The sequence below is a fragment of the Corynebacterium guaraldiae genome (genome assembly GCF_053480195.1).
In genome coordinates, this window is the sequence record NZ_JBRBAU010000009.1 from 1 (window position 1) to 114,440 (window position 114,440).

Sequence of the window (114,440 nt, forward strand, 5' to 3'; positions counted from 1 at the left end):
TCGACACTGCCTACAACCACTCTATGGGAATACGCAAAGGTCACATACGCTAAACCCCAACCCCCACCAACACAATCTGTCGTTTAACTCGACACGCCGGAAAACAACACGTTTTGTCGTTTAGGCCAAGGATGTCGACTAAGTTAAGCGAAAAGCTAAAGGGCGCTCACTGTGTGAGCGCCCTGTGGAGCATAGGGGAATCGAACCCCTGACCTTTGCATTGCGAACGCAACGCTCTACCAACTGAGCTAATGCCCCAATGCCTTTAGAGCGTACTCCTCTCGGTGAAAGCAACGAAATCACCCCCAGGACGGGCCTAATAAAACCTCAGGAGTTAACTTTTTTCACTCTAGTTGCGTGTCACTAGGGATAATGCACCTTCACCGGGCAGACAATGAGGGGTCTGAAAAAGTCTGTGGAAGGTTGTCATGCGCCGAAAAAGTGTTCTTGTCCGCTCCCTCATCGCCCTTGCAGCAGCCACGGCCCTGCCCAGCACGGCTACCGCTGCGGAGCTTCCTCATCCGGTGATTCAGCAGCCGACGTTGCCACAACTCCCCGACGTCCAGAAGGACCTTAAACAGCTGGAACAGGACGCCTACGACGCTCTTCCCAAGGAGCTGCAGAACAATCCCGTGTTTGCCGGCTCCTCGCGGCCCGCTCAGAAGCCCGCGCCGACCGGCAAACGGCAGTCGCAGTCGGTTGCTGATTCCACCTGCTCCAACTGCGTGGCTATCACCTATGACGATGGCCCCGGCGAGTTGACCGCTCAGCTCCTCGACACCCTGAAGGCCAAGGACGCCCACGCCAGCTTCATGGTCTTAGCTCCCAGTGCCACCGCGCACCCGGAGCTGCTGCGCCGCATGAAGGCTGAGGGCCACACCGTGGGAAACCACACCGCATCCCACCGCGAGCTCAACAAGCTCTCCCCCAGCGACGTGGACGGCGAGATCAAGGCCGGGGCCGCCGCAATCAAGGCAGCAACGGGTGAGAACCCTCGGTGGATGCGTCCCCCGTACGGTGCCACCAACGGCACTGTGGAGGCCGCTGCGAAGGCTAATGGCCAGGCGCAAGCCCTGTGGTCCGTCGACACCGTGGATTGGAAGGACCGCAATTCTCAGCACGTCTGCGAGGCCGCAGTCAACGGCGCGCAGCCCGGCTCCATCGTCCTCATGCACGACATTCACGCCACAACCGTAGGCGCCGCAGACTGCGTCATCGACGGACTGCGCGCGAAGGGCCTGGAGCCAGTCAGCCTCGACCGCCTCATCCCCAATCCGCAGGCGGGAAAGCAATACCTCACCCGCTAGCGCACAGCAGCCTGTTCTGGGACCAAACTAAAGGCACCTTATGCAGATTTCCGTATCCATCTACCTGGTGTTTTCGGGTCGGAGGTCTCCATATGGTGCCTTTAGTTTGGTCCTTTAACCCGCCCCTGTGTGACCAGTTTGGCCGAACGCGAAAAGCGCCCAGCGTTTCCGCCGGGCGCCTTCCACTTATGCTGTGGAGCATAGGAGAATCGAACTCCTGACCTTCTGCTTGCAAAGCAGATGCTCTACCAATTGAGCTAATGCCCCATTGTTCCGTGGTGGGCCTAGCTGGAATCGAACCAGCGACCTCATCGTTATCAGCGATGCGCTCTAACCGACTGAGCTATAGGCCCTTGACCGGAACGAGTAGTTACTCTACATAGGACCGGCGATCTATTACAAATCGCCTGGTCATATGTAGTTTTTCTCGGTGATATTCGCTAGTTATGCGGTTCGTCTTGGAGGCGAATCTTGAATCCACCGAAGACGTCCACGATGGCGTTGTAGATCACCGCCAGAAGCGGCGCCAGGATGGTCATCAGCACAGCGATGATGGCACCAAACAGTGCGGCCGCGGAGACGACCAACCCGAAGGAGACCTCAAAGCCGCCGCCAACACCGCCGACGAGGCTATTGAAGGAATCCCAGATGCCCGCCTGGTCAAGGCCGAGATACAACAGGCACACGGCGATGATCCAGGCGACGAGGCCGACGAGGGACATGGCCAAGCCAACGCGGAACGCCGACATGGGCGAAATCCGGGCTAGGTGAAGCTCTCGTCCAATCATGGGTTACTCCTCGTCCTTATCGGCATCCTTGCTTTCAGCTTCGTCCTGCTTGGAGTCTTCCCCAAGCTTGAGGTGCTCAGGCTTGACGTCCTCCACGGACTTCTCACCCTTGGCCACTGCCTGGGCATTCTCCTCGCCGTCGTCCTCCACGTTGCGGTCGATGGCCAGCAGTTCGACGTCGTCAGCCAGGTTAACCAAACGCACGCCCATGGTGGCGCGGGAGCTCGGGCGAATCTGGTTGACCTCAGTGCGCACCACGCCGCCGGCGGAGGTGATGGCGAAGATCTCGTCGTCCTCGTCCACAGCGATAGCCGCAATGAGCTTGCCGCGCTTCGGGGTGTACTTGAAGGTCATCACGCCGAGGCCGCCGCGGCCCTGCGGGGTGTACTCTTCGATGGCCGTGCGCTTGCCGTAGCCGCCGGAGGTGGCAACCAGGAGGAACTGACCGTCGTTGACCACAGACATGGACAACAGCTGGTCGTCGCCGCGGAAGCGCATGCCCTTCACGCCGGCGGTAGCGCGGCCCATTGGGCGGAGCTGGTCGTCGTCGGCAGTAAAGCGGATGGCCTGGCCCTGCTCAGAGGTGAGCAGGATGTCATCGCCCTCGTTGACCAGCTGGGCACCGATCAGCGCATCGCCCTCGTTGAGGTTGATGGCGATGAGCCCAGCGGAGCGTGCGGATTCGTAGTCGGTGAGGCGGGACTTCTTCACGCGGCCCTGCTGGGTAGCAAGGACGAGGTAAGGAGCGTCCTCATAGGACTGAATCTGGATGACCTGGGCGATCTTCTCCTCCGGCTGGAACTCCAGCAGGTTGGCCACGTGCTGGCCGCGGGCGGTGCGGCCTGCCTCCGGAAGCTCGTAGGCCTTGAGGCGGTAGACGCGGCCGAAGTTGGTGAAGAACAGGATCCAGTCGTGCGTGGAGCAGACGAAGAAGTTCTTGACAATATCGTCCTGCTTGAGCTCCGCGCCGCGCACGCCCTTACCACCGCGCTTCTGTGCCTTGTAGGCATCCACCTTGGTGCGCTTGGCGTAACCGGTAGCGGTGATGGTGACAACGACATTCTCGCGGGCAATGAGGTCTTCATCGGACACGTCACCGGAAGCGGCGACGATCTGGGTACGGCGCTCATCGCCGTACTTCTCGACGATCTCCTCCAGCTCATCGTGGACGATCTGGCGCTGGCGCTCCTCGCGGGCCAGGATGTCCTTGAGGTCCGCGATGATCTCCTCGATCTCCGCCAACTCATCAATGATCTTTTGACGTTCCAGGGCGGCCAGGCGACGCAGCTGCATAGCGAGGATGGCATCGGCCTGGACATCGTCGACGTCGAGAAGCGCCTTCAGGCCCTCGCGTGCCTCATCAACCGTGGGGGAACGGCGAATGAGCGCGATGACCTCATCGAGCATGTCGAGCGCCTTGACCAGGCCGCGCAGGATGTGGGCGCGCTTCTCGGCCTCATCGAGGCGGAACTGGGTGCGGCGGACGATGACCTCAATCTGGTGAGCCACGTAGTAGCTCAGCATCTGATCCAGGCGCAGGGTGCGCGGCACGCCATCAACGATGGAGAGCATGTTCGCACCGAAGGAGGTCTGCAGCTGGGAGTGCTTGTACAGGTTATTGAGCACCACGCGAGCCACGGCGTCACGCTTCAGGGTGACCACGATGCGCATACCCACGCGGTCAGAGGACTCGTCCTCGATCTTGGCAATACCGGCAATCTTGCCGTTGACCACGGACTCCGCGATGTTGGAGATCATGTTATCCGGGTTGACCTGGTAGGGCAGCTCAGTGATCACGATGGTCTGGCGGTTGCCCACCTCCTCAATGGAGGTCACGCCACGCATGCGGATGGAGCCGCGGCCGGTGGTGTAGGCATCCTTGATGCCTTGGTCGCCCACAATGAGGCCCGCAGTCGGGAAATCCGGGCCCTTAACACGCTCCATGCAGGCAGCCAAGGCTTCTTCCTCAGAAGCATTCGGGTTATCCAGCAGCCAGTAAATAGCCTCCGCCAACTCGTTGAGGTTGTGCGGCGGGATATTGGTGGCCATACCGACGGCGATACCGCCGGAGCCGTTCATCAGCAGGTTCGGAACGCGGGAGGGCAGGATAGTCGGCTCCTGCGTCTTGCCATCGTAGTTCGGCGCAAAGTCGACGGTGTTTTCGCGGATATCACGCACCATCTCCATCGCCAGCGGCGTCATACGGCACTCGGTATAACGCATAGCTGCCGGGCCGTCATTACCGCGGGAGCCGAAGTTACCCTGGCCATCGACCAGCGGGTAGCGCATGTTCCACGGCTGGGCTAGGCGCACGAGGGTGTCGTAGATAGCGATGTCACCGTGCGGGTGGAACTGGCCCATCGTGTCCGAGACCGGGCGGGCGGACTTTACGTAGCCGCGATCCGGTCGGTAGCCGGAGTCATACATGGCGTAGAGGATGCGGCGGTGGACAGGCTTAAGACCGTCACGCACCTCTGGCAGGGCGCGGCCGACAATGACGGACATGGCGTAGTCGATGTAGCTCGACTCCATCTCCTCATTGATGTCAATTGGTTGGATGCGATCGAAAAGATCACCGTTATTGTCGCTCATAACGCCCTATCCTACCTTCTAGGGCCGTATAAGGCCGTTTGTGGCACAGCTGTGGTATCACGATGATACCATGTCCTCTATGGCTATGACGCTGCGCCTGACCCCGGACCAAGACCATGCGCTGACCTTGTTGGCTTCCGCGCAAGGAACCTCCAAGCACGAGGCGGTGGTCCGCGCCGTTGTTGCGGCGGCCGCACGAACTCTCACCGATGCCGCCGTACAGGACACCGCGCGCCGGCTGCTGCCTGGGCGTTCAGAATTAGAAGCGGAGATCCGCCAGGCCCGAGGCGCACGCCAGTGAACGTGGAACAACTGCTCCTCGTCGCCCATGAATTTTGCCGGGCCCATCGGGTACGGATTAGTAATTTCGCAGCGCTAGCCGCCGCGGCCGCCGCGAGCACGGCCACCATTGAGGGAATTGCCGTTCATGGCAGCCGCGATGCGGCGGCGGAATCACTGGAGACAGTCTTGCGTTCTGTCCCCGCGCTCAGCGGAAAGAATGAAGAATTCGCGCGATTTTGCGCCGAGGTCTATCTTTCTGTTGCAGAAGTTATGTAAGTTAAACATGATAAAGAAGTCTCTATTCCCTTGTAGGAGGAATCCCCCTATGCCCTCGAAGTCTTTGAAGAAGTTCCTCGCCGCCAGTGTCGTGGCCACCACTCTCGCTACTGCCGCAACGCCGGCTGCGAGCGCTAAGACCGCCGACAATGACTGGCAGAAAAACCTCAACCCCGACTTCAAGCAGGGCGAAGCCGGCACCACCCTCACCGGTTCCTCGCCGTTCGACATGACGCTCATCATCGGCGGTAGCATCGCCGCCGCAGCAGCACTGCTCAAGCTGGTAGTGGATAACGTCCCGGCACTGCGCGCCCAGGTAGACGAGTTTGCCGCCCAGATCGGGATGGCCGGGTCCTCCGGTTCTTCTGAGAACAGCCGCCTCTACGAAGGTGGCCTCGACTTCGACCTCGAGCGCCTGGCCCGCACCAATGGCTTCCCGGAGATTGCTGACCAGCTCGCCGCGCTCAAGGCAGGCTCCACCGCACCGGCACAGTAAGCTCGCCTGTATGACAAACCTCACCCAGCTTCTCCAATCCCCTACCCGCAACGCCGTAGTGGCGGACTTGGCCACGGCCGCCGATGACACCGTCTCTTCGCTCTCCGGCATTTCCGGAATGGCCTTCAAAGGCGCTTTAGGCGCTGCCAAGAAGGCAGATTCTAAGGTCTTGTCCAAGGGAATCAACCACATGCTTCCGGAACTACTCAATAGCCTGGATTCCTACTGGAAGGAATTCGAAGGCTCTGAGCAGTCCGACTTCGGCACCTACCTGGAAGGGCGCAGCGCTGAGATTACCGCCGCCATCATGGCAACCGCGGACAAGGCCGCGGAGAATGTGAACGCGCCTGGCATCGCCCGCACCTACAAGTCCCTGCGTGGCAAGGCCTCCTCGATTCTGGAGCCCAACGTCGCGACCATCGGCAGCGTTCTGCAGCGCCATATGACTACTGTTTAAGCGCCTGCTTAACGACGAAATAAGACCAGCACCTCATATGAGGTGCTGGTCTTTGCGGGTTTTGACCTAGCGTTTAGACGTCGAGGAAGCGTACGTCCTTCGCGCGGCGGGTAATGAAGGAGCGGCGAGCAGACACGTCATCACCCATGAGGATGGAGAAGAGCTCGTCGGCGCGCTGGGCGTCCTCCAAATCCACACGGCGAAGCACGCGGGTGGTCGGATCCAGGGTGGTCTCCCACAACTCGGAGGCGTTCATCTCACCCAGACCCTTGTAGCGCTGGATGCCGTCATCCTTGTTGATCTTGCGTCCCTGCTCCAGGCCCTCAGCAAGCAGCTTGTCACGCTCGGCGTCGGAGAAGGCGTAGCCCGGCTGGCCCTTGCCCCACTTCAGCTTGTACAGCGGCGGGTTAGCCAGGAAGACGTGGCCATCCTCAACCAGCTGCGGCATGAAACGGAAGAGCAGGGTCAGCAGCAGCGTAGCGATGTGCTGGCCGTCGACGTCGGCATCGGCCATGAGCACGATCTTGTCATAGCGCAGCTTGGAAATGTCGAATTCTTCGTGGATGCCGGTGCCCAGGGCCGTGATGATGGCCTGAACCTCAGCGTTCTTGAGCACCTTGTCCATGCGGGCCTTTTCCACGTTGAGGATCTTGCCGCGCAGCGGCAGGATGGCCTGGAACATGGAATCGCGGCCGCCCTTGGCGGAACCACCTGCGGAGTCACCCTCCACGATGTAGAGCTCAGAAAGCTTCGAGTCCTTGGAACGGCAATCCGCCAACTTACCCGGAAGGCCACCGAGGTCACCGGCGGACTTACGGCGTACCAATTCGCGCGCCTTTCGCGCCGCCACGCGGGCGTGCGCAGAGGACACGGCCTTGTTGATGATGACCTTGGCCTCAGCCGGGTTGGCATCGAACCAATCGTTGAGGTGCTCGTTAACGGAACGCTGGACAAATCCTCGAATCTCCGAGTTACCCAGCTTCGTCTTGGTCTGGCCTTCGAACTGCGGATCCCCAACCTTGACGGAAATGACGGCGGCAAGGCCTTCGCGGCAATCTTCGCCGGAAAGGTTGCCATCCTTTTCCTTGAGGAGCTTGTGCTCCTTGGCATAGCGGTTCATCAGGGAGGTCAGCGCCGCGCGGAAGCCTTCCTCGTGCGTTCCGCCTTCGTGAGTATTAATGGTGTTGGCGAAGGTGTGGACGGACTGCTTGTAGCCCTGGTTCCACTGCAGCGCGATTTCCACCTCATGGTCCTCACCCTTAACGTCGAAGGCAACGATGGTGGGGTGGATGGCGGTCTTGTTCTTGTTGAGGTGCTCAACATAGTCCTGCAGACCGTTTGGGTAGTGGTAGGTGACTTCCTTCTTCTTTTTCTTGGACGCCTGGTCTTCGTCACCGTCGGCAGCCTCAGTGGACTCCCCCTTCTCATCCAGGCTGCTCAGGCTCACTGGGGCATCGCCAGCCTCGGCGATCTCCTCTAGTTCGGCCTGCTCCTTAGAGATGGCGCGCTCATCGCGCAGCACGATGGTCAGGCCCTTGTTCAGGAAGGCCATCTCCTGCAGGCGGCGAGCGATCGTGTCGTAATTAAACTCGACGGTCTCAAAGATCTCCGGGTCCGGCCAGAAGCGGATGGTGGTTCCGGTACCGCGAGCATTATCGCCTTCCACGAGTTCATCCGGGATGGCATTGTTGAAGTTCTGGTACCAGTGCTTGCCGTCGCGCTTGATATCTGCCTCGACGCGGGTGGACAAAGCATTGACCACGGAGATACCCACGCCGTGGAGGCCGCCGGAAACGGCATAGGATTCGGAGTCGAACTTACCGCCGGCATGCAGCTGGGTCATGACCACCTGGACGGTGGGAACGCCAGAGGCGTGCATCTCCACCGGGATACCACGGCCGTTATCGATAACTTCGATGCCGCCGTCTTCGCGGAGGGTGACGATGACCTTGTCGGCAAAGCCCGCCATCGCCTCATCGACGGAGTTGTCAACGATCTCCCAGATCAGGTGGTGCAGGCCACGGGCACCGGTGGAACCGATGTACATGCCGGGGCGCTTACGGACGGCTTCGAGGCCCTCCAGAATTGTGATTGACCCCGCATCATATGCGTGTTGTTCAGCCACGGATTCGTGTTCTCCTTTTGGCTAGAGCTAAATCTAAGACTCTAGCCATTCTACACTGTGTCCCCCCACGCAAGGGCACTGCACGCCCGTGAGAGCCCCAAATTTGCGTGAATTTCGCGGTCACCCAAAATCAGCCGTACGTATCTTGCGAACCTTGCGGCTTGACCCATTGGCGGCCCTCATAGTTGCGGTGCTGCTTGGGGCCCTGAATGTGCAGCTTAACCACCACGTCCGGGCCGAGGCGATCTGCAATCTTCTGCAAAATGGGGCGCTGCAGGTAGCGCAACTCGGTGGCCCAGCTGGAAGAATCACACGCCACGTAGACAACCTGCTCTTTGATGGTGAGCGGTTGCGTGTGCGCGGCGATGCGCTCGCCGACGAGGTTTTCCCAATTACCCATGACCCAACCATGAGCCAATTCGTGTTCCCAGCCGCGTTTGCCAATCTCTCGTTGAATCTGTGCGCCGAGGCTAGGGATCTCGAGGCTGCGGCGCCGGCGGCGGCCATCGGGTCCGCTCGGCCGGCCACGCCGATACGGCGTTGGCTGTTGCTCCGAAGGAGTCGGCGTCAGGTTCATCTTGGGAGCCGGCTTGTTTAGCTTCGGCGGATTCTTGGAATTACTTCGCGTGCGCTCGAAGAGCGCCTTGACCGGATCGAAGTCCTGCTCAGTCATCCTCGTCACCGCCCGCCGTATACGGAGTGATCTCGGAGATTCGGCCCTCGTCGGTGTCGCGCACTGTGACCGTAAAGCGTTCAATGGGCTGCAAATTTCCAGGCAAATCCTCATCCACCGCCGCAGTAATGAGCACCTGCTCCGCACCCGCGGCGAGGTGAACGAGCTTTTCGCGCCTTTTCGCATCGAGCTCGGCGAAGACATCATCAAGGATGAGAATCGGATCAGTGCCGTCTTGGCGCAGCAGGTTGAACTCCGCCAGCCGCAAGGAGATGGCATAGGACCAGGTCTCGCCGTGGCTGGCAAAGCCCTTGGCGGGGCTCGTGCCAAGGTTGAGCACCAGATCGTCGCGGTGCGGGCCAACGAGCGAGATGCCGCGTTCGATCTCTCGTTGACGCTTCGTGGCAAGCTCGGTGAGCATCATGGCCTCGATAACCTCGCGGTCTGAGATGTCCACGGTGGATTTGTAGTCAATGGCGGCCGGTCGCGACTCCGGGGCGAGCCCGGCATAAGCGGCGGGAATGTGCTCGCGGAGTTCGTCGACAAGCGCTAGGCGTGCCTGAATCACCTGCGCGCCGAGGGAAGACAGCTGCGTATCCCACACGTCGAGAGTGGCCAGCGCCGAGGCACCGTCACTGTCGCTGTAGCCCCGGCGCAAGCTTGGCGACGCCGACTTCAACAAGGCATTGCGCTGCTTCAGGACCTTGTCATAATCAGCTTTCACTCCCGCCAGGCGTGGCGTGCGGGAGGCAATGATGTCATCCAAATACTGGCGGCGTGCTGCAGGTTCGCCGCGCACGAGGGACAAATCCTCCGGGGAAAACAACACGGTTTTCACCACGCCAAGTAACTCGCGCGGGGACTTCAGGCGCGTGCGGTTGATCTGCGCCTGGTTGGCCGCGTGGGGTTTGATGAGCAAGTGCGCGGTGAGCTCTCTGCCCTGGTTCACCGCGGTGGCGGAGATGCGGGCATTGTGCGCGCCGTGGCGCACGAGGGGGGCATCGTGGGCCACACGGTGCGAAGAAAGATGCGCGGTATACCCGATGGCCTCGACGATATTGGTCTTGCCGAAACCGTTGCGGCCGACAAACAGGGTGATCCCCGGTTTCAGCCTGAGGGTGAGCTCGGGCCAGGAGCGGAAGTCCCTGACATCGAGATCGCGAATGTACATACGGCCTAGCCTGGCAAGCGCACTGGCATCAGCAGGTAGGTGAAATGAGTCTCCGGAGTCGGGAACGAGCCGTCCTCGTTGGCCGCTGGTAGCTCCTCCGGCTCCGGAATCATGATCGCAGGCCGCGAAGGCTCGGTAAAGCCAAAGACCACGCGGTCCGTGTGAACCACAGCCAAACCATCCTTGAGGTAGGACGGGTTGAAGGCGATGACGAAGTCCTCACGGCCGTTGAAAGCACAGGGCAGGGACTCGCTAGCGCGGCCAGAATCGGCGCCTGCTGCCAAGGTCACCTCGCCTTCGCGGAATTCCATGCGGATCTGCGCATTGCGATCCGTCAACAACGAGACGCGGCGGATGGCTTCCTGGAGCGGAGCAACCTCGATGCTGGCCATAGCGCTGTGGGTCTTGGGCAGCAAGGGTGCAACGTTGGGGAAATCCGCGTCCAGCATGCGGGTGGTGGTCTCGCGGTTATCCGCATGCAGGCCGAACAGGCCTTCCGCAGCGATGTTCTCACCAGTGCCCACGGCGATTTCAACCGGGATGTTGAGATGCGTGTCCAAGGAACGGCCGGTCTCCTGCAGCGTCTTGGCTGGGACGAGGAGCTTGGCCTGGACGTCAGGAGATACCGGCTCCCACTCGAAGGTGCGCATGGCCAGGCGGAAGCGGTCCGTCGCCGTCATTTCCACGTGGGAACCATTGATGTCGATGTGCACGCCAGTGAGCATCGGCAGGGTGTCATCCTTGCCGGCGGCCGCAACGACCTGGCTGATAGCTTCGACGAAGAGCTGCGGGTTAATGGTGCCGGTGACCTCCGGCAGGACAGGGAGCTGGGGGTAATCATCCAGCGGGATGAGCGGCAGCTCGAAGCGCGAAGAACCACAGGTCAACAGAACCTTGTTATCCTCCTGCGTCATCTCAATTTCCTTGTTGGGCAAGGAAGCAACGATGTCAGAGAGCAACTTACCGGCCACTGCGATGCGTCCCGGCTCATCCACCATGCCGGCGATGCGCACGCGGGTGGAAACCTCGTAGTCGAAGCCGGTGAATTCCAAACCATTGTCATCCGCGGTGATCAGCATGGCGCGCAGTACTGGTTGGGTGACCTTCGAAGGAAGGCTGCGCGCGACCCACGCTACGGCGTTAGCGAGATCATCTTTGGCAACGCGAAATGACACGGACTGCTCCATGATGGTGAGACGCTCCTCTAGTTGCGGATGGAAGATTCTTGCAAGCTCACTCCAACTTACAGGATCGGTGCCGAAGCACAGGATTTTGTCATTCACCTTCCCTGCTTTGCGATTTAAGCGCGCGACCGTGCAGGGCGCCGACGAATCACACACATCCTTTTTCTTCTTGGTTAGGGAGAAAACAAAATAGGAGTAGTAATAAGCGCTGTGGGATCTGTGGACAACCCGCTAAAAGCCAAGCTCTTCACGGTGAAACGATCTGTGAGTCAGGGTGTGGGATCACTGTGATCAAATGACAAGAAATGTGAGTAACTGGGTCGGGGTCAAAGTTATCCACAATTCATCCCCAGATCTGTCTGCGCTGATCACAGAGTTAATCACAAGGGCGATGACCCCTCTGATCTGCTGTGGAAGAAGAAAACGTGATGAGGATCTACAAATTACAACAATGAAATTACACAGCTGTGAATAACGGTGTGGATAACTTTTGGGTGGATAGCAAAGACGCCCCTACCCACGCCCGCGGGGAGGAAATTGCGGGAGGTGGGCAGGGGCGTCGCCAAGCGCTGCGTGGTGCTAGCGCTGGTTGTGGTTCTTCACGCGTTGGGTTAGGGCCTGGATCTCGTCGTACGTGTTGCGGTTCTCAGTCATCTCCTTACGGATCTTGCGGTCCGCATAGATGACGGTGGTGTGGTCCTTGCCGCCGAATTGATCACCAATCTTCGGCAGGGAAAGCTCTGTGAGCTCGCGGCACAGATACATGGCCAGCTGGCGGGCGTGGGCGACGGCGCGCTTCTTACCAGAACCGCGCAGGGTATCCACGTCGATGTCGAAGTAATCCGCTGTGACCTCGATGATGGCCGCCGCGGTGATCTGGCGATCCGCAGAGTCCGGGGCTAGATCGTGCAGGGCAATCTCCGCCATCTCCAAACTGATCGGCTCATTGACCAGAGAGGAATAGGCAGAAACGCGGATGAGCGCACCTTCCAGCTCGCGGATCGAAGATTCAAAGCGAGAGGCGATGAGCTCGAGGACCGAGCGATCGACGTCGGTGCCGTCCGCGGAAGCCTTCTTCATGAGGATGGCGATGCGCGTTTCCAGGTCTGGCGGCTGAATATCCGTAATCAGTCCTCCCTCGAAGCGTGTGCGCAGGCGATCCTCCAGCGTGGTCAGCTGTTTCGGAGGGCGATCGGAGGACAAAATGATCTGTTTATTGGCCTGGTGCAGCGCATTGAAGGTGTGGAAGAACTCCTCCTGCGTGGATTCCTTGCCTTCCAAGAACTGGATGTCATCGACCATGAGGATATCCAGGTTGCGATAGCGGCGCTTGAAGGATTCCTGGCGGTCATCACGCAGGGAGTTGATGTAGTCGTTGGTGAATTCTTCCGAGGAAACGTACTTCACGCGCAGGCCCGGGTGCAGGACCTGGGCGTAATTACCGGCCGCGTGCAGCAGGTGGGTTTTGCCCAAGCCGGAGCCGCCCCAAATGAAGAGAGGGTTATAGGCGCGGGCGGGGTTTTCGGCCACGGCCACGGCGGCGCCGTTGGCAAAACGGTTGGAGGACCCGATGACGAAGTTTTCAAAAGTGTGCTTCGGGTTGAGGGACTTTTCGCGGTTCGGGTTGTGCGCCGGTTCCTCGCGCGGGATGCGCGGCCCGGTTGCCTCGGGGTAGCCGTTCGGAACGCTGCTTTGCTGATCGCTGTAGTGCTGTGCCAACTCATCCAAGCTGGCCGGAGAATGCGCGGTGTCCCAGGAGCGCGGTTGATGGTGGCTTGGCGTCTCTGGCTGAGTAGGTGGAGTGGGCGGCATGGGTTGCTGGAAACCCTGTGCCTGGTGCCCCATGCCGTGCTCGGGCGCCTCGGTTTGGATGGGGCGCTGGGGTGCGGGCGCTTCAGGCGCTTCTTCGTGAGCCGGCTGCGGCGGCGCCGCAATGGTCACGGCCAAAGAACAAGGGCGCCCCATATGCTGCGACAAGGTGCGGGTGATGTACTCCCCCAGCTCGGCCTCGATGACATTCTTGGCGTTCTCGTGCGGGGCGGCGATCAGCGCGTAGCCATCACCGATCATGATGGGTTCTACAAGTTGAAGATTGAGGCGCTGGCTATGGGAGAAATTGGGTACGTCCGAACTTGGTTGTTCGGACTGAGCCAGTAAATCACTGACCACAGCTTTCCAGCTGGCCCGGAGGGCTGCTTGCGGATCAGACAAAACGCCTACCTTCTGTGTAGTTACAGTTCACGCGGTGTCATCGGCCGGGGCCGGCCACACCTACTCGGTTCCCTGAAGAAGAGGCCTAGGGAGCTGAGTATTTACTGCGTGACTGTGGGTTGGGGATCGGGGATGGACGGATGGATGAGGAGAGATACAGGATGAGAAATCACATGAAGTTGTAATTTCCACCGAAGATTCCACACGATGTTTTGGTGCGTAACCTCGGAATCCACAAGGTTATCCACAAGTGTGGATAGGTGGTTTATCCACAGCCTATCTCATAGCTGTGGATAACTGTACATCGGCTCCTCAATGCAGTTAACCTGCATAAACAGTGAAAGTCTCAAGTCTTCATTGAGAGTTATCCACACCCTGTGGGTGACTGTGGAATTCGATTCCTCAGTTGTACCGCGTTATGGGGGCGCTGTCTAACGCACTTTTATGCGCGCTCGGCACGATGGCGCCAAGCGCGGCGCAAGAACGGCGAGAGGGGGTGCTTGCCGCGCAGCATGTGGGCAAAAAGTGGCGTTCTAGCTGCGGATAAAAACATCTTTGTAATTTCGGGGACACCCAGTGTGTCGATTTGTTTCGCGCACTATCTGTCACGTAACCTGTGATGGTCTATCGCAACAGTGCATGGTGCACATGTTGCATGTGGGAATGCCTCGCCACGCCTCACGGCGCTTCACGTGCGAAGCCACATCCCCACGTACACCATTCATCAGTGGATGTTTATGCCCACCGCCCTCACCGGCGTGTGGCTGTGCCATCCACCAACAACTTCAAGGAGTTAATCGTGGCAAAGGGTAAGCGTACCTTCCAGCCGAACAACCGTCGTCGCGCTCGTAAGCACGGCTTCCGTACCCGCATGAGCACCCGCGCCGGCCGCGCCATCGTCGCCGCTCGTCGCAAGAAGGGTCGCGCTAAGCTCACCGCTTAATTCATGCTTCCAGCCCAGCACAAGCTCACGTCCCCGAGGCAATTTCGGAGGACCATCAAGGGCGGGCGCCGGGCGGGCACGCGCACTGTCGTCGTGCATTTGCGCTTTAACGACGGTGAAGACGACATCGCGGCCACTGGGCCGCGGTTCGGCCTCATCGTGTCGAAGGCCGTCGGGAATGCCGTGGTTCGCCACCGCACCTCCCGGCGGCTTCGTCATGTGTGCATGTCCCTCATGCGCGATGGCGTCAACGGGACAGTATTGCCCGCCAATGTTGACATTGTTATCCGCGCCTTGCCCGCTAGCGGTAGTGCCACCAGTGAGCGCCTTGAGCGTGATATCCGCAAAGCACTAAGCACATGGGATATCTGAACTCTCAAGGAGAGGAGATTCCTGAAGCCCGCGGGTTCGGGAGAGTCCTAGTTCACGGGGTGCGCTTCTACCAAAAGCACTTGTCAGGCCTTAAGATGGTCTCCACCTGTCGTTTTGAACCGACGTGCAGTGCCTATGCTCTCGAAGCCATCTCCATCCATGGAGCCTTCAAGGGGACGGGCATGGCGCTTGCCAGGTTATGCAAGTGCGGTCCCTGGCACCCGGGCGGGTTTGATCCGGTACCGACCAAACAACAACTGAGGTAAACAACTCTCGTGCTTAATTTCATTTATTGGCCAATTTCAGCCGTCCTGTGGTTCTGGCATTGGCTCTTGAGCTTCGTCCTTGATTCCGCATGGGGCGGAACCTGGATCATCGCCATCGTTCTTCTGACGTGGACGCTCAAGGCCATCATGGTCAAGCCGACCATCACGCAGCTGCGCTCTTCACGCAAGATGCAGGAGATCCAGCCACAAATTCAGGAACTGCGCACCAAGTACGCCAATGACCAGACCAAGGCTGCCCAAGAGATGCAGCGCATCTACAAGGAAGCTGGCGTGCGCCCCGTGGCGGGCTGCCTGCCGATGTTCGCGCAGATCCCCATGTTCATTGGTCTGTTCCACGTGCTGCGCTCCTTTGACCGCACTGTTGCCGTCGCCGGTGGCATCGGGCACCCGGCGGGTGAAGCAATGTCGGAGGAGATGAACGCCTCCATTGCGAACTACATCTTCGAACCTGAGCTGGTGAAGCAGTTCGTAGACGCCAAGATCTTCGGTGTCCCGCTCGTGGCGAACCTGCGCCTCGACTCCGGTCTGGAGATTGTTAAGGAAACCACCACCGCACAGGCGGCCTTCATCATCGTGCCGCTCATCGCCATCATTGCGACGCTGACCCACTTCAACGCCCGCATGACGCTGAACCGCCAGGAGGCGCGCCGCGCGGCCGGCAAGACCGCTACCCCGCAGGGTCAGAACGCGGAGATGATGCAGCAGCAGATGGCCATGATGAACAAGATGATGCTGTGGTTTATGCCGGCAATGCTGGTGTTCTCCGGCTTCATCTGGCCCATCGGCCTGCTCTTCTACATGCTGGCCAACACCGTGTGGACCTTCTTCCAAACCCGCATTGTTTACGCCAAGATGGACCGGGAGGAAGAAGAAGAGGCAGCCGCCAAGGCTGAGCTCAAGCGCACTTCTGCCCCGAAGCCGGGCGCACGCAAGAAGGATCACCGCTCTAAGAAACAGCGCCGCAAGAACAACTAGAACGTAACCCAGGAGTTTTCACAGTGACTGAATCTGTGTCCGACACTGTGCCACTGGACCCGTCTGACGTCTTCGGATCGCGTCTGCCGCTCGCGCAGAAATACCACGATTCGCTGGCTACGGACGGGTCCACCCGTGGTTTTATAGGCCCCCGCGAGGTCCCGCGCCTGTGGGAGCGCCACCTCATTAACTGCGCCGTGGTCGCGGAGGTAATGCCGCAGGGCGCCACGCTTATCGACGTCGGCAGTGGCGCCGGCTTGCCCGGCATCCCGCTCGCCATCGCGCGCCCTGACCTGAAGATCACTCTCATCGAGCCGCTACTGAAGCGCTCCACTTACCTCAACGAGGTCGTCGACCTGCTGGGCCTCGATAACGTCACCGTCATCCGCGGCCGCGCCGAGGAAGGCCCGGTGAAAAAGGCCGTTAAGGGTGCCGACATCGTGACCTCCCGCGCGGTGGCCCCGTTGGGCAAGCTGGCCAAGTGGTCCCTGCCGCTGGTTCGCAAGGGCGGAGAGATGATCGCTCTCAAGGGTTCCTCGGTGCACGAGGAGCTGGAGCGCGACGCTGCCGACATCAAGCGCGCCGGTGGCGGAAAAGCCGAGGTCATGACCATCCACGGCACCACCATTATCCGTGTCCCGCGCGTGAACTAAAGTAGACGGCATGACTCATCCTCGTCTTATCACCATCGCGAACCAGAAGGGTGGCGTGGGTAAAACCACCTCCGCCGTCAACCTTGCCGCCGCGCTCGCTGAGGCCGGCAAGAAGGTCCTGGTGATCGACTTGGACCCGCAGGGCAATGCCTCCACCGCGGTGGGCGCGGAGCACACCTCCGGCACCAAATCCAGCTATGAGGTTTTGTTGGGTGACTGCAGCGCGGAGGATGCGATGCAGCACTCCCCCGACGATGAAAACCTCTACTGCATCCCCGCCACCATCGACCTCGCCGGCGCGGAGATTGAAATGGTCTCCCTGGTTCGCCGCGAGTTTCGCCTGTATGACGCCCTGCACAACGGCTTCCTCGAAGAGCATGGCTTTGAGTACGTTTTTATTGACTGCCCACCGTCTCTAGGCTTGCTCACCATCAATGCGATGACGTGCGCAGAAGAGGTCATTATTCCCATCCAGTGTGAGTACTACGCCCTGGAGGGCGTGGGCCAGCTGCTGGGAAATATCTCCATGATCCGTGAGCACCTCAACGAGGATCTGCACATCTCCGGCGTGCTGCTCACCATGTTCGACGCCCGCACCAAGCTGGCAGAGCAGGTGGCCAATGAAGTGCGCGAGCAGTTCGGCGCCGTCGTCTTAGGCAACGTCATCCCGCGCTCCGTTCGCGTTTCGGAGGCGCCGGGTTATGGTAAGACGGTTATCGCTTATGACCCGTCGTCGACAGGCGCCCGCGCCTACGCCGCCGCCGCACGCGAGTTGGATAAGCGCGGGGACTACACGCCGCACCCCACCACGGGTGCCATTGGCGTGAGCCCAGAGATTTTCGCGGAATTGGAAGGATAGGACACCGTGGCAGATAAGAAGGCAGACCACAAGCCGGAGCAGCGCCAGGGCGGTTTGGGCAAGGGCTTGGCCGCGCTCATCCCGTCCGGCCCGGGTGCGCCCTCCCGCAAGCCACGCTTGGGAGATTCCGCCGCAGATATCATTCTCGGTGCGTCCACCGGCGCTCCTAAGGATGCCGGCACGAAAAGGGTGCAGGGTGCGCCCACTATCCAGCAATCCTCGGGTTCGAAGAAGCGTCAGGCCAAGCCTTCGGTGATTGGTGCGACTTACCGCGAGATTTCCGTCGGTGACATCATGCCCAACCCGAAGCAGCCGCGTACTGTCTTCGACGAGGATGACCTGGCCGAGCTGGTCCACTCCATCAAGGAATTCGGTCTGTTGCAGCCGGTCGTGGTCCGGCCTTCCGAGGAGGGCGGCTTCGAGCTCATCATGGGTGAGCGCCGCTGGCGCGCCTCTTCCAAGGCGGGCCTGGCCACCATCCCGGCTATCGTCCGCGATACCAAGGATGATGACCTCCTGCGGGACGCTCTGCTGGAGAATATCCACCGCGTGCAGCTCAACCCGTTGGAAGAAGCACACGCCTATCAGCAGCTTCTTGAAGAATTTGGGGTTACCCAAAATGAGTTGGCTGACCGCATTGGTCGCTCGCGCCCGCAGGTGACCAACATGATCCGCCTGCTCAAGCTGCCGGTGGACGTGCAGAAGCGCGTTGCCGCGGGTACGTTATCGGGCGGTCACGCCCGCGCGTTGCTGGGTTTGCCGGATGCAGAGGCCATGGAGCTCATTGCCAATCGCGTCGTGGCCGAGGGCCTTTCTGTGCGAGCCACCGAGGAAGCCGTCACCCTGTACAAGCGCGATGGCAAGCCAGCCGAGCCAACCAAGAAGCCCGCTGCCCCGCAGCCGCAGTTCTTTACGGACTCCGCCGAGCGCTTGGCTGATCGCTTCGACACCAAGGTCACCGTCACCATGGGCAAGCGCAAGGGCAAGATGGTCGTCGAATTCGGTGACCAGGAGGATTTCGAGCGCATCCTAGCGCTCATTGAGGGCAAAGAAGGCAGCTAGCTCGCCATGCTCGTTCAGGCCGTCAAGGAAGGTGTTGCTATCAACCCCTTGGCGGCCCGATCTATTTTTTGGGAGCTGAAAACCACGGTCGCTGACCCTGCATTTGAAAAGGAGGCATGGATCAGCGCCACCCTGCTGCGCTGCGGCGAGTGCGGTTTTACCGTGGGCGATGAGGCCACGCTCCTCTTCTGTCCGCCTGAGCTTGCCCCCGGTGTGGCCAAGCTGCCCACTTCCCCCGTCTCGGAGGATGCGGTCCTGGTGACTTCGCTATTTGTAAAGCCGCACCGCGCGGCGAAGGGCTTGGAAGCAGTGCTTCTCGACGCCACCATCATGCACCTCACCTCACGCGAGGCTAGCGCCGTTGAGGCCTTTGGCTTTCGTGATGCCCGCCAGGCCGAAGAGCTCCTCCGCGAGAAACCCGCTCGCATAGGCCTATTACCTGTGGAGACGCTGGAGTCCGCCGGTTTCATGGTGGTGCGTGATCACCCTATTACCCCGCGCCTGCGCCTCGAGCTTCCCCCGGCCTTTGACCTGCTGACCGCAGCCGCGGTGGAGGACCTCCTCGCCCGCGCTTTGGCCTAATCCCTTTAGGAAGAGCGCTCGGCGCGCAGCAGCTCGTCGAAGCGGTAGGTGCCGGTCACGGCGGTGTCATCGTCCAAGAGGTAGAGGCGCTTGACGGAGACGACAATCGCTTCGGCGATGTCATCGCGGCGATCCGGGTTGGTCAGGATTGCCACGTCCCTGGGGCTGGTCAGGTAACCCAGCACCACCTGCACCACCGGCATCTGCGTCAGGCGTAACAACGCCCACGTGCGGCCGTGGTTGCGGCAGTTACCCAGCTCGGTGCGGGCAACGATCTCACGCTGGATGAAGCCGGAGAGCGTCTCGCCGATGAGGGAAGAGTTGCCGGATTCCGACCCAAAGTAGAAGGTGGCTACGCCGTTGGCTTTCTCCGTGGGGTATTCATCGCAGGCCAGTGAAATAACCAGGTCGGCGTCGAATGCATTGGCCATATCTGCGCGGTCACGAATCGATGGGTCATCGTTGCGCGGGCGGGAGATGATGGTCTCCATGCCGGCGGCGATCATGCGCCCGGCAACGCGCTCGGCCAAGTCCCAGAGGATCTCCTCCTCCGTGATGTCACCAAAGCGTCCCCTGACCGTGCGGCCCTTGTTGAGGCCACCCAGGCTGGGGTCGATCACAACGCGCTTGCCGGCCAGCTTCGGCCCGGCGTTGCGCACGCGCTCGCGTTCCTGGATATTGTGCGCCGAGCCGCCAGTGATACGCCGACCCAGCAGGTTGAGGGCGTTAATGGTGGCAGGGCCACAGATCCCGTCACTGCGCAGGCCAGAGTTGAGTTGGTATTCCGCCAGCGCCGCGTAGGTGCGGGCACCGAAATGGCCATCGATGCGTTCTTGGTAGAAGCCAAGCTCCTGCAATTGTTCTTGGAGCTGTGCTACGTCATCGCCCACCTGCACGTTGCCCGGTTCATAGGCCAGAACGCGGGCGCCCAGCGTGTAGGAAGCCTGGCGCAGCTCGCGCAGAGTGAGGTCATCAATATCGCCGCTAGGCACGATGCCGCGGGATTGCTGGAAGGCCTTGAGGACCTCGGCCAAATTGTTATCAAAGTGCTTATCGGCTTCGGAGTACTTTTGCTTCTTCCAGTCGGACAACGTCCCCTGGTAGTCAGTCATGAGGCCGAGGCGGGCAAGGGTTGCGCGTGCTTCGGCGACCCGAACGCTCTGGTCACCTACACGTAAAACGCGGTTCACACCTACCCCTTTCGTGATCAAGGAGGCGCACCGCAGTGCGCCATCAACGAGTTAAAGAATACCAGTTAGAGCTGTTTCTTTATCTGCGCCACGATGTCGGCCTTGGAACGCAGGCCGACGAACTCATCGACCTTCTCACCGTTCTTGAAAATCAGCACGGATGGGATCGACATGATCTGGAACATGGCACCCAGGGTGCGCTCCTCGTCCACGTTGACCTTGACCACGGAGACGTCATCACCGAGTTCTTCGGCGACCTCTTCGAGAATCGGGGACAACTTCTTGCACGGCCCACACCATTCAGCCCAGAAGTCCACGACGACGGGCTTGCCTGCCTCCACGACGTCCGCGCGGAAGGAATCAGTAGTGACGTTCTTAATGTTGCTCATGTGACTATTAACGGTTATCGGCGAGGAAATGTTCCGCATCAATGGCCGCGCGGCAGCCGGAGCCAGCCGCGGTGATGGCCTGCTGGTAGTGGTCATCCACCAAGTCGCCGCAGGCGAAGACACCGGGCAGCGAGGTCTTAGTCGAAGGCTGCTCCACGACAACGTAGCCAGCCTCATTGGTGGCCACCTGGCCCTCGAGGAAGCCGGAGCGCGGGTCATGGCCAATCGCCACAAACATGGCGGTGACATCGAGTTCGCTGGTTTCGCCGGTTAGGGCGTTCTTGACCTCCAGGCCGCCAACCTTGCCGTCCTTATCCAGGACGCGCTCAACGGTGGTATTGGTCAGCCACTTGATCTGTGGGTTCTCCTTGGCGCGCTCCAGCATGATCTTGGAGGCGCGGAAGTTCTCGGAGCGGTGGATGATCGTTACGGTTTCGGCGAACTTGGTGAGGAAGGTGGCCTCCTCCATGGCGGAATCGCCGCCGCCGACGACGGCAATGTTGTGGCCCTTGAAGAAGAAGCCATCGCAGGTGGCGCAGGCGGACACGCCGCGCCCAGCGAGCTCGGATTCACCCGGAATGCCCAGGTAGCGCGGCGCTGCACCGGTGGCGAGGATGACGGTGCGGGCCTCAAAGACCTCGTCACCGACGTGCAGCTTCTTCACCTCGCCCTCGAGCTCGACGGAATCGACAACCTCCATGCGCAGGTCCGCACCGAAGCGGATGGCCTGGGCGCGCATTTCTTCCATGAGCTCGGGGCCCATGATGCCCTTCTGGAAGCCCGGGTAGTTCTCCACCTCGGTGGTGTTCATGAGTTCGCCGCCGTATTCAAAGCCCTCGAAGACGATGGGATTGAGCTCGGCACGTGCTGCGTAGAGTGCTGCGGTGTAGCCGGCGGGGCCGGAGCCGACGATGGCGACATCGTGGATGGTCACAAAAAACTCCCTTGAGACGACAATTCCGATCAAGAATCAGATTCTACTCGGCCTCAGTCTATCGCCGCACGCAGCACTTGCCGAGCCCGGGCTCGCCGCGATTTCACCGTGCCTGGCGCAACGCCCTGCACTTTGGCCACCGCATCGATGGGATAGCCTGCTACGTCGGTCAGGTACAGCGCTTCTCGCTGGTCCTGGCGCAACGTCTCCATCGCTTGGGCCACCGTGATGCGTTCCGCCAAGTTCTCACTGGGATTGTGCGCGAGTGCGTAGTTGCGGTCATCCTCAATGATCTCTGCATCCAGGGAGGCGTTCTCCCGGTTGGAGCGATGGTTGAGGAAGTCATAGCCGGAGTTCATCACCAGCCTGTGCAGCCATGTGCTCAGCGTGGCATCGTGCCGGTAGGAGGCCATGTTGCAGCTGGCCTTGAGCAGTGCCTCCTGCACGATGTCCTGCGCATCATCATCGTTGCGCGTATAGCGCCGCGCCATGGCCGTCAGGCGCGCACGGTGCTTCTCGACGATTGCCGAAAAGGCCTTAGTATCTCCGCCAATGAAGGCGTCGACGAGTTCACGATCGGTCGGCTGAGCTGACAAGAAGAATCCCCCCGGAAACTTGAGCAATGACACATGGGTCAACACAGTCCCTTGGCCGAAGCCGATGGTGTGTGATTGTCCCCCGTTAATGTGCTTGTGAGTTTACGGGAAGATTCTGCAGTCCGCTACGCGCCGCGTCTACTGCGCCGCACGCACGCGTTGCGCGCGACGCAGCGCATCCTGGCATTCCAGCAGCACGCGGCGCAGCGCCCGAGGGCGTTCGCTGCTCAGGAACTCGCTGGTGGCGGCGTCGGCCATCGCGAGATCCGGGTAAAGCCCGCGCACGAGGCGGTTAGCAATCTCGATGGGGTGCTCCTCCCAGAGCTTCGCCAGAGAGTCGAAATACTCCTGGGCAAAGGCCTCGGTGAGGTGGGCCGAGCACGGGGCGTTAAACGCCGCGAGCAGGGAATCCACCTCCGCGTTGGAGTACTTACCCGGCGTGCGTACGAGATCGAAGACTTCGCGCTTGAGCTCGGCAGATGGGAAAGCGTGGGAGGCGCCCAGGTAGGCGGCGGCACCGGTGAGCGTGTTATCGCGCTCCTTCTCCGCCTCCAGCTCATCGGAGTTCACGGCATCGCGGGCGGCCAAGGCGCGGAGGATGGCCCAGCGGATGTCCGGGTCGAGGGCGAGGCCGTCGAGGGAGCCGTCGTAAAGCGCGCGCAGACGTGGCGTGCCGGATTCTGCTGGGTTGGCCGCGAAGGCCTGGATGGCGGCGCGGGCGACGGTGAGCTGCGCATCGGAGCCTGCCGGCGCCTGCTGCAGAACCTCCCAGAGGCGCTCGGCATAATCGGCGCGAATCTCTTCGCGGTCATCCTCGCTCACGAAGTGGTCGATGGCATAGCGGGCATTGGCAAAGGCTGTGGTCAGAAGCGTGGGGTTGGACTCCGCCGGGGCGTGGTTGAGCACCGTGTCCAGGTAAGAGCGTACCGGCCACTCGCCATCGCGGGTGAGATTCCACAGGGAAGTCCAGATGACCGCGCGGGAAAGCTCATCCGGAACTTCAGACAGGCGCGTGCGGATGGTGTCCAGGGAGGTCTCGTCGAAGCGGACCTTGGCGTAGGTGTGGTCGGCGTCGTTAAGCAGCAGCAATGCAGGGGCCTGGAGGCCGGATACCTCGTCAAGGATGGTGCGCTCGGCCTCCAGATCGACGTCGAGGGTGGCGTATTTGTTCAGGGAGTCATCGAAGAGTGCCACGTTGAGGCGGTGCGGGCGCGTGGTGTCCTCGGCCTCGACAGCGATGGCGAGCTCGTGGATCTTATCGCCGTCCGTGTGCAGCTCCGGGGTGAGCGTATCCGGGCCCCACGTGCGAAGCCAAGATGTGGACCAGGCGTCCAGGTCGCGGTCGGTGTGCTTCTTCAGGGCCTTGAGGAGGTCGTCGAAGGTGGCGGCAGCAAAGGCGTGCTTCTGGAAGTAGTCGCGCGCGCCGGCGTAGAAGTTCTCCCGGCCCACGTAGTGCACCAGCTGCTTGAGCACCGCCGCACCCTTGGCATACGTAATGCCGTCGAAGTTCTGGCGCGCGGCATCCACGTCCGGGATCTCGGCCTTGATCGGGTGCGTGGTGGGCAGCTGATCCTGCAGGTAGGCCCAGTTCTTGCGCTGGCCGGCGAAGTTGACCCACGCCTCGGTGTATTCGGTGGCGTGCACCGAGGAATCCGCGCCCATGAACTCCGCGAAGGACTCCTTGAGCCACAGGTCATCCCACCACTGCGGGGTGACCAGGTCACCGAACCACATGTGAGACATCTCGTGCAGGATGGTATTCGTGCGCCCGGCATGCTGCGCGCGGGTGGCGGCGGAACGGAAGAGGTAGTGCTCCGTAAAGGTCACGAGGCCGGGGTTCTCCATGGCGCCCAGGTTGTATTCCGGAACGAAGATGGAATCATACTTGCCCCACGGGTACGGGTAGCCAAAACTGCTGTGGAAGAAGTCCATGCCTTGTGCTGTGACCTGCAGGATTTCATCATCCAGGTATTCGGCCATGGAGGCGCGGGCAAAGGCGCGCAGCTCCACTTCCAAGGAGCCATCGGGGGCGGTCCAGGTGCTGTGCTTCTCGACGTACGGCCCCGCCGCAAACGCCGTCAAATACGTCGACAGCAGAGGGGTCGGCGCGAAGTGTGCCACTTCCCCGCTATCCGTCTTCTCGCGGCTGATCTCCGGTTGATTGCTGAGCAGCTGCCAGCCTTCCGGGCCGGTGAGGTGCACCTCGTAGCTGGCCTTGAGATCCGGCTGGTCAAAGCAGGGGAAGATGCGGCGGGCATCGGATGGCTCGAGGTGCGAGTAGAGGTAGGTGGTGTCATCGGCCTGGTCGTGCATGCGGTGCAGGCCCTGGCCGGTGCGGGAGTAATAGGAGGAGCCGGTGATCTCCACGGTGAGTTCCTCCCCCACTGGAAGGTTGCTCAGGTAGACCCGTCCACCGTCGAAGGTGTTCTCCACCTCCTTGTCGTTGACGCGCACTGCGTGCACGGCCTTGCCCAAGTAATCCACGAAGGTCTCGGGCTTAGTGGTGGTGAACGTAATACGTGAGGTGACCTCGTAGGAGTCGGCGTCGGTTGGCGCGCTCGTGACGTCGAGGTGCAGATCGTAGGTGCTCAAACGCAGCGCGGTGCTGCGGGCGGTGGCTTCTGCATGGGTGAGGTTTGCGGTAGTCATGCGCTACATCTTAAACGTCGCTGCGGTGCGTATCACAGGTAAGCTGCCCGGAGTTGTTTATTACTCGGTTGTGGCGCCTTAGTCGTCAAAAAGTTGTTGCCCGTAGTGCCGAAATGGGCACTACGGGCAACAACTAAAAACTACTTCTCAAGGCGAGGTATCACGCCTGACGGCCTACTGCTTGATGGCAGAAACCTCGAGCTCGATCTTGATCTCCTCGGAGACGAGCACGCCGCCGGTCTTCAGCGGAGCGTTGAAGTCGATGCCGAAGTCGGTGCGGTTAATGGAGGTCTTAGCCTCGAAGCCAAGGCGGGTGTTGCCGAAGGGATCCTCGGCCACGCCGGTCTCTTCTACCTTGAAATCAACGGACTTGGTGGTGCCCTTGATGGTGAGGTCACCGGTGACGGTGCCCTCACCCTCGTCGTTAACGTCGAACTTGGTCGCGGTGAAGGTCATCTCCGGGAACTTCTCTACGTCGAAGAAGTCCTCATTCTTTACGTGTGCATCGCGATCAGCGTTCTTGGTATCGATGGACGCCGTCTTCACCGTGGCGGTGGCGGCGGAGTCAGTAATGTTCTCCCCTACGGTCAGGGTGCCTTCGAACTCGTTGAAGTTGCCGCGCACCTTGGTGATCATGGCGTGGCGGGCAACAAAGCCGATAGTGGTGTGTGCCGGGTCCAGTGCATACGTTCCTGCGGTGATAGTCATGGGTTCCTCGTTTCTTCTAGGTTTCTCTAGATTGTTGACGTGACAACAAGAATTATACGCTCCTTCACTTATCTGTCAAGGGAAGAAATTGCAAGAACACTAAAGCCCCAGACCTGCTACCCGAAACCTGCAGGTGGGCGTCGTCAAGCGCGTGGCGCGTCTGAGTCAGCGAGCAGGGAGTTTCGGGATCGAGGTCTGGGGAAATGCGTGAGGTGGTGGGTTAGTTGGTTGGGATGCCCACCAGGGTGGCCTCCTTCAGTGTGACGGAGCCGGACTTGGGCATGTCGGTGAAGACGATGAGGGCGCCGTCGAAGGCCACGGGCTTCTCCTTGAGCTCGATGTCTTGGCGCGCGTTGGTTAGCGTGCCGTGTGCGAGCTCGGTGAGCTTGCCGGAGTCAGGATCCGTGGGGTCAAAATCTTTGGTATTAACGCCATAGACTTCGTACTTGGCGCCGGTGGACTTGCTCTGCTGAAGCGGTAGCGCGCGGAGTTGCGTGGGCTTGTCAATGCTGAGCAGGAGTCCAGTGTCTGCCTTCTTCGTGGACCATGAACCAGATACTTCCTTGCCCTCCGGAACGGAGGTGGTCTTGACGTCCTTCAGGAGCACCGGCGGCACGTTGGGGAATGAGGTTTCAGTCGTCGATTCGCTCTTCGTCACCACTGGGGAAGTCTTTTCATTTCCCACATGAGACAGGATCCACACGCTGAGCGCGGCCATTGCCACGACGAAGAGGGTGGCCAGCGCGCCTAGGACGATGATGCCGGAGCCAGAGTAACCGCGGCCGCCGAAGCCCGGTGCGGGGCTCGGGTCCTCCTTGCGCGGGGTCTCCTCGACTGGAATCTGGAGGGTCTCCTCGCCCTCGTCGCCATCGCCGGCGAAGGCCGCCAAGCGGTTGGCGATGTCCTCGAGATCGGAGTCCTGGCCCTCCTCGGCGTCGGCAGCAATCTCCTGTAGCACCTCCGGTGTCGGACTGGTGGACTCCACGAGGAGCGAGATGGCGGAGGCCAGCGCCGAGCGGTCAGTCTCCTCATCGTTGCTGTGCAGCACCGCGGGGAAGGCCAGGGTGGCAATGCCCTCAGTGGAAATGCGGATGCGGTTGCGGTTCTCAATTCCCAGCACGAGGCCCGCCGCGTGGGCAGCAGCCGTGGTGCGCACCAGCGGGACTAAGGCGTGGGCGACGGCGCGCGGATCGAGGTCCTCATCCTCCGAGACCGTCTTCAGGGAGGTGCCCTCCACCCAGTCCGCCACGACGAGGCAGCCCTGGCGGTAGGACAGGATGTCGATGTTCTCCGCCATGGCATCCAGTTCCATCTCAGCCAGGCGGCGCGTGGCGCGGGAGACTTCGGCGGAGCGGCGGGCGGCTACCGCCGGGGTGGCCGGTGCCATCGGAGCCTCGCCCGTGGTGTCCACGAATGTCAGCGATACCAGGCGGCCGGTGGCCTGCTCGCGGGCCTTCCAGAAGCGGGTACCCGCGGCAGAGCCGTAGTCCTTGAGGAGGCGGAAGCGGCCATCGGATACCGGTGCGCCCGGCACCAAGCGTGGCCCGCGGACAATACCGGCGGACATCGGCGGCGGTACCGGCGAGGAGTTGAAGGCATCCACGCTGAAGATCGGCTGGATCTCCAGCTGCTCTGGGGCCTCGACCTCGATGGCCTCGGCATGCTCGATCTTGATGATGCGGGACATGCCGGGGATGCGCTGCAGCTGGCGGCCAAGGTTGATGACTTCCGGCAAACCCGAGCGCGAAAGCACGATGCCGGTAACAGCCACGAAGATGAGGCCCGCCACGGCAAGCTTCAGCAGGTACACGAACGGCGGCACCTGCTCCGGGAGCACGAGGTTGATGACGTAATTGATGACGAAGGCCACCACGAGGCCCACGAGGGAGGCCAGTACTGACCAGATAGTCGTCGCGATAACCGCGCGGCCACCCAGGCTGCCCAGCTTTCGCTTGAGCAGGAAGCCGCCGATCACCGCGCCGGCCACGAAGCCGAAGCCGTTGGCAGTGCCCAGAAGGACGACCACGCGGTCGGGGGAATCCGCCACGTGTGGGGCAAACAGGGAGAGCACCGACTTGGTGAGCGTGATGCCGGCGATGATAAACGTCGGCGTCCACGCTTCCTCACGGGCGTAGAACACGCGCAGGTGCAGTAGCACGAGGGCGTATGGGATGAGGGTAAAGGCAGAGAAGCTCAGCGTGAGGCCGAGTACCTCGGCCGCCTTGGCGTTGAAGGCGCCGTATTGGAAAAGGCCGCGGGCGATCGGGATGCCGAATCCCGTCATGAAGATGACGATGGGAATCAGGGCGATAAACGTCAGCTTCGTGCCCAGCGTGAGATCCCGAACCACGGCCTTGACGTCACCGTCCGCGGCGTTGCGGGACAGGCGCGGCATAATTGCGGTGAGCAGCGTGACGCCAATGACGCCATAGGGCACCTGCAGGAGAAGCCATGCCTGCTGGTAGATAAACGGCGCTTCTTTGTCAGCATGGGCCGCCACGCGGGAAGTGATGACGTAACCCAGCTGGGAAACCGCTACGTAGGCCACGATGGCCATGGCCATCCCGCCGAACTGCTTGAGGCGGTCATCCAGACCCCACAGCGGCTTGAGGTTAATGCCCGCCTTCTTGAGATAAGGGAAAAGGATGAGGCATTGCACCACCACGCCCGCCGTGGTGCCTAGGGCTAGGAGCAGCACGTGCCGGTCCGTGATCGGCGAAGGCGCATCGGGATGCAGACTGCCCGGCAGCAGCTGGTAGGCCACGAGCACCGTAATCGAGATGATGTTATTGACCACCGGTGCCCACGCGCCCGGCCCAAAGATGTTCTTCGTGTTGAGCACCGCTTGGAAGAGCGCGAAGAGCCCGTAGAAGAAGATCTGTGGCAGCAGTAAGTAGGCAAAGGAGGTGGCCTGCACGGCATTGACCTCGCCGTCCTCCGGCAACATCATGCGTGTCAACTGCGGGGCAAAGATGCAGGAAAGCACTGTGATCGTGGCCAGCAGGGAGAAGGCCAGCGTGAAGAGGCGCCGGACAAAGTCCTCGCCACGGTCAGCGTCTTCCTTTTCCGCGCGTACCAGCACGGGCACCACGAGCGAGGTCAGCACCGCGCCCAGCACGATCTCCGTGATGAGGTTGGGCAGCTGGTTCGCCGTGGTGAAGGCGGAGGAAATAGCCGGGCCGAGCGACGAGCCGATGAGCACGTTGCGGATGAATCCCGTGATGCGGGAAATCATCGTCGCAATGGCCATGGAGCCGGTCGCGCGAACGACGGCGCCGTCGGAGTTCTTTTCGCCGGAGGGCTCACTCGAGGCAGCGGCTGCCTTGCCCTTCAGTCCCGAGCGGTCCTCGAGTTCGTCGTCGACAGCAACGACGCCACTCGGCGCGCGCTTTTCCGGTACCGGCGCCGGTGGCGAAGGCGTGACAATGCGTCGGCGGGCACCAGACTTAGGTTCATGTGTCATTGAGAAAACTATCCGTGAGACTTCTTTTTCTTCCACTTACCCAGCCGGAACAATGCGGCAAGGACGAGGGCGAGCGCGGCGATCGCGCCGACTCCATAGACGCTAACGATACCGGCACGCGTCTGCACCGTGATATCGATTGGATCCGAAATGAGGTGCTCAGATGGTGTTGCAAGCCACAGGCGCAGCGACATCTGGTCAACGTTGCTGGGCAGGTCAGCGGTCATGGACACGGTAATAGATCCCTTGGCTGGGATGTGAATCAAGTCCTGCGTGTTCAACGTGGCGCCGTCGGGGGCGTCGTAGGCTAGGTGGGCGTCGACAGGCAGCGGCAGGCCGTTCTCCGCCACGATGAGCAGCGGTGATGACTCTGAAACGCGGGTAAAGACGTTGCCCGGCGGGATGAGCGCCACGGAGGCGCGGAGCTCGCGGAGCATATCCGCGTTTTTCTCCAGCCGGGAGCGGCTCTGCTCCACCGAGGATGGAAAACCGTGGAGGCTGGAGCGGTCGGTAGCGCTGAGCGCCGTGAGGAGATCGCGGCGCAGGGGTGCCGTGAAGTTATAGCGCGTCATGGCGATACCGGGATCGTTGACCATGATGGACATCAGCTCATCGGTATAGCGCGCCTGCTGCGTCACCTGTGTGATCTCGGCGTCGTGGAAAGCTGCGGGATCTGGGTAGGGACTTCCGGGGTTGCCGCTGCCGGGCTCGATGGGCAGCGCGGCAACGGGACGGGGCTCGAGGCGCCCGGAATTGAGCAGGCGCTGCGCTGCTTCCATCACCGCGCGCGCGGCGGCAGGGTCCTGGAAGTTCGGCAGCTTGGCCACGGTCTCCTCTTGCGCGGACGCCACGCTTATCGACGCCCCCGCCGTCAGCGCCCTCGCCTGCTCTGAATCCATCGAAAAGTCGTAGCGCAGCTCCGGGTTGGAGTACCCAGTGGTCTGCGGCTTAGAACCGGTCTGGGCCAAGAGGGCTCCGAGGGAGGCATCAAAGGTGGCGGCCTTACCGGCCCACTCGGAATTATCCGCCACCAGCAGCGGGACGGGCATCGCGTGCTCGCTTGTCCCTGAGGCAGGCGCGGTCAGTGGCGTGCTGAGCGGGGCACCGAGGACGCGCTCGATGGTGTCAGCGCCCTGCTCGACGGCCTCGTGGGTGAGCCACTCGTTTCCTACCTGGGCCACGGCATCGGTGTCTGCGTTAGCCCACGGCATGAGCATGCGGCAGTCCACCTTCTTCAGTTTCTCCAGCCACGCGGCGGCGTCTTGGGCGCCCGCGCCCGGCTTGCCGCGATCGGAATCGGCGCTGCTAAACCAGGAATCGCGCAGGCGCGTGGGGTGTTTAGCGGTGGAGGGGCGGGTCTCGTTGACGGTGTAGCCGGCGGACATGCGGTCGGCGGCGTCGACAAGCGCGGGGTCCAGGGCCACGCAGCCTGAACCGTGCAGATCATGCTGCAGGTAGGCGTCGAGCAGCTGATCGAGGCGCCCGCCCGGTGAGAGCTGTTCAGCGAGCTGCTCGCTTTCTAAGATGAGCTCCTCGCCGCCGGTATCTCCCGGCACGACGTCGACCTGGGCGGTCACGGGATAGATCAGTGAGAACTCGTGTTTGCTGTCGTCTTCTGCGTCGGGCGTCGGATCCTGATTTTCGCCTCTGAAATCCAGGATGGTCCGCTCTTCCGCAAAGCTCGCGGCCTGGCCGTCGCGGGTGCCGGTGAGCGTAAACAGCAGTGGGTAGGCGCCGGGATCGGTGATGGCCAGCGTGGAGTCATCTCCCAACGCGGTGGGGACCTCCACGGTTACGTCGCGGCTCTCCCCCGGCTCCAGTGCTCCTGCGCCGAGCGAAGCCCCATAATAAGGAAAGGATCCCGCAGCGAGCTCTTGGCGGGCCTCCGTCGTGGAGTTCACAGCATTGCTGCGTCGGGAGGTTATTTGCAAGTCATCAACGGCGCTCTCGGTTGGGTTGTGGATGCGCAGCTGGACTTTAAGCGTCTCACCTACTCGCGCCTCCGTCGCGCTGAGCAAGCTGAGTTCGAGCTCATCGGGGCCGCGGGAGCCGAGCCAATAGTGGGAGTCGTTGCTCTCGGCGTCGGGAGTTTGTGCCTGGGCCACGGGGACGGCGCAGCCCACCGCCAGCGCCGTGATGGCAACCGCTGCGCGCCAACTCACCGCGGAGTCGCCTTTCCTGCGGCAGCTTCCTTTCGCGCGAGATCAGGGAGGAGGTCGTGGGCGATGCGGGCCAGCTTGCGCTCGTCCGCATAGGCAAGGTGCTCGATGAGCTCGGAGACCGGGATCCAGGACACCTCGGTGACCTCCGGGTCCTCGTCATTCATGATGCCGTCCACGAAACGCAGCAGGTGGTGGTGCACGGTCTTGTGAATGCGCACGCCATCGGAGACGAACCAATAATCAATCATGCCCAGGTCCGCGAAGACCTTGCCGTGGATTCCGGTTTCCTCCCATACTTCGCGCTCGGCGGTGAGTTCCTTGGCCTCGCCGTTTTCCACATGGCCCTTCGGCATGGACCACAGCAGGCGCCCGCGGCGGTCCAACCTGCCGATGAGTGCCACATAGATTTGGGACAGGTCGACGTTGCTGTCTTCGTCGACGGCCTCCGCCAATCCGGACACGACGAGTCCGCCTGCGGACGTCTCATCCCGCGTGGTCATGCGGTTGGTGGACGTGCGCTGGGGGCGTCCCGTGCGGTGGTTCCGGTGGCCCGCGCCCCGCCGGCGGCGGCGCTTGGACCCTGGCGTGTTCTTAGTCATCCCTGCTAATCGTAGTAGACTTCGATCCGTGAATTTTCAGGACACTCAGCTAATCGGCGTTCTTGCTCGCGCGGACGCCACCGTCGCCCAGCTCAGTGGCCTCCTCAGTGGCCTGGTGGAACGCTTCGCGCTTCACGACGCCCCCCTCTACCTCGTCGGCGGCTCCGTCCGCGATGCCCTGCTCGGCCGCCTGGGCAATGACCTCGACTTCACCACCCCGGCCCGGCCCGACGTGGTGTATTCGATTCTGGAGGAGTGGGCGGAAACCGTGTGGGATACCGGCATCGACTTCGGTACTGTCTCGGCGGCTTATAAGGGCCAGCAGATTGAGATCACCACCTTCCGCTCTGATAGCTACGACGGCGATTCCCGCAACCCCGAGGTGGTCTACGGCGACACGCTCGAGGGCGATCTCGTGCGCCGCGATTTCAAGGTCAACGCCATGGCCATCGAGCTGCGCCCGGACGGTACCCGTGAATTCCACGATCCAATGGGCGGACTCGATGACCTGGCGAATCGCATCCTCGATACCCCGGATGCGCCGGAGATTTCCTTCCACGATGATCCTCTTCGCATGCTCCGCGCTGCGCGATTCGCGGCGCAGTTGGAGTTTGACGTCGCCCAGCGCGTGCGCGATGCCATGAAGGACATGGCCGCTGAAATCCAGCGCATCACCGTGGAGCGCGTGCAGGTGGAGCTCAACAAGCTCATCTGCGGTGTCGCGCCGTGGAAGGGTATTGACCTGCTCGTTGACTCAGGTATTGCGGACTATGTGTTTCCGGAGATCCCGGCATTGCGCATGGCCCCCGACGAGCACGCGCAGCACAAGGACGTGTACGCGCACTCGCTCACCGTGTTGCGCCAGGCCATGGAGCAGGAAGAGGACGGTCCCGACCTGATCCTGCGGTGGGCTGCCCTGCTCCATGACATTGGCAAGCCGGATACCCGCGACACTACTGACGGCAAGGTCAGCTTCCACCACCACGAGGTCGTGGGTGCGAAGCTCACCCGCAAGCGCCTGCGCAAGCTGAAATTCCCCAAGGCCACGACCGAAGATATCGGCCAGCTGGTCTACCTGCACATGCGTTTCCACGGTTTCGGCGATGGCCAGTGGACCGATTCCGCCGTGCGCCGCTATGTCACCGATGCCGGCGATCTTCTCCCGCGCCTGCACAAACTTGTGCGAGCCGATTGCACCACCCGCAATGAGCGCAAGGCCCGCCGTCTCCAGCGCACGTACGATCAGCTGGAGGAACGCATCGCGGATATCGCGGCTAAGGAAGACCTCGCCCGTGTGCGCCCAGACCTCGACGGCAACGAGATCATGGAGATCCTCGGCCTTGAACCCGGCCCGGAGGTCGGCCAGGCCTGGTCTTACCTCAAGGAGCTGCGTCTGGAGGAAGGCCCTCTGGAGCGCGAGGTTGCTATTGCGAAGCTGCGCGAGTGGTGGAATTCTAGATAGGGATGTACGCAGACAGACTTTTCAACGCCCTCGAGCGCAATGATCCCGCCCCTGGCCAGCTCCTCGTGGCGGCTCCCGACGTCCTTGCGCCCCAGTACAATCGCTCCGTCATCCTTATCACCGAGCAACATGCGGGGCGTACGTATGGAGTGGATCTGACCAAGCGCTCCGAGGTCGCGGTCTTCAACGTCATGCCGGAGTGGCTGCCCGTGGTGGCTAAGCCGCAGGCCCTTTACATCGGCGGCCCGCACGACCAGCAGGCGGCCATCGGCGTGGCGCTGACCAAACAGGGCGTCGACATCGAGAAACAGCCTTCGTTGAGCCGCCTCGCCCCACGGGTGGCACTCGTCGATCTGCGCGTGGGTCCCGATGCCGTCACCGAACTGGTGGAAGGTATGCGCTTTTTCGCCGGTCATTTCGAGTGGGGACCGGGCGAACTCGATGAGGAAATCGATCGCGGTGAGTGGTACGTGGCCCCTGCGCTGCCCCAGGACGTGGTCTCCTCCGGATCGACAGATACGTGGTCAGACGTCATGCGCCGCCAAGCCATGCCCCTGCCGTTGTTTGCTACTTTCCCGCGCTATATCGATGAAGATAATTAGAGTTCCTCTCGACCCCCTGCGCTAACATCTCTGCCATGCGTGCGGAGATCATCAAGGCAATACGGACCTGCATGCCCATTGCCGTGGGGGTGGTGCCGCTGGGCCTCGCCTTCGGCGTGCTCATGGTCCAGACCGGTTTCGACTGGTGGTGGACCCCCATCTTTTCCATCGTTATTTACGCTGGTTCGATGGAATTCCTCGCCATTTCCATGGTGACCGGCGGCGTGACGCCCGCCGTTGCCGCGGTGACGGGTTTCATGGTGAACTTCCGCCACATCTTCTACGGGTTAACCTTTCCGCGCGATGAGATTCGGAATCGTTTCGGCCGCGCCTATTCCACGTACGCGCTGACCGACGAATCCTATGCCGTCCTTTCTGCCTTCCCCCGTGTTTCGCGCCCGAGTGGTGCATTTGTCTTCACCGTGCAGCTTTTCTGCCAGGTGCTGTGGGTTGTCTCGGGCATCATTGGTGCGCTGGCAGGCCAGGCTATTCCGCCCTCGGTGAAGGGTCTGGATTTCGCCCTCGTTGCCTTGTTCATTGTCCTAGCGATTGATTCCTTCCAGAACAACATGGATTACTCGCTTCCGCTGTCTGCTGCGGTCCTGGGTGTCCTCGCGGGCTGTCTGTTTCCAGGGCAGCTACTCATGGTGGCGCTGAGCGCCTACTTCCTGCTCCTGGTGGTGCGCTACCTCTCTCCTCGTGTCGACAGCGCGATGATTCTACGCAGGGAGTCCTAATGCCAGCTGGAGTAACCCTGGGCAGCATCCTCGCCGTGCTTATCCCCGTCGGGGTGGTGACGGTTGTTTTGCGCTGGCTTCCTTTCGCCTTTGTGAAGGCCCTAAAGGATAGCCAATTCATTAGCATGCTGGGCTTCACTATGCCCGTGGGCGTGATGACGGTCCTGGTGGTCTACACCTTGTTTAGTCAGACCCAAGACACGGGAAGCTTTGTGGCTCCCCTTGTAGGCGCCGCGGCTACTGCTCTGCTGCACCTGTGGCGCCGCAACTCCGGGTTGTCCATCTTCGGAGGCACCGCCGTGTACATGCTGTTGGTGAACGTGGTGCTTTAAAAGTCCCCGTACAGGGCGATGGCCTCTGTCCACAGGGAGTGGAACTGGAAGGCGTCGATAAGCTCGGCATTGATGTCGGGGAATGCGTCGTAGGTGTCGGGGTGTGGAACCACGCGCTGTGGGACCTCGGCATTGCCCACTGAGGTCTCCGGTGTTGCAGCGCCGACGATAGAGTCATTCGGGGCGAGGGCGATCATGCGCAGCATGGAGCAGGCCTCAGCGTTGATTTCCTCAAGCTCCGCGATGTGTGTGGCGGTTCCGACCTCCGGGATGGTCATGGTGGTGCGAACATAAAGCTTTTTCATGTGCTCTCACTCTACCCGGGCGTAGCGAGCCGCCATAGACGCGCAGATCATTAATTGGACCTGGTGGTAAATCATGAGGGGAAGGATGAGCAACCCCAACGAGGTGCCGCCGGAGGCAAAAATCACCGAGGCCATGGGTAATCCGGTGGCCAGGGATTTCTTTGACCCGCAGAACTGAATAGCAATGGTGTCTTCTCTGTTGAACCCCAGCTTCTGGCTGACCGCCTTGGTGAGCCAGAGCATGAAGAAGACGAATGCTGTTGAGAAGACAATCTGGAATAGGATTTGCCACACGCTAATCGACGCCCAGATCCCGTCCACCATTCCCTTAGAAAAGGCCGCATAGACGACCATCGCGATGGAGCCTCGGTCCACCACTTTCGTGGCTTTGCTTGCTGCGAGTTTGCCCACCCATTTTCTGGTGAGCTGGCCGAGCACGAAAGGTAGGAGCAAAAGAACAGAAATCTCAAAGAAAACAGAGCTATCGATGTGAATCCCATCGCCGGCCCCTATGAGTGCCATGACTAGCAATGGTGTAAGCAAAACTCCAGCGAGGTTTGACGCAGACGCGGAGACGATTGCCCCGGGAACGTTTCCGCGGGCGATTGAGGTAAAGGCTACCGACGATTGCACTGTGGACGGTACAAGCGTGAGGTAGAGAATTCCCAAGTAAAGATCGTTTGGGATGAACGCGGTGAGCGGCCTGAGTGCGAGGCCGATGACTGGGTAGACCACAAAGGTGAACGCCAGAATGGTCAGGTGGAGCTTCCAGTGTTTGATCCCGTTGATGGCTTCGCGCGTTGAGAGTCGGGCGCCGTAGAGAAAGAAGAGAAGAGCGATCGCTATATTCGTGAGGACATCGAAGCTGTCCGCAAAGCTTCCCCGCGCGGGAAAAACAATAGCGATTGCGACGGCGCACAGGATGAGGACGATGAGGGGGTCGAGTCTTTTTAGGCGCTCAATCATAGAAGAGAGTCTAGACGCCCCTCACGGTTTCACGTGAAACACCGCTTTTTCTTAGCGTGGCTCCTCGAGGGTCTTAGGCGGAGACGTTCTTGACTGTTCCCCCGTTGTTTTCCACTCCGTACTCAGTGAGCGGTTTAGGGCTGGGGCCGCCGGTGACTTCGCCGCTGCTGAGGTCAAAGCTTGAGTAGTGGCTCGTGCATGTGGCGGTCAAGCCTTCAATCTTCGTGATGAGGGATCCCTGGTGCGGGCAGGTCTGCGAATATGCCTTGAACTCTCCCTCGGTGGGTTGAGCGAAGATCACCTTGTCCACAATGATGGCGGAGCCAACGGGGATTTCCGTCGCTGCGACTTCCGCGGAAGGTTCCCTACCGCAGGCGGCGAGGTAGGCCCCAGCAAAGGTGGTCGCAGTACCGAGCAGGAAAAGGCGGCGTGAACACGTAGTCATGTGGATTACTCTATCTGATTCATTGGCTGTGTAGGGAGAGGACAATGTCCTGTTAGCTAAGTTTGCCGTCCCACACGGGAAGCTCCTCTTCCCTGCTGCCGCTGAAATCGTAGGCACCGTATGATGTGCCGACATCGCTATAGATCGTCCCAGCTTCGTTGTGTGCTCCGCGACGTTCTCCGGCGAGTGCATATGTGGCCCCCGCGCCGAGGATGCTGAGGCTGAGCGCTGTTGCAGCGACGAGCCGTAGCGCTTTAGTTTTGGTGCTCTTGGTCATGAACACGATCGTGCGCCGCCCGACTCCTGTTGTCACGTCACACTGCCGTGTTCCCACGTAATTGATGTTTAGCTCTCAGCGCTCGCACAGGACAAAGAAAGGTGGCCACACCAATGATCGGGTCTACCCGGTGTTGTGCTGGCCACCTAAAATATAGTTTGTGATGAAATCATTTGGGGACTTCTGTCTGCCCAGATTACGTCACTGTGCTGATAAATGTCGCCCTAGTCTCGGTCCGCCTTGTCTGCGTGTTGTGCTGCGGCACGGATCGCGGAGACGTCGACAGCCGGCGCCTCTCCCCCGCAGCCGCCGTCGCCACAGTTGCAGGAATCGCCGCAACCATCGTCGTCTTTATGGGCTTGGTCCCACAGGTAGGCCGCGCGGGCACCCATGTTGGAGCCGATGGAGAGCGCGAGGACAGCTACGACGGCTGTGAGTGCGGGGATTAGCCACATCCAACCTTCGGCGCGAAGCGCGATAACGCCACCGAAAACGAGAGCGATGCCTCCCAGGAACCAGAACGGGCCCGCAATAGCGTGGGCGTTGTCCCATGCCTCCCGGGTTTTGCGGATCTCCGCGAGACGCAATCCAACAACACTGTTGCCGGGGAGTTTACGGAGTGTGGCAAGGCCGCCGACGATGATGAGGACCGCGGCAAGGATGAGGAAGATGATTCCGACTACGAGCATGCGTCTAAGTCTATCCCGCCTCCTAGCTAGCGAGAAAGCTGGTTCAATTTATTCGTTTCGTGCTGTAATATACATTTCGTGTCGCTTGGTAGATAAATAAGCGTTTATCGCCGGGCGAGAAACTCGTAGTGGTATCAACCATAGAAAAGACTCAATCATGACATTCAAGAGTGTTCTCAACTCTCTGCTGTTCAAGATTATCGTAGCGATAGTCTTGGGCATCATAGTTAGCCAATTCGCGCCGGAATGGTTCGGCAGGGCCTTCGCAACATACAACGGACTGTTCTCGAACTTCCTTGGCTTCTTCATCCCCATTCTCATTCTTGCTCTCGTGGCACCGGCAATCGCGGGCCTCGGTCGCGGTGCCGGCAAGTGGCTGGGTATTACTGCCGGAATTGCGTATGGTTCCACTATCGTGGCAGGCCTCGTTGCCTACGGTTTGACCCAGGTCCTGTACCCCACGTTGCTGGGTGGGCAGACGCTCAACACTGATGTGGCTGACATCGATGCCGGAGCGCTCGATCCCTACTTCACCGTTGAGATGCCGGCTCCATTCGAAGTTATGACGGCGCTGCTGTTGTCCTTCTGCGTTGGCGTGGCGATGACCACTGTGAAATCCGACAACCTTTACGCGATTACTAAAGAATTTGAGAACGTCGTCATCAAGGTGATCTGGGGCTTCGTGATTCCCCTCCTGCCGTTCTATATCTTTGGCATGTTCCTCTCCTTGGGTATGAATGGCAATATCGGGACGGTCCTCGTTGCCTTCGCCAAGGTTCTTTTGCTTGCGGTCCTCATGACGCTGGTTTACCTCGTGCTTCAATACATCATCGCCGGCGCAATTGCGGGTAAGAATCCATTCCGCGCATTGAAGAACATGGCACCGGCCTACTTCACCGCGTTGGGTACTTCCTCTTCGGCGGCGACGATTCCGGTGACATTGGACGCCACGTTGAAGAACGGTATTACCAAGCCCGTTGCTGGCTTTGTCATCCCCCTCTGTGCGACCATTCACCTGTCAGGTTCGATGATCAAGCTGACGTTGTACGCCTTCGCGATTGTGTATATGGCTGATGGTATGGAAGCAGATTTGGGTAAGGCCTTGGGCTTCATCCTGCTTCTTGGAATCATGATGATCGCGGCCCCCGGTGTTCCGGGCGGTGCCGTGATGGTTGCCGTTGGTCTGTTGCAATCCAATATGGGCTTTGATGATTCGATGGTGGCACTGATGATTGCCGCTTACATCGCTATCGATTCCGTGGGTACGGCCGCGAACGTTACTGGCGACGGCGCCATCGCCATGATTGTCGACCGTTTCGCTCGCAATAAGATTGTTGGGTTGGAGGCCGAGGCCGACGCCTCTGCTGCCGACGAGGAGCTGAGCAAAGCTTAGGTTTCAAGCTTAGGTTTCACGTGAAACCCTGAGAGCTTCCCCCTCCCCTAGCTTGCGTTCCATTTCTGGTCTATACGTCTAGACCAATCAATTGGAAGGTTGGCTGCGGGAGGGGGATTTTTGTATGCCTTGTTGCCGACGTCGCGGGCCGCTCGGTTGCGCTAGGGGTTACCGAAAACTTCGACGAAAGCCGAAATAGCTCTTGTGGAACGAGCTTAGAACATGTATTCTAAAGGTGGGAGTGGGGGAAGCAATTATCCGGCTAATTTAGGGATGCAGCTCCCCATGGGAATCACAATAAATTCTTCAACCTCGCTACCTACTGCGTATTTTTCTCACTCAAACCCGCATGATCCAGAATGTATGGCGGGTCAACTCATGCGAAGAATAGAGTATGAGTTTTGGTCACGTGTCCAGCCACCGCTCAACGCAGATTCAGACACTGCATTTATGACCCTGGGCCAAAAGACGGGAAAGTCTCCGGCACATGTGGCGCGGAATGTCATGGGGCTTATTCGTCTCAGTGAATTGCCGAAGGTGAAGGCGATGCAAGACTCTGAATACCTACTCGATATGCAAGCCTTGGTTGCTATTGATCAAGTACTGGCAAAGCTGGGCAACCCTATTCCTTCAGTTATCTCAGAGATCGATAGTCAATTGGCGGCGTGGCTAACACCGACTAAACCCAACCAGGTCTTTCCCAGCGCAGAAAAGATTCGGCGCAAGGTGCGCGACATCGCTAAGGTCTTGGATGATTCGATCGCGTTCCGGGATAAGCGGAAGAAGAACCGGTATTCACTCCTCACCCGGGGAGAACGTGCCTCGATCGAGTTAGAGGTCGATAGTAACGTCGGCGTCGTAATCCACGAGACAATCAAGCTGGCCGCAAAAGAACATGACGTCTCAATGGCGGATGCCTTAGTTCTCCTCATTACGGGCAAGATTCAGCCGGAGGCTGGAAAAGTTGTTGTGCATGAATTCAAAGCCACTGACGTGGAGGGAGCGCCGGTCTATGTTCAGGGACACGGCTGGACCGGTGAAGGAGTGCCGGCGTCGAGAACTGTGACGAGAGACTTTAGTGCAGCACCAGAACCGTGCGAAGGCTACCAGCCCTCAGATGTCACGCGAAAGTATGTCGAGGGGCGCGACGGGACCTGCCGGGCGCCTGGCTGTAATCGACCGGCGTGGACATGTCAATTGGACCACAGGATTAACTACGCCGACGGTGGCCCTACGCACCCATCTAACCTGGTTGCCCTTTGTCAGCACCACCACAACATGAAAACTGACGGACGGGCTTTCTATATCCTGGACCCAGTTACTGGTGATGTTGTCTGGTTGTTCGAGGACGGCACCTGGGCGGTGACTGAAGCAACCGGTCCTCTGGCCCCGGCATCTAAGGTGTGGGCACGAACCGTCGCGGAAGATGTCATTGCTCACCGGCGGAAGATGCACGAAGAGGCCAAAGCCTTGAAGGTTGAGCTTGATGGCGGAGAGTTGGTCGAAGTCTTCGACAGGACGGACCCGGCGGATCGCTACTCGAACGCATCCGATGATATCCCCTTCTGAGGGACAAGAGACTATCGCTGTTGGGGATTAGGGAATTAAGGAGGCTTTGGAAGGCACAGAAGGCGGCATTATTAGTGACTGCTGGCTACAACGACGGTAGCCGATGGGCTTGTGCATATGGAACACGCGCTGTTTCACGTGAAACGACCCCTTCCATCGTGACGCGTGGTGGCGCACGACGTGATGGAAGAGGCCGAGGTGGCTCAGGATAGTTCGGGGAAGCGCTTAGCCAACGGCACGCTTGGTAGCAGCCTTCATCTTGGATACGAAGTCGGTGACTGCAGAGGCGAGTCCTTCGGTGGGCTTGTTGTTCTCGTCGAGGTGAGCGTCGACAATCTTCGTTAAAGCAGATCCGGTGATGGCCCCAGCTGCGCCAGCGGAGATGGCATCGGCGACATGCTGAGGGGTTGAGATTCCGAAGCCAAGGAGAATCGGTGCCCCGCCAAAGCGTTTCACGTTGTTCACTACATCAACGAGCCCGCGGGTTTCCGATTCCTTCTCGGTGCCGGTCACGCCGTCGCGCGAGATTGCGTAAATGTAGCCCCTCGAGTATTGAGCCACGCCCTGGAGGGTCTGCTCCGAGGCTTGTGCCGGGGCGATGAAGATCGGGTCAATGCCGGCCTTGTCGGCGGCGGCGACGAAAGGTGCGCCTTCGCGGACGGGGACATCGGGAAGCAAGATGCTATCAGCACCCGCTTCTTGAAACTCGGAGTAGAAGGTCTCCAACCCACGAGTGAAGGGAACATTGCCATAGATGAGCATGCCAATCGGAAGGTCTGGGAATTCGGCTCGAATCTGGCGGATTTGGGCGATGGCGGAATCAACCGTTGCCCCTCCTTCAAGCGCGCGGATGTGTGAGGCCTGAATGGTGGGACCATCGGCAACAGGGTCCGAAAAGGGGACGCCGAGCTCGAGTGCGTCGGCCCCGCCGGCGACGGCCGCGCGAACGATGTCGAGGGCAGTGTCCGGGTCGGGGTCGCTCAACATGATGAAGGGAACGAAGGCCCCTTCATTGCGGGAGGCAAGGTTGGAGAAGAGTTTCTCGTATCGGCTCATTACTTGTCCTCCGTGATCTTGAATTCGGGGTGCGCGTCGAGGGTGCGGCGGACGTGGTCGATGTCTTTGTCGCCGCGCCCGGAAAGGGAAACGATAATGGTGATGTCCTCATCTTTGCGCTTAAGCGCATAGGCCAGGGCGTGTGAGGATTCAAGGGCGGGAATGATGCCCTCGCGGCGGCTAAGGATTTGGAACGCTTCAAGTGCCTCCGCGTCGGTGATGCCGACATAGGTGGCGCGGCCCGTCTGCGCCAGGTGAGCATGCTGTGGACCGACGCCGGGGTAATCGAGGCCAGCGGAGATGGAATAGGACTCCTCAACTTGACCGTCGGCATTGCGCATGAGGTAGGAGCGGGCGCCGTGGAGAATTCCGATGGTGCCATTGTTGATCGTGGCACCGTGGTGTCCGGAATCGAGGCCCTCTCCCCCAGGCTCGGCGCCGACGAGCTCGACCGACTCCTCGTCGATGAAATCCGCGAACATGCCGATGGCATTGGAGCCGCCGCCGACGCAGGCGACGACCACGTCGGGAAGCCCGCCCGTGCGCTGAAGCATTTGGGCCTTGGCTTCCTCGGAAATCACCCTGTGGAACTCGCGGACAATCGTGGGGAAAGGATGGGGGCCGGCAGCGGTGCCGAGCAGGTAGTGGGATTCGTGGAACGTTGCGGTCCAATCGCGCAGCGCCTCATTAACGGCATCTTTGAGGGTGCCAGATCCGGAGTCCACGGGAATGACCTTCGCGCCCATGAGCTCCATGCGGTAGACATTGGGCTGTTGCCTCTCGACGTCTTTAGCGCCCATGTAGATGACGCACTCAAGATCGAGCAGCGCGCAGGCAAGCGCAGTCGCGGTCCCGTGCTGGCCCGCGCCGGTCTCAGCGATAATGCGGGTCTTTCCCATGCGCTTGGCCAAGAGCGCTTGGCCAATCACCTGGTTGGTCTTGTGGGCGCCGCCGTGGACGAGGTCCTCCCTCTTGAGGAAAATACGTGCCTTTCCACCGAGCTTGGTTGCTTCGGTGAGAGGGGTGGGACGTCCAAGGTAGTCACGAAGATAGCTGGACAGTTCTTTGCGGAAGGCGGGATCGTTTTGCGCATCGACGAAGGCCTTCTCGAGTTGGTCGAGTGCGGGAATGAGAGACTCGGGAACAAATTGTCCGCCGAACTCGCCGAAATACGCGGGAAGGAGGGTTTCCCTGGCGTCCTGTGGGTTAGTCATGGTGTTCCTTTGGGTAGGGTTTGGGCTATGGGCTAATACGTAAAGTGACGAATGGTGTTGAAGGCCGTAGCGATGAGCGCGGTGTCCTTCCTGCCGTTAATTTCGACGCCGGAGTTGATGTCCAGTCCGGCTGTGCCGACGCGAAGCGCATCGCGAAGGTTCTCGGGTTTAAGGCCACCCGCGAGAAGTGCCTTATCTTTGACGTTGTCGGGAATTGTTGACCAATCGAAGGAGCTACCCGTGCCGCCGGCGCCAGCATCGAGGATGAGCATGTCGGAGGCGTCGGCAAGCGCAGAGGCGAGCACCGGGCCGTGTGGCGCCGTCATATCGATGGCGCGCCATATCTGCCGGTCCCCCGCTACAGCGCGGACGGACTCAATGAGTTGGAGCTCGGCCTCCGTGCTCCCCTGGTAAGGGGCATGGATCTGTAGGGCGGCAATGCCGTCGAAAGCGAGCTCTTCCCAGCCAGTGGTGCGGCGAGAGACCGCGACGTAGCTGAGATCGGGTTCGTGGGCGATGATGTCGAGCGCGGTTTCACGTGAAACACTGCGCGGCGATGCCTCTTCGAAGATGAGTCCTCCGTAGACTGCGCCGGCGGCGCGGGCGGCCTGAGCTGCAGACCACGCCGTAAGTCCGCAGACCTTATTGTGACCATAAACAAGCTCGCGTGCCGCACGATCGATATCAGGCGTACCCGTGAGTTGGGAGCCAACAAGGAATGCGTTGGCATGAGACCCAAGGCGGCGCACAGTCTGGTTGCTGCGGATACCGGATTCCGAAACCACAACTTTCCCGGACGGCACAGAGTGCGAGAGACGCTCGGACCGGGTGAGATCGATGCTGAGGTCGTGGAGGTTGCGGTTGTTAATGCCAATGACGTCCACGCCAAAGGCGGTGGCGCGGTCGACCTCGTCCTCAGTGATCGCCTCAGTGAGAACGTCGAGCCCAAGGGAATCTGCTAGATGTTTGAGCTCTGCATAAGTCTCATCATCGACGATGGACATCATGAGCAAAATGGCGTCGGCGCCAAAGTAACGCGCGGCATACACCTGGATCGGATCGATAATGAAGTCCTTGCACAAGATCGGCAGGTGCGTGGACAGCGCCACGGTCTGCAAATGGTCGTAGTCACCGCCGAAACGGTCCGGTTCGCAGAGGACAGAGATGGCCGAGGCATAGCGCGAATACACGCGGGCGATGGCTCCCGGTTCATAATGCTCACGGATGAGGCCGAGCGACGGGGACGCGGACTTGCATTCCATGATGAAACGGTTGGTCCCGTTGAGCGCGTCGTAGAAGGAACGCTCAGAGCGCGGGAGAGTCGTGAGGTCCACGTGGGCGAGGCGTTCACGGATGGCTGGTAGATGCGTGCGGCGCTTGGCGACGATCCCCTCAAGCACGGTCGGCAGAGCCATAGTTCGCCTCCTCGTGCTTCTTCAGCCATGCGGCCACGGTGCCGTCCTGGATGAGTTGGTTGGCGTGCGCGACGCCGTCTTGGATGGTGTCAGTTGTGCCGTTGAGATAGAACATGGCGCCGGCGGTGGCGACGATCGCGTCGTGATGGGCCGGCTTGCCCGCACCGGCGAAGACCGCCCGGAGGGCCTTCGCGTTTTCTTCCCCGTTGCCGCCGGCAAGGTCGGACAAGTCATGGCGGGAAATGCCGAGGTCTTCGGGGGTGAGCTCGTAGTGGCTAATGGTGCCGTCGCGAAGCTCCCAGACCTGGGTGGTACCGTGAACGGCAATCTCATCGGTGCCAGCACCGTGGACCACGAGCGCGCGGGTGCGGCCGAGCTCCTTGAAGACCTCAGCGATGAGCTGGCCTTGCTCGGGGTTGGCTATGCCCATGATTTGGAACTCCGGGCGGCCGGGGCTCAGGAGCGGGCCCATGGTGTTGAAGAGAGTGGAGACGCCGAGGCCCTTGCGCACCGGTTGCACGTGGGCGACGGCCGGGTTGTAGGCCGGCGCAAAGAGGAAGGTGAAATTGGATGCCTCGAGCTGGCGGACTGCGCGGTCTGGGTCGAGATCAAGCGGGATGCCGAGGGCTTCCAGGACGTCGGCTGAGCCAGACTTGGAGGAGACAGAGCGGTTGCCGTGCTTGACCATCTTGACTCCGCCCGCGGAGGCGACGAGGGAAGCGCCGGTCGTGACGTTGATGGTGTTAGCGCCATCGCCGCCGGTTCCCGCGGTGTCCATGAGCCCCTTGCCGGTGACAGGGAATGGCCGGCCGGCCTTGATGAAAGCGCGTGCCGCGCCGGCGACATCAGCGAAGGTCTCTCCGCGGGTGCGGATGTGGGTCAGGAGAGCGGCGATATGGATATCGTCATACTCCCCTACCGTCAGTGGGGTGAAGACCTCGATGGCTTGCTCCAGGGTCGGCTCTTGGATGTCGAGGAAGGCTTGCAATGTCGTCAATGCCTTATTATCAGTCATTACTTGGATCCTTCAATGGTGGGGTGAACAGAAAGTTGATTAATACACCGCTCGATCATGATCGGTCCCGTCGGCGTGAGGAGTGATTCTGGGTGGAACTGGAGGCCGAGAGCCATGCCGTCGAGTGTTTCCGCCGCCATGGTGACGGGGCCAATGGCGGTCTCGGTCTCGGCGAGGCTGCGAATCTGGGCGGGAACGTTCGCGCAGCCTAAGGAGTGGTAACGCGCAACGGGGATGAGGCGGCCAACATAGTTCGGGTTATCGGGCTCGGAGTCGGTGGTGAGACCCTGAAAGAGAGGGTGGCTGGCGCCGGCGTCGGTCAGCGTTATGGGTACGGATGAGCCGTGGACTGGGCCGCAGGGCTCGACGGTGCCGCCGAAGTGATCAAGGAGCGCCTGGAAGCCCAAGCAGATACCGAGGATGGGGATGCGGCCGAGGGTGGCGTCGATAAGCTGCATCATCGATCCGGCGTCGCGGGGATGACCCGGGCCGGGCGAGAGGAGGATGATATCGGGCTGGGCGGCGAGGACCTCCTCCACGGGCACGATGTTGCGGAAGACGGTGGTGTTATAGCCGGCGAGGGCGTCGACGAGGTTGTAGACGAAGGAATCGTGGTTATCGATGAGGACGACGTGCGGATTCATCGGATGACCTCCAGAGATGCGTTGTGTGCCTGGGCGATGGCGCTGAGCACCGCGTAGGCTTTATGCACCGTTTCATCGGCCTCGGATTGGGGGACGGAATCGCGCACGACGCCCGCGCCGGCCTGGACGACGGCCGTGCCATCCTTGACGTAGGCGGAACGGATGACGATGCAGTTATCCATCGAGCCATCACCGCGCAGGTAGCCGATTGCTCCGCCGAAGGAGCCGCGGCGAGTACCTTCGGTTTCGCGGATGAGCTCCATGGCGCGCAGCTTCGGAGCGCCGGTGAGCGTGCCCATATTCATGCAGGCTCGGTAGGCGTCGAGGGCGTCGAAATCCTCGTGCAGCGTGGCGACGACCCTGGAAACCAGGTGCATGACGCGAGAGTAGCGGTCCACCTGGAGCAGGTCGGCGACCTTTCGGGTGCCGGGGACGGCGACGCGGGCGAGGTCGTTGCGGGCCAGGTCCACGAGCATGATGTGCTCCGAGACCTCTTTGGAGTCGGTGCGCATCTCCAGTTCATTGCGGATATCCAGCTCGTGGGTCGCACCGCGCGGGCGGGTGCCGGCCACGGGATAGAGCTGCACCTGCCGGTCGGAGGCCGTGTACTTCAGATTCGACTCAGGGGACGCACCGAAGAGCTCGTGTTCCTCCCCGCGCAGGTAGAACATGTACGGCGAGGGGTTGGTCTTCCGCAGCGTGCGGTAGGCGGCGAAGGCATCGGGGCAGTCGAGGCTGAAGGCGCGGGAAGGGACCACCTGATAAATATCGCCTGCATGCACGTTGCCTTGGAGGCGCTCGACGTGGCGGCGGAAGGCAGCGTCATCGATGCTGGCGCGTGCGCTGATGGTTTCGCACGGTGCGGGGGCTTCTGGGGTGATGGGCTCGGTGGCAGCGGTACGGTCGAGCTCCGCTTCGAGCGCGCGCTTGTCGACGCCCCACCCCTCAATCTTTGCTCTCTTGGTGAGGTGGTCCACCGTGAGGACATGCTCGGCGACGAGAAACTCATAATCCGGATACGCGTTTGGGCCGTCCGGTACCGGTGGCAGTTCCTCGAACGTCGCGACGTAGTCGAAGGCGAATCCGCCTCCAAGGAATGGGAGTGACTCGCCGGAGTAGAGCTGGCTAAACTGCAGCGTGCGCAGAATATCAGCGGTGGAGGTGGCGCGGAGGCGGGCGCGCTCATCGTGCTCGGTGGGGAGATCGAAGCGGAAGGTGACGCTGCCTTCTGAGCTGTGGATGATCCGTGATTGGAAGTCCGCGCGGAGTTCGTCGATAAGAAGGCCGCCCGACGTTGTCAACGCGGTGGCGGTGACCTCTTGGCCCCGGCACACCACCTTGAGTGCAGCCTTTGTGATGGCGATGCACGTGAGGTTTTTCTTGGACTCGATGTCCGCGGACTCTAAGAGCAGGGAGTTCTGTGGGGTGGCGAGGGCATAAAAGAGTGCGCTGGCGTCGGGTGTGTACCTGACCTCGCGTGTGGCTGTGTACGGCATATTCTGTCTTTCTTCAACGGTTTTGTGTGCTGCCGCGAGCTTCGCAAGAGAGCAAAACGCCGAAAAGCCCGCAGCTGCGGGCCTTAAATATGGGAGAACAACGAGGCCCGCGGGTTACGCGCGCCACCACCAAAGGTTAACTGTGTTCTTCATATCACTGACTCTAACACCGATACCTTCCGCCGTACAGATAATGCACCGGCGGGTACCCCCGTGGTAAGCGGATGGACGAGCTGAAGGGACCGATGCGTGAGTGTTTCACGTGAAACCTAGGTGCTGTACTTGGCGGTCCCGACCCCCTGTGTCCATGAGGGTGGTTTCGGCAAGGCGGCAAAAAGGGCCCGGCACGATGCCGGGCCCTAAGGAGTGCAGCGAGAGTTGAACGTGAATGAGGGGCTACTTGAGCTTGATGAGCGCGGAGGAGAAGTAGTCCTCGACCGCTGATGGAACATCGAGTGGGAGGACGGCACCGACGTACTGGTCCGGGCGAACGATGACGACGGCTCCGTAACGGGAAATGCCGCGGCCTTCAAAGATGTCCTTGTCCCCGGGGAGTGCGTTGAAGACGTTCTCCCAATTCGGAACATTGAACTTGCCGTTGCGGGGGCGGAAGAGAAGAGGGGCGTCGAGAATCTCGTAGTCGTGGTGGTTCGTCTGCTGGTAGATGGCCTTCACATCGAAGTAGGTATTCTCGTCAGCCCCTTCGGGGGTGAACTTGGCCAGGATGGGCCCGACCTTCTCGGCCCACTGGCTCAGCGTGGAGTCCTCGCCGGCCTTGGGGGCATCGGCGAAGGCGTAGATGCGGTAGCGGCCATCTGCGGTGTGCTGGTGGCCCAGGTGCTGAGGGTAGGCGTCGCAGCGGCGCAGGACCTCAAAGGACTTGAAGCGCTTGCCCACCGGGAAGCCGGAAGCCAGATCTTGGTGCTGGGTAGTGCCGACGATCAGGTTTTCCTCGTACTGCGTCATCATGCCGGCGGCGAACTCCTCCGCGGCAACGTAGTACTTCTCCACTGCCTCCGGATCATCGAGCTCCTCTGTCGGGGTGGCCATGAGGGTCGACCACTCGCGGTCGAAGTTGATGAGGTTCTGGGCGGCCGGCTGGCGCTCACCGTGGTACGTGCTGAGAAGCTCCTTCGGCGCGCGGCCGTCGAGGACGTGGCCGAGCTTCCATCCAATGTTGAAGCCATCCTGCATGGAGACGTTCATGCCCTGTCCCGCCTTTGCCGAGTGGGTATGGCAGGCGTCGCCGGTGAGGAAGACGCGTGGGTCGTCGTCGTTATCGTCGAAGGCGTCGACAAGGCGGTGGCCCACCTCGTAGACGGAATGCCACGCCACCATCTTGACGTCGACGAAATAGGGGGCGTAAATCTCGTTCGCCTTCTCGATGATCTTCTCAATCGGCGTGTTGCGGACCTTGTGGTTGTCATCCTCTGGCACCACGCCGAGATCGACGTACACGCGGCAGAGGTAGCCGCCCTCGCGCGGGATGTGGAGGATAGAACCGGCCTGGGAGTGGATGGCGCACTTGGTGCGCCAGTCCGGGAAATCGGTGTCAACGACAACGTCCATGACACCCCACGCGTGGTTAGCCTGGTCGCCCTTGAGCGAGCGGCCGATGGACTTGCGGACGCGTGACTTAGCGCCATCGCAACCGACGACGTACTTAGCGCAAACGTCGCGCGGGTTGCCGTCGACATCCTCGAGGTGCACCGTCACCGGGTATTCGCCCTCCCCTACCTCTAGGGAGACAAAATTCCAGCCATAGTCCGGGGTGATGCGGCCGGGCGCGCGGTGTGCATAGCGGGCGAAGTAATCCAACACACGGGCCTGGTTGACAATGAGGTGTGGGAATTCGGAGATTCCTTGTTCATCATCAACAGGGCAGGCACCGCGGACAATCTTGGAGCGATCATTCGGATCCGGGTTCCAGAAGGCCATCTCCGTAATTTCATAGGCCTCTTCCGTGATTTCCTTAGCAAAGCCAAAGGCCTGGAAGGTCTCTACAGAGCGGGACTGGATGCCATCAGCTTGTCCGAGCTCAAGGCGATGCGGGCGACGCTCAATGATGCGCGTATTGACGTTGGGAAACATCGCGAGCTGTGCCGCAGCGATCATGCCTGCGGGCCCGGAGCCCACAATGAGAACGTCCATTTCATCTGGAAGTTCAGAAGCGCGATCGACGCCGTACCCGGCGGGCTCGTGCACGCGGGGGTCTTCCGAAACGTAGCCATTGTGGTGGAACTGCACTGTGGACTCCTTAGTCAGCGGTTGTAATGAACGAGAACGAAGGGGTGGTGGGGGTAGCGGCCACTCCCCTACTGCCATGTGATCTTTGCTCTTGTGGGTGGTGACTCAGTTCAAGGCGTCTCTGAGATGTGAGCTGGGTCTTAGAAGGGAATCATATATGATATGCCCGCCTCGCACAATGGCCCTTGTGAAATCGTGAGGGCTCATGTGGAGGGGCGTCGTCTAGCGCGGGCTGAAAATGAAGTGTCCTCGGGATTGCTCGGCCTCGTGTTCCGCGCCGAGCGCGATTCCCTTGCGCTCACGCAGGATGAAGGTGCAGATGAAGCCGACGATCGAAGCAGATACGAGGTAGCCCGACACCGCAAAAGTGGTACCTGTTGCCTCGACGAGCGAAGCGGCAATCATGGGGGCGAAGGCGCCGCCCAGGACCGAGCCGAGGGCATAGGTGATGGACACACCCGTGGCGCGAATCGAGGCGGGGAATAGTTCTGCGTACATCGCGGATTGCGCGCCGTAGGTCAGGCCCAGACCCACGGTGAGGAAGAGGAGTGCGCCGTAGAGGAGGCCTAGGCTTCCGGTATTGACCAGCGGGAAGAGGGCGGCAGCGCCGATGCCCTGCAAGATGAATCCCAGGAGGTAGGTATTTCGGCGGCCGATGTAATCCGAGACAAAACCGGCGAACAAGGTGGTCAAGGCCCAAGAGAAGGCAGACACGGTCACGGCGTTGAGGACATCACCGCGGTCGAGTGCGACGGGGCCCTCGGGGTCGGTGGCGTAGCGCTGGATGTAGCCGCCCGTAGTCATGTACCCGACGGTGCCGTTACCTGCGAAGACGAGCGCGGCGACCAGGACGAGCGGGGTGAACTTCTTAAACAGCGTGCCAATGGGGTTGGTGGCTTCTTCCTCTTCGCGTTCCGCAATCTCCGCGAACACCGGGGATTCGTCGACGCCCATGCGGATGAGGTAGCCCACCAAGACGAGGACGAAGGAGAGGAGGAAGGGAACGCGCCAGCCCCAGTCCATGAAGGCGTCGCCAGGCGCGATGGTGTTCATGATGGACAGCACGCCGGAGGAGAGCAGCAGGCCGGCGGGCACGCCGATCTGGGGGCCTGCGCCGTAGAGGCCGCGCTTGTCAGTCGGGGCGTGTTCCACTGCCATGAGCACCGCGGAGCCCCATTCGCCACCAGCAGAGATGCCCTGGATGATGCGCAGGGTGATGAGGAGAATCGGCGCCCAGATGCCGGCGGTTTCATAGGTTGGCAGAACGCCGATCAGGGTGGTTGCGCCGCCCATGGCGATGAGCGTGACCATGAGGACCACGCGGCGTCCGAAGCGGTCGGCGAAGTGCCCTGCTAGGAACGCGCCAACTGGGCGGAATAGGAAGGACAAGCCAACGGTCAGGAAGGAGATGATGGTGGCCAGCCCACCTTCGAGCGGGCCGAACATGAGGTGGTTGAACACGAGTCCGGCCACCGCTGCATAGAGGAAGTAGTCGTACCACTCGATAGCGGTACCGATGGTCGTCGCGGCGACGACACGGCGGCGTTCGGCCGTCGAAATTGTCGGCGTGACAGTTGTGTGCGACATAGTGAGATTCCTTTCGGCATGGGGTGTGCCATATACGGAAAAGCGTGTGAGGTGCACCACTTGCGGTGGTGCTAGGGATAATATACGATTTGGGCAAGGATTTGTTCACAATTAAGGATTCTTCATGGCTGTACCTGAGTTCTTGCCGGTAAAACCGGGCAAAATGATCGCTGTCCATGTGGCCTTTGAGTCCCGCGCGGCACAGCGCGGCCGCTGGCCCAAGACCCCGAGTTACTTCCTCAAGGCGACGAGCACGCTGGCTGAGTCGGGCGGGATTGTCGAACGCCCCGAAGGAACCGAACTGTTGGCCTTCGAAGGTGAAATCGCACTCATCATCGGCACTCCGGCCCGCAACGTATCGCTGGAGGATGCGTGGAAGCACGTTGCGTACGTGACGGCTTCGAATGACATCGGTCTGTATGACTACAAGGTGCAGGATAAGGGCTCCAACACCCGCTCCAAGTCCCGCGATGGATACACCCCCATTGGGCCGGAGCTAATCGACGCCCAGGGGATCGACCCCAAGGGTCTTCGCCTACGCACATGGGTCAACGGAGAAGTTGTCCAAGAGGGTACGTCCTCCGACGAAGACCTCATCTTCCCTCTCGCCCAGTTTGTGGCCGACCTTTCCCAGCACATGACACTGGAGACCGGTGACATCATCCTCACCGGCACCCCGGCTGGATCTTCCGTAATCGAGCCTGGTGACGTCGTTGAGGTCGAAGTTGATGTGCCAGGAGGCGTGAGCTCCGGCAGGTTGAAGACTACCGTGAAGGAGGTCCCCGCCTCTTTCGATCCGCAGCTGGGCAACCTGCCCTACGTGGATGATAAGCAGCGCGAGGACGCCTACGGTGACCGCGAATCCGCCGGCCTTCCTCCTAAGGATGCGGTCGGCCTCGATCCCGAGCTCAAGGCGGCCTTGGAGAAGGCCCCGACCGCCGGCTTGTCCGCTCAGCTGCGCAAGCGCGGCATCAACCAGTCCGTGATCGAAGGCGTGTACCCGCAGGCTAAGGGAACCAAGATGGTGGGCGTTGCCCGCACCCTGCGCTTCGTGGCCGGCCGCGAGGACCTGTTCAAGTCCCACGGCGGTGGCCTCAACGAGCAGAAGAAAGTCTTCGACACCGTCAAGGAAGGCGAGGTCATCGTTATTGAGGCCCGCCAGGAATCCGGCTCAGGAACACTGGGTGACATTCTGGCGCTGCGCGCCAAGGTACGTGGTGCAGCCGGCGTCGTGACCGATGGCGGCGTGCGCGACTACGAGGCTGTGAAGGAGATCGGCCTGCCTGTCTTCACCCAGGGCGCTCACCCCTGCGTGCTCGGCCGCAAGCATGTCCCATGGGATAGCGATATCGCCGTTTCTTGTGGCAACGCCACCGTCCTGCCGGGTGACATCATCGTCGGCGATGATGACGGCGTCGTGGTGATCCCCCGCGACATCGCCGTTGAGGTCGCCGAGGCTGCCCTGGCCAAGGAGCACGAGGACGAATGGGTTGCCTCCCAGGTGGAGACGGGCGCCAGCTTGGATGGCCTCTTCCCGCCGACCGGAGCGAACAAGGAAGCCTACATCGCGTTCCGTGATGGAAAGGCGGGTGGTCAATGACGGAACCCGCAGCACCAGCTGGGGAGAGCAAGTCCCAACAGGCCTATAACTGGATAAGTGAAAAGATTCGTACTCGCGAGTATGAACCTGGCTACCGCCTCGTGCTGGCAGCAATCGCGGATGATTTGGGCATCAGCGTGGTCCCTGTTCGCGAAGCCATTCGCCAGCTTGAGGCGGAAGGAATGGTCACATACGAGCGCAACGTCGGTGCCAGCGTTACCACGTATAACCGCGAGGCCTATTACGAATCCATGGACATCGTTGCCACCGTGGAGGCCAACGCCACGGCGCAATCCGCCCCGCATCTTGGCCCAGAGGATATTGCCCGAGCGCGGGAGATTAACCAGCGCATGCGGGAGCTTGATGTCCACCACGATCCAGAGGTATTTACCCAGCTCAACAAAGAATTCCATAGCGTTCTCTTCTCCAAGTGCCCGAACGAGAGGCTGAAGAACTTGGTGGTGGACCAATGGAAGCAATTGGAATACCACCGGGTCTCCACCTTTCGGTACGTGCCCGAGAGAGCCCAAGAGTCAACGCGCGAACACGAGCAATTGCTCAGCCTCATCGAGGCTGGCGCGGAACCCACCTACATAGAAAAGGTGGCCAGGCAACACAGACTGACCACCCTCAGCACCTATCGCAAGAAAAACGATTAAGGAGTGTAAACCACCCATGGCTACGAACAACGATGCAGCTAAGCCCACCGATCTCCCCGAGAAGATTCTTCACTACATCAACGGCGAGTTCGTCCCGTCGGTAGACGGTGATGAATTCGAGGTCTTGGATCCGGTCACGAACAAGCCCTACATCAAGGCTGCTTCCGGCAAGCCGGAAGACATTGAGAAGGCGGTGGCCGCCGCTAAGGATGCCTTCGAGAACGGCCCGTGGTCCAAGGCCCTGCCGCGCGAGCGCGCCCGCGTCTTGAACAAGATTGCGGACATCGTCGAAACCCGCGCAGACAAGCTTGCCGCGTGGGAGTCCTTCGACTCCGGCTTGCCCATCACCCAGGCCAACGGCCAGGCCAAGCGCGCAGCGGAAAACTTCCGCTTCTTCGCTGACCTGATCGTGGCGCAGGCAGACGACGCCTACAAGGTCCCGGGCCGCCAGATCAACTACGTCAACCGCAAGCCGATTGGTGTCGCGGGCCTGATCACCCCGTGGAACACCCCGTTCATGCTGGAGTCTTGGAAGCTGGCACCGGCTATCGCCACCGGTAACTCCGTCGTCCTCAAGCCGGCCGAGTTCACTCCGCTTTCCGCACAGCTGTGGGCAGGAATCTTTGAGGAGGCCGGTCTGCCGAAGGGCGTCTTTAACCTGGTCAACGGCTTCGGTGAGGAAGGCTATGCAGGTGACCCGCTGGTCAAACACCCGGACGTCCCGCTGATTTCCTTCACCGGCGAGTCCCGCACCGGCCAGATCATCTTCGGTAACGCAGCCCCTCACCTCAAGGGTCTGTCGATGGAGCTGGGCGGCAAGTCCCCCGCCATCGTCTTCAGCGATGCCGACCTGGAGACCGCGATTGATGCCTGCATCTTCGGTGTCTTCTCCCTCAACGGTGAGCGTTGCACCGCCGGCTCCCGCATCCTGGTTCAGCGCGATATCTACGACGAGTTCGTGGAGCGCTACACCGCACAGGCCAAGCGCGTGAAGGTGGGCCTGCCTTCCGACCCCACCACCGAGGTCGGCGCTCTGGTCCACCCGGAGCACTACGAGAAGGTCACCTCCTACATCGAGATCGGCAAGCAGGAGGCCACGCTGGCCGCCGGCGGCGAGCGCCCGGAGGGCTTCGAGGAAGGCAACTTTGTTCAGCCGACCGTCTTCGTTGACGTCAAGCCGGACGCCCGCATCTTCCAGGAAGAGATCTTCGGCCCCGTCGTGGCCATCACCCCGTTTGATACCGACGAAGAGGCACTTGAGCTGGCCAACAACACGAAGTACGGCCTTGCCGCCTATGTGTGGACCTCGGATCTGAAGCGCGCCCACAACTTCGCTCAGAATGTTGAGGCCGGCATGGTGTGGCTCAACTCCAACAATGTCCGTGACCTGCGCACCCCGTTCGGCGGCGTCAAGGCTTCCGGCCTGGGCCACGAGGGCGGCTACCGCTCGATCGACTTCTACACCGACCAGCAGGCCGTTCACATCAACCTGGACAAGGTACACAACCCGGTCTTTGGCAAGCAGGACTAAGCCTTCCACTCTCTACTCCCCCACCACTAGCTAACTAAGGAGCCATCATGGCTGACATTCAGGCCCCCGACATTCTGCGTTGTGCCTACATGGAGATCATCGTTACCGATCTCGCTGCATCCCGAAAGTTCTACGTTGACACCCTCGGTCTTGTCGTCACCGAGGAGAACGAGAACGAAATCTACCTCCGCACTTACGAGGAGTTCATCCACCACAACCTCGTGCTGCGTCAGGGCCCTGTCGCTGCCGTCGCTGCGTTCTCCTTCCGCGTCCGTTCCCCGGAAGACCTGGACCTCGCGGAGGAATTCTACAAGGCGCGCGGCTGTGAGGTGCGCCGCAACAAGGATGGCTTTGTCAAGGGCATCGGTGATTCCGTCCGCGTCCAGGACCCGCTGGGCTTCCCGTACGAGTTCTTCTACGAGGTAGAGCACGTCGAGCGTCTTGCCTGGGCATACGACGCCCACATCCCTGGTGCGCTGGTACGCCTCGACCACTTCAACCAGATCACCCCGGACGTTCCTTCCGCTGTGAAGTACATGGAGGAGCTCGGCTTCCGCACCACCGAGGACATCCGCGATGAGGAGGGAACTGTTTACGCCGCATGGATGCGCCGTAAGCCGACGGTGCACGACACCGCCATGACCGGTGGCGATGGCCCGCGTATGCACCACATCGCGTTTGCTACCCACGAGAAGCACAACATCATCGCGATTTGTGACAAGTTGGGTGCGCTGCGCGAGTCCGACCGTATTGAGCGCGGCCCGGGCCGCCACGGTGTTTCCAATGCGTACTACCTGTACCTGCGCGACCCGGACGGCCACCGCGTAGAGATCTACACCCAGGACTACTACACCGGCGACCCGGATAACCCGGTCGTGACCTGGGATGTCCACGATAACCAGCGCCGCGACTGGTGGGGAACCCCGGTTGTTCCTTCTTGGTACCGTGATGGCTCCACCGTCCTCGACTTGGACGGCAACCCGGTGCCGCTGGTTGCCCGTGAGGATGAGTCCGAGCTGGAGGCCACCATTGGCGCGGATGGCTTCTCCTACACCCGCAAGGAAGATGCGGAGGAGATGCCGGAGTGGAAGCAAGGCGAGTACAAGCTGGGACACCAGCTCTAAAACGACCTAAGTACTCAGGTTGATGAACGTGGCCCCGTGGCGTCGAGAAGCAAGCGCACATATCGCGGGGCCGCGTTGTCGTTTCACGTGAAACCTTCAGGTTCAACAAACCTGTTAAACAGAACAAACACGTTCTACAACACCTTAAGGAGCGAAGTACATGCTGGATGAGAAACAGCACATCGCTATCGCAGATGAACTGGCGCAAGCCGAAAAGGACCGCACGATGGTCCCACTGCTGACTGCCCGTTTCCCGGAGATGAGCATCGAGGATTCCTATGCGGTGCAGCGCGAATGGGTACGCCGCGGTGAGGAAAGTGGGCGCCGCCTCGTGGGCCGCAAAATTGGCCTGACCTCAAAGGTCATGCAGGAGGCCACGGGAATTACCGAACCCGATTACGGTGCGATTTTTGAGGACCAAGTTTACGAGAACGGCTCCACCATCGAGCACGCACAGTTCTCTAACGTCCGCATCGAGGTCGAGCTGGCCTTCGTGCTCAAGGAAGAGCTGAAGGGGCCAAATTGCAGCATTTTCGACGTGCTGCGCGCGACGGAGTACGTCGTCCCGGCGCTGGAGATCCTCTCCTCCCGCATCGAGATGGAGGGCCGCACGATCGTCGACACGATTTCGGATAATGCGGCGCTCGGCGCCATGGTTTATGGCGGCAATCCGGTAGACCCTGCGGAAGTCGATCTGCGCTGGGTGTCCGCACTGCTCTACCGCAACGAGTCCATCGAAGATACGGGTGTGGCGGCGGCCGTGCTCAACCACCCGGCAATGGGCGTGGCATGGCTTGCCAACAAACTCCACGCCCACGGCGACAGCCTGGCCGCCGATGACATCATCCTCGCCGGTTCCTTCACCAAGCCCATGTGGGTCGAACCGGGCGATACCGTCCACGCTGACTATGGAAAGTTGGGGTCCATCACATGCCGATTCCAGTAAAGTTGCCGCCCACGTTCACGGACGTCCTTGAGAAGGCCGAGGAGCCACTCGTCGGCGCATGGATTTGTTCTGGCTCGGAGGCCGCGGCGGAGATCATCGCCTCAGCTGGCTTTAGCTGGACGCTGATCGACGGTGAGCATTCGCCTTATGGCCTGGAGACCATCCTCTCCTTGCTGCGCGCCACCGATGCTTATGGCCTGACACGCGTGGTTCGCGTGCCGGTGAACAACACGGCGTTGATTAAGCAGTACCTGGACCTGGGCGCACAAAACCTCATGGTGCCCATGATTGATACGGCCGAGGAAGCTGAGGCGGCAGTCGCGGCTATGCACTACCCGCCCCGCGGTGTACGCGGAGTCGGCTCGGCTCTGGCCCGCTCCTCGCGCTGGAACGGCGTGGAGAACTACCTCGCCAACGCTTCGGACACGGTGAGCCTCACGGTGCAGATCGAGTCGGCGACCGCAGTGGAGAACGTGGAAGACATCGTGGCCGTCGAAGGCGTGGACAACATCTTCGTCGGGCCTTCGGACCTAGCGGCCTCGATGGGGCTCCTGGGCCAGCAGACCCATCCGGATGTACTCGAGGCGGTCAATCACACATTTGAAGCAGTCCGCGCTTCCGGAAAGAAGGTAGGCGTCAACGCTTTCAACCTTGAGCAGGCCCAGAAATATTTAGAATCTGGAGCATCATTTGCCCTGGTTGGGGCTGATGTTCAGCTTCTTTCAGGAGCGGCACGCCAACTGGCAGACAAATTCCACTTGGGAGGGTAAAAAAGAACCATGAGTGAAAACAACAAGGTCAATATTGACGAGCTGCTGGCCAAGGTTCCGACCGGCCTGCTGATTAACGGTGAGTGGGTAGACGCCTCCGATGGCGCCACCTTCGATGTAGAAAACCCGGCAACCGGTGAGGTTATTGCCACCCTTGCGTCCGCTACTTCTGAGGACGCGAAGAAGGCTATGGATGCCGCTTGCGCCGTGCAGGATGAGTGGGCACGCACGTCGACGCGTGAGCGCTCCGACCTGCTGCGCCGCGCCTTTGACCTGGTGCAGGAGCGCAAGGATGAGTTCGCTGCGCTGATGACCCTTGAGATGGGCAAGCCGCTGGCGGAGTCCTATGGTGAGGTCACCTACGGCGCTGAGTACCTGCGCTGGTTTAGTGAGGAAGCCGTACGCAACTACGGCCGCACCTTGCCGGCGCCGGAAGGCACCCTGCGCATGATTACCCGCCGCAAGCCCGTGGGCCCGTGCCTGCTTATTACCCCGTGGAACTTCCCGCTGGCTATGGCTACTCGCAAGATTGCCCCGGCCATCGCCGCTGGTTGCACCATGGTGGTCAAGCCGGCCAAGCTGACGCCGCTGACCACCCAGTACTTCGCACAGACCATGATTGATGCCGGCGTTCCGGCAGGCGTGGTCAACGTGGTCTCCGGTAAGTCTGCGTCTGCCATCTCCGAGCCAATCATGGCGGATTCCCGCCTGCGCAAGATTTCCTTTACTGGCTCTACCCCGGTGGGCAAGACCCTGCTCAAGGCAGCCGCTGACAACGTCCTGCGCACCTCGATGGAGCTGGGCGGCAACGCTCCGTTCATCGTCTTTGAGGACGCCGACATCGACCAGGCCGTCGAGGGTGCAATGGGCGCCAAGATGCGTAACATCGGTGAGGCCTGCACCGCGGCTAACCGTTTCATCGTTCACGAGTCCGTCGCTGACGAGTTCGCGGAGAAGTTCGCCAAGCGCATCGGTGAGCTCAAGGTGGGCAACGGCCTCGATGAGGGCGTTACCTGCGGCCCGCTCGTGGAGAAGAAGGCACTGGATAACATCACCGCGCTTGTCGACGACGCCGTGGCCAAGGGCGCCAAGGTCCTCATCGGTGGCAAGCCGGGTGAGGGCAAGGGCTACTTCTACGCCCCGACCGTTCTCACGAACGTCTCCCGTGATGCCCGCGTGGCCCAGGAGGAGATCTTCGGACCGATCGCTCCGATCCTGACCTTCTCCGATGAGAAGGAAGCCATCGCGCTTGCGAATGACACGGAGTACGGCTTGGCCTCCTACGTGTTCACCGAGGATTCCAACCGTATGTGGCGCGTTGGCGACGGCCTCGAGTTCGGCCTCATGGGCTTCAACGCTGGCGTCATCTCCAACGCCGCCGCCCCGTTCGGTGGCGTGAAGCAGTCCGGCATGGGCCGCGAGGGCGGTGCCGAGGGCATCGAAGAGTACACGTCGCTGCAGTACATCGCTATGCGTGACCCGTACGCGAATGCATAGATAGTGCATTAAACTCGCTGCTAATAATGCTGGCATCTCCTCGGTGGGAGGTGCCAGTATTGTTGTTTTATGCATAATATTTACCGTCCCGTGATGTGACAGCACTTATAGTCAAATCGTGAGCACCCACAAACAACCATCTCTCTGTGTGGTACGACACAATAACTAGCTACACACCGATATTTGCCGGGGTTATCCGGTGGATTGTCGGGCCGACATAGCTAGTAAGGAGGAGTTGGCGTGGACACATCGACGAAGTCACCTGTGCTATCCGCTCGAAATGTACAGCCCGGGCACCGGGCTCCCACCGAACTTAAGGGCGGCCTGGGCGCCGGGCGCCTAGGGACAACGTCGCTAGTCTTTATGATTATTGCGGCGTCAGCGCCCCTTACTGTGCTTGCAGGAGGGGTACCAACCAATTTCGCGGTATCCGGTTTGCTGGGAGTCCCTTGGGGCTATCTTGTTCTTGGAATAATTCTCGTATTCTTCGCAGTTGGCTACGGAATTATGAGTTCGAAGATTCAGAACTCTGGAGCGTTCTATGCCTATGTGTCTGAGGGGCTGGGCAACCGGCAAGGAATCGCAGCCGCAATTCTGGCCCTGGTTTCCTACAACATGATGCAGGTCGGTCTGTATGGAATCTTCGGTTTCTCCCTCGCCAATCTGATCAATAGTTGGTTTGGCACGAGCATTTCGTGGTGGATCGCGGCTTTGGCTGGCTGGCTCTTGGTAGCTGTCATGGGCGTCAGCAACGTTGACTTCTCGGCCAAGATCCTAGGAGTTCTGGTAGCCCTTGAATTCATCGTCGTAGCTGGCGTATCACTATTGTCCCTTGGTGTTGCTCCTGAAGGGATCTCTGTGGAGACGATGCGGCCGAATCAGTCTTTCACCGATGGTATTGGCGTTCTCCTCGCCTTCGGGATTGCTGCCTTTATGGGTTTTGAGTCTGGTGCAATCTATTCGGAAGAAGCTCGTGACCCAGAGCGGACCGTTCCGAAGGCTACTTATATTGCCGTGGGAACCATCGCCCTCTTCTACGCTTTTTCGGCGTGGGCATTTGCTCAGGGGGTAGGGCCGTCCGTCGTCATCGATAAGGCGACTGAGCTTGGTCCCGATCTGGTCTTCGTGTGGTTGGGCGACTATTCAGTGATTGCTGCCAACATAGCGAACTGCTTGTTTGTAACTTCTCTTATTGCTGCCCTTGTCGCGTTCCATAACGCCGCAGCGCGATACTTCTTCTCCCTCGGGCGCTCACGTGTCCTTCCCGAGAAGTTTGCGATGTCATCGTCCAAAGGGGCTCCTATAGCCGGGTCCCTCACTCAGACTTCCATTGCTTTCGTCGTAGTGGGAGGCTTTGCACTGGCCGGAAATGGCAGCGAGATGGGCGAACTGTTCCCAGTCCTCACACTCTTTACGTGGTTGACCAACGCAGCGGCGTTTGGGTTGGTCTTCCTGCTCGCAGTGGTGAGTGTGTCCATCATGGTTTGGCTCAACAAGCAAGAAAAAGGCTACAACCTCTTCACTCGTGTCATTGCACCGCTTGTGTCAGCCTGTGGACTCGTGGCTGTCTTCGTACTGGTGCTGATGAATTTCCCGCTCATGATCGGTGGAACCGGCCCAGATGCTCTCGTGTGGGTGATGCCCGGGATCATTATCGCTTCCGGAATTCTTGGGTTGTTTTGGGGTGAGTATTTAAGGCACAAAAAGCCCTATATCTACGCAAGTCTTCACGACAATCTTGACCAAATCTAAATCATAGGAAAGGCAATCATGGAAAAGAAGCATGTAATCGTCGTTGGTGCTGGATTCGCAGGACTGACGGCAGCGCGTGAGCTGCAAACCGCTGGAATTGACTATCACATCGTAGAAGCGCGTGACCGTATTGGCGGCCGTGCCTGGACAGACGATAGGCTCGGACGTCCGTTGGAAATTGGTGCTACCTGGGTGCACTGGCATCAGCCTCATGTCTGGTCCGAAATCACCCGTTACGGCCAAGACATTATCGCTTCTCCGGTAGTGGATACTGCGTATTGGTATGCCGGTGGTGAGCTGAAGTCCGGCACAGAAGCTGAAATGGATGCCAAACTGGCGCGGCCAATGGAGAAGATCTTTGAGAACTCTCGTGAGTTTTTCCCAGAACCACACAAGCCACTTCTTGTTTTGGATGAGAAATTCGGCGCCTCCCAGGAGCTCAAGGATGCCTTCTTGGCTGCTGATGAAGCAGGCGTCCTTGATGCTTTGGAAGACGGTGACTTTACGCAGGAAGAAAAGGACCTGTGCAATGCATACTGGTCGGCCGGATACATCGGGTACCCAGAGCAGGGCTCCTCTTTGATGGCTAAGCAGTGGGCAGCCTTATGTGATCACCGTCTTTCTTTGGTGGACGAGCAAACGCTGCGGTACAAACTCGTCAATGGTATGCGGGGTATCTATGGCAACATTGCGAAGGACCTGACCGGCGAGATTCGTTTGAACACTGCTGTGACCGCAATCGAGCACGGTGATGACTCCGCAACGGTTACCTATGCGGACGGAACCTCCGAGACGGCGGACGCGGTGATTGTCACGGTCCCGGTCGGTGCCTTGGGAAACATTAAGTTCACGCCAGGCCTGCCCGAGGGCGCGCAGAAAACTGTCGAGCAGAAATGGAATTCGACTGGTTTCAAGGCTTGGATCAAGATTAAGGGTCACCACAATATCTTTGGCTACGCGCCCCAACCGGCCGTTGTGTCTGTGCTGCGCTCTGAGTACTTCGAAGATGACGACACGACCATTTGTGTGGCCTTCGGCTCCGATCATGAGAAGATCGATTTAGAGAGTATTGAGGATGCTCAAAAGGTCGTTGACCAGTGGCGTCCAGACCTCGAAGTTGTTGGTGTTACCGGACATGACTGGGTTGCTGACGAGTACTCCGGTCAGGCCTGGGCCACGCTGCGCCGCGGACAGTTCACCGAAGGTTGGCACCACTTCCGTATCTCTACCTCTTCGTTGCATTTCGCGGGAGCTGATTGGGCTTCCGGTTGGCGTGGAGTGGTTGTCGATGGAGCCATTGAAACCGGAATTTCCACTGCTCGCGAGGTCATCAACAAGCTGCGTGACTAACCGCTAGCCGCCGCACGATACGCACTCGGTGATTCGTGGTACTCCGCCTTGAAGATGCGCGAGAGGTGCGAGGGGTCGTGCAGGCCATAGCGGGCGCTGATGTGGCTGATTGATTCCTCGGAGTGCCGCGGGTCCACGAGCTCTCGGCGGATGTGCTCGAGGCGCCTGGTTCTGATGTAGCTGCCTACAGAAAGGCCCTGTTCGGAGAACTTGGCGTGGAGGTGGCGCACCGACACGAAGAGTGCTTGGGCGATGGTGCTGGGGCCTAGATCCGGGTCGCCCAAGTGCTTTTCGATGTAGGCGGTGGCCTGGTTGAACAGAAGTGTGCCCGCTGAGGGTTCATCGGCTACGTCGGAGGCGAGGACCGAAACCAGCATGGTGAGTGCGGAGCGGACTAAGGCTGTGGCGTGCGGGCCCTTGAGTAGATCCAAGTTCTTGGCCAGCTGTTCAAAGAGGGGAACCGCCACTGCGCCCAAGCCGTGTGAGCGTGAGATGGGGTTCGCCGTGAGGCGTTGGATCTGCGCTGGTGAAATATCGAGGAAGCTCTGCGGGAAGTGCACGATGAGTGTGTTCTGCTCCTCCGGATAGCACAGCGTGTAGGGCCGCTGGGTCACGTACAGAGCTAGGTCCCCTGGGTGCAGTTCACATGTTCGCCCGTCCTGGCTCATGGTTGAAGAGCCGGTGATTTGCAGGCTGAGCTTGCAAAAGGGAGCCTCGTCGGTAGAAATCTTGTATCGGTTCACCGTGTGGGGCGACGTGCACATATCGAAGAGGGAAATATCCCCCACCTTCGTGGATCGCAGCGTGGCGTGAAAGGAAGCGGGGTCTTCGGTGTCCACGTCGAGTTGGCCAAAAGACTCGGATGACGCGGTGCGCCATGACGCGATATCGAAATGCTCAACGGCTGAAGCAGACATAGCTGGAATCATATCGTGAGAGCTCACACATTTGTGGACAAATTGTATGCACGCAGAGTCAAGCGGCATCGTGTGGTGCAGGTAACATGCCGAATAAAAGTTTCTTCGGGCTTTGTTCGCGGGGCCCACGACTTCTTCACAAGGAGATCTCATGACTCAGTTCGCCACCTACGCTGATCTGCTCAACGCCATCACGGACGAGAACGGACGCGACATCCTCAACCCCGCTACCGGAGAGGTTGTTGGCCGCGCGCCAGAGGACACCGTTGAGGACCTCAACGCTGCGGTTGAGACCGCACGTACAGCGCAGAAGGACTTTGCCAAGCTTAGCGACGAAGAACGCTGCGAGCTTCTCACCAAGGCAGCCGCCGCCATCGACGCTAATGCAGAGGCACTCGTTGAGCTTCTCTCCCGTGAGCAGGGCAAGCCGCTCAATGGCCCGAACGCCCGCTTCGAGGTCGGTGCCTGCTCCGGCTGGCTGAATGCCACCGCCTCCTTCGAGCACCCGAACTACACTGCCGTGGATGATGACATCACCGCCACCGTCAACTACCGCCCACTCGGCGTCGTCGGTGCTATTGGCCCGTGGAACTGGCCGATGATGATCACCATCTGGCAGATTGCGCCGGCACTGCGTATGGGCAACGCGGTCGTCGTCAAGCCCTCCGAGTACACCCCGCTGTCCGTACTGGGCCTGCTCAAGGTCGTGAACTCCGTGCTGCCGGAGGGTGTTCTCCAGGTTGTGAGTGGAGCCGGTGAGGTTGGCGCGGCGCTGACCACTCACGAGGGAATCGACAAGATCATGTTCACCGGCTCCACAGCCACCGGCAAGAAGATCGTGGAGGCCAGCGCCGACAACCTCACCCGCCTTACGCTGGAGCTTGGCGGCAATGACGCGGGCATCGTGCTGGATGACGCTGACCCGAAGGAGATTGCCGGCGACCTCTTCTGGGGCGCGTTCATCAACACTGGTCAGACCTGCGCGGCGATGAAGCGCGTGTACGTGCCGGAGTCGCTATACGACGCCGTCTGCGAAGCCCTCGTCGAGGTGGCCAAGGCCTCCCCGATGGGCGTGGGCCTGGAGGAGGAAAACGTGCTCGGCCCGCTGCAGAATAAGCAGCAGTTCGACATCGTGGACAAGCTCGTCAACGCTGCTAAGGACTCGGGTGCCCGCGTACTGCTGGGCGGCGACCCGGACTATGACGCGCCGGGCTACTTCTACCCCACCACCCTGGTGGCGGACATCGACCCGGATAACCCGCTGGTCGTCGAGGAGCAGTTCGGGCCTGCCCTGCCGATTGTGAAGTACACAGACCTGGATTGGGCCATCGAGCAGGCCAACAAGCTTGACGTGGGCTTGGGCTCCTCCGTGTGGTCCTCCAACCGTGAGCGTGCCCTGGAGGTGGCCGCACAGCTAGAGGCTGGCACCACCTGGATCAACAGCCACGGTGCCGTGGATCCGCGCGTGCCTTTTGGCGGCATCAAGTCCTCCGGCTACGGCGTGGAGTTCGGCACCGAGGGCCTCAAGGGCCTGGCCTACCCGCAGATCATCAACGGCTAAAACCGCCATGGCGCTGCTATTCTTAGCGCCATGAGCACCGCCAAAGTCCCGGAGATCGAGTACGCAGCCTTCGACGCCATGAAGGAGGTTGCGTCCTCGCTGAAAGCCGCCTATTTCCGCCAACAGCTCGCGACCGACAGCGCGCTGGAGATTGAATATTGGACTGCACAAGAGGATTTTGTTCAGCGCACTGTGAGCGGTGTCGATAACACCGACCTTGAGGACATCCGTGCGGCCGCGGAATTCTTTGCTCGCTTGCTCGATGAGCTTGAAACCCGCGCAAAGGTGGCATGACATTGCTTAAGGCTGCGGATTTTCCGGTGGATGACGCTTTTAAACGCCGCGTCCTTGAACGGCGTATCGCGTATCTCTTTCGCCAGCCGTCCGCGGAACCTGAGGTCATCTACGTCGCAGGGCAACCAGCGTCGGGGAAGTCCTCTGTGATTGAGATGCTCACGGATGATCACGTCGTTCTAGACTCGGATGAATTACGCAAATATCATCCAGCCCTCGACGAGATCATGGAGCGCGACCCCTTACGCATGGACGTGCTCACCAATGGACCGGTCCCCTTTTGGATGTCCTCGCTGATTGAGTATGGCCGGCAGCATGGGCACTCCCTCATCATTGAGAACACGCTGTCCAACCCGGAATTCATCGCGGGTGAAATAGCCAAGTTTCGCTCCGCGGGCTTCCGCGTGAAGGTCGTGGGCCTGGCGGTGGCGCAGGAGGTCTCCAGGCTGGGCGTCGTCCAGCGCTACCTGGAGGCGAAGCGCGTGAGCCGCTACCCGCGCTGGACCAATGAGGTTTCCCACACGTCGGGTTTCAAGGCCATCGTCCCAGGACTTCAAGCGATTGCCCCGCTTGTCGACGACCTCACGATCCGTAGCCGCGATGGCCGCACTTTGAGCGGCATCGAGGATATTGAGGCTGAGCGCGCAACCTGGTTCGACTCCCCCGCTGTTCGGGCCGACTGGCTGGCCCGTTTCGACAGCTGTGACTTGAGTGGGCTTGAAGCTGAGAAGCTCACGCAAAACCTCGTGGCTGATGCAGAGCTTATCCGCAAGCTTTAAGGCTGTGCCCGTGGAACTATTAGGTTCACCCACAGTTCCCGTGCCTGCACGCATCGAGAAGGACCAGGTGGTGAACTCGAATGACTCGCCTGGTCCAACGTGTGTGCGCTCGGCGCGTGGTTTAACCCTTATAAGACTTGCCGGTTACAGCCTCAGCGTTTCGCTCGTGCAGCCCGCAGGCCGTTCAAGATCACGATGACTTCGGCGACTTCGTGTACCAAGACGACGGCGGCCAGGCCCAGTACACCGCTGATCGCCAGTGGCATCAACACGATGATGATGGCCAGAGACAGCACGATGTTTTGGTTGATGATCCTGCTGCCTCGGCGGGCGTGCTGCAGCGCCTGCGGGATCAGCCGGAGGTCGTGGCCAGTGAAGGCGACGTCAGCGGACTCGATCGCGGCGTCAGAGCCGGTTGCTCCCATCGCAATGCCCACCGTTGCGCCCGCCAGTGCCGGCGCATCGTTGATGCCGTCGCCGATCATCGCCGTCGGCGTCTTGGAGGAGAGTTCGGCGACGATGCTTGCCTTGTCCTCCGGTCGCAGCTCGGCGCGCACGTCGTCGATTCCGGCGATTTCAGCCAGCGCCCGGGCGGTGCGAGTGTTATCGCCGGTGAGCATGCTCACTTCCACGTCGTTGTCGTGCAGGGATTGCACGGCATCGGGCACCTCGGGCCGCAACTCGTCGCGCACCCCGATCGCCCCGGCGAGAGCGTCATTGACGGTGACTAGGACGCAGGTCTGGCCTTCGGACTCCATGCGCTCAACGTCCGCCTTCAGTGGCCCGGCGTCGATCCATCGGGGGCTGCCGACCAGCACCCGTCGGCCTTCGACGGTGCCGCCGATGCCATGACCGGCTTCCTCGCTGATATCCAAGGCGGTGGGCGCTTCGGGCTCCGCTGCCACGATCGCCGCGGCGAGGGGGTGCGTCGATTGCTGCTCAACCGCCGCCGCGAAGGAAAGCACCTGCGCCCGATCGAATCCGTCTGCCGGGACCACTCCGGTAACCTCGGGCTGGTTGCGGGTAAGGGTTCCGGTTTTGTCTACCGCTAGGTGACGGATGCCGCCGAGTCGCTCGAACGCCGCGCCGGACTTGATGACTACTCCGAACTGGCTGGCCGCGCCGATCGCGGCCACGACCGTCAGCGGCACGGAGATTGCCAGCGCGCACGGCGACGCTGCGACCAGGACCACCAGCGCACGGGTGATCCAAGTCTCGGGGTCGCCCAACAGCGAGCCGATCACGCCGACCAGCACCGCCAGGATCATCACCCCGGGCACGAGGGGTCGGGCAATCCGGTCGGCGATCCGGGCGCGGTCACCCTTCTCCGCCTGCGCCTGCTCGACGAGGTCGACGAGTGTGGTCAGCGAGTTGTCCGTTCCAGCTGCGGTCGTCTCGACCTCCAGCACACCGGCGGAGTTGATCGCTCCCGCGGGTACCTCGTCGCCGGGCGCAACCTCCTCCGGAATGGATTCTCCGGTGATCGCTGAGGTGTCAAGGCTGGAGCGTCCGGACCGAATGATGCCGTCCGTGGCGATCCGCTCCCCGGGGCGTACGACCATTAGCTCGCCAACCTCAAGGTCCTTCGCAGTGACCTCGGCCGTCGTACCGTCGCGCAGCACGGTCGTGGTTTGCGGTACCAGCTTCAACAGTGCCCGCAGTCCGCCTTGGGCTCGGTCCATCGCCTTGTCTTCAAGCGCCTCGGCGATCGAGTACAGGAACGCCAGCGCCGCGGCCTCTCCGACGAAACCAAGGATCACCGCGCCGACAGCGCTGATCGTCATAAGCAAGCCAATGCCGAGCTTGCGCTTCGTGACAAGGTTCCGGATCGCTCCAGGTGCGAACGTGTAAGCGCCCAACAGCAGGCCAAGCCAATACAGTACCGTTGCGGGCGTCTCCAAGTCGGACCAGTCCAGCGCCAGTCCTGTAATGAGGGCTACGCCGGAGAAGATCGGTAGCAGTAGCTCGGGGTCCTTCCACCATGGCCGATCGAGCTCTTCGATCTCCGTGGCGGGTTCGTGTTCGCATCCACATGCTGAACTCATGCGTCCGTTCCTTTCTCGCCGCAGCCGGGCACCGAGCACTCAGTGTCGATGCAGGGGGCATTCTCGTCGACGGCCAGCGTCGCGTTGACCAGCGCTTCGAGCGCCGCCGCGAGGTGCGGATCGGCAATTTCGTAGCGGGTCTTGCGGCCCTCCGGCTCAGCGACGACGATGCCGCAATCGCGTAGGCAGGACAGGTGGTTCGAGACGTTCGAGCGGGTCAGATCCAAGCTTTGCGAAATCTCGGCCGGGTAGCCCGGACCGTCGAGTAGGGTCATCAGGATTCGGGAACGCGTCGGATCAGCCATGGCCCGGCCGAGCCGGTTCATAACGTCGAGGCGTGAAGCAATAGTCAGCATGTGCTGAACAATACAACGTGTGCTGAACTATTCAAAATGCACTGAACTGACGGTTACGCGTAGGTCCTGCGACCTGCAGGAATTAGTCGATGGGATAGCAGATGACTGATCCGTTGTGGTTCGGCTGCCACCCAACGCGGGAGCGACGTGATCGGCGGGGTCAGTTCAGCATTTGAATCAACGACCAGTGGCGGATCTGTTTTCGGTGGTCCGCCGCGGGGCCAGAGGAGGTTGAGATCGTTGACTACCACTGACAAGCTCCCTCCGGTTCACCCCGGTGAGATCCTCATGGAGGACTTCCTCAAAGGAATGGGGATCACCCAGCACAAGCTCGCCGTCTCCATCGGCGTTCCGCCCCGCCGGATCAACGAGATTGTCCACGGAAAGCGGGCTGTAACCGCGGACACTGCTCTTCGCTTGGCTAAGTTCTTCGGAATGAGCCCCCAGTTCTGGCTCGGGTTACAGGCTCAATATGACTTGGACGTGGCGGAAGACAAGATCCTCTCGGAAATCGAGCGGATTCAACCGGTCCAAGCTGTCTCAGCGTAGCGGTTACCCGAACCAGGTCCGTCAGCGTGAGGATATGCACGCGGATGGTTCGAACTAGGGAATTTGGGGCCGCCGTCGCGTGGACTTGAGTTCCGAGCGCCGCTTTTTCGCTTCGAGACGGCGTCGCACCGAGCTCCGCGTCGGCTTGGTCCTGCGCCGCGGAGGAGGAGGCGGAGCGAGCGCCTCGCGCAAGAGGGCGGCCATGCGACCTCGTGCCTCGGCGCGGTTGCGTACCTGCAATCGCTGGGTCGATGCGGTAACGGTAAAGACGGTGCCGTCTAGGCGGTGCTCGAGGTTGTGAAGGACGCGGCGACGCTGGGCGTCGGACAGCGATGAGCGCGTGGCGATATCGACGGAAAGCTGCACTTTGCTGTCCGTAGTATTGACGCCTTGGCCGCCTGGTCCCGACGACTTCGCGAACCGCTCCGTCAGGTCGGCGGCGACGATGACCAGACCCCCGGGGATCCCTGGGCCAGGCGCGATGGTCAGGTCGTTCATACCGCCCAGCGTAGTTAGAGTTGTTTCCGGATCAGACCCGCCGTGCGAGATCAGGGTAGTGTACGACCACTCCGTCACCGTCGACTTCCAACTCGACGTCGACTCCCCGTGTTCCGCTTTTGTATCGGACAGTTTCAGCATCGACGGAGCTGTAGTACTGGTCTGATGCGATCACCTGGAGGGACGGTATATCAATCCAAGCCATGATCAGCTGCGTTTTCGGAACCTGAGTCTCAAGCAGCGTCAAGCGACGAATAGGCATTGTGTTGGTGAGAGGGCACAGACCGAGAGCGCAATCGAGTGCGGCTTTCAGGTCGGCTGACTGGACGATACCGGGGGAGGGCAGATCTTCAAGCTGGGCGCCCTCTTCATTGGTTTCCGCCGACCACACGCCTTGCTCGGACCTAAACAGCTCGAGGCTTCGCCCCCATCCGTCGCCTTCAACGTTCACCGACACACGTTCAGTCACCCAGTTCTCCGCGGCGCGCAGCTCCCACGTGGCCTCGTATCCATCGCCGTATTGCACTCCGGAAGCGGTCAAACCGGCTCTTAAAAAATGAACTGCGGCCTAGTTCCGGATGAGGGGAATCTCGACATGCTCCCACTTATACGTGCGCTTCATGGTGAGGATTTTCCCACGCTTGATGGTGCGAAAAGGCAGGTAGCTTTCGATTTGGACCACGTACCGAGGACGAGGCATACCGGCAGAATGGTGTATTCAGTAAGTCCGCGACGCAGAAGAATCCCATGAATGAGAGCACGGCCCACACGGCCGTTGCCATCTGCAAATGGGTGAATCGTTTCGAATTGAGCGTGAGCAATCGCGGCCTGGATGAGAGCACCGTGCGAAGCGCCATCGAGGTAAAGACATAAGTCGTCCACGAGGTCATGGACTAGACGTGGGGGCGCTGGGATGAACTCGGCCCCAAAGGGTGTGTGGTTACTTCCACCAATCCAGTTTTGAATAGTGCGGAGACCAGTGGGGATAGAGCCCTTCTCCCCCCATCAACTCTCTTTGGAGCTTTTCAAGAAGGCCGATGGAGATGTTGGTTCGGTGGCAAAGCTCTTCTCAATGGAACACAGAACGGTGAGGTTACGCGCAACCTCTTCCGCGCTTTCCTTAAAGCCGCGGACTTCCTCCTTTTGGGCGAGTTCCGCGAGGACAACCTTGTCGACGTTGGGCGCAATACCTTCAATGCGTGAGGAAGAAATCGCCTCAGAACGCATGAGTAAGCGGGCCACAGACTCCAACTGGCCAGAAGCAGCATGACGGTTGAGATCCAAGATCTCTCGCTCGATACGTGCTGCCCGGCTGGTGAGCTCTGGGGAAAACTCCATGCCTTACTTACAAAATGGTCAGGGACATAGACCTAAAAAGGGCCTCCGGCCTTATCGCGCCGGGGAATGCCGGAGCCTGATTCGGGGATCCAGCTCTCGGTAACGTAGTGAGGCTTGTAGAGGCTATCCATTCGTCAGACAGCAAATGAGTGGTTGGATAACTCTTATCCAACCACTCATTGCGGTTTATGCGCTAGATAAAGCTTAAACATACGGGGTTTCAGGGCCATAATTTGGCCTCAATGAGAATGTCAATGACACCTCAATGGGAAGATCAATGAGAACTCTTGTCATTGAAGAGGAATGAAGTTAGCATTGAGCCGTCATTGTTAACATTGAGGGCGGGTATTCATCGTGAACAATTGGTCCGAGAATCAGCTGAGAGAGCTATTGGCTGAGCTTGAGTTGCGCGGCGGTGATTCAACAACAGTCGAGGTCAAAACCGCTCAAGGGGGCATTCCGGACTCTCTACCGCAGACATTGTGCGCGTTCGCAAACATGCCGAGTGGCGGCCTTATCATTCTCGGTGTCAATGAGAAGGAAGGATTCATTGTCACTGGCATTGAGAATCCTTCGGAGATGGAGGCTGCTCTGGCCTCGCAGGCGCGTCATGCCATCACCCCTCCAGTCACAGTGCATACCGACAGTGTGGCAATAGATGGCACGCATGTCGTGATTGCGGAGGTTACGGGTCTTCCGATTATTGATAAGCCTGCTATCTACAGGGGAGAAGCGTATCTTCGAATGGCTGATGGGGACTACCGTATGAGTGCCTCGGAGCTGCGCATGATGGACGTGGCAAAGCTGCATGCCGAAGAGGCAGTGTCCTATGACACGACGATTGTGGAAGGCACGAGCCTTGCAGACCTAGATAACGACGTGGTGCAAGATTTCTTGGTTCAGGCGCGGAAAAAGAATCGGCGACTATCGGGACTTACTCAAGATGAGGACGTCTTACGGGCGCTAGCGGTGACGACCGCGACTGGAGAGCTGACGCTTGCTGGCCTGTATGCGCTGGGTTTCTATCCCCAAGGGCATTTTCCTTCCTTAGCAGTAACGGTGGCGCAAAGGCTACCAAATGGTTCGAAGCACGGGCGAGTGTTGGGGTTGGAGACCTTTGAGGGGCCCGTTCCGGTGCTGTTGAACTCGGTAATGGGATGGGTAAGGCAACGTTTAGCCGCCGTACGGCGATATCGAGAGGACGGATCAATGGTGGAAGTTCCTGAACTTCCCCTTCCGGCCATTCGAGAGGCCGTGGCTAATGCATTGGTGCACCGTGATCTTGGGCCAAATACGTTGGGTGCGGGTAAATCGATTGATGTCCGCCTATTACCGGACAAGATGGTTATCTCCAGTCCAGGAGGCCTTCGGGATCTGACGGTTGAACAGCTCAAGTCGAGAGATCTGGCGCGCCAGGAGATTAACCAGCGGCTCTATAGACTGTGCCGATATCTCAAAGCAGACGATGGCTCTTTTGTTATTGAGGGCGAAGGCGGCGGCGTGCAGCTCATGCTGGATGCCGCGCGAGAGCAAGGACTACCGGAGCCTGACCTGATAGATTCTGGCGTGCAATTTACGGTGAAAATGTGGCGGCCGGACACTCGTGGAGAGGCCCGCATCTGGGAGCCACTACGCAAGGAGGAATCAGGCACCGGCCCGGAACGACGAGTGGATGCACCAGTGACCTTGGAACGCCTGGGTGTTAACGCCCCGCGCGTAGCGGAGGCGCTGCGTACGGCGGCACAACCGCTGTCTATCGGCGAAATAGAAACAGCCACAAACCTTACTCGAGCGCAGGTCCGATATGCGCTGAAGTCACTGGTGAAGGCACGATTCGTGCGTATGGATGGCACGCGCGGTTCACAAGCGACAACCTATGAATGGCTAGCTAACCGCGGGGCTGCAGGCGCTTAACCAGCTGATCGTGGTGGACTGGGGCCAGGCAGCCGGCGTCGACGACGCGCCGGGCTAGCTCCTTGTCCCCCATCTTGGCGGCGAAGGCCATGCCCATGGTGATGTCATGGTCGGGGCGGCCGATAAGCGTAATCTCATCGCCGGGATTGATGCGGCCCGGCTCGATGATGCGAAGGTAGGAGCCGCAATCGCCGCGCTCAGTGAAGGACTTGAGCCAGCCGGGCTCGTCCATCCAGCCGGAGAAGGTAGCGCAAGGCTGGCGCGGGATAGAGACCTCGAGCACGCACTCCCCCACCTGAATGCGCTGGTTGATGAGCATATTCGGCCAGGAAATACCCTCGGTGGTGAGGTTCTCCCCAAAGTAGCCGTCACGCAGAACGCGGTTGAGCGTGCCCTCCCAGTAGTTAAGCTCCTCGCGGGCATAGGCGTAGACGGCTTTCTCGGCTCCGCCGTGGTGGGCGTGGTCACCGATGGAATCCCCCACCACGCCGGAGCCGTCACCGTAGGCGGGCCCGGGGACCTCCAAGTCGAGGAAGGGGCGCGGCTGCTTATCGATGCCCGTGTACTCGTGCCGTCCGTGCGGCTCGGGGCGGCGGACAGCGACGTTCGTGGAGATAACCTTCATGTTCACTCATTGTGGCACACCTCACGCGCTTATAGGTCGCGATCGCGGAAGAGAGCTTCGGCGGTCACGAGGTCGTAGAAGAAGAGGCGGGGGGCGAGAGGGAGGACGTCGGCAAGCATGGGCATGTCCTCCTTGAGCAGGGGGCTTTCCATGATGATGTCGTTCGCCGCGGCGCGAGACGCCAGGGCGAAGGCATAGGAGATGTAAGGCATCCACGCAGCGGCGTTGAGCTCATCAGCCGTATTTCCGCTGGCAAAGGCGCCCAGCGCGATGAGGGTGTGGCTGACGGACATGTCAACGCCCGCGTTTTGCACCAGCGAGGCCAGTGCGGTGGCGTCCTTGCGCAGGTGCTCGATGGTGCCCAGCGCATCGAGTGCGCCGTTGTTGGCAAAGCACTCGCGCAGAGCGGCGACGCGGCCAGCCTCCCCCATCAGGTCATCGACGGGCGGCGTGGGGCTGTGAATGGTCGCTGCATTCAGCAGCATCGGGCGGGTCAGGCCATCGGCGCCGGATTCACGCACGGCGTTCAGCTCCGCGTTCTCGCTGGCGGAAGGATCGAGCAGAAGATCCAGGTAGCTATCGGCGCTCGACTCGGCGGTGGGCTCCAGCGGCGAGTGGAACAAGCGCGTGCGCGCAAGCGAGCGGGCCTGCTGGTTCACGCTAACGCCAGTGCGCGCTAGTGCGTGGAGCGCGTCCTCCGGTTGGGCGCGCAGGCGGTCGATTGTGCTGTCGAACATCGCCTGCAGCTTCGGGTTCGGGCTGCGCTGTGAGAGCACGTGAAGGGCGCGGAAGGTGCCCCACAGTTGCTCCGGAGTCCAGTCCTTTGAGGCGAGCGCCGCCGGTGAGCCTTCCGGTGTGATCACGATGGAGGCGCTGGAGGGGCGTGCAGGGGCGGCGAGGTTGGAGGAGGCGCGGAGCTCGCGGACGTCGACAAGCAATGAGCCCTGCTCGGCAAGGTCGGCGGGCAGCTCAAACCCCTCTTCGGTGGGAGTGAGTTGGGTAGGCGCCACGGTGGGCTCGGCCAATGGCCAGGCCCAGCCCACTAAATCTGCCTGCGGTTCTGCGTTCTGCTCGATGATAATCTCATCGCCGTTGAGCAGACCGCGGCTGACGAAGGGGGACTTGCGGACGGTGGCCAGCGCCGCATAGATCAAGCTGGTGGATGCGGAAGCCTCGTACTCGACGATGCGCCGCTCCAAGCTGCGGGCCTGGTGGGCCGCGCGCTCCTCCGCTGGAAGGGAATCCAGGTAGTCCTCATAGGACAGTGTGGACCACATGAGGAAAAGCTCTGCCGTTGGCTGCTTACGCACGGCGTTGGCCAGCGCGGCGTTGGGGACGGCGAGGCTGGTGACCGCCTGCGTCGTCTTTGAGGTGCGCGCCAGTTCCTTGATTTTCTGCCGGCCGTCGATGGTGACGAACTTCGCCAGCGGCAGTGGGCGCGGCGAGTGGACGGTGAACATGTCATCCTGATCGAGCTGGCCGGCGAAAATAACCGGTTTATCGGAATGCTCAGTGGGTTCCAAGCCGATGCGCTTGACGCGGCTAAACAAGGCCTCGGGCCAAACATCGAATTCCAGCTCATAGCCGGCCTCACTGGCTACGACCTCGCGGCGAGAGACCTCGGTGTCCTCGAGGGTGCGTAGTCCCTTCTCCAGCGCGATGGGCTTCTTTGGCGGAGAGGCCAGCGTGTAGCTGAAGGTTGAGTGCGCACCGAGGGCGTCGATGATGCGGAAATCCATGCCGCGCGGGCCGTCGTTGGTGGCGCGCATGTGGAGGCCCTCGGCGAGGGAGATGAAGCGGACGTCGACAAGCTGCTCGTCGTGCCACAGCGACACCTTGTAGCGGCCCACCCACGGGTCTTCGTAGAGGTCACCCGGGAAAGGTTCGGCGATGCCTGCGTCGAAGGTCTGCTCCGAAATCTCCTCCTGTTCGCCGCCGAGGGGCGCGTAGGTGAGATCGATGCGCCACTCCCCTTCCGCAATGAGGTGCACGCGCGGCGATTTGGTGAACACGGGCTCGTTGTCGAGGCCCCGGGCGTTGGGCAGGATGGCGACGTCAAAGTCCCACTCGAAATCGCCGTGCTTGGCGACGTCCACCGGTTCCCTCTGCGGCACCTCCACCCGCTCCGGCAGCGGGCCAACTTCCCAGCCGGCCCAGATGCCGAGCGGCTTAGCGTCCTTGAGGGTGCCCTGCGGCGCGATAAGCGTGGTGCGGTCATAGACGATGAAGGGCGCGTCTTCGGTGATGCCGGTGAAGGTGATGGTTTCGATGAGGTCCTCATCGCCATCGTGCAGGGTGACCTCGATGCGGGTAAAGGGGCCGGGGATGCCGACTTCCAGCGGCTCTTCGGTGGCGAATTCACGCACCGAGTGGGGGCGGTCGATGAAATGGGACTTGACCACCCACCGCGGATCCGTCAGTTCCGCTTCGGGGTACGTGGCGGGCAGCTGAAGCATGAGGATGTTGCTTCCCCGGCGCAGTGAAATCCGGGGGCCCTGTTCGATGAAATCAGTGGTGACCAACGGCGTTGTGGGAAGTGAATAGATCTCCGCGCTCATTTTTTTCATCATAGGACACCGTGGGGTGCTGTTGCCATGTCGCTGGTAGGCGGCCTGACTGTCCTATGAGTAGGACAGGTGTCCTATCGATAGGACAGCTAGCTATAGTAGGGCCATGGACCCAGTACAACTCCTCAAGAAAAGCCCGCTGAGCCTGAGCGAAGTGGCTCGGCGTTCGGGGGTCTCTCGAAATACGCTCAATCTGTGGTTGCGTGGGACAGCTCAACCGAGTTTGACCGGGTTGGCCAAGGTAATGCGCGTGCTTGGGTATGAGGTTTCCGTATCGGTGCATCGCATGAGCGATGCCGCCGCCGCGACAGCCGCCCGAGTGCTTCTTGGGGAACTCGCAAGTGAGGAGCCGGACGTTAAAGCCTGGATTGACCGTTTTGTGCAGTGGGGTGACGCTCCAGGCGAAGACGGTGACTATCAGGCGCTCATAGAACGAGGCGCATGGGCGTCCAATCCCTATGGCCGCCACGGGGCTCTTCACTTCTTACCGGCGAATCCGATAACGCTTGCCTCAGCGGTTGATGCGAGCGGGCAACCATGGGCGATGTCGGGAGCATGTGCAGCTCAACGAGTCGCGGGGCAGATCGCTGGTGTAGGAAAACCTCAATCAACATTGATCTGGTGCACAAATCCAGCAGAGATCGTGTCCTCGTTGCCTAGGCGGATTCGTGCCAGTGCTGAGCCCGTTTCCGGAGGGATCACCCTCGTGCCAGTGGCTGGTGAAGAGCTCACGGGCGCAACAAAAGAATCAGGAATACACTACGTATCACCGCATCAACTTGCTATTGATGTGTGCGCAGAAAACTATGTGGGAGGGGCATAGGTGATGAGAAGAGCGACGAGCCGAGTGAGCTGGGAGCACCACGAGCGACCTCACATTGTGGAGTTGGGGACCGAGCGCGCGTTATTTCGACTCACCAAGCAACTTCCTGACTTGGTGTGGAATGCCGCCGCGCTGGAAGGAAACACGTTTACCCTCCCAGAAGTCCGCACGTTGCTCGATGGCGTCACTGTGGGTGGAAAGGCACTTGCTGAACAGCAACAGATCTTGGACTTGTCGGATGCGTTCAACCTGCTCCATGAGCTGGTCCTCAAAGAGGAATGTGCGGTGGATAAAGCCACCAGTAACGCACTCCATGCTGTCCTAGCAAGGAACGAGGCTCTCGATGCCGGACTTTTCCGTGGTGAAGGCCATGTGGAGGGAGATGGCGGTGGAGTGCGGCTCATGGATGGCGGGTTCATCCCTTTCGACCCTGCTGATGAATTGGGTGAAGCCCATGCTGATTTGCTGGTGTCCCTCCAAGGGCTTGAAAACCCAGTCGAGCAAGCGTTGGCCTATTTCTGCTCAGCCACGCGTAGCCAGTTCTATTTCGATGGGAATAAGCGGACCGCCAGGCTTGTGGCGTCCGGTCTCTTACTGAGTCATGGATACAGCTCATTGAATATCCCCCACGCGCGGCGGCTGGAGTTCAACCTTGCCCTCGATGAGCTCTTCCGCGCGGACGACGCCACAACGCTGATGGATTTTCTGTACGACTGCCTAGCGGAGTCCTCCCAGTAAGCGGAGAAGACTCGAAGCGCGTGAACGGCAAAGGCCCTCCGCTTTAAAAGCGAAGGACCTTCTCGGGGCCTGAATGCTCAGCGCATCGTTTAGCGCCTAGTGCTTAGCGGAACATCCTCTGCAGAGCGGCGAAGTCAACCTTCACGATGCCTATGGACTGCAGGTAGGCAGCGATAGCGCCGAGGATGGCGGCGGCAACGCCAGCGCCCAGGAAGCCAGCGCCAATGGAGGAGCCAACCTTGCTGCTGGTGTCATCCTTGGCCTGGTTTCCCTGATCCTGATCCTGGTTCTCGTCTTCCGGGGCGGAGCCGTCAGCGAACCACCAGTCCTGGATGATCAGGTTGGCAACGTCGGTGTTGTCGATGTACTTGCCGCGCACCGGATCGGTGCCGGTGGCCTTGGCCATGATGCCCTCGGAGCCAGCGCCCTTGAAGAAGAACGGGACAACCTGGTTGGTGTGCTCGCCCGAGTACCACTGGTGCTCTGGGGCCTTGCCCTTCTCACCGGTCTGCGGGTTCCAGGAGGCGGTCTCTTCCTTGCCGGAGAGGTAGCCGGTCTCGTGGTCAGCGGTGACGATGAGCAGAGTCTCGTCCCAGCTGGAGTTCTCCTCAACCCAGGCGATGGCAGCGTCAACAGCCTTGTTGAAGTCCTGGGTCTCCTCGATGTCGCGGCCGGTCTGGTTGGCGTGGCCGGACCAGTCGATGGCGCCGCCCTCAATCATGACGGAGAAGCCCTTGTCGTTCTGGCCCAGAACGTTGAGAGCGCCCTTGGTCATGGTCGGAAGATCCACGACGTCATTCTTCGGATCGGTGCCCGGCTCAGCAGCCTCCGGGTTGCCGTCGCGGCCCTGCTGCAGGGTGGAGGCAACCGGTGCGAGGCCGAAGTGCTTCTTGTCGGCCTCAACGTTGCCCTCGGCCCACTTCTCAAAGTCAGCGGTGTTCTCGGCGAACTCCCAGCCAGCGGAGCCATCGCGCAGGGACTTGAAGGAGTCCTCGGAGATGTACTTGTAGTTCGGTGCCCCTACCTTCTGCGCGTTGTCATCGAACTCTGGGTGGCCAGCACCCATGATGACGTCGAGATCGGAGCCGACCATCTCAGCGGCGATCTCGGTGTAGTTATTGCGGTTCTTGTTGTGCGCCGCGAACGCAGCCGGGGTGGCGTGGCTGAACGGAACGGAGCTGACAACACCAGCGGACTTGCCGTGAGAGATTGCCTGCTCGGAGATGTTCTTCAAGGAGTGGCCGTACGGGGACTTGCCCAGCACACCGTTGTCCACCTTCTGGCCGGTGGCCATGGCGGTGCCGGCAGCGGCGGAGTCGGTGACCTTGTTCATCTTGACGTAATCGTGGTCGGTCCAGGCCTTTGCCGGGTCGTAAGAACCGCCCTCCGGGAAGGTGGTCATGGAGAGTCGCTCGAAGTCCTCGAAGGCCTGGACGGACTCACCGTCGAGCTCCTTGACCTCGCCGTCGAAAGCGCCCTCAACCAGGTACTTGGACTGGCCGGACTCGTAGAGGTTGGTGGAGGCGATGTGGTTGTAGCCCATGCCATCACCAATCATGTAGATGACATTCTTCGGGCCAGAGGTTGCGGCCTGCGCGGGAGCGACGACACCAGCGGTGGCAAGGGAAGCGACGGTCACAGCCGCGCAGGTGCGCAGCGCACGAGAAGAAATACGCATTATTGAGCTTTCTAAAGTGAAAAGAGCGAGCAAGAAAAGAGACGGACTGGGTCCATTGTTCGCATGGCCGGAATCCACTCTGGGACCGCAATAAGCGCAAGTGTCGGTTCGGGGAAAGAGAAACTAAATCAAAGGAAACTTTATGTGGCGGTGAACGATGCTGAGGAAAGTGGATCGTCGACAAGCGGTGCGTCCCTCACATGGAACGCACCGCTCAGCGTGGGCACGGTTGGCTAGGCCATCTGCAGGGTGGTGATGCAGGTTGCGCCCTCCTCGGAGGTGTCCAGAGGAACCTCTCCGGTCTTGCCGTCCTTCTCGACGGTGATGGTGCCCTTTTTGTCGGCGGGCAGCCAGTATCCAATGAAGCCGTTGTCAAAGGTCGTTGTGTCTTCGTTGACCAGCTCTTTTCCGGCGTCATCGGTGATGGTGACGTGGATTTCTTCCTTGCTGAGCTCACCAGTGCAGGTGGTCAGGGAGTGGTTGAAGCAGTCATGGGTCTGGGTCATGTACGGCGCGATGGAGACGTAGAACTTGTCCTCCGGCAAGGGCAGGGATGCTTGGCCCTGCTCGGCGGTGAGGACTAGCTCGTTCGGCAGCACGGAGGCGTGCAGATCGCTAGGGCGCTCCTCCTTGGGCATGCGGTCCAGCTTGTCGATGATCTCCGGGCCATCCAACCCTTCGAGATCGAACTCGGCGAGGATCTCCTCGGCAGGCACCTGTTGGATGTCGGTGCTGGAAGCGGCGCTCTTCGAGGCTTCGCTCGGGACGGGGCTCTCCGTGGAGCAGGCGGACAAGGTGATGGCTGCGGCGCACACAGCCGCAAGAGAAATGAGGCGTTTCATAAGTCTTCCGAATGGGTCCGAATATGTTTACTCAAGCCTATACCCCACTGGGGTATCCATCAATGGAATGAGAGAAGGATCATCTTTTCGCGCTACGCAGGCTAAACTCTCCCCTATGTCTGATACTTCGGCCGCAACTTTGCCGCCCTGCCCCGAATGCTCCTCCGAGTACACCTACGAAATGCCGCCGCTGATTGTCTGCCCGGAGTGCGCGCACGAGTTCTCCGCCGACTCTGCTGATACCACGGCAGCGGAAGGAAACGAACCGATCATCGTCGACTCCGTAGGCAATGCGCTTGCCGACGGCGACACGGTCACCATCACCAAGACCCTTAAGGTCAAGGGCGCTCAGCAGCCGCTAAAAGCTGGCACGAAGGTGCGGGGCATCCGCCTCAATGTCGATGCCGGCACCGGCCAGGAAGACCACAACATCGATTGCAAGATTGATGGCTTCGGTGCGATGAAGCTCAAGCCTGCTGTGGTGAAGAAGGTTTAGAGCGTCCACCCTGGGTCACCCTTTCGAGTTTTTCGAATTCCTCTAAAATAGTCTCATGAATGCACTACGGAATCGCCCGCACACGACCCTTCCGCCACAAGACCTAGAGGCCGTGCTCGATGTGAGCAGGTTTCTTAAACAGCTGGAGGGGCCTGCTGCGTTGGTACGACCCGACGGACTAATGGTGGCTCTGCCCGAACAAGTATTAAGCGTGTTGTCAGACGTTGTTCGTGTGATGCGACAAGGAAAGGCTATTACTGTTGCGCCGGTGGACCAGTTGCTCACAACCCAGGAAGCAGCAGACTTGCTGAGTATTAGTAGGCCAACTTTGGTGAAAAAGCTCGAGGATGGGTCGATTCCGTTTGAGTGCACCACAGGGGGCAAGCATAGGCGGGTTCGGCTTGTTGACCTACTGCAGTACCGGGATGGACAGCGGACTGAACGTCGTAAAGCGCTGCGAGAGCTGGCGACTGAAGCCCAAGCAGCTGGTGCCTATGACGTAGATGCTGCAGACGCAGCTGACATTGCGCAGATCCTTAAAGACGCCCGCAAGGAAGTGGCAGAGATGGCGCGGCGTGGCTAAAATCTCGGCGTTTTTGAAGTGCCGAAGTAACCGCACAAATCGTCACAAGCGGTCTTCTCGGTCCAGTAACGAAACAACGTCGGCACCAGAAGGTAGAAAGTCTGTGCTGCTTGGCTGTGAGTAAGGCTCTGGATTGTGGCTTAAGATTCCGGCAGCCACCGCTTGCACTTTGCGGCCGGAACGCTGATTGACTTCGCGCAACGAAGTGCTGGTCGTCGCTTCAACTGCCTTGACTGAACGTCCGGTAGACCGGTGCTCTGCGTCCTTGTTCATTGACTGGTGAACCTTGGATAGTGAGATGTAGAACAATGGCGATTTTAGTGGCGGTGCCTAGGGAGAACAAGGGGGCGTCGACAGTGGCGCCGCCGCGCTGCGGAAAAGGACGCGGTCTAGCTGGGTCTAACTGGGGAGATGTCCGTGCGGTGACTACACTGTCTAACCATGACTAACCCGAGCGATAACACCACCCACCGCTACACGCCGGAGCTCGCCGCGCAAATTGAAAGTGCCTGGCAGCAGTACTGGAAGGATAACGGTACGTTCAACGCGCCGAACCCAGTTGGGCCGCTCGCGGAGGACGGTAAGGAACTTCCCGCGGAGAAACTGAACGTCCAGGACATGTTCCCCTACCCGTCTGGCGCGGGTCTGCACGTGGGTCACCCGCTGGGCTATATCGCTACTGATACCTTTGCCCGTTATAACCGCATGTTGGGCAAGAACGTCCTGCACACGCTGGGCTATGACGCTTTCGGTCTGCCGGCAGAACAGTACGCCATCCAGACGGGTACGCACCCGCGCACCACGACGGAGGCGAATATCAAGAATATGCGCCGCCAACTGGGTCTTCTCGGTCTGGGTCATGATCCACGCCGCTCGGTGGCCTCGACTGACCCGGAGTTTTATAAGTGGACGCAGTGGATCTTCCTGCAGATTTATAACTCCTGGTTCGATGAGGAGCAGCAGAAGGCGCGCCCGATCTCTGAGCTCATCAAGGAACTCGAGGTGGGCAAGCGCACCACCAAGGACGGCCGCTACTACGCGGACCTGACCAAGGAAGAGCAGCGCAAAGCACTCGACGAGTTCCGTCTGGTCTACCTGTCCAACTCCACCGTGAACTGGTGCCCGGGCCTGGGCACCGTGCTGGCTAATGAGGAGGTCACCGCGGAGGGCAAGTCCGAGCGCGGTAACTTCCCGGTCTTCCGCAAGAACCTGCGCCAGTGGATGATGCGCATTACCGCCTACTCCGACCGTCTGCTCGATGACCTGGAGCTTCTGGATTGGCCCGAAAAGGTCAAGTCCATGCAGCGCAACTGGATTGGCCGCTCCCGCGGCGCGGAGGTCAGCTTCCACGCTGAGGGCTACAACATCGACGTCTTCACCACTCGCCCGGATACCCTTTTCGGCGCGGAGTACGTGGTGCTGGCCCCGGAGCACGAGCTTGTCGACGCCCTCCTCTCCCCCATCCCCTACGAGGATGACGTCGACGAGCGCTGGACCTTTGGCCACGATGATCCGAAGGAGGCCGTAGAAGCCTACCGCGCTTCCATCGCCGCGAAGTCCGACCTGGAGCGCCAGGAGAACAAGGAAAAGACGGGTGTCTTCCTGGGCACTTATGCCACCAACCCGGTCAACGGCAAGCAGGTCCCGATCTTCATCGCGGACTACGTCCTGACCGGCTACGGCACTGGTGCCATCATGGCGGTCCCGGCGCACGATACCCGTGACTACGAGTTCGCCACCGTCTTTGGCCTGCCGATTACTGAGGTGGTTGCTGGCGGCGACATCACCAAGGAGGCCTACACGGAGTCCGGCAAGGCCGTGAACTCCGCCAACGATTCCCTGGATATCAACGGCATGTCCAAGGATGAGGCCATCGCCGCCATCATTCCGTGGTTGGAGGAACAGGGCGTGGGCCGCGAGAAGATCCAGTACAAGCTGCGTGACTGGCTGTTTGCCCGCCAGCGCTACTGGGGCGAGCCCTTCCCCATCGTCTACGACGAGGCCGGCCAGGCCTACCCGCTGCCAGAGTCGATGCTGCCCATCGAGCTGCCGGAGGTAGAAGACTACAAGCCGGTGTCCTTCGACCCGGATGACGCCGATTCCTCCCCGCAGCCGCCGCTGGCCAAGGCTCGCGAGTGGGTTGAGGTAGAGCTGGATCTAGGCGATGGCCCCAAGACGTATTACCGCGACACCAACGTCATGCCGCAGTGGGCAGGTTCGTCCTGGTACCAGCTGCGCTACATCGATCCGACGAATGACGAGATCTTCTGCGATCTGGAGAACGAGCGCTACTGGACGGGCCCGCGCCCAGAAGAGCACGGCGCCAACGACCCGGGTGGCGTTGACCTCTACGTCGGTGGCGTTGAGCACGCCGTGCTGCACCTGCTCTACTCGCGCTTCTGGCACAAGGTGCTCTTCGACCTCGGCTTTGTGAGCTCCAAGGAGCCCTACCGCCGCCTGTACAACCAGGGCTACATCCAGGCCTATGCCTACACCGATTCCCGCGGCGTCTACGTCCCCGCCGCCGAGGTAGTAGAACGCGATGGCGCGTTCTACTACGGGGATGAAAAGGTCAACCAGGAGTACGGCAAGATGGGCAAGTCCCTGAAGAACGCCGTGGCCCCGGATGACATCTGCAACGAGTACGGTGCCGATACCCTGCGCGTTTATGAGATGTCGATGGGCCCGCTGGACACTTCCCGCCCATGGGCAACTAAGGACGTCGTCGGTGCGCAGCGCTTCCTGCAGCGCTTGTGGCGCCTGGCCATCGACGAGAACTCCGGCGAACTGTCCACGACGGACGCGGAGCTCTCCGAGGATGACCTGAAGCACCTACACCGCACTATCGCCGGCGTGCGTGACGACTACGAAAACCTGCGCCTCAACACCGTGGTAGCCAAGCTCATCGAGTACGTGAACTACCTGACCAAGACCTACCCGAAGGGCGCCCCGCGCGCCGCGGTGGAGCCCTTGGCCCAGCTGGTCTCCCCTGTCGCCCCGCACATTGCGGAGGAGCTGTGGAAGCGCTTCGGCCACGAGGAGACCATTACTTACGAGTCTTTCCCGGAGTTCGATGAGAAGTACCTCGTCGACGATGAGATTGAGGTTCCGGTTCAGATCAACGGCAAGGTCAAGGCCCGCGTCATGGTGCCCGCCGATGCCGACCAAGCCACCGTCGTGGGCGTGGCAAAGAGCGATGAGCGCATCGCCGAGCTGACCGCCGGTAAGAACGTGGTCAAGGAGATCTACGTCCCGGGCCGTATGGTCAACCTGGTGGTGAAGTAAAACCAACGCGGCCCCGATCTCGGGGCTGGGGCTGGGCCAGAGCTAATCCAGCTCTTGGTTCAGCTCTTCGCGCACCTTGGTGATGATCGCGCCGAGGAAGCCCTCGCACCCATCGGTGATCATGGGAAACGTGGAATCATCCTCAAGGACGCCCAGCGTGAAGAGCAGGTCGCGGGTGATGGCGTGCGTGTAGTCGTATTCCGGGTTGAACTCCCACTCGCCGCGGAATAAATGGACTAGTTCGAAGGACAGTTGAGGAATGCCCTCCGGTTCGGCGTAGGCATAAGGAATGTTGTTCAGGACGACCTGCGTTGCCCAGAGCGGATCGCTCATGGCCTTGCGGCCATACTTGGTGAGCTTGATATCCGTCGTCGTGGTCTTGATCCAATCCAAGTCCGTCAAGAAACCCCGCAGGTTCAGCAACGGCTGGTGGTAGTCCTCGCGCTTGACCTCATCAAAATCATTGGGGCTATTCAGTCCCTCCTTGAGGCGCGCGACGGCCGCCTGCTTGAGGTAGCCGGCCCCGGTCAGGCGTGGAAATTCCTCGATGACCTCGAGGTATTCGCGTATGCGCTGGCCTACGTGGAGGGCGGTGGCGTCGTCAAGCGCCGGCAGCTCATAGTCGGGACGCAGCTCCGGGTAGGCCTCGTGGATGTCCGCGCGCCATTGTTTCAGCAGCTCCGGGGACGGCACGGGGATGTCCTCGAAGGGTGTGGAGCGGAAGGGATCGAGCGGGAGATCCCCAGGCAGCGCGGGCTTGGTGCCGCCCTCGAGGTTGGCGGCCTCCGTGCCCATGGTGGCCAGGCGCTGTGCCACTGCTGGCGGGAAGAACGTGGTGAGGCGCTGGTGGATTTGGTCCAGTGTGTAGTTGGGGAAGAGCGCGAAGATGCGCTCCATGCTCTCCGTGGGCACGGCCATGTAGGCCATGGTGGCCTGGACGTCGAGGACCACCTTGAACATCGCCTCGGCGCTGCCCAGCTCACTCATCAGATCGGGGCCCTCACCCGCGATAAGCGCGGGAAGGCCCATGACGACGCGCGAGCTATCGGCCACGCTGATGCTGATATTCCAGGCGCCGTCCGAGGGGTGGTAGTGCGCTACCTCCCGGAAAGTCTCGAAAAAGTCTTGGTCAATGATGCTGAGGACGTCGATTGGCGTGCCTTCCTCACCCACGAGGATTCCCGGATGCGAGGGCTCGAGGCCCAGTGCGGCGTGGACGATGATCATCATCTCGCCCACGGTGAGTTCCGCGGGGGCGGCGACGAAGCGGGACGTGGTGAAGAAGGGATTCTCCACGTCGATGCGGACGTTCCTAGCGAGGTTCATAGTGACCGACAGTATTAGAAAACCGTGCTAGCCGCGCGCCAACGCTTCGCCCACACGCTTGCCAGAGTGGATACATCCGCCGAGGAAGGTGCCCTCCAGCGCATTCTTGCCGTGCATGCCGCCACCGCCGAAACCGGAGGCCTCACCGCAGGCGTAAAGGCCGGGGAGTACCGTGCCATCGGGATTGAGGCACTGGCCATCGAGGTTGGTCTCCAGGCCACCGAGCGTCTTGCGGGTCAGGAACTTCAGGCGCACTGCGATGAGTGGGCCCTTGGATTCATCGAGGATGCGGTGCGGGGGAGCCACGCGGATGAGTTTGTCGCCTAAGAAGCCGCGGGCGACGCGCAGGTAGTTGACTTGGGCATCCTTGCTGAAAGGGTTGTTCAGCTGAGAATCGCGGTCTTCCAGGACTTTTCGAAGTTGGGCCACATCAATGGTGGGGGAGCCCTCCGGAGAGATTTCGTTCATTCCGGCGACGAGATCCTCCAGGTTGTCTTCCACGACCCAGTCGATACCGTTGTCCATGAAGGCCTTGACGGCCACGTGAGTGCCGGGGCCCAGCTTGCCGGCGAGCTTCTTGAATTCCTTATCTGTCAGATCCGGGTTCTGCTCCGAGCCGGAGAAGATGAACTCCTTGTCCACGATGGCCTTGTTGAGCACGAACCAGGAGTAACCGTGCCCGGTCTGGCCAATGTAGGCGAGCGCGGCCAGGTTGTCGGTGCCGGGGAAGAGGTTGGTGGGCAGGCGGTTGCCTTCCGCGTCGAGCCACAGCGCCGAGGGCCCAGGGATGATGCGGATGCCGTGGCCGGGCCAGATGGAATTCCAGTTGGTCATGCCCTCGGTGTAGGCCCACATGCGGTCGGTGTTGACCACGGAGGCGCCGGCCTGTTGGGCGATGTCGATGCCGCGGCCGTCGACATGCGCGGGAACACCCGTGACCAGCTCCTTCGGGCATTCGCCCCAACGCTCAGTGGGCCACATCTTGCGTACCTTCTCCAGGTTGCCGCCGATGCCGCCGGTGGCGATGACCACGGCGGAGCCGCGCAGCTCAAAGTGCTTGACGACGTCCCTCGGGCTCGCCTCACCACGCGCCTGGCTGGTGGGGGAGAGGACGCTGCCGCGCACGCCGACGACCCGCGGATTGCCGGCGTCGTCGTTGTCGACGACGAGCTCGTCCACCCTGTGGCGGAAGTGGAATTCTACCTGGCCTTTTTCCTCTGCCTTGAGGAGTGGTTCGCGGAACACGCGCACGACCTCTGGGCCCGTGCCCCAGGTGAGGTGGAAGCGCGGCACGGAGTTGCCGTGGCCGGAGGCATCGCCCGAACCGCGCTCGGCCCAGCCGATGGTGGGCAGGACGTTGAGGCCTAGGCCTTTGAGATAGGAGCGCTTTTCATTGGCGGCGAAGCGCACGTATTCGCGGCCCCACTTCGCGCCCCAGAAATCGTGCCGGTCATCCTCTGTCACCGCGTCGTAGTCTGCGGAGTTAGCCCAGTCGCGCCAGGCCAATTCCTCGGAGTCCTTGACTCGCATCATCTTCTGTTCGGGGGAGTCGACATAGAACAGCCCGCCGAGGGACCAGAAGGCCTGGCCCCCGAGGTTATTGCGGTTTTCCTGTTCCAGGAAAATGACGTGCTTGCCGCCCTTGAGGGCCTCATAGCCGGCGACCATGCCGGCGAGGCCGCTGCCGACGATGATGATGGAATTCTCATCCGAAGTAGTTTCTTTCATGACAGTAATGATAAAAGAAACTAGCCTCGATTGTGTGACTTGGCTCGCAGCTTCGGTTTTAAGCAGAGAGCGTGCGCTAGGCGTAGGTCGTGTTGACCTTCTCCACGAGGGTGAGGACGTCGTAGGTCGCCACAATCTCATCCTCCTGGTTGTAGAGCACGGCGTCCCAGCAGACCTCACCGTAATCATCGGTGACGCGCGGGGTGATGCGCTTGGCGGTCAGCTCTACGCGGATGGAATCGTCATAGGTCACCGGCGTGATGAAGCGCAGGTTCTCCAGGCCGTAGTTAGCCAGGACCGGGCCCGGTGCCGGCTCCACGAAGAGTCCAGCTGCCCAGGAGACCAGCAGGTAACCGTGTGCGACGCGGCGCGGGAAGAAGGGGTTGGCGGTGGCGGCCTCCTCATCCGTGTGGGCGTAGAAGGTATCGCCGGTCTTCTCTGCGAACTCGAGGATCTCTTCGAGGGAGACGTGGCGCAGATCAGAGGCGAACTGGTCACCGATCTGCAGTGTTGCCAGGTCCTTGCGGAAGGGGTGGGTGCCCTGGCCACTGTCGACGTCCGCGCGGGTGACGCGCTGCACGGCGGCGCCGCGGTGCCACTGGCCGGTGATGGCGGTGAGGTGATCCGGGGTTCCCTGAACTGCGGTGCGCTGCATGTAATGCAGGATGCCGCGCACACCACCCAGCTCCTCGCCGCCACCGGCGCGGCCCGGCCCGCCGTGCACGAGGTGCGGAAGGGGAGAGCCGTGGCCGGTGGAGGTCTTCGCATCATCGCGGTCGAGGAAGTGCAGGCGGCCGTGGTGGGCGGCGATGCCGAGGGCATATTCGCGGGCGAGCTGGGGATCGTGCGTAATAACGGAGGCGACCAATGAGCCGGAGCCCAGGGCGGCGAGCTCGACAGCCTCGGCGGGGGAGTCGTAGCCCAGGAAGGAGACGACGGGGCCGAAGGGCTCGGTGTCGTGGACGGCCTGGGCACGGTTATCGGCAAAGCGCAGGATAGTGGGGTTAAAGAAGGCGCCCTCGGCCTCCTCTCCGCCGTAGGCAACCTCACCGCCGCCTGCCTTGAGCTTCTCGACGGCCTCCGCGACGTCCGCCTTCTGATCCGCGGAGACCAGCGGGCCCATGGTGGCGGAGGCATCACGCGGATCGCCCACGACGACCTTGTCGCGCAGGCGTGCGCTGAGGGCTTCGATGGTGGCGTCGACAAGCGCATGCGGGACGATGGCGCGGCGGATGGCTGTACACTTCTGGCCCGCCTTCGAGGTCATCTCGCCGAAGACCGCCTTGACGAAGGCATCGAATTCCGGGGAATCCGCGGTAACATCTGCGCCGAGGATGGCGGCATTGAGGGAGTCCGCCTCCGCGCTGAACTGGATGCCACCCTCGATGACGTTGCGGTGTGCGCGCAGCGTATTCGCTGTATCGGCAGAGCCGGTAAAGGCTACGTGATCGCGGTAATCCAGGTGATCCAGCAGGTCACGAGCGGAGCCGGAGATGAGCTGCAGGCTGCCCTCCGGCAGGATTCCGGAATCGATCATGAGGTGCACGCAGGCCGCGGTGATATAGCCGGTGGGCGTAGCGGGCTTAACAATGGAAGGCACGCCCGCGATGAAAGCCGGGGCGAATTTCTCCAGCATGCCCCAGACGGGGAAGTTGAAGGCGTTGATCTGCACAGCGACGCCGGGGATGGAGGTGTAGATGTGGCGGCCAATGAAGGAACCGTCCTTGGAAAAGACCTCTGCCTCGCCATCCGGCATGACGGTGGAATTGGGCATCTCGCGGCGGCCCTTCGAGGAGAAGGTGAACATGGTGGAAATGCCGCCGTCGATATCGACGAAGTTATCGCGCTTATTAGCGCCAGCCTTGTTGGCCAGTTCGTAGAGCTCTTCGCGGTGATCTTGGAGATAGATCGCCAGCTCCTTGAGCTTGAGGGCGCGCTCGTGGAAGGTGAGCTTCTGCAGCCCTTCGCGCCCGGTATTGCGGGCGTAATCGATGGCGCCGGCGATGTCGAGGCCTTCGGCGCTAACTAGGGCGACGACATCCCCGGTGGAGGCGTCGTGCACGTCCGCAACGCGCGAAGGGTTGTCCGGGGTGAGCCACTGGCCGGAGAGATAGCTGGGGACGAGGGCTTCAGTCATAGCGAAAAGTTTGGCCTTTCCATTAGTTTCCGAACGGTTGGTCAGTAAATACAGGCTAGTATAGTCTGCGTCACATTTCTAGGATTAAGTAAGGAGCACGGCATGGCCGCAGAGGTATGGAAGATTCAGTTGGGTGAGCTGGACAAGAAGATGGGCGTAGAAATCCTGGAAGAGTCGGCCGAGCGGGTGGTGGCCACCATGCCGGTTGAGGGCAACACCCAATCCTTCGGGCTGCTTCACGGCGGCGCGATGGCCTGTATCGCTGAGGCCGTCGGCAGCTGGGCGGCGGTGATTCACGCCTCGACGCTGGGCAAGGTCGCTGTCGGCGTGGACATCAACGCGACGCACCACGCCTCCGGGCGCTCGGGTCAGGTCACGGCGACGGCCACCGCTATCAAGCTGGGTAAGACGCTGTGCTCCCACGAGATCGTCATTACAGATGACGAGGGGAGGAGACTGTGCACGGCGCGTATCACGAATGCGTTGATTTCCCCTAAAGCGGAAGGGAAGTAAGGGAGTCCGTAAATAAAGCGTAAAAATCGGGGTCAAGGGGTGTAAAGATGCCGCAAATAACCCGTAGGTCTAGGGGGGAGCGGGCCTAACGTCAATGCTCGGCAGGTGCTCACCAGCACCGGCGCTCGATGCTCTGGGGCACCGGGCACACCTTGTATTGCTTTCACCCAAGGGGGTCTCTCCCACATGTTGGACATTCTGGTCATCGTGATCGTGGTCCTTACATTTAGCGCTCCCTCCGCCATCAACGAGTTTATGGACGGAGACGCGTAAATCATGAACACCATCACAGCGGTTATCGGGCTCATTATTGTTGTCGCGCTCGTGGCCTATCTCATCATTTCTCTTATTGACCCGGAGCGTTTCGCATGATCGCCAGCATTGTGGCGGTAGCACCGCAGTACCTCGCCCTCTTTGCCCTTCTAGCGGCGGCTTATGTGCCGCTTGGTAACTGGATGGCTCGTACCTATACCTCTGAAAAAGACTGGGCTGTCGAGCGCCTCATATACAGAATTTTGCGGGTTGACCCCAACCGGGGCCATAACGCCAAGAACTACACTCGTGCGCTGCTGGGCTTCAGCCTGGCCTCCGTCTTGGTTCTTTACGCAGTGCAGCGGCTCCAAGCAGTGCTGCCAAGCTTTGGCAACGCCCGCGAAGACGCAGTGGAGCCGTGGATGGCCTTCAACACTGCGGCCTCCTTTACTTCCAACACCAACTGGCAGTCCTATTCCGGCGAAGACACCCTGACCAATGCTTCGCAGATGCTGGGCCTGACCGTACAAAACTTTGCCTCGGCTGCTGTGGGCATGTGCGTGGCTGTTGCGTTGATCCGTGGCATCGGCCACCTGGGTTACCAGCGCGACGTGGCGGCAACGCAGGATGGTCAGAAGCTCATAGGTAACTTCTGGGTGGACCTCACCCGTGGTCTGGTTCGCATCCTGCTTCCCCTGTCACTCATTATCTCCACCGTGCTCATCCTTGGCGGAACCATGCAAACCTTTGGATCCAACCTGGTCACTGACTCTGGCGTGGATATCTCCCGTGCTCCTGTGGCCAGCCAAGAAGCTATTAAGCTGCTGGGCACCAACGGTGGTGGCATCTTCGGAGCTAACTCGGCGCACCCGTTTGAGAATCCAACGGGCTTTACCAACCTGGTGGAGATCTTCTCCCTGCTCGTCATCTCTTTCTGCATGATTCGCACGTACGGCGTGATGCTTAAATCGCAGAAGCACGCGTGGACGCTGCTCGGCGTTGCCGGTGGTCTGTGGACCGTGATGGTTGTCTTAGTGACCTGGGCACAGCACACCCTCGTCGGCGGTGCTTCCCAGTTGGCAGGCGCCAACATGGAAGGTATCGAACAGCGCCTTGGCATTGACGCTTCGGCATTGTTCGCCGTGTCCACCACGGGTACCTCGACGGGTGCGGTGGACTCCATGCACGATAGCTATTCCCCGCTGGGCGGCGGCTTGCTCATCCTCAACATGCTGCTGGGTGAGATCGCTCCAGGCGGTGTGGGCACTGGCCTCTATGGCCTCTTGATTGTGGCCATCCTAGCAGTGTTCATCGGTGGTCTCCTGGTAGGCCGCACACCGGAGTTTATGGGCAACAAGATTGGACGCAAGGAAATTTCGGCAGTCAGCCTCTACATCCTCACCATGCCGGTTCTAGTCCTCGTGGGCGTCGGAGCCTCCGTGGCGCAGCGCAAGCTTGTCGAGCTATCTGCAACCAACTTCGGCGCGCCGGGCACAGCGGACAATGCGCACGGCCTCTCTGAAGTGCTTTACGCGTTTACCTCCGCGGCCAACAACAATGGCTCGGCTTTTGCAGGTCTCACGGTGACTGAGCCCTGGTGGCAGATCACGTTGGGCTTGGCCATGCTGTTGGGCCGCTTCTTGCCCATCGTCTTCGCCCTATACCTAGCCGGAAGCCTGGCAGGGCAGAAGCGCCAGGCCACCACTGCCGGCAGCTTGCCCACGTCCGGCATCACCTTCTCCCTGTTGACCATCGGCGTCATCCTGCTGGTCGCAGCACTCACCTTCTTCCCCGTCCTCACCCTGGGTCCCATTTCGGAGGCACTATCATGACAACCCCTACCATGACCGCTGAGCAGGTCAAGGCTCCTCGCACAAAGACTGCGGACAAAAACAGCGGTCTTGCCGCTGCGGCGCTGAAGGCGCTGCCGAGCAAAATGTCCCCGCTTGCCCAAGCACGCAACCCCGTGATGTTCGTCGTGTGGGTCGGCGCCGCACTGACTACGGTGTGGTCCATCATCAACCCCAGCTTCTATGGATGGGTCGTGACTATATGGCTGTGGTTCACTATCGCCTTCGCGGCCTTTGCGGAGGCTTATGCCGAAGGCCGCGGAAAGGCCCAGGCCGACAGCCTGCGCTCTGTGCGTGATGATGCCACTGCCAACCTAATAACGGACTCCGGCATTGAGGTGGTCCCTGCGTCTGAGCTCACGAGAGGCTCTATCGTGCGAGTGGAAGCCGGGGAGACCATCCCGGGTGACGGTGACGTCATCGAAGGTGCCGCTACCGTCGACGAGTCTGCTATCACGGGTGAATCGGCTCCCGTCGTCCGCGAGGCCGGCGGTGACCGCTGCGCCGTGACTGGCGGCACCGTGGTGCTCTCTGACTCCATCAAGGTCAAGATCACCTCTGAACCGGGTTCCACTTTTGTGGACACGATGATTGCTCTGGTGGAAGGAGCCGAGCGCCGCAAGACTCCGAATGAGATTGCGCTGAGCATCCTTCTTTCCACGCTGACTATCCTCTTCCTCATCGCCGTGACGGCTTTGGCTCCCATGGGTTTGTTCACCGGCGCTGAGTTGTCCCCGCTGTCCCTCGTCGCGCTGCTGGTATGCCTCATCCCGACGACCATCGCCGCACTGTTATCCGCCGTGGGTATCGCCGGCATGAACCGCCTCGTTCGCCACAACGTTCTGGCCACTTCCGGCCGTGCGGTGGAAGCAGCCGGTGACGTCGCCACGCTTCTTATGGATAAGACCGGCACCATCACGTACGGCAACCGCCAGGCCACGGGCCTGATCGTGGCTTCGGGTGTGAACGAACGTGAAGCTGCAGAGATTGCACGCATTTCTTCCCTGGCGGATGAAACCCCGGAGGGCCGCTCCATCGTCTCCTGGTTGACGGAGAACTACTCTCTGTCTAGCGAGGGCGACGCGGAAGCTCGGAAGGCTGAAGTCATCCCGTTCAGCGCTTCTACCAGGATGTCTGGTCTCGACCTGGCTAACAGAAAGCTGCGCAAGGGCGCGGGCGACGCCGTGCGAAAGTGGGTAACTGAGGCAGGCGGCACGTGGCCGCAAGAGATCGAGGATTCAGTAACCCAGATTGCGCAAGACGGCGGTACCCCGCTGCCAGTTGCCGTGGAAGAATCCGATGGCAGCCGCAAGGTGATCGCGGTGGTGCAGCTGAGTGACGTCGTCAAGCCCGGCATGGCCGAGCGTTTCGCCGAGCTGCGCCAGATGGGTATCAAAACCATCATGGTCACCGGCGACAACCCGCTGACCGCCGCGGCCATTGCTAAGGAAGCCGGTGTCGATGACTACATCGCCGAGGCCACCCCGGAAGATAAGCTCGCCCGCATCCGCGAAGAACAGGCGCAAGGCCGCATGGTGGCCATGACCGGTGACGGCACCAACGACGCCCCGGCCCTGGCGCAGGCGGATGTGGGAGTAGCCATGAACACTGGTACCTCCGCGGCGAAGGAAGCCGCCAACATGGTGGACCTGGACTCTGATCCGACGAAGCTTATCGACGTCGTTCGCATTGGTAAGCAGCTGCTGATCACCCGTGGTGCGTTGACCACCTTCTCCTTGGCCAACGACTTGGCAAAGTACTTCGCCATCCTGCCGGCGCTCTTCTCCGCGCAGTTGCCGCACTTGGAACGCCTCAACATCATGCACCTGCATTCGCCTGAGTCCGCCATCGTGTCTGCGGTGATCTTTAACGCGCTCATCATCGTCGCGCTCATCCCCTTGGCGCTCAAGGGCGTGTCGTATAAGCCAGCCTCCGCGTCCTCACTGTTGCGCCGCAACCTCGGTATTTGGGGATTAGGCGGCGTGATTACCCCGTTCATTGGCATCTGGCTCATTGACCAGGTCGTCTCCCTCCTCCCAGGCCTCTAAAGAGAACCTGCAAAGAAAAAGGAAGAACAATGCGTGTTTATCTGCGTAACCTCATTGCCGGTTTTGTCGCCGTGCTGCTCTGCGTCGTAGCACTCGGTATGGTCTATCCGGCGGCTGTGTGGGCCATTTCCCGCATCACACCGCAGTCCGCCGACGGCAATCTCATCTACCAAGGAGAGTGCCTCGTGGGCTCTACCCAAATCCAAGACGGGGTGAGCGAGGGCCCCTACTTCTTCCCTCGCGCCGAGGGAATGAGTAACTACGGTACGAGCAGCACGGAGCTGGAGAAGAACATGCAGGAACGCCGCGCCGCTATTGCCCAGCGGGAAGGCGTAAGCGAAGACCGTGTGCCTGCCGACGCCGTCACGGGCTCCGGTTCCGGAGTGGATTCCGGTATCAGCCCCGTGTACGCCGAGCTGCAAGCTCCGCGTGTGGCTCGGGAGCAGGGCATCAGCGTGGAAGAGATGGAAAAGCTCATCGCCGAGAACACGGAGCATGCCAGCCTCGGGTTTCTAGGCGAAGACACGGTCAATGTGACAACTCTCAATATGTCGTTGCCCACGCCTACTCCCTGTTCATAAAGATCAGCTCATAAGATGAAGCAATGTTGACCGAAGCAACTGCGCCGTCCTCGCGCACCAAACGCGGCACCTTGAAGATTTTGTTGGGCGCCGCTCCCGGCGCGGGCAAAACCTGCGCCATGCTTAGTGAGGCGCACACGCTGATTAACCAAGGCCGTGACGTTGTCGTCGGCATTGTGGAAGACCACGGTCGCGCATATACGAAAGCCTTGTGCGAGGGTTTGGAGATCATTCCGCGACGCACCGTTGACGGTCTGTCCGCCGGGGAGTTGGATACCTTTGCGGTCATCACGCGGAAACCTGACATTGTCCTTGTCGATGAGTTTGCCCACTCCAATCCTCGCGACGAAGAGCACGAGAAGCGCTGGGAAGACATCGAAGAGATTCTGGATGCCGGAATCGACGTCATCTCGACTCTCAATATCCAGCATCTGGAAAGCCTCAACGATGTAGTCAAGCAGATCACGGGCATCGCACCGCAGGAAACAGTGCCGGATGAGGTAGTGCGTGCTGCGAATGAGATCGAGCTGGTCGACGTCTCCCCGCAGCTTCTGCGCACCCGGCTTAGCGACGGACACGTGTACCGCGAAGCACGCATCGAACCTGCACTCAACAACTACTTCCGCGTGGGAAACCTCACCGCGTTGCGCGAGTTGGCACTGCTCTGGCTGGCAGATCAGGTTGATGAAGCACTCATTACGTATCGCTCGGATCAAAAAATCACCGATACGTGGGAAGCACGTGAGCGGGTAGTTGTGGCCATCCAAAACGTTGCCCATGCTGAGACCCTGATCCGGCGCGGGCGGCGCATCGCGACGAAATCTTCGGCGGAACTGCATGTGGTCCACGTCGTTTTTGGTGATTCCTTCACGTCGCGTTCCTCTTCGGTGGCGGGATCGGCGCAACAACTTGCCCGGCTGCAGACCTTGGCCCACGATGTGGGTGCGCGGCTGCACCAGGTTACTGGGGACTCCGTGCCGGAAGCTCTGCTCAACTTTGCGCGAAGCGTCAACGCTACCCAGCTTGTTGTCGGGGTGTCGCCGCGGCGGCGTTTCGGCGTGCACTGGCACAGCACGGTAGCAGAGACAGTACTGCGCGAATCCGGCTCGATTGACTGCCACCTTGTCAATCTTCCCCCGGAAAAGCCGCTTCCGCTCACGCGGATGCTGCATCCTTTCCGGCCCTTCCCGCAGCGTGCAATCGCGTGGCTTAGTTCAGCGTTGGCCTTCGTCGGACTCACTGCGTTGTTAGTGCAGGCTGACGGCCAGGACTTGGGAACAGGTACCTGTTCTGCGTTCTACTTTGCACTCATTCTGTTTGTCAGTTTGGTGGGTGGCCTGTGGCCGGCCGTGGTGGTGGCGGTGGCTTCCGGTTTGGCGGTCAATTGGTTTTTCACCGAGCCAATCCATACCTTCGACATCGCCGATCCCGCTAACGCTGTCATCGCCGTGGTCATGGTGGCTATCGCTCTGGCAGTCGGCATTCTTGTGCGCCGCGCCAAGATTGAGCGGGCGAATGCAGCTGTGGCTGCGCGTGATGCTGAGCTGCTTACGGTGTTTTCCCGTGCCGCGTTGAATCGCCGAGCGGATTCCTCCCCGAAAGATGCCGTGATGCGCAAGGTGGGGGAGGCATTCAATTGTCGTCGAGCGGAGCTGTTGGATGACAACGGTGACGTCCTTGCCACCTGGCGCGCAGTTAGCCCCGAGCGCACCTCGAGGCACCTTCATATTCCCGAGAAAGTGCGCCATGAACAGACAGTGGACACCGTTGTGGCGAGCGAAGATGGGACGGTTCAGCTTCGTCTTGCGGGCCCGACTCTGTCTGCCCGGGATCGTGGCCTTGTCACCGTGGTCGCGGGCTATCTCGCGGGTATTGTTCGCCGCGAAAAGCTTTCTGCTGAGGCCGCGCGCGCTGATGCGATAGCCGCTGCAGACGAGCTGCGGCGAGCGCTGCTGTCGAGTGTGAGCCACGATTTGCGTACTCCGTTGGCAACGGCCAAGTTGGCGGTGTCGTCATTGCGTAATGCCGACATTGAATTCACTCCCGAGGACCAAGATATGCTTTTGGCAGAAACTGCGGCGAGCATCGAGGAACTCACCGGGTTGGTCACCAATTTGTTGGATTACTCCCGGCTTACCGCTGGAGCAATCACCGCTCGCCACGACGTCGTCGAGGTGGCAGAGGTGGCTCATCGTGCCATCGCTTCCTGCGCCTTTGGGCATTCCCCGGAGCAAATTGGGCGCATCCATTTGGACCCTAGTGTGCGTGGAGTTACGTGCTGCGCGGATGCAGCCCTCATGGAGCGTGTCTTGGCCAATCTCTTTGATAACGCCCTGCGTTATGCGCCGACTGGCCAGGTGACGATGAGTGCTCAGACTATCGCCGAACAGGTGGAACTGATTGTCGGCGATGAAGGACCGGGTATCCCGCCGGAGAAACAGAAGGAACTGTTCCAGGCGTTTCAGCGTTTGGGTGATACCAGCAACGACAACGGAGTGGGCCTTGGCCTTTCTGTTGTTCAAGGCTTTGTGGAGGCCATGGGCGGTAGCATCGAGGTAGCTGCCACCCCGGGCGCAACCTTTATTTTGCGGTTTCCCGTCGCGGGAGGAGAACAAAAATGACGACGAAGAAAACTAGCATCGCCATCGTGGACGATGACCCGCGTCTGCTCAACACACTGAGCATTAATTTCAAGGCTCGGGGCTACGAGGTTCACCCAGCACGTACAGGTGCTGAGGGACTGCAGGTGGTGTCACAGCAGCAGCCAGACGTAGTCATCTTGGACATGGGGTTACCGGATATGGACGGAACCGTCGTGTTGGAAGGAATCCGCGGATGGTCTGCAGTACCGGTGATCATCTTGACGGCACGCTCTGATCCGCTGTTCAGCGCCGCAGCTCTCGACCGCGGCGCGGACGACTACGTCACCAAGCCCTTCTCTATGGAGGAGCTTCTGGCCCGCGTGCGCGTGGCGCTAAGACATGGTAGCCCACAGAGTCCAGTGAGGCGCACTGAGACCGCTGTGGTACGCGCCGGGGACGTTCTGATCGACGTTCCGCGCCATTCCATCACTAAAGACGGTGAGCCGCTGCACCTGACCCCCACCGAGTGGGGCGTGCTCACCACGTTGCTTCGCGCCCACGGCGGCTTGGTACGCAAAGAGGATCTGCTTTCTGAAATCTGGGGTCCAGGCTTTGAGGGGCAGGGGCACTACCTGCGTATTTACACCTCCCAGTTGCGCCGCAAGCTAGAGGATGACCCAGCTAATCCCGCCTTCCTCCTCACGGAGCCCGGCTTGGGGTACCGCTTCGTGGTGCCAGAGCCGGGCGCGGGAGGGAGTGGCTACTCGGAGTAGTTGTAGAAGCCCTTGCCGGACTTGCGGCCCAGCTCGCCGCGCGCGACCATGTCGCGCATGAGCTGCGGCGGGCTAAAGCGCTCACCCAGCTGGGATTCAAGGTATTCGGCGATGCCGAGGCGCACATCCAGGCCCACGATATCGGTCAGCTCCAGCGGGCCGATGGGGAACTTGTAGCCCAGCACCATGGCGTTGTCGATATCGCGCGGTGAGGCCACGCCTTCCTCCACCATGCGGATAGCCTCAAGCGCGATGGCCACGCCGAGACGAGAGGAAGCGAAGCCAGGGGCATCCTTGACCACTACGGCGGTCTTACCCAGGCCCTCGACCCAGCCCTTGGCGGTGTCCACGAGCGCTTCCGGGGTGGACTCGGCAATAACCACTTCCACCAGCTTGGAGGCCGGGACCGGGTTGAAGAAGTGCAGGCCGATGACGTCGTTGGGGATGCTTTCCGCCAACTGGGATACCGACAGCGAGGAGGTATTGGTGGCGACGACGGCCTGCGGGGCCGCCTCAGCAATATCCCTAAAGGCGGCCACCTTGAGATCCATCGACTCCGGAACTGCTTCAATCACGAGGTCGAAGCCAGCAAAGGCGGAGGCAGTGGTGGACAAGCTGAGACGCTCATCCCAGGATTCGAAGGTTCCTTCCGCGCCGCGGTCGAGGGAGCCGCGGATGGCCTTGTGCACGCGCTCGCGGGCGGCGGCCACGGCGTCATCGTTGATATCCACCACGGTCACGGACGCGCCGGCGGCCAGGAAGGCGTGAGCGATGCCTGCGCCCATACGGCCGCCGCCGAGCACGCCGACCTTGGCAGGAACCTGCAGTACTGAGGACATGAGTTGAATCTCCTTGTGAGTGGAAGGTTTATTTCTTGCGGTCCAGGAAGGCCTGCATCCGCTCAAACTTGGCGGGGGACTCAAAGAGCACAGCCTGGGCGATGTTATCCACCGCTGGGTGCGCAGCATCTGGCATGGCGATGAGCTGCTTGGTCAGGCGTACGGCGAGCGGGTCTTGCTTGGCAATGCGCCCGGCTAGTTCCAGGGCGCCGTCGACAAGCGCATCCGGCTCGTGCAGCTCGCTGACCAGGTGGTTGGCCAGCGCCTCCTCGCCGTTGAGGATGCGTCCAGCCAGCAGAATCTCCTTCGCCAGCGGGGTGCCCACGCACTCCTTGAGGCGCCAGGTAGCACCCGCGGCGGCAGCGATGCCCAATCCGGCCTCGGGCTGCCCAAACTTGGCAAAGGGCGTGGACACGCGGAAGTCGGCCGCCAAGGCCAGCTCGAGACCGCCACCGAGAGCGTAGCCATCTACCGCCGCGATGACGGGGGCAGGCAGTGAGGCGATGCGGTGGAAGATGCCGGAGTTGATGCCGCGGAGGGCGTCCTCGCGACGGCGCTCACGAAGCTGCGCGATGTCCGCCCCGGAGGCGAAGATGCCGCGAGGGCCCTTCGGGGTGTCCACGGTGCAGCCGGTGATGATGAGGATGCGCGGATCGGATTCGAGTTGCGCGCAGAGCTCGTGGAACTCCGTCACCATCTGCTCATCGATGGCGTTGCGTACCTCGGGGCGGTTGAGCTTGGCGATGACAATCTCGTCGTTCTCGCCACGCGTCGAAATCTCAATGGCAGTAGTCATCTACACCCTCTCAATCGCGATTGCGGTGCCCTGGCCCACGCCCACGCACATAGTGGCGATGCCGCGGCTCAGCCCATCGGTTTCCAGGCGGTTGAGCAGGGTCAAGGTGATACGGGAACCGGAAGAACCCAGCGGGTGGCCCAGCGCAATGGCGCCGCCCCAGGCATTAACCTTGTCCTCATCCAAGCCCAGCTCGCGGATGCAGGCGATGGACTGGGAGGCAAAAGCTTCGTTGAGTTCGATGGCGTCCACGCTATCCAGCTCCCAGCCGGCGCGCTCCAGCACATCGCGGGTCGCCGGGATGGGACCGGTGCCCATGATCTCTGGGCGCACACCGCGCGCGGAGTTGGCGATAACGCGGGCACGTGCGGTCAGATTGTGCTTCTTGAGGGCCTCGTCGGAGGCAACAATGACGCAGGAGGCGCCGTCGTTAAGCGAGGAGGCGTTGCCCGCCGTGGTGACGTCACCCAGGGAGGTCACCGGGCGCAGCTTGGCTAGGACCTCCATCGTGGTGCCGGGGCGGGGGCCCTCATCGGTGTCGACTACCGTCACGTTGCCCTTGCGGTCGGTGACCTCGACGGGCACGATCTCCCGGGAGAACTTGCCGGCTTCGATGGCGGCGAGTGCGCGCTCCTGGGAACGCACGGCGAAGGCATCGGCGTCTTCACGGCTAATGCCGAAGACGTTGGCCACTTCCTCGGCGGTCTCCGGCATGGAGTAGGTCATCTTCTCTTGCTCCGCGAACTTCGGGTTGGCAAAGCGCCAGCCAATGGAGGTATCGAAAACCTGGCCTGGCTTGGCAAAAGGCTTGTTCGGCTTCTCCATGACCCAGGGTGCGCGGGACATGGATTCGACGCCGCCGGCGATGATAATATCCGCCTGGCCGGATTCCACGAGGGCGGTGGCCAGAGCAATCGAGGACATGCCCGACGCGCACAGGCGGTTGACCGTAATCCCGGGAACGGTGTCCGGGAACCCGGCGAGCAGCCAGGACATGCGGGCAACGTTGCGGTTCTCCTCGCCGGCGCCGTTGGCGTTGCCGATGATGACTTCATCCACCGCGGAAGGGTCGAGTCCGGCCTCCTCCACCGTCTTCTTGATAGCGGTGGCCATGAGGTCATCTGGGCGAACCGAGGATAGTGCGCCGCCGTAGCGGCCCACGGGGGTGCGGAAGCCGGATACCAGGTATGCAGTCATGTGATTCCTTAGCTGTGGTGGGTTAGCTGTTGTGTGTTCTAGGAGGTCTGGAGGTTTTAGCGTCCGCGGAAGACCGGCGGGCGTTTCTCATTGAAAGCTGCAAAGCCCTCGTAATAATCCTCGGTATCGCAGAGTTTGCCTTGGGCAATGTTCTCAGCATCGACGCTGGCCCACAGCCCGGTGCCGTTATCGCGGATGTCCTGGACCAGGGTGCGGCTGGTGAGGAAGGCCTGCGTGGCGCCCTGTGCCGCGCGCTTGGCGACGTCCCTGCTGAACCCCAGCAACTCTTCCGCCGGTACTGCGCGGGAGAAAAGGCCTGCGCGCACTGCCTCCGCACCGGAGATGAGGTCACCGGTGATGATGAGGTCCATCGCGCGGTGCGTGCCTAGGCGTTCGACGAAGAGGGAGTGCCCTCCCGAATCGAGAGTGGCACCTAAGTTGGCGAAGGGGGAGCCGAACTTGGCGTCTTCGGCGACGTAGACGACATCACAGGCCAAGGCGAGGCCGAGGCCGACACCCAGGCAGGGACCGTGCACGGCGGCGAAGGTGGGGGCAGGAAAGTTGTCGATCTTCTTGAGCACCGGGGTAACCACGCCCGCGAGGTAGGCGGTGGCGTCGTCTTCGCGCGGATTGAGCCCCTTAATGTTACGGCCGGCGCAAAAGCCTTTGCCCTCACCGCGCAGGAGAAGGGCGCGAGGGTTCAGCTCTGCGGCCTCATCGAGGGAGCGGGAGAGCTCGGCGAGGTCTTCTTCTGCTAGGGAATTGATGGCCTTGGGGTTGTTGAGTACGAGCTCAACAACACCGGCTTCGGCGTCGTGGTGCAGGTCGATCATGTGTGTTACTCCTAGGCGTCAAAGTCGAGGACGATGTTCGGCGTGGTGGGGCGCGACTGGCAGGTCAGGATGTAGCCAGCCTTGACCTCATCGGCCTCCAGCGCGTAGTTCTCCGCCATGTCGACGTCGCCCTCGACCAGCTTGGCGCGGCAGGTGCCGCACACGCCGCCGGCGCAGGCGAAGGGGACGTCGGAACGCACACGCAAGGCGGCGTTGAGCAGAGACTCGTTGGCAGAGACCGGGGATTCAACGGAGCCGGAGAGACCATCGAGCTGGAAGTTGATGGTGACGTTATCGCCTTCCGGATCGACCTCCACGTGGCGGCCAGCCTGGTTCTGGTCTCCGGAGGGCTTGCCGGTGGTAAACAGCTCGTAACGGACGTCCTTCTCACCCACATTGCGGCCGGCCAGCTCGTCGCGGACCAGCTGCACCAGCTCGAAGGGGCCGCAGAGGAACCATTCGTCGACAGTGTCGGTGCGCACGACGTTATCCAGTAGAGTCTGGAGTTTTTCAGCATCGATGCGCCCAGAAAACAGCGGATTGACGCGTTGTTCGCGGGAGAGGACGTGGTGCACGGCAAAGCGCGTGGGGAACTTGTCCTTGAGGTCACCGATCTCCTCGGCGAACATGACGTCACCGCCGCCTTTGTTGGCGAAGATGAGTTCAAACGTGGTGTCGGGGGAGCTGTGGAGCACGGTCTGGGCGATGGCCATGATCGGCGTGATGCCGGAGCCCGCTGCAATGGCCACGAGGTGTGGGTTCTCTAGCTTCTCCAGCTCTTCGCGCACGGCCTCGGGGTTGTTGAGACCGGTGAGGTGGGTCTTTGAGGTGAACGCGCCCTGCGGGTTCATCACGTCCATGGTGTCGCCGGGCTTTAGGGCGTCGTTGGCCCACGTGGAGAAGACGCCACCGCGGTCACGCTTAATGGCGACGCGCAGGATACCGTCGCGTGGCACATCGCAGATGGAATAGGAGCGGCGGACTTCCTGACCGTCGATAGTCGCCCGCAGGGCAACGTACTGGCCGGGGATGTAGTCATAGTCGTCTTGCAGCTCCGGAGGGATGGCGAAGGAAACCTCCACGGAGTCCTTAGTCAATGCGCGCACGTCGGACACGGTCAGGGTATTGAACGTGGCCTTCTTCTTTGCGGGGGCAGACGGGGTCGTGGTCATTAGTGCACCTTGAAGTAGTCGAAGGGCTCCAAGCAGTCCTGGCAGTTGTAGAGTGCCTTACAGGACGTGGAACCGAATTGGGCAAGCTTACGAGTGCGGCGGGAGCCACAGTGGGGGCATTCGATGGCCGGCGGCGGTTCGAGTGTGAGCGGGATAGGACCTTCCGGCGTGGCGCGGGTTTTACCGGAGGGAGGCGCAATGCCGTAATCCTTGAGGTTTTGCCGGCCGGTCTCCGTCATCCAGTCGGTGGTCCACGCCGGGTGGAGCACGAGGTCGACACGCACCTTGGCAAAGCCGGCGTCGGTCAGCGCGGTGGTGATGTCTGTAGTGATGTGCTCCATGGCGGGGCAGCCGGAATAGGTTGGGGTAATCGTGACCACCGCGGTATCGTCTTCCAGGCGAGCGTCCCGGAGGATCCCAAGGTCAGCGATGGAAATGACGGGGATTTCCGGATCGGGCACCTCGGCGGCGACGTCCCACACGTGGGCGTCGTCAGGCTGCGTGGGGCGCAGCGGGTGGGACTTATCTGTGATGGACACGATGAAACCTTGGTCCTTTCCTTGTCTCTACCAGGTCGCCCCAGGGTGCTGGCGCGTCAAGGACTGCATCTCTGCGAGGATGTAGCCGCGGTGCTCGGAGAAGCGCCCGGTGCGTTGCCCGGAGCGAGCCTGCTTGACGTCGGGGATGGCCAGACCTGCTTTATCTAGGACGTAGGCGATGCGCTCGTCGAACTGCGCGCGCAGGCTGGAGGGAAGAACGGCGATGCCTTCTGCCGCCAGCTTCTCGTGCAGCGGGAGGTCTTCGAAGAGCTCGTCGAGGTAGGGCCACATGTACATCAGGCCCTCCGTGATCCGGCGGTGGGACTCCTCGGTGCCGAGGCCCAGACGCAGAATCCACTGATTGGCGTGGTCGATGTGGTACTCAACTTCCTTGATGGCCTTGGCCGCGATAGCTGCCAGCGTCTCATCCTTCGACTCCAGCAGGGCGGTGTAGAGCCCGTATTGGTAATAGGAAAAGAGCAGCTGGCGGGCGATGGTGTAGCCGAAGTCCCCGTTCTCCTGTTCGACGAGGCGGGCGGAGCGGAACTCCTCTTCGTTGCGGAAGTATGCCAAGTCATCCTCGGTTTTGCCCCATGCGGTACCGGCGTAGGTCAGCAGGAAGCGGGCGTGCCCGATGAGATCGAGGGCGATGTTGCCCAAGGCAATATCTTCTTCCATCTCCGGTGCCCGCGAAATCCACCAGCCCAGGCGCTGGGCCAAGATGAGGGCGTCATCGCCCAACATGAGGGCATAGCGTGCGGTGTCCTCGGGGGCGACTGCGCCGGAGGCGGCGATATCTTCTGCGGTGATGCCGTTGCCCTGCGATTGCTTGGTCGCAGAATCGGCGGCTGCAAATCCGGTCACAGGTGCGGCACTCCTTCTGACTTGTCGTAGTAGGTGGCGTGGCGGTAGCTCTTGCCCTGCGGCGATTCGAAGAATCCGCCCTTGGAGTCGGGGTCGGAGGAGGCAATGGCCTCGCTGGGCACAACCCAGACGGAGGTTCCCTCGTTGCGCCGGGTGTAAAGGTCACGGGCATTGCGCAGGGCCATCGTGGCATCCGGTGCGTGGAGCGAGCCGGCGTGAACATGGGAGAGGCCGCGGGAGGAACGTACGAAGACCTCCCACATGGGCCAGTTAGAGCTAGACATGGAATCTTCCTTAAAGTGTCGAGGCTGGTTGGGCGGTGTGCTTGGGCTTAGGCGATAAGCGAGGTATCAGCCGAGTGGTGCTTCTCCGCGTAGGCCGCGGCGGCTTCGCGGACCCAGGCGCCGTCGGCATGTGCTTGGCGACGCCGCTGCATCCTCTGCACATTGCAGGGACCCTCGCCCTTGATGACGGCCTTGAATTCGGACCAGTCGAGCTCGCCGAAGTCATAGTGGCCGCGCTCCTCGTTCCACTTCAGGTCTGGGTCTTCGAAGTGCAGGCCAAGGGCCTCGGCCTGCGGAACGATCATGTCCACGAAGCGCTGGCGCAGCTCGTCGTTGGAAAAGCGCTTGATGTTCCATGCCATGGACTGCTTGGAGTTGGGGGAGTCATCGTCCGGTGGGCCGAACATCTGCAGTGCCGGCCCGTAGAAGCGGTTGATGGCTTCCTGCGCCATCTGCTTCTGCTCGGGCGTTCCGTGGGAAAGCTCGTAGAGGATCTCCCAGCCCTGGCGCTGGTGGAAGGACTCTTCCTTACAGATGCGAACCATGGCGCGGCCATAGGGTGCGTAGGAAGCACGGCAGAGCGGAACCTGGTTGCAGATGGCGGCGCCATCCACCAGCCAGCCGATGGCTCCGATGTCGGCCCACGTGCGCGCCGGGTAGTTGAAGATGGAGGAGTACTTGGCGGTGCCGTCGAGCAGCTGCTGCACCAGCTCGTCGCGCGGCGTGCCCAAGGTCTCCGCGGCGGAGTAGAGGTAGAGGCCGTGGCCGGCCTCGTCCTGCACCTTCGCCATGAGGATGGCCTTGCGCTTAAGTGACGGTGCGCGGGTAATCCAGTTGGCCTCCGGCTGCATGCCGATGATTTCGGAGTGTGCGTGCTGGGAAATCTGGCGCGTCAAGGTCTTACGGTAGGCGGCCGGCATCCAGTCGGTGGGCTCGATGCGGGAGTCTTCGGCGATGAGCTCGTCGAAGTGCTGCTGTGCTTGTGCGTCATCCGCGGCCGGGACGGCGGCGAGTGTCTTTTCTGATGGGGTCATGGGAGGAATCGTTCCCTCTCTGCTCAGTGTCGGCTCGGTGATACTTACTGACTGGTTGGTCAGTATATGGGGCAGGTGTGAGCTATGTCAACCATGTTTGTGAGCTGTGCCCTATTTTCGAACGAATCGCTGCTAGGTCTGTAGCTGGGCTTTAGGAGTTACGGTTCTGCGGCTTAGCGGGAAGAACGCGAAATGTGCCGCGGAATTCGGCGATGGGCTTTCCCTTGATGCTGAGGGTGACATCGACGACGCCATTGCGTCCCCAGGCTTGGCGGGTTATCCCGACGCCATCAACGACGTCCCCTTCGAAGGCGGGGGCGATGTAGTGGATTGAGTTGTGCGCGGCGACGGCCAACTCGCCACCGGAGTTGCAGGCGCCGGCGAAGATGGAATCGGCGAACATGTACAGATAGCCACCTTGCGCTGTGCCATGCCCATTGCACATCTCTGGGCGGATGGTGAAGTGGCCTTCGCATTTGCCGAGGTCCAACGTGGTGATTCTCGCGCCAATTTCCGCAGTGGCTCGGTCGTCATCGAACATGGCGCGCACGTGGGTAAACTCGGGGCCTTCGGCGACGCCGGGGGCGAGGATGGGGTGTTCGGTGCTCATGGGAATTCCTCCTTGGGAAGGGCCTTCCGCAGCGCTACCGAGGGAGCGGGTAAAGGGGTGTGGTGGCTCACTAGTCTAACGGCGCCCGGGGCTCTCTGCTTGAATGGACTGCGTGAATAAAGAGAAGTCCATCGCTCAGGGCGCGGTCCGTGGCCGCCCCGGCTACTCCCGTGAAGATGTCATTCGTGCAGCTGTCCGCGCTTTTACTGCCCGCGGTTACGACGCCACGTCGATGGATAACGTGGCGAGTGAATTGGGGATCTCCAAGTCTGCGCTCTATCACCACATTTCTTCGAAGGAAGAGATCCTGGAGCTCACGGTGGTCCAGGCGCTGAAACGGTTGGAAGCGGTTGCGGAGGAGATGGCGGCGGCCGATCTCTCGGCGGGGGAGAAGGTACGTGGGCTGCTGCGTGGCTCGATTGAGGTGCTGTGCTCTGACCCGAAGTCCGTTGCGCTCTTGCTCCGGTTGCGGGGTAACTCCGAGGTGGAGCGCTCCGCGCTTGAGCGCCGTCGGGTGTTGACGCGTTCTGTGATTCCGCTGGTGGAGGAAGCCCAGGAGGAGGGTGCTATCCGCTCCGACATTGAAGCCCCGCTGTTGACGCGCATGATTTTTGGAATGATCAACTCGACGTCCGATTGGTACGAGCCGGAAGGGCGAATCGATGCCGAGGAGCTGGCCAACACGTTTGAAAGTGTTGTTTTCAGCGGCCTAGCGCCGCACGCAATGAAGTAGCTCCGAACCTGCGTTTCGCCCCGGCGTTGTCGCTCAATTCGGGGGTGGGGGCTTCTTTTGCGTGTGAAACCGCCGTGGCCTGCATAGATGTGCCGTGGTTCAAAAACTTGGTGTAAATGTGTTGTCTATCACCGCTGTGGTCTGTAGTGTACGTCACAAGACTTACCTAACCGAACGGTAAGTAAGTATCGCACGTGTTGTGCGTTGTCCCAGCTAACCAACTTCTTGCAGCACTTTCGAGGGAGCTTAAAGGGTGTGGTTCCCCTCTCCTCGAAATGAAAGGCAAATGACGTGACCGCAACGTTTGACATTTTCTCCGACCACCACGGCCCCCAGATGGGTATTGAGTACGCTTCCCGAGATGAAATCATCGCGCTGCAGACCGCACGCGCGAAGAATGAGCTGCGCCACGCGTACTACAACGTCCCGCACTACCGCCGCGCGTTTGATGAGAAGGGTGTTCACCCGGATGACTTCAAGGAGCTGTCGGACTTTGCGCAGTTCCCGTTCACGGATAAAGAAACTCTCCGTGCGGAATACCCCTTCGGAATGTTTGCCGTAGGCCAGAACCAGATTTCGCGCATTCACGCTTCTTCCGGTACCACCGGACGCCCGACTGTCGTGGGCTATACCGAAAACGACGTGCGCATTTGGGCGGAGCTCGTAGCTCGTTCGCTGCGCGCAGGTGGCCTGCGAAAGAGCGATAAGGTGCAGATTACGTTCGGCTATGGTCTTTTTACTGGCGGCCTGGTTGCCCACTATGGCGTTGAAGCCTTGGGTGCTACGGCAATTCCTACCTCCGGTGGCCAGACGGAGCGTCAGATTCAGATCATGCAGGACTTCCAGCCGGACGCGATTCTGGGCACCCCGTCCTACGTGCTCAACCTCCTTGACCGCATGCGTAAGGAAGGCCTGGACCCGCGCGAATCCTCCCTGCGCGCCGGCGTCTTTGGCGCTGAGCCCTGGAGCGAGGGAATGCGTCGCGAGCTCGAGGAAGGCTTCGGTATCACGGCCACCGATATCTACGGCCTCTCCGAGGTGATGGGCCCTGGCGTGGCTCAGGAGTGTGTTGAGACCAAGGACGGACTGACCGTTTGGGAAGACCACTTCTATCCAGAGATTATCGATCCTGACACCCTTCAGCCGGTGCCGGACGGCGAGTACGGCGAGTTGGTCATCTCCTCCCTGACGAAGGAGGCCTTCCCGATCATCCGCTACCGCACCCACGACATCACCCGCTTGCTCCCGGGCACTGCGCGTTCGATGCGTCGAATCGACCGCATTTCCGCTCGTAACGATGACATGATCATCCTGCGCGGCGTGAACTGCTTCCCGTCACAGTTCGAAGAGATTATCACCGAGGACCGCGTGCTGCGCCCGCGCTACCAGTGTGTGCTGAGCAAGCGTGGCCGCATGGACCACCTCACCCTAGTGGTTGAGCACTCCTCGGAGGCAACCCCTGATCAGGTCGACGCTTCTGCCCAGTGGCTGAAGAAACAGATCAAGGAGCGCATCGGCATCACCGTAGGTGTGGAAATCACTGACCATGTCGATTGCGGTGAGGGCAAGGCAAAGAGGATCGTCGACAACCGCGATAAGTAGTCCGTTCTCGGCCCTTCCGGCGCGTCTTAGCTCAGTATTTGTCCCTTTTTCACTGGCTTAACTGTATCCACCGTGCTTCTGCACCCATAGAGAAAAGAATCCCACTATGTCTGCACCAGTCACCCAACAGCCTGCCCAAGGGCCGGGAATCACAACAGAGCACAAGCGTGTGCTCGCCGGCTCGATGGTCGGCACCACCATTGAGTGGTTCGACTTCTTCATTTACGCCCAGGCCGCCGGCCTGATCTTTGCCACCCAGTACTTCGATCCGGTCTCCAATGAAAGCGCCTCGCTCGCGCAGATCATCTCCTGGGCGTCGCTGGGCATCTCCTTCCTCTTCCGCCCACTCGGTGCAATTCTGGCCGGCCACTTGGGTGACAGGCTTGGCCGCAAGCCGGTGCTTGTGGTCACGTTGGTTGGCATGGGTCTGGCCACGATGTTGATGGGTGTGCTGCCGACCTATGCATCCATCGGCATGGCGGCGCCCATTTTGTTGGTGGTCCTGCGCATCCTTCAAGGCCTTTCTGCAGGCGGTGAATGGGGCGGCGCAGCGATGCTGTCGGTGGAACACGCACCGCAAGGAAAGCGAGGACTGTTTGGCGCTTTCCCGCAGGTGGGCGTGCCTCTTGGTATGTTCCTTGCCACCATTTTCATGCTGGTCCTCTCCACTGTCCTGACCCCAGAGCAGTTCGTTGCATGGGGTTGGCGCATTCCATTTCTGTCTTCTGTGGTGCTCATTGTCCTCGGCTACCTCATTCGCCGAGCAGTAGAAGAGTCCCCGGCTTTCGCGGAAATGGAAGAGCTGAAGGAAAAGTCCTCCGCACCGCTGGCAGTCCTGTTCAAGGGGCACTTGGGAACCGTGATCAAGTGCGCGCTCATCTTTGCCGCTAACAACGCTATCGGCTACTTCGTCATCGCCTACTTCACTGCTTATGGCACGAAGGTCGTGGGCTATACGCGCCCGCAAGCCCTAGCCGTTGCCCTTATCGCGTCTGTCGGTTGGTTCTTCGGAACGCTGTACTTTGGCCACCTGTCTGACAAGATTGGGCGCCGTACGACATTCATTGGTGGTTACATCGTCTTGGCGCTCTACATCACCCCGGTATTCCTTGCGGTCGATTCCGGCAATGTCATGCTTTTCGGCGCGGCCGTGTTCCTCCTTGGCGTCATCTTGGGCGCGAGCTATGGCCCGCAATCGGCGATGTACGCGGAGATGTTCCCGGTGAAGGTGCGCCTGTCAGGCGTGTCCATCGGCTATGCCTTCGGCTCCATTATCGGTGGTGCTTTCGCCCCGATGATCGCGGAGATGCTTTACACGAAGTTTGAGACCTCCATGGCTATCGCGGCTTATGGCGTCGCGATTTCGATTGTCTCCCTCATCGGTGTGCTCGCCGTTCCCAAGGGGATTCAAGACCGCGATCTGCACGTATAGTCGCGCGGCTTCTTCCCCCGTTACCCTTCATCGCTTAGCTTCCTCCCGGACCCCATCGTTTCGGGCAGGGGATAGGCGTTGAGGGGTTTGTCGGTTTTGGGCTCCTGACCATGGGGTTGGGGTGGGCTAGATGCCAAGAAATAAAAACTCAAAACGGTACCTATAGGTTGGCAGGTAGGCTAAGATTCTCGCTAATACTCGTCGTACGCGGCCCGTATAAACAATTCCTGCGGTCTTGCTCGTGCGCGATATTTGCTCAAGAAGAAAGTTCTCTCATGACCACATCAACCCCGCACAAGACTCGCTCAACGCGCGATACCTTCAATACGCGCTTTGTCTTCCTCATGGCTGCTATCGGCTCCGCCGTTGGCCTGGGTAACATCTGGCGCTTCCCGTATGTTGCCTATGACAACGGTGGCGGTGCCTTCCTCATCCCGTACATGGTTGCCCTGCTCACCGCCGGTATTCCCATCCTGTGGTTCGACCTGGCTATTGGTCACCGCTTCCGTGGTTCCGCGCCGCTGGCCTTCCGACGCATCAGCAGCCGCTGGGAGGGAATCGGCTGGTTCAAGGTCGGCGTGAACTTCTTCATCGCCATCTACTACGCCGCCATCATTGCCTGGGCGGCGCTCTACACCGTTAAGTCCGTGACCCAGGCATGGGGCGATGATCCTGCGGAGTACTTCATGGGTGACTTCCTCCAAGCTGAGCCGGAGGCAACCTACTCAGGGCACATCGTCCCGTCCATCCTTGGCGTCATGATCCTCGTGTGGATCGTCTGCATTGCCACGCTGGCCACGAGCATCAATGAGGGCATCGGCAAGCTGACCTCTATCTTCCTGCCTGTCCTGGCCGTCATGTTCATCATCCTGGTCATCCGTGCCTTCTTCCTCGACGGCGCCGCCGAGGGCCTCAACGCCTTCTTCACCCCGGACTGGTCCGTGCTGAGCAACCCGTCGGTGTGGATCGCCGCCTACGGTCAGATCTTCTTCTCCCTGTCCATCGGCTTCGGCATCATGATTACCTACGCCTCCTACCTCAAGCCGCGCACCAACCTCACCAACACCGGCCTGGTTACGGCCTTTGCTAATTCCTCTTTCGAGGTGCTGGCCGGCATCGGCGTCTTCGCCACCCTGGGCTACATGGCCGCCCAGCAGGGCGTGGCTGTGGATGAGGTGGCATCCTCCGGCATCGGCCTAGCCTTCATTGCGTTCCCGACGATCATCAACCTCATGCCGCTCGGCGGACTGTTCGGCGTTCTCTTCTTCGGCTCCCTCTTCCTGGCCGGCGTGACCTCGCTGATTCCCATCATGGAAGTCGTCGTCTCCGCCGTGGCAGATAAGTTCAACATCTCTCGCCGCGTTTCCGCCATCACCGTAGGCGGCACCATGGCTGTGGTGTCGTGTGTTCTTTTCTCCACGTCCTCGGGCCTGGTCACGCTGGACATCATGGATAAGTTCACCAACAACCTGGGCATCGTCTTCGGCTCTATTTGTGCCCTGGTGGTCGTCGGCTGGGTCACCGGCCGCCGCCGCGAGATTCAGCAGCACCTCAACGCCGTGTCGCAGTTTAAGGTCGGTGGCTTCTGGCAGTTCCTGACTTTCATCGCCACCCCGCTGCTGCTGGTCTACTTCCTCGTTAACGAAATCCTCACCATTGCCCGCGAAGGCTATGAAGGCTACTCCTCTACCCAGATTGGCCTCTTTGGCTGGGCGGTGCTGGGAATCATCCTGCTCGCCAGCTTCCTCATGCCGCTGGTGGCCTTCCGCGGGAACAAGTACCTGGATGGCATGGAGACCTCGGACTACGGCGTTCCCGTAGGTGGGCGCCCAGCCGGTACCCCGAACCCGCTTGCCACGGCTAACACCGCTACACAAACCGCGGATGACAAGTAACGAGTATTAGGAAAGGTCAACGACAATGACTACAAGCGCAATCCTGCTCTTCATCCTCTTCGTCGTCGTCATCTGGGGCGGACTGGTGATCTCCTCTATTTGGCTGGCCCGCAGCGACGATGACACCACGGGCGAGCTGGGCAATGCCCTCGGCACAGACGACGAATCCCTGTCCCACCGCGTGCACTAAACGGCGGGACGCGGTGAGCTCTGCGTCGGCCTAAATCTCGACCACCGTGCGCCCGTGGCGGGAGCCGGCGCGTAGCTCGGTGGCTGCGGTGGCGACGTCGGAAAGCGCCACCGTTTCCGTGATCGAGTTCAGCATGTTGAGGTCGAGGTGTTCGTCGAGAAGCTGCCAGGCCGCCTCGCGCACCTCGCGGGGCGCGTCGACGGAGTTACCGCCGGCCAGCACGATGCCGCGCAAGATGAACGGCAGCACCGAAGCGGGAAGATCCGGGCCGGCCGCCATACCGGTGGCCGCAACCACACCACCCCAGCGCACCTGCGCCAGCACGTTGGCCAGGACGGTGGAGCCGGCGGTGTCAATCGCGCCGTCGTACAGCGCCTTCTGCAGCGGGCGGCCGGTCTCCGACAACTCCGCGCGGTCCAGAACGTGATCTGCGCCGAGTGCGGTGAGGTAGTCCGACTGAGAATCCACGCGGCCGGTCACGGCGGTGACCTCGTAGCCAGCGGACTTGAGCAGCTGGACCGCGACGGAGCCCACGCCGCCAGTGGCGCCGGTGACCAAGATATGGCCCTGTGTCGTGCCGTGCGCGCGCAGCTGGTTCACGCAGATAGCGGCGGTGTAGCCGGCCGTGCCGATTGCGGCGGCATCGTGTGCGCTGAAGCGCTGAGGCACGGGGATGGTGGCCTCTGCATTGACGCGCTGGCGGGTGGTGTAGCCGCCGTGGCGGAATTCGCCCAAGCCATCGCCGCAGGCGACTACAAGTTGGCCGGGGTTCAAGCGGGAATCAGAGGTCTCCGCCACGGTGCCCACCACATCGATGCCGGGAACGAGGGGATCGATGCGCATGACGCCTTTGTCACCCTCCAAGGCCATGGCGTCCTTGTAATTGAGGGAAGAAAACTGCACATCTACAACCGTGTCACCTTCCCCGAGCAGGGGCTGCTCCTGGAAAGAATGAGTTACTCCGGACTCCGTGCGAGTGACAATAAGTGTGCTCATGGGCACTATCGTACAGAGGATGTGAAGCAGCGTTTTCCGGCTAATGCTTCAGCCAGCGTCCAGAGAACATCGTTAGGGTGAAGCGCATGACTGGGATTAAAGCTCAACACCCGCGCAATAGGCTGCGGCCCGCGCCGGATCCGTATCGGCACCAGCTTCGTGATTCCTTCCTAGTCGCGGCCCTGTCCTTGGTGGTCGTGATGCTGGCGACGGTGGGCAAGCCATTCATGGACATCCCAGGCGTGGTTGACGGCTCCGCGCATGCCGTGCGCCAGGTGAACACCCAGCTCTTAGGCGGTTTTGAGAACTCTTCCGTGTGGTACGGCGGGTGGACCGACCTCGTGGGAAATATCGCTCTCTTCATGCCGCTGGGCGCGGCGCTCTACGTAGCGGGACGCAACCTGTCGGGTATTAAATGGGGCCTGGGCGGGGCGATGCTCATCGGCCTGATGGTCAGCCTGTGCATAGAAAGCGCCCAGTATATCTTTGCCCTGGGCTTTAGCGATGTCGATGACCTTCTATACAACACCGTGGGTTCGGTTCTCGGCGCCGTACTCATGGCGCGCTTGGGGCGCGAAGGGCAGACAAAGATTCTGCGGCGCCTGGGATTCCTCCTTGCGCTGGCAGCGGTGGTGCTCCTCGCCTTGGTGGTGCTGTAGTACCTAGCTGGGCGTACGCACGAGCTTGGCGACGTCCCCCGCCACCCGCCGCGCATAGGGTGACACGCCAGTAATCGTGGCCGAGCCTGGGCCCGTCCACGAGCCATAGCCCACGGGGAAGAAACCTTCCACCGTGGGCTTTCCTTCTGCCAAAAGCCCGGGGAAGGGGCGCAGTGCTGGGCGGAAGCCGGTGGCCCAGATGAGATCGCTAAATCCTGCGCGGTTGAGCTCCTCGAGTGAGGAGAACATGCCGGTGGCGTTCAGAATCCCACTATCGCGGGCTTTGAGCACGGGCGGGACCATGACGATATCCCCCAGTTCTGTTTCGGGGCCCGGGTCCGGCTCGCCGCGTAGCTTGGCCAGCATGCGCTGGCGGTTGCGGCTAAAGAGCACGCGCCCGTCCACGTCATCTGGCATCCAGC

105 protein-coding genes, 3 tRNA genes and 2 pseudogenes (1 of these 110 running past the window's edge) are annotated in these 114,440 nt (G+C 60.8%); 52 read left to right on the forward strand and 58 right to left on the reverse strand.

Translation table 11 applies throughout. The features are described from left to right. Positions 1-185 precede the first annotated feature (185 nt). Positions 186-258: transfer RNA gene (locus ACUY3D_RS08110), tRNA-Ala, on the reverse strand. Between the two features lie 170 nt (positions 259-428). On the opposite strand from ACUY3D_RS08110, the gene ACUY3D_RS08115 reads away from it, so the two are divergent. Continuing rightward, complete coding sequence (locus ACUY3D_RS08115) at positions 429-1,307, forward strand: polysaccharide deacetylase family protein (RefSeq protein WP_144014950.1); 879 nt, start codon at positions 429-431, stop codon at positions 1,305-1,307. Between the two features lie 194 nt (positions 1,308-1,501). On the opposite strand, the gene ACUY3D_RS08120 is transcribed toward ACUY3D_RS08115, so the two are convergent. The 4 genes from ACUY3D_RS08120 to gyrA all read right to left on the reverse strand — a co-directional run bounded on the left by ACUY3D_RS08120 (position 1,502) and on the right by gyrA (position 4,687). Then, positions 1,502-1,574: transfer RNA gene (locus ACUY3D_RS08120), tRNA-Ala, on the reverse strand. 9 nt (positions 1,575-1,583) lie between these two features. Further along, a tRNA-Ile gene (locus ACUY3D_RS08125) sits at positions 1,584-1,660 on the reverse strand. A gap of 87 nt (positions 1,661-1,747) precedes the next feature. Further along, positions 1,748-2,095, reverse strand: coding sequence for a DUF3566 domain-containing protein (locus ACUY3D_RS08130; RefSeq protein ID WP_070521969.1), 348 nt, complete (start codon positions 2,093-2,095; stop codon positions 1,748-1,750). A 3-nt stretch (positions 2,096-2,098) separates the two neighbouring features. Further along, positions 2,099-4,687, reverse strand: a complete 2,589-nt coding sequence (gyrA, locus tag ACUY3D_RS08135; RefSeq protein ID WP_448240826.1) for a DNA gyrase subunit A — start codon at positions 4,685-4,687, stop codon at positions 2,099-2,101. A gap of 79 nt (positions 4,688-4,766) precedes the next feature. Between gyrA and ACUY3D_RS08140 the strand changes: the two genes are divergently transcribed. Genes ACUY3D_RS08140 through ACUY3D_RS08155 form a run of 4 tightly spaced genes read left to right on the forward strand, consistent with a single transcriptional unit; the run spans position 4,767 to position 6,198 of the window. Then, entirely contained in the window at positions 4,767-4,988 is a 222-nt protein-coding gene (locus ACUY3D_RS08140) for a CopG family transcriptional regulator (protein ID WP_070533755.1), read from the forward strand. Further along, positions 4,985-5,245: a cell filamentation protein Fic gene (locus ACUY3D_RS08145; protein ID WP_143334957.1), complete on the forward strand. Its 261-nt coding sequence runs from the start codon at positions 4,985-4,987 to the stop codon at positions 5,243-5,245. Before ACUY3D_RS08140 ends, ACUY3D_RS08145 begins: the two co-directional genes overlap by 4 nt. A 49-nt stretch (positions 5,246-5,294) precedes the next feature. Beyond that, complete coding sequence (locus ACUY3D_RS08150; RefSeq protein WP_143334958.1) at positions 5,295-5,741, forward strand: hypothetical protein; 447 nt, start codon at positions 5,295-5,297, stop codon at positions 5,739-5,741. 10 nt (positions 5,742-5,751) lie between these two features. Continuing rightward, positions 5,752-6,198, forward strand: coding sequence for a DUF6918 family protein (locus ACUY3D_RS08155; protein ID WP_070533582.1), 447 nt, complete (start codon positions 5,752-5,754; stop codon positions 6,196-6,198). Between the two features lie 73 nt (positions 6,199-6,271). On the opposite strand, the gene gyrB is transcribed toward ACUY3D_RS08155, so the two are convergent. The 5 genes from gyrB to dnaA all read right to left on the reverse strand — a co-directional run bounded on the left by gyrB (position 6,272) and on the right by dnaA (position 13,562). After that, the gene (gyrB, locus tag ACUY3D_RS08160; RefSeq protein WP_070521954.1) at positions 6,272-8,323 is read right to left on the reverse strand and encodes a DNA topoisomerase (ATP-hydrolyzing) subunit B; all 2,052 of its coding nucleotides are present in this window, start codon (positions 8,321-8,323) and stop codon (positions 6,272-6,274) included. Positions 8,324-8,453: 130 nt separating this feature from the next. Beyond that, on the reverse strand, positions 8,454-8,996 hold the full coding sequence (locus tag ACUY3D_RS08165) for a DciA family protein (RefSeq protein ID WP_070521951.1): 543 nt from the start codon (positions 8,994-8,996) through the stop codon (positions 8,454-8,456). Then, a complete protein-coding gene (gene recF / locus ACUY3D_RS08170) occupies positions 8,989-10,167 on the reverse strand; it encodes a DNA replication/repair protein RecF (RefSeq protein ID WP_070533584.1) in 1,179 nt (392 codons plus the stop codon). The genes ACUY3D_RS08165 and recF overlap by 8 nt, the downstream gene beginning before the upstream one ends. A gap of 5 nt (positions 10,168-10,172) precedes the next feature. Then, entirely contained in the window at positions 10,173-11,354 is a 1,182-nt protein-coding gene (dnaN, locus tag ACUY3D_RS08175; protein WP_070533586.1) for a DNA polymerase III subunit beta, read from the reverse strand. A 576-nt stretch (positions 11,355-11,930) separates the two neighbouring features. Beyond that, the gene (dnaA, locus tag ACUY3D_RS08180; RefSeq protein WP_144014694.1) at positions 11,931-13,562 is read right to left on the reverse strand and encodes a chromosomal replication initiator protein DnaA; all 1,632 of its coding nucleotides are present in this window, start codon (positions 13,560-13,562) and stop codon (positions 11,931-11,933) included. A gap of 799 nt (positions 13,563-14,361) precedes the next feature. On the opposite strand from dnaA, the gene rpmH reads away from it, so the two are divergent. The 8 genes from rpmH to ACUY3D_RS08220 are packed head-to-tail and all read left to right on the forward strand — an operon-like array spanning position 14,362 to position 19,295. Further along, positions 14,362-14,505: a 50S ribosomal protein L34 gene (gene rpmH, locus ACUY3D_RS08185; protein ID WP_003847033.1), complete on the forward strand. Its 144-nt coding sequence runs from the start codon at positions 14,362-14,364 to the stop codon at positions 14,503-14,505. Between the two features lie 3 nt (positions 14,506-14,508). After that, positions 14,509-14,877, forward strand: a complete 369-nt coding sequence (gene rnpA, locus ACUY3D_RS08190; RefSeq protein WP_070521939.1) for a ribonuclease P protein component — start codon at positions 14,509-14,511, stop codon at positions 14,875-14,877. Then, on the forward strand, positions 14,865-15,143 hold the full coding sequence (gene yidD, locus ACUY3D_RS08195) for a membrane protein insertion efficiency factor YidD (protein WP_070444526.1): 279 nt from the start codon (positions 14,865-14,867) through the stop codon (positions 15,141-15,143). The genes rnpA and yidD overlap by 13 nt, the downstream gene beginning before the upstream one ends. Positions 15,144-15,152: 9 nt before the next feature. Beyond that, positions 15,153-16,139: a membrane protein insertase YidC gene (gene yidC / locus ACUY3D_RS08200; protein WP_269948679.1), complete on the forward strand. Its 987-nt coding sequence runs from the start codon at positions 15,153-15,155 to the stop codon at positions 16,137-16,139. A gap of 23 nt (positions 16,140-16,162) precedes the next feature. After that, positions 16,163-16,792 (forward strand): 16S rRNA (guanine(527)-N(7))-methyltransferase RsmG, encoded by a 630-nt coding sequence (gene rsmG, locus ACUY3D_RS08205; RefSeq protein WP_070524939.1) that lies wholly within the window; start codon positions 16,163-16,165, stop codon positions 16,790-16,792. Between the two features lie 10 nt (positions 16,793-16,802). After that, entirely contained in the window at positions 16,803-17,651 is an 849-nt protein-coding gene (locus ACUY3D_RS08210) for a ParA family protein (protein WP_070521927.1), read from the forward strand. A gap of 6 nt (positions 17,652-17,657) precedes the next feature. Then, positions 17,658-18,713 carry a ParB/RepB/Spo0J family partition protein gene (locus ACUY3D_RS08215; protein WP_070521924.1) on the forward strand — a complete coding sequence of 352 codons (1,056 nt, stop codon included), beginning with the start codon at positions 17,658-17,660 and terminating at the stop codon, positions 18,711-18,713. 6 nt (positions 18,714-18,719) lie between these two features. Next, positions 18,720-19,295 (forward strand): hypothetical protein, encoded by a 576-nt coding sequence (locus ACUY3D_RS08220; protein ID WP_070521920.1) that lies wholly within the window; start codon positions 18,720-18,722, stop codon positions 19,293-19,295. Between the two features lie 5 nt (positions 19,296-19,300). Here the strand turns inward: ACUY3D_RS08220 and ACUY3D_RS08225 are convergent, their stop codons facing one another. The 9 genes and pseudogenes from ACUY3D_RS08225 to ACUY3D_RS08265 form a co-directional block, all read right to left on the reverse strand. Then, complete coding sequence (locus ACUY3D_RS08225; protein ID WP_448240829.1) at positions 19,301-20,485, reverse strand: N-acetylmuramoyl-L-alanine amidase; 1,185 nt, start codon at positions 20,483-20,485, stop codon at positions 19,301-19,303. 65 nt (positions 20,486-20,550) lie between these two features. After that, a complete protein-coding gene (trxA, locus tag ACUY3D_RS08230) occupies positions 20,551-20,874 on the reverse strand; it encodes a thioredoxin (protein WP_070533604.1) in 324 nt (107 codons plus the stop codon). Positions 20,875-20,881: 7 nt separating this feature from the next. After that, complete coding sequence (trxB, locus tag ACUY3D_RS08235) at positions 20,882-21,808, reverse strand: thioredoxin-disulfide reductase (RefSeq protein ID WP_070521911.1); 927 nt, start codon at positions 21,806-21,808, stop codon at positions 20,882-20,884. A 53-nt stretch (positions 21,809-21,861) separates the two neighbouring features. Further along, on the reverse strand, positions 21,862-22,404 hold the full coding sequence (locus ACUY3D_RS08240; RefSeq protein ID WP_070521975.1) for an RNA polymerase sigma factor: 543 nt from the start codon (positions 22,402-22,404) through the stop codon (positions 21,862-21,864). A gap of 138 nt (positions 22,405-22,542) precedes the next feature. After that, positions 22,543-25,053, reverse strand: a complete 2,511-nt coding sequence (gene pepN, locus ACUY3D_RS08245; protein ID WP_448240830.1) for an aminopeptidase N — start codon at positions 25,051-25,053, stop codon at positions 22,543-22,545. Between the two features lie 174 nt (positions 25,054-25,227). Continuing rightward, positions 25,228-25,761: a YceI family protein gene (locus tag ACUY3D_RS08250; RefSeq protein WP_070521904.1), complete on the reverse strand. Its 534-nt coding sequence runs from the start codon at positions 25,759-25,761 to the stop codon at positions 25,228-25,230. Positions 25,762-25,981: 220 nt separating this feature from the next. Then, positions 25,982-29,224: a murein biosynthesis integral membrane protein MurJ gene (murJ, locus tag ACUY3D_RS08255; protein WP_154762371.1), complete on the reverse strand. Its 3,243-nt coding sequence runs from the start codon at positions 29,222-29,224 to the stop codon at positions 25,982-25,984. An 8-nt stretch (positions 29,225-29,232) separates the two neighbouring features. After that, entirely contained in the window at positions 29,233-31,386 is a 2,154-nt protein-coding gene (locus ACUY3D_RS08260) for a hypothetical protein (RefSeq protein ID WP_070624100.1), read from the reverse strand. Beyond that, a pseudogene (locus tag ACUY3D_RS08265) lies at positions 31,383-31,967 on the reverse strand (NUDIX hydrolase); the annotation flags it as partial. The gene ACUY3D_RS08260 and the pseudogene ACUY3D_RS08265, both read right to left, overlap by 4 nt. 46 nt (positions 31,968-32,013) lie before the next feature. Between ACUY3D_RS08265 and ACUY3D_RS08270 the strand changes: the two are divergent. The 4 genes from ACUY3D_RS08270 to ACUY3D_RS08285 are packed head-to-tail and all read left to right on the forward strand — an operon-like array spanning position 32,014 to position 35,118. Beyond that, a complete protein-coding gene (locus ACUY3D_RS08270) occupies positions 32,014-33,447 on the forward strand; it encodes a CCA tRNA nucleotidyltransferase (protein ID WP_070533615.1) in 1,434 nt (477 codons plus the stop codon). A gap of 2 nt (positions 33,448-33,449) precedes the next feature. After that, positions 33,450-34,049 carry a YqgE/AlgH family protein gene (locus tag ACUY3D_RS08275; RefSeq protein WP_070521889.1) on the forward strand — a complete coding sequence of 200 codons (600 nt, stop codon included), beginning with the start codon at positions 33,450-33,452 and terminating at the stop codon, positions 34,047-34,049. 35 nt (positions 34,050-34,084) lie between these two features. Beyond that, entirely contained in the window at positions 34,085-34,786 is a 702-nt protein-coding gene (locus ACUY3D_RS08280; RefSeq protein WP_070565636.1) for an AzlC family ABC transporter permease, read from the forward strand. Continuing rightward, positions 34,786-35,118, forward strand: coding sequence for a branched-chain amino acid transport AzlD family protein (locus ACUY3D_RS08285; protein ID WP_448240832.1), 333 nt, complete (start codon positions 34,786-34,788; stop codon positions 35,116-35,118). The genes ACUY3D_RS08280 and ACUY3D_RS08285 overlap by 1 nt, the downstream gene beginning before the upstream one ends. On the opposite strand, the gene ACUY3D_RS08290 is transcribed toward ACUY3D_RS08285, so the two are convergent. The 5 genes from ACUY3D_RS08290 to ACUY3D_RS08310 form a co-directional block, all read right to left on the reverse strand. Continuing rightward, the gene (locus tag ACUY3D_RS08290; protein WP_070521880.1) at positions 35,115-35,423 is read right to left on the reverse strand and encodes a hypothetical protein; all 309 of its coding nucleotides are present in this window, start codon (positions 35,421-35,423) and stop codon (positions 35,115-35,117) included. The genes ACUY3D_RS08285 and ACUY3D_RS08290 overlap by 4 nt on opposite strands. 6 nt (positions 35,424-35,429) lie before the next feature. Continuing rightward, entirely contained in the window at positions 35,430-36,389 is a 960-nt protein-coding gene (locus ACUY3D_RS08295) for a bile acid:sodium symporter family protein (RefSeq protein WP_448240834.1), read from the reverse strand. A 73-nt stretch (positions 36,390-36,462) separates the two neighbouring features. After that, positions 36,463-36,834, reverse strand: a complete 372-nt coding sequence (locus ACUY3D_RS08300; protein ID WP_448240835.1) for a Rieske (2Fe-2S) protein — start codon at positions 36,832-36,834, stop codon at positions 36,463-36,465. A gap of 52 nt (positions 36,835-36,886) precedes the next feature. Continuing rightward, a complete protein-coding gene (locus ACUY3D_RS08305) occupies positions 36,887-37,111 on the reverse strand; it encodes a hypothetical protein (RefSeq protein ID WP_070563654.1) in 225 nt (74 codons plus the stop codon). 224 nt (positions 37,112-37,335) lie between these two features. Further along, positions 37,336-37,800 carry an SdpI family protein gene (locus tag ACUY3D_RS08310; RefSeq protein ID WP_269948670.1) on the reverse strand — a complete coding sequence of 155 codons (465 nt, stop codon included), beginning with the start codon at positions 37,798-37,800 and terminating at the stop codon, positions 37,336-37,338. 157 nt (positions 37,801-37,957) lie between these two features. Between ACUY3D_RS08310 and ACUY3D_RS08315 the strand changes: the two genes are divergently transcribed. Both ACUY3D_RS08315 and ACUY3D_RS08320 read left to right on the forward strand, forming a co-directional pair. After that, positions 37,958-39,193: a dicarboxylate/amino acid:cation symporter gene (locus tag ACUY3D_RS08315; protein WP_269948669.1), complete on the forward strand. Its 1,236-nt coding sequence runs from the start codon at positions 37,958-37,960 to the stop codon at positions 39,191-39,193. Between the two features lie 450 nt (positions 39,194-39,643). Beyond that, on the forward strand, positions 39,644-40,762 hold the full coding sequence (locus tag ACUY3D_RS08320) for an HNH endonuclease signature motif containing protein (protein WP_227486011.1): 1,119 nt from the start codon (positions 39,644-39,646) through the stop codon (positions 40,760-40,762). A 225-nt stretch (positions 40,763-40,987) separates the two neighbouring features. Here ACUY3D_RS08320 and trpA read toward each other — a convergent pair whose 3' ends face one another. The 8 genes from trpA to ACUY3D_RS08360 all read right to left on the reverse strand — a co-directional run bounded on the left by trpA (position 40,988) and on the right by ACUY3D_RS08360 (position 51,436). Further along, positions 40,988-41,818, reverse strand: a complete 831-nt coding sequence (trpA, locus tag ACUY3D_RS08325; protein WP_269948668.1) for a tryptophan synthase subunit alpha — start codon at positions 41,816-41,818, stop codon at positions 40,988-40,990. Further along, the gene (gene trpB, locus ACUY3D_RS08330; protein ID WP_269948667.1) at positions 41,818-43,032 is read right to left on the reverse strand and encodes a tryptophan synthase subunit beta; all 1,215 of its coding nucleotides are present in this window, start codon (positions 43,030-43,032) and stop codon (positions 41,818-41,820) included. Before trpB ends, trpA begins: the two co-directional genes overlap by 1 nt. Before the next feature lie 32 nt (positions 43,033-43,064). After that, a complete protein-coding gene (gene trpCF / locus ACUY3D_RS08335; protein WP_269948666.1) occupies positions 43,065-44,447 on the reverse strand; it encodes a bifunctional indole-3-glycerol-phosphate synthase TrpC/phosphoribosylanthranilate isomerase TrpF in 1,383 nt (460 codons plus the stop codon). Continuing rightward, complete coding sequence (trpD, locus tag ACUY3D_RS08340; RefSeq protein ID WP_070565652.1) at positions 44,425-45,462, reverse strand: anthranilate phosphoribosyltransferase; 1,038 nt, start codon at positions 45,460-45,462, stop codon at positions 44,425-44,427. Before trpD ends, trpCF begins: the two co-directional genes overlap by 23 nt. Further along, positions 45,462-46,106, reverse strand: coding sequence for an anthranilate synthase component II (locus ACUY3D_RS08345; RefSeq protein WP_070565654.1), 645 nt, complete (start codon positions 46,104-46,106; stop codon positions 45,462-45,464). The genes trpD and ACUY3D_RS08345 overlap by 1 nt, the downstream gene beginning before the upstream one ends. Next, entirely contained in the window at positions 46,103-47,602 is a 1,500-nt protein-coding gene (locus ACUY3D_RS08350) for an anthranilate synthase component 1 (protein ID WP_070565656.1), read from the reverse strand. The genes ACUY3D_RS08345 and ACUY3D_RS08350 overlap by 4 nt, the downstream gene beginning before the upstream one ends. A 396-nt stretch (positions 47,603-47,998) precedes the next feature. Beyond that, the gene (locus ACUY3D_RS08355) at positions 47,999-49,849 is read right to left on the reverse strand and encodes an FAD-binding monooxygenase (protein ID WP_448240839.1); all 1,851 of its coding nucleotides are present in this window, start codon (positions 49,847-49,849) and stop codon (positions 47,999-48,001) included. A gap of 222 nt (positions 49,850-50,071) precedes the next feature. Then, positions 50,072-51,436, reverse strand: coding sequence for an MFS transporter (locus ACUY3D_RS08360; RefSeq protein ID WP_448240840.1), 1,365 nt, complete (start codon positions 51,434-51,436; stop codon positions 50,072-50,074). A gap of 124 nt (positions 51,437-51,560) precedes the next feature. Between ACUY3D_RS08360 and ACUY3D_RS08365 the strand changes: the two genes are divergently transcribed. The 9 genes from ACUY3D_RS08365 to ACUY3D_RS08405 all read left to right on the forward strand — a co-directional run bounded on the left by ACUY3D_RS08365 (position 51,561) and on the right by ACUY3D_RS08405 (position 62,665). Next, entirely contained in the window at positions 51,561-53,036 is a 1,476-nt protein-coding gene (locus ACUY3D_RS08365) for a fumarylacetoacetate hydrolase family protein (RefSeq protein ID WP_448240842.1), read from the forward strand. After that, entirely contained in the window at positions 53,033-53,695 is a 663-nt protein-coding gene (locus ACUY3D_RS08370; RefSeq protein ID WP_448240843.1) for a GntR family transcriptional regulator, read from the forward strand. Before ACUY3D_RS08365 ends, ACUY3D_RS08370 begins: the two co-directional genes overlap by 4 nt. 16 nt (positions 53,696-53,711) lie before the next feature. Continuing rightward, a complete protein-coding gene (gene hpaE / locus ACUY3D_RS08375; RefSeq protein WP_070533651.1) occupies positions 53,712-55,226 on the forward strand; it encodes a 5-carboxymethyl-2-hydroxymuconate semialdehyde dehydrogenase in 1,515 nt (504 codons plus the stop codon). A gap of 47 nt (positions 55,227-55,273) precedes the next feature. Continuing rightward, positions 55,274-56,350 carry a 3,4-dihydroxyphenylacetate 2,3-dioxygenase gene (gene hpaD, locus ACUY3D_RS08380; RefSeq protein ID WP_070521828.1) on the forward strand — a complete coding sequence of 359 codons (1,077 nt, stop codon included), beginning with the start codon at positions 55,274-55,276 and terminating at the stop codon, positions 56,348-56,350. A gap of 160 nt (positions 56,351-56,510) precedes the next feature. Beyond that, on the forward strand, positions 56,511-57,296 hold the full coding sequence (gene hpaH / locus ACUY3D_RS08385; RefSeq protein WP_070684548.1) for a 2-oxo-hept-4-ene-1,7-dioate hydratase: 786 nt from the start codon (positions 56,511-56,513) through the stop codon (positions 57,294-57,296). Continuing rightward, positions 57,281-58,066 (forward strand): HpcH/HpaI aldolase family protein, encoded by a 786-nt coding sequence (locus tag ACUY3D_RS08390; RefSeq protein ID WP_143334977.1) that lies wholly within the window; start codon positions 57,281-57,283, stop codon positions 58,064-58,066. Before hpaH ends, ACUY3D_RS08390 begins: the two co-directional genes overlap by 16 nt. 9 nt (positions 58,067-58,075) lie before the next feature. Beyond that, complete coding sequence (locus ACUY3D_RS08395) at positions 58,076-59,563, forward strand: NAD-dependent succinate-semialdehyde dehydrogenase (protein ID WP_143334978.1); 1,488 nt, start codon at positions 58,076-58,078, stop codon at positions 59,561-59,563. A 264-nt stretch (positions 59,564-59,827) separates the two neighbouring features. After that, the gene (locus ACUY3D_RS08400) at positions 59,828-61,315 is read left to right on the forward strand and encodes an APC family permease (protein WP_448240894.1); all 1,488 of its coding nucleotides are present in this window, start codon (positions 59,828-59,830) and stop codon (positions 61,313-61,315) included. An 18-nt stretch (positions 61,316-61,333) separates the two neighbouring features. Then, a complete protein-coding gene (locus ACUY3D_RS08405) occupies positions 61,334-62,665 on the forward strand; it encodes an NAD(P)/FAD-dependent oxidoreductase (protein WP_448240844.1) in 1,332 nt (443 codons plus the stop codon). Here the strand turns inward: ACUY3D_RS08405 and ACUY3D_RS08410 are convergent. Continuing rightward, the gene (locus ACUY3D_RS08410) at positions 62,662-63,582 is read right to left on the reverse strand and encodes an AraC-like ligand-binding domain-containing protein (RefSeq protein ID WP_070708082.1); all 921 of its coding nucleotides are present in this window, start codon (positions 63,580-63,582) and stop codon (positions 62,662-62,664) included. The genes ACUY3D_RS08405 and ACUY3D_RS08410 overlap by 4 nt on opposite strands. A 151-nt stretch (positions 63,583-63,733) precedes the next feature. On the opposite strand from ACUY3D_RS08410, the gene ACUY3D_RS08415 reads away from it, so the two are divergent. Genes ACUY3D_RS08415 through ACUY3D_RS08425 form a run of 3 tightly spaced genes read left to right on the forward strand, consistent with a single transcriptional unit; the run spans position 63,734 to position 66,216 of the window. Then, positions 63,734-65,143, forward strand: a complete 1,410-nt coding sequence (locus ACUY3D_RS08415; protein WP_448240846.1) for an aldehyde dehydrogenase family protein — start codon at positions 63,734-63,736, stop codon at positions 65,141-65,143. A 30-nt stretch (positions 65,144-65,173) separates the two neighbouring features. Further along, positions 65,174-65,437: a hypothetical protein gene (locus ACUY3D_RS08420; protein WP_448240848.1), complete on the forward strand. Its 264-nt coding sequence runs from the start codon at positions 65,174-65,176 to the stop codon at positions 65,435-65,437. Next, complete coding sequence (locus ACUY3D_RS08425; protein WP_448240849.1) at positions 65,434-66,216, forward strand: zeta toxin family protein; 783 nt, start codon at positions 65,434-65,436, stop codon at positions 66,214-66,216. The genes ACUY3D_RS08420 and ACUY3D_RS08425 overlap by 4 nt, the downstream gene beginning before the upstream one ends. A gap of 152 nt (positions 66,217-66,368) precedes the next feature. Here the strand turns inward: ACUY3D_RS08425 and ACUY3D_RS08430 are convergent, their stop codons facing one another. Continuing rightward, the gene (locus ACUY3D_RS08430; RefSeq protein WP_448240851.1) at positions 66,369-68,261 is read right to left on the reverse strand and encodes a heavy metal translocating P-type ATPase; all 1,893 of its coding nucleotides are present in this window, start codon (positions 68,259-68,261) and stop codon (positions 66,369-66,371) included. Continuing rightward, positions 68,258-68,617, reverse strand: a complete 360-nt coding sequence (gene cmtR / locus ACUY3D_RS08435) for a Cd(II)/Pb(II)-sensing metalloregulatory transcriptional regulator CmtR (RefSeq protein WP_005530797.1) — start codon at positions 68,615-68,617, stop codon at positions 68,258-68,260. The genes ACUY3D_RS08430 and cmtR overlap by 4 nt, the downstream gene beginning before the upstream one ends. 149 nt (positions 68,618-68,766) lie before the next feature. On the opposite strand from cmtR, the pseudogene ACUY3D_RS08440 reads away from it, so the two are divergent. Both ACUY3D_RS08440 and ACUY3D_RS08445 read left to right on the forward strand, forming a co-directional pair. Further along, positions 68,767-68,871, forward strand: a pseudogene (locus ACUY3D_RS08440) (type II toxin-antitoxin system RelE/ParE family toxin); the annotation flags it as partial. Then, positions 68,858-69,166 (forward strand): HigA family addiction module antitoxin, encoded by a 309-nt coding sequence (locus ACUY3D_RS08445; protein WP_082254470.1) that lies wholly within the window; start codon positions 68,858-68,860, stop codon positions 69,164-69,166. The pseudogene ACUY3D_RS08440 and the gene ACUY3D_RS08445, both read left to right, overlap by 14 nt. 54 nt (positions 69,167-69,220) lie before the next feature. Here ACUY3D_RS08445 and arfB read toward each other — a convergent pair whose 3' ends face one another. From arfB to ACUY3D_RS08465, 4 genes are all read right to left on the reverse strand, one after another. Next, positions 69,221-69,664, reverse strand: coding sequence for an alternative ribosome rescue aminoacyl-tRNA hydrolase ArfB (gene arfB / locus ACUY3D_RS08450; RefSeq protein ID WP_448240853.1), 444 nt, complete (start codon positions 69,662-69,664; stop codon positions 69,221-69,223). A 31-nt stretch (positions 69,665-69,695) separates the two neighbouring features. After that, on the reverse strand, positions 69,696-70,205 hold the full coding sequence (locus tag ACUY3D_RS08455) for a putative glycolipid-binding domain-containing protein (RefSeq protein ID WP_448240854.1): 510 nt from the start codon (positions 70,203-70,205) through the stop codon (positions 69,696-69,698). 77 nt (positions 70,206-70,282) lie between these two features. Further along, a complete protein-coding gene (locus tag ACUY3D_RS08460) occupies positions 70,283-70,546 on the reverse strand; it encodes a Fic family protein (RefSeq protein ID WP_448240855.1) in 264 nt (87 codons plus the stop codon). A 123-nt stretch (positions 70,547-70,669) separates the two neighbouring features. Continuing rightward, entirely contained in the window at positions 70,670-71,002 is a 333-nt protein-coding gene (locus ACUY3D_RS08465) for a Fic/DOC family N-terminal domain-containing protein (RefSeq protein ID WP_005530810.1), read from the reverse strand. A gap of 354 nt (positions 71,003-71,356) precedes the next feature. Between ACUY3D_RS08465 and ACUY3D_RS08470 the strand changes: the two genes are divergently transcribed. Next, entirely contained in the window at positions 71,357-72,916 is a 1,560-nt protein-coding gene (locus ACUY3D_RS08470) for an ATP-binding protein (RefSeq protein WP_448240856.1), read from the forward strand. On the opposite strand, the gene ACUY3D_RS08475 is transcribed toward ACUY3D_RS08470, so the two are convergent. Next, complete coding sequence (locus ACUY3D_RS08475) at positions 72,891-73,541, reverse strand: MOSC domain-containing protein (protein ID WP_070700564.1); 651 nt, start codon at positions 73,539-73,541, stop codon at positions 72,891-72,893. The two genes, ACUY3D_RS08470 and ACUY3D_RS08475, sit on opposite strands and share 26 nt — an antisense overlap. Before the next feature lie 29 nt (positions 73,542-73,570). Next, a complete protein-coding gene (locus tag ACUY3D_RS08480) occupies positions 73,571-76,099 on the reverse strand; it encodes a hypothetical protein (RefSeq protein WP_448240857.1) in 2,529 nt (842 codons plus the stop codon). Positions 76,100-76,214: 115 nt separating this feature from the next. On the opposite strand from ACUY3D_RS08480, the gene ACUY3D_RS08485 reads away from it, so the two are divergent. Further along, positions 76,215-76,931, forward strand: a complete 717-nt coding sequence (locus ACUY3D_RS08485) for a helix-turn-helix domain-containing protein (RefSeq protein ID WP_448240859.1) — start codon at positions 76,215-76,217, stop codon at positions 76,929-76,931. A gap of 3 nt (positions 76,932-76,934) precedes the next feature. Then, complete coding sequence (locus ACUY3D_RS08490) at positions 76,935-77,669, forward strand: Fic family protein (RefSeq protein ID WP_448240861.1); 735 nt, start codon at positions 76,935-76,937, stop codon at positions 77,667-77,669. Positions 77,670-77,772: 103 nt separating this feature from the next. On the opposite strand, the gene ACUY3D_RS08495 is transcribed toward ACUY3D_RS08490, so the two are convergent. Together ACUY3D_RS08495 and ACUY3D_RS08500 are read right to left on the reverse strand one after the other, a co-directional pair. Next, positions 77,773-79,347 carry an alkaline phosphatase gene (locus ACUY3D_RS08495; protein WP_448240862.1) on the reverse strand — a complete coding sequence of 525 codons (1,575 nt, stop codon included), beginning with the start codon at positions 79,345-79,347 and terminating at the stop codon, positions 77,773-77,775. 233 nt (positions 79,348-79,580) lie between these two features. Beyond that, positions 79,581-80,189, reverse strand: coding sequence for a CueP family metal-binding protein (locus tag ACUY3D_RS08500; protein WP_448240864.1), 609 nt, complete (start codon positions 80,187-80,189; stop codon positions 79,581-79,583). A gap of 115 nt (positions 80,190-80,304) precedes the next feature. Here ACUY3D_RS08500 and ACUY3D_RS08505 point away from each other — a divergent pair, with 115 nt between their 5' ends. The 3 genes from ACUY3D_RS08505 (at position 80,305) to leuS (ending at position 84,553) form a co-directional block, all read left to right on the forward strand. Further along, the gene (locus ACUY3D_RS08505; RefSeq protein WP_448240865.1) at positions 80,305-80,685 is read left to right on the forward strand and encodes a zinc ribbon domain-containing protein YjdM; all 381 of its coding nucleotides are present in this window, start codon (positions 80,305-80,307) and stop codon (positions 80,683-80,685) included. Between the two features lie 55 nt (positions 80,686-80,740). Continuing rightward, positions 80,741-81,268, forward strand: coding sequence for an excisionase family DNA-binding protein (locus ACUY3D_RS08510; protein ID WP_448240866.1), 528 nt, complete (start codon positions 80,741-80,743; stop codon positions 81,266-81,268). Positions 81,269-81,709: 441 nt separating this feature from the next. Further along, positions 81,710-84,553, forward strand: coding sequence for a leucine--tRNA ligase (leuS, locus tag ACUY3D_RS08515; RefSeq protein ID WP_448240867.1), 2,844 nt, complete (start codon positions 81,710-81,712; stop codon positions 84,551-84,553). A gap of 42 nt (positions 84,554-84,595) precedes the next feature. Here leuS and ACUY3D_RS08520 read toward each other — a convergent pair whose 3' ends face one another. The 3 genes from ACUY3D_RS08520 to paaZ all read right to left on the reverse strand — a co-directional run bounded on the left by ACUY3D_RS08520 (position 84,596) and on the right by paaZ (position 89,744). Beyond that, a complete protein-coding gene (locus tag ACUY3D_RS08520; protein ID WP_070533691.1) occupies positions 84,596-85,879 on the reverse strand; it encodes a hypothetical protein in 1,284 nt (427 codons plus the stop codon). Positions 85,880-85,906: 27 nt separating this feature from the next. Further along, the gene (locus tag ACUY3D_RS08525; RefSeq protein ID WP_448240869.1) at positions 85,907-87,607 is read right to left on the reverse strand and encodes an FAD-binding dehydrogenase; all 1,701 of its coding nucleotides are present in this window, start codon (positions 87,605-87,607) and stop codon (positions 85,907-85,909) included. A gap of 76 nt (positions 87,608-87,683) precedes the next feature. Next, the gene (gene paaZ, locus ACUY3D_RS08530) at positions 87,684-89,744 is read right to left on the reverse strand and encodes a phenylacetic acid degradation bifunctional protein PaaZ (protein ID WP_448240871.1); all 2,061 of its coding nucleotides are present in this window, start codon (positions 89,742-89,744) and stop codon (positions 87,684-87,686) included. A 102-nt stretch (positions 89,745-89,846) separates the two neighbouring features. Here paaZ and ACUY3D_RS08535 point away from each other — a divergent pair, with 102 nt between their 5' ends. The 7 genes from ACUY3D_RS08535 to ACUY3D_RS08565 all read left to right on the forward strand — a co-directional run bounded on the left by ACUY3D_RS08535 (position 89,847) and on the right by ACUY3D_RS08565 (position 98,343). Then, positions 89,847-90,257 (forward strand): PaaI family thioesterase, encoded by a 411-nt coding sequence (locus tag ACUY3D_RS08535; protein WP_070510093.1) that lies wholly within the window; start codon positions 89,847-89,849, stop codon positions 90,255-90,257. Positions 90,258-90,533: 276 nt separating this feature from the next. Then, entirely contained in the window at positions 90,534-90,629 is a 96-nt protein-coding gene (gene kdpF, locus ACUY3D_RS08540) for a K(+)-transporting ATPase subunit F (RefSeq protein ID WP_039672809.1), read from the forward strand. Continuing rightward, entirely contained in the window at positions 90,629-92,341 is a 1,713-nt protein-coding gene (kdpA, locus tag ACUY3D_RS08545; protein WP_371326328.1) for a potassium-transporting ATPase subunit KdpA, read from the forward strand. The genes kdpF and kdpA overlap by 1 nt, the downstream gene beginning before the upstream one ends. Further along, positions 92,338-94,407: a potassium-transporting ATPase subunit KdpB gene (gene kdpB, locus ACUY3D_RS08550; RefSeq protein WP_154736139.1), complete on the forward strand. Its 2,070-nt coding sequence runs from the start codon at positions 92,338-92,340 to the stop codon at positions 94,405-94,407. The genes kdpA and kdpB overlap by 4 nt, the downstream gene beginning before the upstream one ends. Positions 94,408-94,436: 29 nt before the next feature. Further along, the gene (locus ACUY3D_RS08555; protein ID WP_070821866.1) at positions 94,437-94,988 is read left to right on the forward strand and encodes a potassium-transporting ATPase subunit C; all 552 of its coding nucleotides are present in this window, start codon (positions 94,437-94,439) and stop codon (positions 94,986-94,988) included. 23 nt (positions 94,989-95,011) lie between these two features. Further along, positions 95,012-97,609, forward strand: coding sequence for an ATP-binding protein (locus tag ACUY3D_RS08560; protein WP_269948641.1), 2,598 nt, complete (start codon positions 95,012-95,014; stop codon positions 97,607-97,609). After that, on the forward strand, positions 97,606-98,343 hold the full coding sequence (locus ACUY3D_RS08565; protein WP_070561854.1) for a response regulator: 738 nt from the start codon (positions 97,606-97,608) through the stop codon (positions 98,341-98,343). The genes ACUY3D_RS08560 and ACUY3D_RS08565 overlap by 4 nt, the downstream gene beginning before the upstream one ends. On the opposite strand, the gene ACUY3D_RS08570 is transcribed toward ACUY3D_RS08565, so the two are convergent. The 10 genes from ACUY3D_RS08570 to ACUY3D_RS08615 form a co-directional block, all read right to left on the reverse strand. Continuing rightward, positions 98,331-99,182: a 3-hydroxyacyl-CoA dehydrogenase family protein gene (locus ACUY3D_RS08570; protein ID WP_070561852.1), complete on the reverse strand. Its 852-nt coding sequence runs from the start codon at positions 99,180-99,182 to the stop codon at positions 98,331-98,333. The two genes, ACUY3D_RS08565 and ACUY3D_RS08570, sit on opposite strands and share 13 nt — an antisense overlap. Before the next feature lie 28 nt (positions 99,183-99,210). Further along, positions 99,211-99,978 carry an enoyl-CoA hydratase/isomerase family protein gene (locus ACUY3D_RS08575; RefSeq protein ID WP_070561850.1) on the reverse strand — a complete coding sequence of 256 codons (768 nt, stop codon included), beginning with the start codon at positions 99,976-99,978 and terminating at the stop codon, positions 99,211-99,213. After that, positions 99,979-101,175, reverse strand: coding sequence for an acetyl-CoA C-acyltransferase (locus tag ACUY3D_RS08580; RefSeq protein ID WP_448240872.1), 1,197 nt, complete (start codon positions 101,173-101,175; stop codon positions 99,979-99,981). 56 nt (positions 101,176-101,231) lie between these two features. After that, on the reverse strand, positions 101,232-102,008 hold the full coding sequence (locus tag ACUY3D_RS08585) for an enoyl-CoA hydratase/isomerase family protein (protein WP_448240874.1): 777 nt from the start codon (positions 102,006-102,008) through the stop codon (positions 101,232-101,234). 11 nt (positions 102,009-102,019) lie between these two features. After that, entirely contained in the window at positions 102,020-103,180 is a 1,161-nt protein-coding gene (gene paaE / locus ACUY3D_RS08590) for a 1,2-phenylacetyl-CoA epoxidase subunit PaaE (RefSeq protein WP_269948638.1), read from the reverse strand. Then, on the reverse strand, positions 103,180-103,719 hold the full coding sequence (gene paaD / locus ACUY3D_RS08595; protein WP_269948637.1) for a 1,2-phenylacetyl-CoA epoxidase subunit PaaD: 540 nt from the start codon (positions 103,717-103,719) through the stop codon (positions 103,180-103,182). The genes paaE and paaD overlap by 1 nt, the downstream gene beginning before the upstream one ends. 27 nt (positions 103,720-103,746) lie before the next feature. Beyond that, the gene (paaC, locus tag ACUY3D_RS08600; RefSeq protein ID WP_448240876.1) at positions 103,747-104,583 is read right to left on the reverse strand and encodes a 1,2-phenylacetyl-CoA epoxidase subunit PaaC; all 837 of its coding nucleotides are present in this window, start codon (positions 104,581-104,583) and stop codon (positions 103,747-103,749) included. Continuing rightward, complete coding sequence (paaB, locus tag ACUY3D_RS08605) at positions 104,580-104,867, reverse strand: 1,2-phenylacetyl-CoA epoxidase subunit PaaB (protein ID WP_039672784.1); 288 nt, start codon at positions 104,865-104,867, stop codon at positions 104,580-104,582. The genes paaC and paaB overlap by 4 nt, the downstream gene beginning before the upstream one ends. Positions 104,868-104,914: 47 nt before the next feature. Next, the gene (paaA, locus tag ACUY3D_RS08610) at positions 104,915-105,901 is read right to left on the reverse strand and encodes a 1,2-phenylacetyl-CoA epoxidase subunit PaaA (RefSeq protein WP_070561838.1); all 987 of its coding nucleotides are present in this window, start codon (positions 105,899-105,901) and stop codon (positions 104,915-104,917) included. A 151-nt stretch (positions 105,902-106,052) separates the two neighbouring features. Next, the gene (locus tag ACUY3D_RS08615; RefSeq protein WP_154736134.1) at positions 106,053-106,511 is read right to left on the reverse strand and encodes a hotdog fold thioesterase; all 459 of its coding nucleotides are present in this window, start codon (positions 106,509-106,511) and stop codon (positions 106,053-106,055) included. Positions 106,512-106,614: 103 nt separating this feature from the next. On the opposite strand from ACUY3D_RS08615, the gene ACUY3D_RS08620 reads away from it, so the two are divergent. From ACUY3D_RS08620 to metS, 5 genes are all read left to right on the forward strand, one after another. Beyond that, the gene (locus ACUY3D_RS08620) at positions 106,615-107,244 is read left to right on the forward strand and encodes a TetR/AcrR family transcriptional regulator (protein WP_070561834.1); all 630 of its coding nucleotides are present in this window, start codon (positions 106,615-106,617) and stop codon (positions 107,242-107,244) included. A 336-nt stretch (positions 107,245-107,580) separates the two neighbouring features. Continuing rightward, on the forward strand, positions 107,581-108,846 hold the full coding sequence (locus ACUY3D_RS08625) for an AMP-binding protein (RefSeq protein WP_448240896.1): 1,266 nt from the start codon (positions 107,581-107,583) through the stop codon (positions 108,844-108,846). A 106-nt stretch (positions 108,847-108,952) separates the two neighbouring features. Next, positions 108,953-110,278, forward strand: a complete 1,326-nt coding sequence (locus tag ACUY3D_RS08630; protein WP_070561830.1) for an MFS transporter — start codon at positions 108,953-108,955, stop codon at positions 110,276-110,278. A 275-nt stretch (positions 110,279-110,553) separates the two neighbouring features. Next, positions 110,554-112,173, forward strand: a complete 1,620-nt coding sequence (locus ACUY3D_RS08635) for a sodium-dependent transporter (RefSeq protein ID WP_448240877.1) — start codon at positions 110,554-110,556, stop codon at positions 112,171-112,173. Between the two features lie 25 nt (positions 112,174-112,198). Then, positions 112,199-112,363 carry a methionine/alanine import NSS transporter subunit MetS gene (metS, locus tag ACUY3D_RS08640; protein ID WP_154736132.1) on the forward strand — a complete coding sequence of 55 codons (165 nt, stop codon included), beginning with the start codon at positions 112,199-112,201 and terminating at the stop codon, positions 112,361-112,363. 30 nt (positions 112,364-112,393) lie between these two features. Here metS and ACUY3D_RS08645 read toward each other — a convergent pair whose 3' ends face one another. Beyond that, positions 112,394-113,359, reverse strand: coding sequence for an MDR family oxidoreductase (locus tag ACUY3D_RS08645; protein WP_448240878.1), 966 nt, complete (start codon positions 113,357-113,359; stop codon positions 112,394-112,396). An 86-nt stretch (positions 113,360-113,445) separates the two neighbouring features. Here ACUY3D_RS08645 and ACUY3D_RS08650 point away from each other — a divergent pair, with 86 nt between their 5' ends. Continuing rightward, positions 113,446-114,018: a VanZ family protein gene (locus ACUY3D_RS08650; RefSeq protein ID WP_250224421.1), complete on the forward strand. Its 573-nt coding sequence runs from the start codon at positions 113,446-113,448 to the stop codon at positions 114,016-114,018. Positions 114,019-114,021: 3 nt separating this feature from the next. Here ACUY3D_RS08650 and ACUY3D_RS08655 read toward each other — a convergent pair whose 3' ends face one another. Next, positions 114,022-114,440: the 3' end of an NAD(P)-binding domain-containing protein gene (locus ACUY3D_RS08655; RefSeq protein WP_448240879.1), read on the reverse strand. 592 nt of this gene lie beyond the right edge of the window; the window shows 419 of its 1,011 coding nt (coding positions 593-1,011); the start codon falls outside the window, past its right edge; the stop codon is at positions 114,022-114,024.

Coding starts and splice junctions, on each gene's coding strand:
- ACUY3D_RS08115 (WP_144014950.1), top strand. CDS start 429: ATGCGCCGAAAAAGTGTTCTTGTCCGCTCCCTCATCGCCCTTGCAGCA.
- ACUY3D_RS08130 (WP_070521969.1), bottom strand. CDS start 2,095: ATGATTGGACGAGAGCTTCACCTAGCCCGGATTTCGCCCATGTCGGCG.
- gyrA (WP_448240826.1), bottom strand. CDS start 4,687: ATGAGCGACAATAACGGTGATCTTTTCGATCGCATCCAACCAATTGAC.
- ACUY3D_RS08140 (WP_070533755.1), top strand. CDS start 4,767: ATGGCTATGACGCTGCGCCTGACCCCGGACCAAGACCATGCGCTGACC.
- ACUY3D_RS08150 (WP_143334958.1), top strand. CDS start 5,295: ATGCCCTCGAAGTCTTTGAAGAAGTTCCTCGCCGCCAGTGTCGTGGCC.
- ACUY3D_RS08155 (WP_070533582.1), top strand. CDS start 5,752: ATGACAAACCTCACCCAGCTTCTCCAATCCCCTACCCGCAACGCCGTA.
- ACUY3D_RS08165 (WP_070521951.1), bottom strand. CDS start 8,996: ATGACTGAGCAGGACTTCGATCCGGTCAAGGCGCTCTTCGAGCGCACG.
- recF (WP_070533584.1), bottom strand. CDS start 10,167: ATGTACATTCGCGATCTCGATGTCAGGGACTTCCGCTCCTGGCCCGAG.
- dnaN (WP_070533586.1), bottom strand. CDS start 11,354: ATGGAGCAGTCCGTGTCATTTCGCGTTGCCAAAGATGATCTCGCTAAC.
- rnpA (WP_070521939.1), top strand. CDS start 14,509: ATGCTTCCAGCCCAGCACAAGCTCACGTCCCCGAGGCAATTTCGGAGG.
- yidD (WP_070444526.1), top strand. CDS start 14,865: ATGGGATATCTGAACTCTCAAGGAGAGGAGATTCCTGAAGCCCGCGGG.
- ACUY3D_RS08210 (WP_070521927.1), top strand. CDS start 16,803: ATGACTCATCCTCGTCTTATCACCATCGCGAACCAGAAGGGTGGCGTG.
- ACUY3D_RS08220 (WP_070521920.1), top strand. CDS start 18,720: ATGCTCGTTCAGGCCGTCAAGGAAGGTGTTGCTATCAACCCCTTGGCG.
- trxA (WP_070533604.1), bottom strand. CDS start 20,874: ATGAGCAACATTAAGAACGTCACTACTGATTCCTTCCGCGCGGACGTC.
- pepN (WP_448240830.1), bottom strand. CDS start 25,053: ATGACTACCGCAAACCTCACCCATGCAGAAGCCACCGCCCGCAGCACC.
- ACUY3D_RS08250 (WP_070521904.1), bottom strand. CDS start 25,761: ATGACTATCACCGCAGGAACGTATGCACTGGACCCGGCACACACCACT.
- murJ (WP_154762371.1), bottom strand. CDS start 29,224: ATGACACATGAACCTAAGTCTGGTGCCCGCCGACGCATTGTCACGCCT.
- ACUY3D_RS08275 (WP_070521889.1), top strand. CDS start 33,450: ATGTACGCAGACAGACTTTTCAACGCCCTCGAGCGCAATGATCCCGCC.
- ACUY3D_RS08280 (WP_070565636.1), top strand. CDS start 34,085: ATGCGTGCGGAGATCATCAAGGCAATACGGACCTGCATGCCCATTGCC.
- ACUY3D_RS08285 (WP_448240832.1), top strand. CDS start 34,786: ATGCCAGCTGGAGTAACCCTGGGCAGCATCCTCGCCGTGCTTATCCCC.
- ACUY3D_RS08290 (WP_070521880.1), bottom strand. CDS start 35,423: ATGAAAAAGCTTTATGTTCGCACCACCATGACCATCCCGGAGGTCGGA.
- ACUY3D_RS08295 (WP_448240834.1), bottom strand. CDS start 36,389: ATGATTGAGCGCCTAAAAAGACTCGACCCCCTCATCGTCCTCATCCTG.
- ACUY3D_RS08300 (WP_448240835.1), bottom strand. CDS start 36,834: ATGACTACGTGTTCACGCCGCCTTTTCCTGCTCGGTACTGCGACCACC.
- ACUY3D_RS08305 (WP_070563654.1), bottom strand. CDS start 37,111: ATGACCAAGAGCACCAAAACTAAAGCGCTACGGCTCGTCGCTGCAACA.
- ACUY3D_RS08310 (WP_269948670.1), bottom strand. CDS start 37,800: ATGCTCGTAGTCGGAATCATCTTCCTCATCCTTGCCGCGGTCCTCATC.
- ACUY3D_RS08315 (WP_269948669.1), top strand. CDS start 37,958: ATGACATTCAAGAGTGTTCTCAACTCTCTGCTGTTCAAGATTATCGTA.
- ACUY3D_RS08320 (WP_227486011.1), top strand. CDS start 39,644: ATGACCCTGGGCCAAAAGACGGGAAAGTCTCCGGCACATGTGGCGCGG.
- trpA (WP_269948668.1), bottom strand. CDS start 41,818: ATGAGCCGATACGAGAAACTCTTCTCCAACCTTGCCTCCCGCAATGAA.
- trpB (WP_269948667.1), bottom strand. CDS start 43,032: ATGACTAACCCACAGGACGCCAGGGAAACCCTCCTTCCCGCGTATTTC.
- trpCF (WP_269948666.1), bottom strand. CDS start 44,447: ATGGCTCTGCCGACCGTGCTTGAGGGGATCGTCGCCAAGCGCCGCACG.
- trpD (WP_070565652.1), bottom strand. CDS start 45,462: ATGACTGATAATAAGGCATTGACGACATTGCAAGCCTTCCTCGACATC.
- ACUY3D_RS08345 (WP_070565654.1), bottom strand. CDS start 46,106: ATGAATCCGCACGTCGTCCTCATCGATAACCACGATTCCTTCGTCTAC.
- ACUY3D_RS08350 (WP_070565656.1), bottom strand. CDS start 47,602: ATGCCGTACACAGCCACACGCGAGGTCAGGTACACACCCGACGCCAGC.
- ACUY3D_RS08360 (WP_448240840.1), bottom strand. CDS start 51,436: ATGTCGCACACAACTGTCACGCCGACAATTTCGACGGCCGAACGCCGC.
- ACUY3D_RS08365 (WP_448240842.1), top strand. CDS start 51,561: ATGGCTGTACCTGAGTTCTTGCCGGTAAAACCGGGCAAAATGATCGCT.
- ACUY3D_RS08370 (WP_448240843.1), top strand. CDS start 53,033: ATGACGGAACCCGCAGCACCAGCTGGGGAGAGCAAGTCCCAACAGGCC.
- hpaE (WP_070533651.1), top strand. CDS start 53,712: ATGGCTACGAACAACGATGCAGCTAAGCCCACCGATCTCCCCGAGAAG.
- hpaD (WP_070521828.1), top strand. CDS start 55,274: ATGGCTGACATTCAGGCCCCCGACATTCTGCGTTGTGCCTACATGGAG.
- hpaH (WP_070684548.1), top strand. CDS start 56,511: ATGCTGGATGAGAAACAGCACATCGCTATCGCAGATGAACTGGCGCAA.
- ACUY3D_RS08390 (WP_143334977.1), top strand. CDS start 57,281: ATGCCGATTCCAGTAAAGTTGCCGCCCACGTTCACGGACGTCCTTGAG.
- ACUY3D_RS08395 (WP_143334978.1), top strand. CDS start 58,076: ATGAGTGAAAACAACAAGGTCAATATTGACGAGCTGCTGGCCAAGGTT.
- ACUY3D_RS08405 (WP_448240844.1), top strand. CDS start 61,334: ATGGAAAAGAAGCATGTAATCGTCGTTGGTGCTGGATTCGCAGGACTG.
- ACUY3D_RS08410 (WP_070708082.1), bottom strand. CDS start 63,582: ATGTCTGCTTCAGCCGTTGAGCATTTCGATATCGCGTCATGGCGCACC.
- ACUY3D_RS08415 (WP_448240846.1), top strand. CDS start 63,734: ATGACTCAGTTCGCCACCTACGCTGATCTGCTCAACGCCATCACGGAC.
- ACUY3D_RS08420 (WP_448240848.1), top strand. CDS start 65,174: ATGAGCACCGCCAAAGTCCCGGAGATCGAGTACGCAGCCTTCGACGCC.
- ACUY3D_RS08425 (WP_448240849.1), top strand. CDS start 65,434: ATGACATTGCTTAAGGCTGCGGATTTTCCGGTGGATGACGCTTTTAAA.
- ACUY3D_RS08430 (WP_448240851.1), bottom strand. CDS start 68,261: ATGAGTTCAGCATGTGGATGCGAACACGAACCCGCCACGGAGATCGAA.
- cmtR (WP_005530797.1), bottom strand. CDS start 68,617: ATGCTGACTATTGCTTCACGCCTCGACGTTATGAACCGGCTCGGCCGG.
- arfB (WP_448240853.1), bottom strand. CDS start 69,664: ATGAACGACCTGACCATCGCGCCTGGCCCAGGGATCCCCGGGGGTCTG.
- ACUY3D_RS08465 (WP_005530810.1), bottom strand. CDS start 71,002: ATGGAGTTTTCCCCAGAGCTCACCAGCCGGGCAGCACGTATCGAGCGA.
- ACUY3D_RS08475 (WP_070700564.1), bottom strand. CDS start 73,541: ATGAAGGTTATCTCCACGAACGTCGCTGTCCGCCGCCCCGAGCCGCAC.
- ACUY3D_RS08480 (WP_448240857.1), bottom strand. CDS start 76,099: ATGAGCGCGGAGATCTATTCACTTCCCACAACGCCGTTGGTCACCACT.
- ACUY3D_RS08485 (WP_448240859.1), top strand. CDS start 76,215: ATGGACCCAGTACAACTCCTCAAGAAAAGCCCGCTGAGCCTGAGCGAA.
- ACUY3D_RS08490 (WP_448240861.1), top strand. CDS start 76,935: ATGAGAAGAGCGACGAGCCGAGTGAGCTGGGAGCACCACGAGCGACCT.
- ACUY3D_RS08495 (WP_448240862.1), bottom strand. CDS start 79,347: ATGCGTATTTCTTCTCGTGCGCTGCGCACCTGCGCGGCTGTGACCGTC.
- ACUY3D_RS08500 (WP_448240864.1), bottom strand. CDS start 80,189: ATGAAACGCCTCATTTCTCTTGCGGCTGTGTGCGCCGCAGCCATCACC.
- ACUY3D_RS08505 (WP_448240865.1), top strand. CDS start 80,305: ATGTCTGATACTTCGGCCGCAACTTTGCCGCCCTGCCCCGAATGCTCC.
- ACUY3D_RS08510 (WP_448240866.1), top strand. CDS start 80,741: ATGAATGCACTACGGAATCGCCCGCACACGACCCTTCCGCCACAAGAC.
- leuS (WP_448240867.1), top strand. CDS start 81,710: ATGACTAACCCGAGCGATAACACCACCCACCGCTACACGCCGGAGCTC.
- ACUY3D_RS08520 (WP_070533691.1), bottom strand. CDS start 85,879: ATGAACCTCGCTAGGAACGTCCGCATCGACGTGGAGAATCCCTTCTTC.
- ACUY3D_RS08525 (WP_448240869.1), bottom strand. CDS start 87,607: ATGAAAGAAACTACTTCGGATGAGAATTCCATCATCATCGTCGGCAGC.
- paaZ (WP_448240871.1), bottom strand. CDS start 89,744: ATGACTGAAGCCCTCGTCCCCAGCTATCTCTCCGGCCAGTGGCTCACC.
- ACUY3D_RS08535 (WP_070510093.1), top strand. CDS start 89,847: ATGGCCGCAGAGGTATGGAAGATTCAGTTGGGTGAGCTGGACAAGAAG.
- kdpF (WP_039672809.1), top strand. CDS start 90,534: ATGAACACCATCACAGCGGTTATCGGGCTCATTATTGTTGTCGCGCTC.
- kdpB (WP_154736139.1), top strand. CDS start 92,338: ATGACAACCCCTACCATGACCGCTGAGCAGGTCAAGGCTCCTCGCACA.
- ACUY3D_RS08555 (WP_070821866.1), top strand. CDS start 94,437: ATGCGTGTTTATCTGCGTAACCTCATTGCCGGTTTTGTCGCCGTGCTG.
- ACUY3D_RS08560 (WP_269948641.1), top strand. CDS start 95,012: ATGTTGACCGAAGCAACTGCGCCGTCCTCGCGCACCAAACGCGGCACC.
- ACUY3D_RS08565 (WP_070561854.1), top strand. CDS start 97,606: ATGACGACGAAGAAAACTAGCATCGCCATCGTGGACGATGACCCGCGT.
- ACUY3D_RS08570 (WP_070561852.1), bottom strand. CDS start 99,182: ATGTCCTCAGTACTGCAGGTTCCTGCCAAGGTCGGCGTGCTCGGCGGC.
- ACUY3D_RS08575 (WP_070561850.1), bottom strand. CDS start 99,978: ATGACTACTGCCATTGAGATTTCGACGCGTGGCGAGAACGACGAGATT.
- ACUY3D_RS08580 (WP_448240872.1), bottom strand. CDS start 101,175: ATGACTGCATACCTGGTATCCGGCTTCCGCACCCCCGTGGGCCGCTAC.
- ACUY3D_RS08585 (WP_448240874.1), bottom strand. CDS start 102,008: ATGATCGACCTGCACCACGACGCCGAAGCCGGTGTTGTTGAGCTCGTA.
- paaE (WP_269948638.1), bottom strand. CDS start 103,180: ATGACCACGACCCCGTCTGCCCCCGCAAAGAAGAAGGCCACGTTCAAT.
- paaB (WP_039672784.1), bottom strand. CDS start 104,867: ATGTCTAGCTCTAACTGGCCCATGTGGGAGGTCTTCGTACGTTCCTCC.
- paaA (WP_070561838.1), bottom strand. CDS start 105,901: ATGACCCCATCAGAAAAGACACTCGCCGCCGTCCCGGCCGCGGATGAC.
- ACUY3D_RS08615 (WP_154736134.1), bottom strand. CDS start 106,511: ATGAGCACCGAACACCCCATCCTCGCCCCCGGCGTCGCCGAAGGCCCC.
- ACUY3D_RS08620 (WP_070561834.1), top strand. CDS start 106,615: ATGGACTGCGTGAATAAAGAGAAGTCCATCGCTCAGGGCGCGGTCCGT.
- ACUY3D_RS08625 (WP_448240896.1), top strand. CDS start 107,581: ATGGGTATTGAGTACGCTTCCCGAGATGAAATCATCGCGCTGCAGACC.
- ACUY3D_RS08630 (WP_070561830.1), top strand. CDS start 108,953: ATGTCTGCACCAGTCACCCAACAGCCTGCCCAAGGGCCGGGAATCACA.
- ACUY3D_RS08635 (WP_448240877.1), top strand. CDS start 110,554: ATGACCACATCAACCCCGCACAAGACTCGCTCAACGCGCGATACCTTC.
- metS (WP_154736132.1), top strand. CDS start 112,199: ATGACTACAAGCGCAATCCTGCTCTTCATCCTCTTCGTCGTCGTCATC.
- ACUY3D_RS08645 (WP_448240878.1), bottom strand. CDS start 113,359: ATGAGCACACTTATTGTCACTCGCACGGAGTCCGGAGTAACTCATTCT.
- ACUY3D_RS08650 (WP_250224421.1), top strand. CDS start 113,446: ATGACTGGGATTAAAGCTCAACACCCGCGCAATAGGCTGCGGCCCGCG.